At 53.3% G+C, this 89,737-nt stretch carries 76 protein-coding genes and 1 pseudogene; 16 read left to right on the forward strand and 61 right to left on the reverse strand.

All coding sequences use genetic code 11. From position 1 onward, the window contains the following. Nucleotides 1-345: 345 nt before the first annotated feature. From HMPREF1508_RS07385 to HMPREF1508_RS07550, 33 genes are all read right to left on the reverse strand, one after another. Nucleotides 346-1,800, reverse strand: coding sequence for a S1C family serine protease (locus HMPREF1508_RS07385; protein WP_049906935.1), 1,455 nt, complete (start codon nucleotides 1,798-1,800; stop codon nucleotides 346-348). Nucleotides 1,801-2,621: 821 nt separating this feature from the next. Then, nucleotides 2,622-3,899 (reverse strand): acyltransferase family protein, encoded by a 1,278-nt coding sequence (locus tag HMPREF1508_RS07395; RefSeq protein WP_156923205.1) that lies wholly within the window; start codon nucleotides 3,897-3,899, stop codon nucleotides 2,622-2,624. Nucleotides 3,900-4,253: 354 nt separating this feature from the next. Next, nucleotides 4,254-6,224, reverse strand: coding sequence for a DUF6020 family protein (locus HMPREF1508_RS07400; RefSeq protein WP_198015611.1), 1,971 nt, complete (start codon nucleotides 6,222-6,224; stop codon nucleotides 4,254-4,256). Between the two features lie 26 nt (nucleotides 6,225-6,250). Next, nucleotides 6,251-6,766, reverse strand: coding sequence for a GtrA family protein (locus tag HMPREF1508_RS07405; RefSeq protein WP_044960905.1), 516 nt, complete (start codon nucleotides 6,764-6,766; stop codon nucleotides 6,251-6,253). Beyond that, nucleotides 6,766-7,854, reverse strand: coding sequence for an LCP family protein (locus HMPREF1508_RS07410; RefSeq protein ID WP_044960907.1), 1,089 nt, complete (start codon nucleotides 7,852-7,854; stop codon nucleotides 6,766-6,768). Before HMPREF1508_RS07410 ends, HMPREF1508_RS07405 begins: the two co-directional genes overlap by 1 nt. A gap of 13 nt (nucleotides 7,855-7,867) precedes the next feature. Next, nucleotides 7,868-9,676, reverse strand: coding sequence for a glycosyltransferase (locus tag HMPREF1508_RS07415; protein WP_044960909.1), 1,809 nt, complete (start codon nucleotides 9,674-9,676; stop codon nucleotides 7,868-7,870). 45 nt (nucleotides 9,677-9,721) lie between these two features. Next, the gene (locus HMPREF1508_RS07420; RefSeq protein WP_044960911.1) at nucleotides 9,722-10,756 is read right to left on the reverse strand and encodes a glycosyltransferase family 2 protein; all 1,035 of its coding nucleotides are present in this window, start codon (nucleotides 10,754-10,756) and stop codon (nucleotides 9,722-9,724) included. Between the two features lie 67 nt (nucleotides 10,757-10,823). Continuing rightward, nucleotides 10,824-11,762: a glycosyltransferase family 2 protein gene (locus HMPREF1508_RS07425; protein ID WP_044960915.1), complete on the reverse strand. Its 939-nt coding sequence runs from the start codon at nucleotides 11,760-11,762 to the stop codon at nucleotides 10,824-10,826. 42 nt (nucleotides 11,763-11,804) lie between these two features. Beyond that, the gene (locus HMPREF1508_RS07430) at nucleotides 11,805-13,028 is read right to left on the reverse strand and encodes a UTP--glucose-1-phosphate uridylyltransferase (protein WP_044960917.1); all 1,224 of its coding nucleotides are present in this window, start codon (nucleotides 13,026-13,028) and stop codon (nucleotides 11,805-11,807) included. A 125-nt stretch (nucleotides 13,029-13,153) separates the two neighbouring features. After that, nucleotides 13,154-14,512: a hypothetical protein gene (locus HMPREF1508_RS07435; protein ID WP_044960919.1), complete on the reverse strand. Its 1,359-nt coding sequence runs from the start codon at nucleotides 14,510-14,512 to the stop codon at nucleotides 13,154-13,156. Between the two features lie 124 nt (nucleotides 14,513-14,636). After that, nucleotides 14,637-15,686: an EpsG family protein gene (locus HMPREF1508_RS07440; RefSeq protein ID WP_044960920.1), complete on the reverse strand. Its 1,050-nt coding sequence runs from the start codon at nucleotides 15,684-15,686 to the stop codon at nucleotides 14,637-14,639. Nucleotides 15,687-15,688: 2 nt separating this feature from the next. After that, complete coding sequence (locus HMPREF1508_RS07445; RefSeq protein WP_006906710.1) at nucleotides 15,689-16,429, reverse strand: ABC transporter ATP-binding protein; 741 nt, start codon at nucleotides 16,427-16,429, stop codon at nucleotides 15,689-15,691. A 14-nt stretch (nucleotides 16,430-16,443) separates the two neighbouring features. After that, nucleotides 16,444-17,223, reverse strand: coding sequence for an ABC transporter permease (locus tag HMPREF1508_RS07450; protein WP_006906711.1), 780 nt, complete (start codon nucleotides 17,221-17,223; stop codon nucleotides 16,444-16,446). Between the two features lie 139 nt (nucleotides 17,224-17,362). After that, a complete protein-coding gene (locus HMPREF1508_RS07455; RefSeq protein WP_044960922.1) occupies nucleotides 17,363-18,370 on the reverse strand; it encodes a glycosyltransferase family 2 protein in 1,008 nt (335 codons plus the stop codon). Beyond that, a complete protein-coding gene (locus tag HMPREF1508_RS07460) occupies nucleotides 18,367-19,179 on the reverse strand; it encodes a glycosyltransferase (RefSeq protein WP_044960923.1) in 813 nt (270 codons plus the stop codon). The genes HMPREF1508_RS07455 and HMPREF1508_RS07460 overlap by 4 nt, the downstream gene beginning before the upstream one ends. Next, nucleotides 19,180-20,706 (reverse strand): sugar transferase, encoded by a 1,527-nt coding sequence (locus tag HMPREF1508_RS07465; RefSeq protein WP_044960924.1) that lies wholly within the window; start codon nucleotides 20,704-20,706, stop codon nucleotides 19,180-19,182. 41 nt (nucleotides 20,707-20,747) lie between these two features. Then, a complete protein-coding gene (gene glf / locus HMPREF1508_RS07470) occupies nucleotides 20,748-21,911 on the reverse strand; it encodes a UDP-galactopyranose mutase (RefSeq protein WP_006906715.1) in 1,164 nt (387 codons plus the stop codon). 207 nt (nucleotides 21,912-22,118) lie between these two features. Continuing rightward, nucleotides 22,119-22,397 carry an HPr family phosphocarrier protein gene (locus HMPREF1508_RS07475; protein WP_006906717.1) on the reverse strand — a complete coding sequence of 93 codons (279 nt, stop codon included), beginning with the start codon at nucleotides 22,395-22,397 and terminating at the stop codon, nucleotides 22,119-22,121. A 72-nt stretch (nucleotides 22,398-22,469) separates the two neighbouring features. Next, nucleotides 22,470-23,705 carry a CdaR family protein gene (locus tag HMPREF1508_RS07480; protein ID WP_044960925.1) on the reverse strand — a complete coding sequence of 412 codons (1,236 nt, stop codon included), beginning with the start codon at nucleotides 23,703-23,705 and terminating at the stop codon, nucleotides 22,470-22,472. Beyond that, the gene (gene cdaA / locus HMPREF1508_RS07485; protein WP_084640296.1) at nucleotides 23,695-24,729 is read right to left on the reverse strand and encodes a diadenylate cyclase CdaA; all 1,035 of its coding nucleotides are present in this window, start codon (nucleotides 24,727-24,729) and stop codon (nucleotides 23,695-23,697) included. The genes HMPREF1508_RS07480 and cdaA overlap by 11 nt, the downstream gene beginning before the upstream one ends. Beyond that, nucleotides 24,726-25,670, reverse strand: coding sequence for a hypothetical protein (locus HMPREF1508_RS07490; protein ID WP_044960926.1), 945 nt, complete (start codon nucleotides 25,668-25,670; stop codon nucleotides 24,726-24,728). Before HMPREF1508_RS07490 ends, cdaA begins: the two co-directional genes overlap by 4 nt. After that, nucleotides 25,667-26,062, reverse strand: coding sequence for a hypothetical protein (locus HMPREF1508_RS07495; protein WP_044960927.1), 396 nt, complete (start codon nucleotides 26,060-26,062; stop codon nucleotides 25,667-25,669). The genes HMPREF1508_RS07490 and HMPREF1508_RS07495 overlap by 4 nt, the downstream gene beginning before the upstream one ends. A 68-nt stretch (nucleotides 26,063-26,130) precedes the next feature. After that, nucleotides 26,131-26,907, reverse strand: coding sequence for a ComF family protein (locus HMPREF1508_RS07500; protein WP_044960928.1), 777 nt, complete (start codon nucleotides 26,905-26,907; stop codon nucleotides 26,131-26,133). 48 nt (nucleotides 26,908-26,955) lie between these two features. Beyond that, nucleotides 26,956-29,208, reverse strand: coding sequence for an SF1B family DNA helicase RecD2 (gene recD2, locus HMPREF1508_RS07505; RefSeq protein WP_044960929.1), 2,253 nt, complete (start codon nucleotides 29,206-29,208; stop codon nucleotides 26,956-26,958). Between the two features lie 129 nt (nucleotides 29,209-29,337). Further along, on the reverse strand, nucleotides 29,338-29,487 hold the full coding sequence (locus HMPREF1508_RS10410; RefSeq protein WP_198015612.1) for a hypothetical protein: 150 nt from the start codon (nucleotides 29,485-29,487) through the stop codon (nucleotides 29,338-29,340). Beyond that, nucleotides 29,484-30,482: a rod shape-determining protein gene (locus tag HMPREF1508_RS07510; protein WP_006906725.1), complete on the reverse strand. Its 999-nt coding sequence runs from the start codon at nucleotides 30,480-30,482 to the stop codon at nucleotides 29,484-29,486. The genes HMPREF1508_RS10410 and HMPREF1508_RS07510 overlap by 4 nt, the downstream gene beginning before the upstream one ends. Before the next feature lie 274 nt (nucleotides 30,483-30,756). Then, a complete protein-coding gene (eda, locus tag HMPREF1508_RS07515) occupies nucleotides 30,757-31,389 on the reverse strand; it encodes a bifunctional 4-hydroxy-2-oxoglutarate aldolase/2-dehydro-3-deoxy-phosphogluconate aldolase (protein ID WP_044960931.1) in 633 nt (210 codons plus the stop codon). A gap of 233 nt (nucleotides 31,390-31,622) precedes the next feature. After that, nucleotides 31,623-34,493, reverse strand: a complete 2,871-nt coding sequence (gene uvrA / locus HMPREF1508_RS07520; RefSeq protein ID WP_044960980.1) for an excinuclease ABC subunit UvrA — start codon at nucleotides 34,491-34,493, stop codon at nucleotides 31,623-31,625. A gap of 11 nt (nucleotides 34,494-34,504) precedes the next feature. Further along, on the reverse strand, nucleotides 34,505-36,499 hold the full coding sequence (gene uvrB / locus HMPREF1508_RS07525; protein WP_044960933.1) for an excinuclease ABC subunit UvrB: 1,995 nt from the start codon (nucleotides 36,497-36,499) through the stop codon (nucleotides 34,505-34,507). A gap of 376 nt (nucleotides 36,500-36,875) precedes the next feature. Beyond that, nucleotides 36,876-39,443, reverse strand: coding sequence for a preprotein translocase subunit SecA (gene secA, locus HMPREF1508_RS07535; RefSeq protein WP_044960937.1), 2,568 nt, complete (start codon nucleotides 39,441-39,443; stop codon nucleotides 36,876-36,878). A gap of 842 nt (nucleotides 39,444-40,285) precedes the next feature. Next, on the reverse strand, nucleotides 40,286-41,155 hold the full coding sequence (locus HMPREF1508_RS07540; protein ID WP_044960939.1) for a methionyl aminopeptidase: 870 nt from the start codon (nucleotides 41,153-41,155) through the stop codon (nucleotides 40,286-40,288). Between the two features lie 416 nt (nucleotides 41,156-41,571). Next, entirely contained in the window at nucleotides 41,572-42,834 is a 1,263-nt protein-coding gene (locus tag HMPREF1508_RS07545; RefSeq protein WP_044960940.1) for a coiled-coil domain-containing protein, read from the reverse strand. Between the two features lie 19 nt (nucleotides 42,835-42,853). Next, nucleotides 42,854-43,102, reverse strand: a complete 249-nt coding sequence (locus HMPREF1508_RS07550) for a Veg family protein (RefSeq protein WP_006906734.1) — start codon at nucleotides 43,100-43,102, stop codon at nucleotides 42,854-42,856. 375 nt (nucleotides 43,103-43,477) lie between these two features. Between HMPREF1508_RS07550 and HMPREF1508_RS07560 the strand changes: the two genes are divergently transcribed. Next, a complete protein-coding gene (locus tag HMPREF1508_RS07560; RefSeq protein ID WP_049906936.1) occupies nucleotides 43,478-44,338 on the forward strand; it encodes a lysophospholipid acyltransferase family protein in 861 nt (286 codons plus the stop codon). Here the strand turns inward: HMPREF1508_RS07560 and HMPREF1508_RS07565 are convergent. The 13 genes from HMPREF1508_RS07565 to hpf form a co-directional block, all read right to left on the reverse strand. Beyond that, nucleotides 44,286-44,969, reverse strand: a complete 684-nt coding sequence (locus HMPREF1508_RS07565) for a GTP pyrophosphokinase (protein ID WP_044960942.1) — start codon at nucleotides 44,967-44,969, stop codon at nucleotides 44,286-44,288. The two genes, HMPREF1508_RS07560 and HMPREF1508_RS07565, sit on opposite strands and share 53 nt — an antisense overlap. Before the next feature lie 36 nt (nucleotides 44,970-45,005). After that, nucleotides 45,006-45,275 (reverse strand): hypothetical protein, encoded by a 270-nt coding sequence (locus tag HMPREF1508_RS07570; protein WP_044960943.1) that lies wholly within the window; start codon nucleotides 45,273-45,275, stop codon nucleotides 45,006-45,008. Between the two features lies 1 nt (nucleotide 45,276). Continuing rightward, nucleotides 45,277-46,113: a TrmH family RNA methyltransferase gene (locus HMPREF1508_RS07575; RefSeq protein ID WP_044960945.1), complete on the reverse strand. Its 837-nt coding sequence runs from the start codon at nucleotides 46,111-46,113 to the stop codon at nucleotides 45,277-45,279. 196 nt (nucleotides 46,114-46,309) lie between these two features. Beyond that, nucleotides 46,310-47,284, reverse strand: coding sequence for a 6-phosphofructokinase (pfkA, locus tag HMPREF1508_RS07580; protein WP_006906741.1), 975 nt, complete (start codon nucleotides 47,282-47,284; stop codon nucleotides 46,310-46,312). 133 nt (nucleotides 47,285-47,417) lie between these two features. Then, nucleotides 47,418-50,945, reverse strand: coding sequence for a DNA polymerase III subunit alpha (locus HMPREF1508_RS07585; protein ID WP_044960947.1), 3,528 nt, complete (start codon nucleotides 50,943-50,945; stop codon nucleotides 47,418-47,420). Nucleotides 50,946-50,957: 12 nt separating this feature from the next. Beyond that, nucleotides 50,958-51,875, reverse strand: a complete 918-nt coding sequence (locus tag HMPREF1508_RS07590) for a CPBP family intramembrane glutamic endopeptidase (RefSeq protein WP_156923206.1) — start codon at nucleotides 51,873-51,875, stop codon at nucleotides 50,958-50,960. A 338-nt stretch (nucleotides 51,876-52,213) separates the two neighbouring features. Further along, entirely contained in the window at nucleotides 52,214-53,224 is a 1,011-nt protein-coding gene (locus HMPREF1508_RS07595) for a GGGtGRT protein (RefSeq protein WP_044960949.1), read from the reverse strand. A gap of 27 nt (nucleotides 53,225-53,251) precedes the next feature. After that, nucleotides 53,252-53,944: an iron-sulfur cluster assembly scaffold protein gene (locus tag HMPREF1508_RS07600; RefSeq protein WP_006906745.1), complete on the reverse strand. Its 693-nt coding sequence runs from the start codon at nucleotides 53,942-53,944 to the stop codon at nucleotides 53,252-53,254. Between the two features lie 245 nt (nucleotides 53,945-54,189). Continuing rightward, nucleotides 54,190-54,849: an NUDIX hydrolase gene (locus HMPREF1508_RS07605; RefSeq protein WP_044960950.1), complete on the reverse strand. Its 660-nt coding sequence runs from the start codon at nucleotides 54,847-54,849 to the stop codon at nucleotides 54,190-54,192. Nucleotides 54,850-55,009: 160 nt separating this feature from the next. Beyond that, the gene (locus tag HMPREF1508_RS07610; RefSeq protein WP_049906938.1) at nucleotides 55,010-56,695 is read right to left on the reverse strand and encodes a UDP-N-acetylmuramoyl-tripeptide--D-alanyl-D-alanine ligase; all 1,686 of its coding nucleotides are present in this window, start codon (nucleotides 56,693-56,695) and stop codon (nucleotides 55,010-55,012) included. An 83-nt stretch (nucleotides 56,696-56,778) separates the two neighbouring features. After that, nucleotides 56,779-57,834 (reverse strand): D-alanine--D-alanine ligase family protein, encoded by a 1,056-nt coding sequence (locus HMPREF1508_RS07615; RefSeq protein WP_044960951.1) that lies wholly within the window; start codon nucleotides 57,832-57,834, stop codon nucleotides 56,779-56,781. Between the two features lie 143 nt (nucleotides 57,835-57,977). Then, a complete protein-coding gene (locus HMPREF1508_RS07620) occupies nucleotides 57,978-59,153 on the reverse strand; it encodes a helix-turn-helix domain-containing protein (protein ID WP_044960952.1) in 1,176 nt (391 codons plus the stop codon). Nucleotides 59,154-59,478: 325 nt separating this feature from the next. Then, a complete protein-coding gene (hpf, locus tag HMPREF1508_RS07625) occupies nucleotides 59,479-60,009 on the reverse strand; it encodes a ribosome hibernation-promoting factor, HPF/YfiA family (RefSeq protein ID WP_044960953.1) in 531 nt (176 codons plus the stop codon). Between the two features lie 252 nt (nucleotides 60,010-60,261). On the opposite strand from hpf, the gene ymfI reads away from it, so the two are divergent. From ymfI to HMPREF1508_RS10005, 4 genes are all read left to right on the forward strand, one after another. Further along, nucleotides 60,262-61,104, forward strand: a complete 843-nt coding sequence (ymfI, locus tag HMPREF1508_RS07630) for an elongation factor P 5-aminopentanone reductase (protein ID WP_242834534.1) — start codon at nucleotides 60,262-60,264, stop codon at nucleotides 61,102-61,104. A 102-nt stretch (nucleotides 61,105-61,206) separates the two neighbouring features. Next, nucleotides 61,207-61,689, forward strand: coding sequence for a helix-turn-helix domain-containing protein (locus HMPREF1508_RS07635; RefSeq protein WP_044960954.1), 483 nt, complete (start codon nucleotides 61,207-61,209; stop codon nucleotides 61,687-61,689). Between the two features lie 196 nt (nucleotides 61,690-61,885). Then, nucleotides 61,886-62,188 carry a Dabb family protein gene (locus tag HMPREF1508_RS07640; RefSeq protein ID WP_044960955.1) on the forward strand — a complete coding sequence of 101 codons (303 nt, stop codon included), beginning with the start codon at nucleotides 61,886-61,888 and terminating at the stop codon, nucleotides 62,186-62,188. A 236-nt stretch (nucleotides 62,189-62,424) separates the two neighbouring features. Beyond that, the gene (locus HMPREF1508_RS10005) at nucleotides 62,425-62,739 is read left to right on the forward strand and encodes a helix-turn-helix transcriptional regulator (protein WP_084640298.1); all 315 of its coding nucleotides are present in this window, start codon (nucleotides 62,425-62,427) and stop codon (nucleotides 62,737-62,739) included. Nucleotides 62,740-62,980: 241 nt separating this feature from the next. Here the strand turns inward: HMPREF1508_RS10005 and HMPREF1508_RS07650 are convergent, their stop codons facing one another. The 7 genes from HMPREF1508_RS07650 to HMPREF1508_RS07685 all read right to left on the reverse strand — a co-directional run bounded on the left by HMPREF1508_RS07650 (nucleotide 62,981) and on the right by HMPREF1508_RS07685 (nucleotide 71,286). Further along, the gene (locus HMPREF1508_RS07650; RefSeq protein ID WP_044960956.1) at nucleotides 62,981-64,726 is read right to left on the reverse strand and encodes a glycoside hydrolase family 13 protein; all 1,746 of its coding nucleotides are present in this window, start codon (nucleotides 64,724-64,726) and stop codon (nucleotides 62,981-62,983) included. A 99-nt stretch (nucleotides 64,727-64,825) separates the two neighbouring features. Next, nucleotides 64,826-65,170: an arsenate reductase family protein gene (locus HMPREF1508_RS07655; protein WP_044960991.1), complete on the reverse strand. Its 345-nt coding sequence runs from the start codon at nucleotides 65,168-65,170 to the stop codon at nucleotides 64,826-64,828. 16 nt (nucleotides 65,171-65,186) lie between these two features. Then, complete coding sequence (locus HMPREF1508_RS07660) at nucleotides 65,187-66,554, reverse strand: MATE family efflux transporter (RefSeq protein ID WP_044960958.1); 1,368 nt, start codon at nucleotides 66,552-66,554, stop codon at nucleotides 65,187-65,189. A 207-nt stretch (nucleotides 66,555-66,761) separates the two neighbouring features. Next, entirely contained in the window at nucleotides 66,762-67,037 is a 276-nt protein-coding gene (locus HMPREF1508_RS07665; RefSeq protein ID WP_006906761.1) for a hypothetical protein, read from the reverse strand. Nucleotides 67,038-67,168: 131 nt separating this feature from the next. Next, on the reverse strand, nucleotides 67,169-68,326 hold the full coding sequence (locus tag HMPREF1508_RS07670; protein WP_044960960.1) for a hypothetical protein: 1,158 nt from the start codon (nucleotides 68,324-68,326) through the stop codon (nucleotides 67,169-67,171). Nucleotides 68,327-68,531: 205 nt separating this feature from the next. Beyond that, nucleotides 68,532-70,055 (reverse strand): radical SAM protein, encoded by a 1,524-nt coding sequence (locus HMPREF1508_RS07675; RefSeq protein ID WP_044960962.1) that lies wholly within the window; start codon nucleotides 70,053-70,055, stop codon nucleotides 68,532-68,534. A 220-nt stretch (nucleotides 70,056-70,275) separates the two neighbouring features. After that, complete coding sequence (locus HMPREF1508_RS07685; RefSeq protein ID WP_044960964.1) at nucleotides 70,276-71,286, reverse strand: hypothetical protein; 1,011 nt, start codon at nucleotides 71,284-71,286, stop codon at nucleotides 70,276-70,278. A gap of 318 nt (nucleotides 71,287-71,604) precedes the next feature. Between HMPREF1508_RS07685 and HMPREF1508_RS07690 the strand changes: the two genes are divergently transcribed. From HMPREF1508_RS07690 to HMPREF1508_RS07700, 3 genes are read left to right on the forward strand one after another with little or no spacing between them, the layout of a single operon-like run. Further along, a complete protein-coding gene (locus HMPREF1508_RS07690) occupies nucleotides 71,605-72,492 on the forward strand; it encodes an MBL fold metallo-hydrolase (protein ID WP_084640299.1) in 888 nt (295 codons plus the stop codon). Nucleotides 72,493-72,528: 36 nt separating this feature from the next. After that, on the forward strand, nucleotides 72,529-73,674 hold the full coding sequence (locus HMPREF1508_RS07695; protein WP_084640300.1) for a CdaR family transcriptional regulator: 1,146 nt from the start codon (nucleotides 72,529-72,531) through the stop codon (nucleotides 73,672-73,674). Nucleotides 73,675-73,728: 54 nt separating this feature from the next. Then, a complete protein-coding gene (locus HMPREF1508_RS07700; protein ID WP_006906768.1) occupies nucleotides 73,729-75,063 on the forward strand; it encodes a GntP family permease in 1,335 nt (444 codons plus the stop codon). 139 nt (nucleotides 75,064-75,202) lie between these two features. Here HMPREF1508_RS07700 and HMPREF1508_RS07705 read toward each other — a convergent pair whose 3' ends face one another. The 3 genes from HMPREF1508_RS07705 to HMPREF1508_RS07715 form a co-directional block, all read right to left on the reverse strand. After that, entirely contained in the window at nucleotides 75,203-76,210 is a 1,008-nt protein-coding gene (locus HMPREF1508_RS07705) for an SIS domain-containing protein (protein WP_044960966.1), read from the reverse strand. Continuing rightward, nucleotides 76,191-76,892 carry a LacI family DNA-binding transcriptional regulator gene (locus HMPREF1508_RS07710; protein WP_049906939.1) on the reverse strand — a complete coding sequence of 234 codons (702 nt, stop codon included), beginning with the start codon at nucleotides 76,890-76,892 and terminating at the stop codon, nucleotides 76,191-76,193. Before HMPREF1508_RS07710 ends, HMPREF1508_RS07705 begins: the two co-directional genes overlap by 20 nt. 131 nt (nucleotides 76,893-77,023) lie before the next feature. After that, nucleotides 77,024-77,590, reverse strand: a complete 567-nt coding sequence (locus HMPREF1508_RS07715) for a rhomboid family intramembrane serine protease (RefSeq protein ID WP_044960968.1) — start codon at nucleotides 77,588-77,590, stop codon at nucleotides 77,024-77,026. A 240-nt stretch (nucleotides 77,591-77,830) separates the two neighbouring features. Between HMPREF1508_RS07715 and HMPREF1508_RS07720 the strand changes: the two genes are divergently transcribed. From HMPREF1508_RS07720 to HMPREF1508_RS07745, 7 genes are all read left to right on the forward strand, one after another. Beyond that, nucleotides 77,831-80,104 carry an FAD-dependent oxidoreductase gene (locus HMPREF1508_RS07720; protein WP_044960969.1) on the forward strand — a complete coding sequence of 758 codons (2,274 nt, stop codon included), beginning with the start codon at nucleotides 77,831-77,833 and terminating at the stop codon, nucleotides 80,102-80,104. Between the two features lie 32 nt (nucleotides 80,105-80,136). Further along, nucleotides 80,137-80,898, forward strand: a complete 762-nt coding sequence (locus tag HMPREF1508_RS07725) for an ATP-binding protein (protein ID WP_044960997.1) — start codon at nucleotides 80,137-80,139, stop codon at nucleotides 80,896-80,898. A gap of 2 nt (nucleotides 80,899-80,900) precedes the next feature. Then, nucleotides 80,901-82,121, forward strand: a complete 1,221-nt coding sequence (locus HMPREF1508_RS07730) for a 2-hydroxyacyl-CoA dehydratase family protein (protein WP_044960970.1) — start codon at nucleotides 80,901-80,903, stop codon at nucleotides 82,119-82,121. A gap of 25 nt (nucleotides 82,122-82,146) precedes the next feature. After that, entirely contained in the window at nucleotides 82,147-83,862 is a 1,716-nt protein-coding gene (locus HMPREF1508_RS07735; protein WP_242834535.1) for a 2-hydroxyacyl-CoA dehydratase family protein, read from the forward strand. Nucleotides 83,863-83,888: 26 nt separating this feature from the next. Next, nucleotides 83,889-84,689, forward strand: a complete 801-nt coding sequence (locus tag HMPREF1508_RS07740) for an acyl-CoA dehydratase activase (RefSeq protein WP_006906776.1) — start codon at nucleotides 83,889-83,891, stop codon at nucleotides 84,687-84,689. A gap of 126 nt (nucleotides 84,690-84,815) precedes the next feature. Next, on the forward strand, nucleotides 84,816-84,983 hold the full coding sequence (locus HMPREF1508_RS10415) for a hypothetical protein (protein WP_006906777.1): 168 nt from the start codon (nucleotides 84,816-84,818) through the stop codon (nucleotides 84,981-84,983). 2 nt (nucleotides 84,984-84,985) lie between these two features. Then, nucleotides 84,986-85,699 carry a hypothetical protein gene (locus HMPREF1508_RS07745; protein WP_044960971.1) on the forward strand — a complete coding sequence of 238 codons (714 nt, stop codon included), beginning with the start codon at nucleotides 84,986-84,988 and terminating at the stop codon, nucleotides 85,697-85,699. Between the two features lie 283 nt (nucleotides 85,700-85,982). Here the strand turns inward: HMPREF1508_RS07745 and rd are convergent, their stop codons facing one another. The 4 genes and pseudogenes from rd to HMPREF1508_RS10750 all read right to left on the reverse strand — a co-directional run bounded on the left by rd (nucleotide 85,983) and on the right by HMPREF1508_RS10750 (nucleotide 88,112). Further along, the gene (gene rd / locus HMPREF1508_RS10830) at nucleotides 85,983-86,195 is read right to left on the reverse strand and encodes a rubredoxin (protein ID WP_278244583.1); all 213 of its coding nucleotides are present in this window, start codon (nucleotides 86,193-86,195) and stop codon (nucleotides 85,983-85,985) included. Next, nucleotides 86,190-87,374 (reverse strand): annotated as a pseudogene (locus HMPREF1508_RS07750) (flavodoxin domain-containing protein); the annotation flags it as partial. The gene rd and the pseudogene HMPREF1508_RS07750, both read right to left, overlap by 6 nt. A 75-nt stretch (nucleotides 87,375-87,449) precedes the next feature. Continuing rightward, a complete protein-coding gene (locus tag HMPREF1508_RS10745; RefSeq protein ID WP_330365312.1) occupies nucleotides 87,450-87,752 on the reverse strand; it encodes a cupin domain-containing protein in 303 nt (100 codons plus the stop codon). A 3-nt stretch (nucleotides 87,753-87,755) separates the two neighbouring features. Further along, a complete protein-coding gene (locus tag HMPREF1508_RS10750) occupies nucleotides 87,756-88,112 on the reverse strand; it encodes a hypothetical protein (protein ID WP_330365310.1) in 357 nt (118 codons plus the stop codon). A gap of 96 nt (nucleotides 88,113-88,208) precedes the next feature. Between HMPREF1508_RS10750 and HMPREF1508_RS07760 the strand changes: the two genes are divergently transcribed. Further along, nucleotides 88,209-88,874, forward strand: a complete 666-nt coding sequence (locus HMPREF1508_RS07760; protein ID WP_044960973.1) for a Crp/Fnr family transcriptional regulator — start codon at nucleotides 88,209-88,211, stop codon at nucleotides 88,872-88,874. A gap of 328 nt (nucleotides 88,875-89,202) precedes the next feature. On the opposite strand, the gene HMPREF1508_RS07765 is transcribed toward HMPREF1508_RS07760, so the two are convergent. Further along, on the reverse strand, nucleotides 89,203-89,737 hold a 535-nt coding region (locus tag HMPREF1508_RS07765; protein ID WP_330365311.1), incomplete at its 5' end, for a DUF1003 domain-containing protein.

Genomic DNA, 89,737 nt, shown 5'->3' on the forward strand with positions numbered 1-89,737 from the left:
CATTAATGCCGGACAGGAAAACTTTTTTGTTTTTCAATTGTCTACTTGACGGGATGCACACCATACACAAGGGTTTGAGGCACTTTATATCAACACGTTTTGTCCACCCTCAAAGTTCCCTGAAAAAAGATTGAACCCCTACAAGCCCTTTATTTACAAGGGCTTGTAGGGGTTTTCATCAACACATTTTGTCCTATAACTCCAAAAATACCTTGGTATGGTTCCGTGCGGCAAAAAGAAGTCCTGACACACGCGGCGGTTTTGCCGGACATGTATCGGGACTTCTCTTGATCTCTTGATCTTCTGTCTTTTTCGCTGTCAGTTGACCCTGCGCGTGCTGCTCATCTACTGCATCGTCGCCAGAGTCACTGTCACCGTCTTGCTCTTATAGTTGTCCGCGCGGGATGCATAGCGAATCTTGATCTGGTCGCCGGCCTTTTTGCCGCTGATCAGGCTCTTAAGATCCTGCATACTCCCTATGCTGCTGTCATCCACCCCGGTAATGATGTCTCCCTTGGCGAGTCCGGCCTGCTGGGCAGGACTTCCCTCGCTCACCCTGGAGATATAAATGCCCGCGGGTACATTGTACTGAGACGCCTGGCTGGAGCTGATGTCAGCCCCGGCGATCCCAAGATAAGTGCTTCCGGAGGGAAGACTGCCGGCGGATGAATCCCCTGAGCTGTTGCCGGATGAATTTCCGGAATTGGATCCCTTAGACGAGTCGCTGCTGGTCGTGCTTCCATTTTGCATCAGGTCATCGATGATGGTCTTGGCCTGAGAGATCGGGATGGCATAGCCCATTCCCTCAACGGAAGTATCGGAGTACTTGGCGGACACAATGCCGATAACCTGGCCGTTGCTGTTTAAGAGAGCGCCGCCGGAGTTGCCAGGATTGACTGCCGCGTCCGTCTGGATCAGCTTATTGCTGATCGTGTTCCCGGAGTCGTCCTTTAGGGTAACCTCTCTCTCCTTGGCCGAAATGACCCCTGTCGTCACAGACTGGCCGTAGCCGAGGGCATTGCCGATGACAATGGCGGCCTGACCGACCTTGACAGAATCAGAATCCCCGAGTGTCGCTATCTTAATCGCGGACACAGTAGAAGAATCCATGTCAGAGGTCTTGACCTTGACCACCGCCAGATCGTGCTGGGCATCCACTCCAACCACCTGAGCGGCTGCCGTTTTGCCGTCCACGAATGTAATCGTCAGCTCACTGCTGTTGGCGACGACGTGATTATTGGTCGCGATATAGGTATAGGCGTCATCCTGAGAGACGATGATCCCCGAGCCGGCGGAGGTGGACTCCTTGTTCTGGCTCTGGCCAAAGATGCTCCGATACTGCTCAATGGACACATTGGTCACCTGGACAATGGCCGGCATGACATTAGCGGCAATCGTAGCTACGTCCGTCGTTCCTCCATCCGTCACCACTGTCTGTGACAGGGGCCCGGAAGAGGAATTGACACTGGCTGCCGTCCGCGTCTTGCCGCTGATTTTGCCTGTCAGATAATTGGTCCCGGAGAATACCAGGCTGGCCACCAGGCCAAAGACCACGGCGGCTGCGACCAGCCGCCTCCAAAAGCCCTCTTTCTTGCTCCTGGCATGCATATTGCGGGCGCCGATCCCCTCGGTGCCTCCGGAAAAGGAGGGCCCGCGGTAGCTGTCTTCTGTCTGCCTGTCTGCCTCTCTGCTCCGGTAGCTTCCCTGCCCCTGCTGCCAGTTATACCGGGGCTGCTCGTCATACTCCTGCTGTAATCCGATATCGGCCTGACTGCCGTAAGATTCCTGCTGAGACCCCATATCGGCCTGGCCCTCGTTAGATCCCTGCTGAGACCCCANNATACTCCTGCTGTAATCCGATATCGGCCTGACTGCCGTAAGATTCCTGCTGAGACCCCATATCGGCCTGGCCCTCGTTAGATCCCTGCTGAGACCCCATATCGGCCTGGCCCTCGTTAGATCCCTGCTGAGACCCCATATCGGCTTGACTACCGTAAGATTCCTGCTGAGACCCCATATCGGCCTGACTCTCATAAGGCTCCTGCCGCGATTCGATATCAACCTGACCCTCATAAGACTCCTGAGCCCCTTCGACACCTGTTCCGTCTGTCTCTACCTGCCCTGCCTGCAAATCCTCCTGTCCAAAAGAGGACGCCTCCGAATCAACAGACTGCGGGTCAACAGACTGCGGATCAAAAGTCTCGTGAATCGGCGCCTCCTCTCCCGCCGGCACTGACGCACTGCTGTCCTCCTCATGCGCTGACACAGGCGCCTGGCCATCAGAGCCGATCCAGTCTGTTCTGAGCTCCTCATCTTCTCTCTTATAATCGCTCATGTCCTAACTCCTCATCCTCGTTTTCTCTGTCTTTCTTCATGACATTCATCTTACGAATCGTTTGTGTCCTTTTTGTGTCTAAAAAGATAAGTAACAATAATCTTTCCTGTCAGGAAAATAAATATTTTCTTACTCTTTCCCGGGGTTATTTCAACAGGGTTCCGTCTCTCATCCGCCATTCCAAAAATGCGTGCAACGCAAAAAAAGCTTATCCCAGGGATTTCCGCGGATAAGCTCTCGCTTTTGAGATTTGATTGGGGCGCATGCCACAGGGGCTGCAATTCCCCTAGAAGACCTTCTTCAAACCGGGAATTTTCTGCAATAGAGTTACCAGGAGATAACTCAGCATACTGATCGCAAGCCAAAGTCCCAGGATAAACACACCGCCCCAGGGCGAGGCATATGGATTATAAGCAAACCCTCTCAGAAAAATCATAATAAAGACCATATGAAAAAGATAAATTCCAAAAGAAGTCCGGTCCAGGGCAAGAAGAATCCTGGCGGCGAACGAGGTCTTTTTCAGACGCAGATCATGCAGAAGAACAAATGAGGAACAGGCCATAAGTACTACGATCAGCGAACTATAGTCCAAAAGCGGACTCAAATTCTTCTTTCCGCAGGCAAAACGCAGGTAAGCTGCAAAAATCATAGCCAGCCAGGACGCAATCAGAGTCCAGAATGCCAGCCTCTTCTTACATCGAATCTTCCCGGACACAAGTCCATATCCAAAGAAGAGATAAAAGGGATAGATCAGCTGGTCAGGCAGGTAGAACGCGGCCTGAATCCCTATCACCTTTAAGAGAGGAAGACCGGAGACAAAAACAAGATACAGAAGAAGCAAATAGCGATACTCCTGATCGGAAGCATATCCTGCAATTTTCTTATAAAAAGGCATCATGGCATAGAGTCCCACCATGAGATACAGGTACCATAAATGCGTCCAGCTGCCATTGGTCAAAAACTGGATCAAAATATCCCCAATCCAGGCCGCAGAAATACTCTCCCTGTCAAAAATCCCATCGGCGACGCGAAACACGCTGATGCTGATGATCAGGGCCCAAATCATTCGAAGGATGTATTTCTTCCAAAGTTTCTCCAAGAGAAGTTCTTTCCTGGGATTCAAAAGCAAACTTCCGGTAACCATAAGAAAGACCGGAACAGCCCAATTCATGCAGTAGGCGACAGACTGGGACAGCCAGAGGGTATTGGCTGGCAGATCCTTTTGGTATGCCAGGTCAACCTGATAGGTCAGATGCAGCATATACCCATTGTGCCCTGTCTCCTGTTGAAAATCAGGATCACAGATATACCAGGTCCCATTGACATTGATCTCAACCCAGGAGTGGTCATTGACGCCGCCGCGGCGAAGAGGAACGCCTCCGTCGACCTGACGGGCCTCATAGCCCATTTGTCTGGCCATAGCCAAAAACATAGATGCCATCGTGTAACAGTTTCCCTCTCTGCGCTTATGGTCAAATCCGTCATTCGCGTAATAAGAGAAACTCCAGTGATAAGGCCGCTGCGCGTAATGTTCTACCATGGCATAATTAAAAGCGGCGGGCAAATTCCATCCTGTCCGATTGAGAGCGGCCTGGGCCTGATAATCTGACGTCTGCCCGGCTGCGCGCCTGCCCGGAAAACATCCAGCAGGCCGCAATGCAGCATGCAGACGCAAAAAACATCGCTACACATCTTTTCATTTTCACTCCACTTCCCTTACTCCATACCTGTTTTATTTTGCCCCCCCATTTTTAGAATATTGCACATTTTTTATTGATCATTTCCGCTATTTTTATGCGATTTTTAAAAATTAAAAGAGCGAGATCAAAGCCCGCTCTCTGTCAAAAATATGTCCTATTCTCTTTGAATCTGTCCCCATCTCGCGAAAGTCTCCAGATACTCTCTGCTGTGGGAATCCTCAGCTCCTTTTCTCTCTGCCTTGTCCCCCTAAGAGGGCCAGCACCAGCGGCGCCGCGGCAACGGCACCCGACATGTAGCGGAAACAATCGTTGACCGGCGAGATCGTGCAGGTCATCACCAAAAGGGCAATTGGAATCAGGGGAATGAGCTGCAGCCACATCTTCTTCTTGAGCAGGTATCCCAAAAAGAGAATGTAAAACCAGGTGTAAAATGCCAGCTGATCTAAGATGGCGATCAGGGGCAGCTGGTCCGCCGCTCTGGCATAGCGATCCAGAACATTGCGCAAAAGCTCTGTGTGCTTCAGGTAATGGATGTCATAAATCCCCTGAAAGGGATAGTCCGCTCCAATCCATCCGAAGATGGTGAGGTTGGCGTTCATATTGCCCGCGTCTACCGCCAATCGGGGAGTGAAGGAATAGTAGCCGCTGGACTGACCCACATAGGCGGCAAGGTACTCCATCGGATACTTTCGTCCCAGGGCAAACCAGAGTTTTACAAAAGCCTCTTTGGATCCGGGCTGATGCCAGCGGACGCGATCCTTGACCGGATCAGAGAGGATAGGATTATAGGTTCCCTTTTCATAGACTGAGGGATCCATGAAGCTATCGATCCAGTTTCTCTCCTCATCCGTCAATTGATCCCTGTGATTGATGATCGTCCTGGCCTCCATCTGCAGGAAAACAGACAGGACCTCTCCCCCCTCTGACTTCGCAACGCCTTCTACCCGGTAGATGTACTGGCTGTAGGCAAAGAAGCTGCTGACGCAAAGCAACATGACCACAGCCTGCCGCCACGCCTTTTGTCGTACGATCAGAATCACCCCTATCACCAGCAGTGTCGGAAGGACACAGAAGATGAAGTTATTGCGAATCAGGGAGGCCAGAGCGCCGAAGAGACCCAGCAGCACAGCGGTGCGATAGCAGAGCTTCCCCCGTCCGAGCTCGTCCACCGCTATCAAGGTCAGAAAGACAAAGAAAGCAAAGAGACCGATCCCCAGCGTATCCTTAAAGGCATGCTTGCTGTAGGCCCCCCATACCGGAAGAAATCCATAAAAGAGGGTTGCCGCCAGCGAAAGCTTGGGGCGCAGCAGCTGACGATCCAGCCAGCGGATGCCGGCGGCATACATCAGGGCCATGGCCAGATTTCGAACCGCGACAAAGAGAAAAATGCCAAAGTTCTCAGAGACAAGCCGTCTTCCTACTCTGAAGAAGAAAACAAGAATGGTGTTGGCCAGCCAGGGATGATGATTGGACTTGGGCAGGATTCCGAGAACCGTATCCAGCTGATAGGCCACATCATTATCCAGGCTTCCCGGATAGTAGATCAGCATCCATGGCAGCCATCCCAGGAGAATCAGGATAAAAGAAAAGCCAAAAATATGTCGGCGGTAAAGGCTCCAAAGCTTCCGCAGGAATCCAGGCATCTGATGGGACCAGCGAATCTTCAGATCCCTTCTGCCGCTCAAAATATCCAGGAACAGATAGAGCAGTCTTCCAGCTACCTGAAAAGCCAGTGCCCAGCCGACGACTGGAAGAATGCAGTATATGGTAAAGAAGAGTCCCAGGCCGGTCGGAAGCGTTCCGGTATAGGAGACGCACATTCCCATGACATTGACCAGGCCAAAGAAAAGGGACATCAGCATCAGCCCCCTGTGATTCTTCCACGCAGAGCGAAATCCAACCTCCCGCATCCAATAGATGACAAGGGCCGCGCTGATCGCGAGAAAGGCGGGAAGAGGGCCATAACCATTGAGCCAGAACTGAAGCCTCGTCAGACCGTCGACCAGATGGCTGGTCTGGCCGAACCAGCCCAGGTTTGGCGTGACATACCGGGTCGAAAACGCGATCGCGATTAAAATCCCCTTGACTAACGCCCCCGCGGCGCGTTTTACGTTGATCTTAAGCCGGATCGAACTGTCGATATTCATGGCTTCCTCCTGTTCCTCTTCTGTCGCAGTCCCTTCTGCCACAGTTCTTTCTGCAACACTTTCTTTTCTCAGCGACCTATTTTCTCCTGGATCAGCTCCCTAAGAGCGCGCCGCCTGCGGAAGACCAGAAGCTTTGAGATGAAATAGTTGCTTGCGATAATCAGCAGCTGGGCCAGGTACTTCATCAGGGTATTGGACAGCTTGAGACGATCCACCAGGAAGTAGAGGAGCCAGTCCTCTAAGATCAAAGTCAGAAATCGTCCCATGAAAAATGAGGCCATCTGGTGAAAGAAGGCCCCTACCCCGCATTTGTGGTTGATGAAAACCCAGCGACGGTTGGTCAAAAAGGCGAATGCCGTCGCAAAAATCCAGGAGATAGAATTGGCAAGGACGACCGACATCCCCATCTTCTCTGTCAAAATCAGATAGAGATTGATGCTGAGCAGAATGGTCCCCAGCCCGAAAAGGGCATAGAGCCAGAACTGCCGATGCCCCTCATAGACCGGGGCAAACCAGCGGAGCGGCCGATAGGAGGTCATTCGCCGAACTGCCCTGTCAAAGATTTCCTGCTTCGAATCTTCCATCAATACTGATTATCCTGGCTCTGCGTGCTCTTCTCTGTCGTCCCGGTCACCTTTGAGATCTGCTTGGAGATCTTGGACACCGTCGCAGAGGGAGTGTAGTCCTGATCCTGGAAGAGATACTCATGCAGCTTCTTGACATTTGCTTCCAATGTCGTCGGAATTTCAACCCAACCGATCCCATTGGGAAGATTTCTCTCCGCGAAATCCTTGGGGAAACTGCTGGTGTCGACCAGATTGTACTCCTTCATCGCTGTCGCCATGGAGATCATGTCCGGAAGGGACAGGGATGTATCAATATGAGGGAAGACGGAAGTGATCAGATGATCCAACTGGGTGACATTCATCGTCTTGGCCTTGGCAATCATCTTGGAGACCACCTCGCGCTGACGCATGGCCCTGGCATAGTCTCCGCCCTCCAGGTGACGGACACGGGCATAGGCTAAGGCCTGGGCCCCGTTGACGTGCTGCTGTCCAACCCCCAGGTCATCTGCTCTCTTGCCGGTCACGTTGAAGATCTCGATCTGCAGTTCATTGATCTCCTGGGCCATGAGCTTGTTGTCGATATTGACGTCAATCCCTCCGACCGCGTCCACCGCATCGGCCAGGGCATAGAAATCGACAGTCGCATAGTCATTGATCTCCAGGTCGAGATTGCGGTTTAGCATATTGACCGCGGAGGTGACCCCCCCGTGGTTGTAGGCGTAATTACACTTGCGAAAGAGGAACTGCCCGTTGACGTCCAGATAGGTGTCCCGGTAGACAGAAATCAGGCGGACTTCCTTCGTGGAATTGTTGATCGAGGCAATCAGGATGGCATCTGAGTTGCCCGTCTCATAGTTGCCGACCGTCCGGTTGTCGACGCCAAAGAGGGCGATGTTGGTATATCCGGACATGGCCTGCTTGACATGCTCGCTGACCTCGTTCTTCTCCGTCTTGATCTCCTTGTACTTGATCAGACCGGCACGCGAAAAAATATAAGAACCAACCAGAAGAAGCAGAAAGAAGATGATCTCCAGAATCAGGAGCGCCTTTCGTTTTCTTCGTCTGGTCTTGATCCAGTCCATGGGATCTCTCCGGGGCTTTGCCATGTTCTCACCTCAATTATATTTCAAGATACTTCTTCCAGAACTCCGTCGAAACCAGATAGGGCTTTGCATCCTGGTAGGATTTGACAATCGAACTGCGGTTTCTCCTGTAGTAGCGATAGGCCTGATCCCACTCCCTCTTGAGCGCGCGATAGCGGTTCTTGTCCATATGGCGCTCGACAGCGGTCCTGTTGTCGACATTGACAGCGAGCATCGCGTCGTGACCCACATAGCGGCCCGGCTGATAGACGTCGGAGAAGAAGACGGGAATCATCCCCTTCTTCAGAGTCCCGAAGGGCCAGAGTCTCTGTCCGTTATAGGTGATCCGGTACCAAAGCGTCTCCAGGGGCTTTCGGTCAAAGTCCTCATAGATTTCCACGAAATTGACTTCGATATCAGGCCAGTTGTTCATGGGCTGATACTTCTCGTTCTTCTGAACATTTTCCTTGATGATCTTCTCTCCCTGATCGATCTGGAAGAAGTCCGGCCCCCTGAGGAAGTCCTTGAAGGCCCGCAGAATCAGTTCCGCGGCATTGTAGTTGAACTTGAGGAGTTCCGACCGGAAGGCCTTGCGGACATAATCGGGCGCGTTGACCGTGCTCGGCATAGAGCCGACCGCGTCGACAACCAGGGGATTTCTGCACATCTGATAGCGGTCCATGGCCAGATTGTACTTGCCGGCAAATCCCATGTGCCAGATACAAATCCCATTCATCGTGACGAATTTCGGCTTGCAGCGCAGGCCGAACTCCACATCGTCGAAGCGGATAAAGAGCGGCAGGGGCAGGCCCTTCTCCCGGATCATATGCGCGGGGATGCAGCAGTACCACCAGCCGGCATAGCGGTGACCGTAACCGCAGCCCTCCTCCTCATTCTTCAAGAGACTCCTCTTCTCGGTCATATCAAAGAGTCCCTTCAGGGAAGTCAAGGTGCAGGCGTCGCGGATGGCGCCGACATCCTCATGCTGGAATTGCATCTCCTCATAGAGCAGCATGGCCCCGCTGATAAAGGAGTCCTTGTATTCGTCCCTCAGATAGGAGAGCAGATGATAGGTCCTTCTGACGCTCTCCGGCTGAATGGTGACATCGTCATCCATCAGCAGGACATGGGTCGCGGGAGGATCCTGCTCCAAGGACTCGATCATGCCTCTGGCATAACCCCCGGATCCCCCGGTATTCTTATTGGGGTGCACAGTCAGATGCCAGGAGTTCATGGCCTTTGCGTCCAGCGTCCGCCCGTTGTCAACGACATGGATGTAAAAATTCTCCTTCATATCGTCATCCGCGTCCAGGATATCCTCTTTCAGAGCGGCCATGTTGCGGGTGATAAAATCCTCCTTCTTCATGGTGGTCGTCGCAATAGAGAGGACGACATCCCTTCTCTGTCCCTCCTCATAGGAGCCGTACCAGGCGCCGCCGTACACCGTCACATCAGAGAGGGCGCGGATTTCAAATCCGATGACCATCTCCCCGTTCTCCGGAAAAGGAATGTCCAGCTCCTGCTCATCCGCGAAATCAAAGTCGTATACCCCAAAGGTCTGGCGAACCGGACTGTGGATATTCAGGTGATAGCCGACCAGCTCCACCTGTCCCCGCCCGGACAGCTCAAGCACCAGACGCACGGGACCGACCGCAGTGTACTCCTTCCACTTGATCAGCGAGAAAGAATTCATGTAGCTGCAGAAATCCGTCACGCTTGTGTCCGCGAGACGCAGCTTTTTCTGCTCCATGTCATAGATCCCGCGGCCGCCCAGGTAGAAGAGCTCATAGTTCCCCTCCAGAGCTGAACTCTGCGGGAAAATGATATTCTGCAATAACTGTTCCATTATTTCCTCCTAAAGCACATCAGCCTCAGCTATTATAGCTGTTTCCTACCAGACTTTCATCCTGCGCAGGACGCGAAGAACCGGCGGTACCAGAAGCTTGTAGGCAGCCTCTGACATATGTATTCTGTGAAAGAGCATAAAGATTTGATATTTCTTCCGGACAGCCGCAAGAAGCGTGGGACTGGTCTTTTCCAGCCAGCGGTTCAGCTGGTCTGCCTGCTTCTCTCCCTGGACCCGGTTGCGGTTGACAAGAAGGGTGATCTGATAGAAGCTGACGATCACCATGCTGGTCTTCTTCTTCCAGTAATCGAAGCCGCCGGCCGGCAGCTGCTCGGCCTGGCTCTCAAAAGCCTGCAGGGCCTTGATCACCTTGGCCAGATGCCCGATCCTTTTGACCTGGTTGGCGCCGGAGACAGACTGATTGACATCGCCCAACCGATAGACATAGACAAAGGCCTCCGAGAAAGAGATGCTCTCAGCCCGACTCAAAGGAATCGTGGCATACTCCTGATCCTCATAAAAGACCCCCTCCAGAAGCTGATAGTTCTGCTTTAAGTAGAAATCCGTCCGATAAGTAATCCCCCAGAAGGTCATGCAGGCGTGCACCTTGTCCCACTCTTCCATGATTTCCGCCAGCTGATAGGTCCTGCGATCATCTGACAGCTCCGTTCTGCGGGGCGTATACCTGTCCCTTCCGATGTCATATTCCTGATAATTGCTGATCACAACGTCGCTGTCGCAGTCCGCCAGATCATGGATAAGGGTCTCCAGCCCCTTTTGATCCACCCAGTCATCTGCGTCGATCACCTTGAAATACTTGCCCGATATCAGCTTAACGCCCGCGTTAATCGCGGACCCGTGTCCCCCGTTCTCCTTGCGGAAGAAGTGAAAGACATCCGGGTACTGGACAGCATAGGATTTGGCGATCTCATCCGTCCGGTCGCTTGATCCGTCGCTGATGACCCAGACCTCCAGATGTCTTCTGGCCCCATCTGAGATCAGAAAGGAGTCCAATCCCCTGCGAAGAAAGCGCTCCGCGTTGTAGCTTGGGATAATCAAAGAAAGGATCTTCTCTTCCATGCGCTCTGCTCTCCTCTCCCCTTTCAGTATCGTCTCCATCGGGTACCCGCGTCCTGTCGTCCGGCCATCAGCCGCGGACGCTCTCATACTGGTCCCTGGTGCGAATCAGCTGCATCTCAAAATCCTGGCGGTTCTTCCTGGCGATGGTCTGAAGGATCAGGCCGGAGAAAAAAGAAATAACCGCGGCGATCACCGCGAAGCCGGACACGATCAGAGTCGGCAGCTTGGCGACCGTACCGGTTCTCAAGAAGGCCCCGAAGACAGGGATCATAAAGCCGATCCCCAGGATAAAGAGAATGAGTCCGATGATGGAGAAGAAGGCCAGGGGTTTGTAGGTCTGAAAGAGCCTGGCAATAGTCATTATGACCTTGATCCCGTCACTGTAGGTATTGAGCTTCGACTCGGATCCCTCCGGGCGGTCACGGTAGTCAATGACCACATTCTCGACAAACATATTCTTATCGGAGGCGTGAATCGACATCTCGGTCTCAATCTCAAAGCCCTTGGACAAGACGGGGAAGGTCTTGACAAACTGATAGGAGAAGGCCCGGTATCCCGTCATGATATCCTTGATATTGGTGTGAAAGAGCCTGTTAATAGAGCTTCTCACAATGGAGTTCCCGAAATTGTGAAAGGGCCTCTTATTCTCTTCAAAATAGGTGGAGGAAAGACGGTCTCCCACCACCATATCGGCATTGCGGTTCAGAACCTTATCCGCCATCTCCCCCGCCGCCTCGGCAGGATAGGTGTCGTCCCCGTCCACCATGATATAACACTCCGCGTCAATATCGCGAAACATACGGCGGATGACATTTCCCTTGCCCTGCTGGTATTCGTAGCGGACAAGAGCGCCGGCCTTCCTGGCGATTTCATCGGTGCCGTCCTTGGAATTATTGTCATAGACATAGATCACTGCCTGAGGCAAAACCCTCTTGAAGTCTTCGACAACCTTGCCGATGGTCTTGCTCTCGTTATAGCAGGGAATGAGTACTGCAATCTGATCCATTTGATGCTCCTTATGCGCGCCGGCCGTAATCCAGCCTGATCCTCAGAGTTCCACCCCGTTTTTCTCCAGGAGTTCCCTCGCGGAGTCGAGAGAATCCACGCCGTGAAGGTTCTTGATCGGCGCGAACTCCCTGTCTCTGATCACCTCGTAGGGCAGGGTGTTCTCCATCATGGCAACCAAATCAACCGCCAGGGTCTCGAACTTGTATCCATTGGGCTTGTCCGGCTTGTGATAGTTGCCCTCCGCGTCAATGTAGGGAATCTTCTTCTCGACCACGTGCACAGGCATACTTTTTGCCATTACCTCCTCCAGCTTGGAGACGGAGAAGAGATAGTTGAGAATGACGCCGAAGGCATATTTGAGATTGCCCTTCTCGTCTCTTGCCTCCGCCATCTCAGGCGTCAGCTCATAGTACTCAACGACAGCCGGAACCCCATCCTCCGCGCAGATCACCCCCATCTTCTCATAGGGATCCACCTTGCGCACCACCTTGGACCCGGAGTTCTTGCCGCTCAGGATCGTGGCTCCGATAAAGGCCGGATCCGCAATGCGCTGCAGGACATTGTCAACCGCGAAGACGTTGAGCCACTCGACTCCCCGCCGGTGCAGGTCTTCGGTTAGACCGGCCTTAGCCAGAGAGGAAAACCAGCCCCCGTTGCCATTGGGCGAAGTCGCCAGGCGGCCCGGGGCCTCCTTGAGCAGCTTGCCCTGGTAGTCGACTGCTGCCGCCATCTCCTGAACATAGAAGCGGACGTCTTCCTCGGGATAGCCGAAATAGCGATTCTCAGCGAAAAAGCGACGGGTCTCCGCGTCGTTTTTCTCAGAGGTCATCACATAGAGGGGCAGGCTTGTCCCCGCCATCTCAGTCACCTCCTGCAGATTCATAATCAGTCTCTGAAAGAGGTAGAGGGGCCTGTTGATCCCGACGTCAAGCTCCCCCTTGGGCTTATCCAGGCCGAGACGGGTTCCCATGCCCCCGGCCAGGAGAACCGCCCCGACCTTACCCTGACGGATGGCGGCGAGACCGGCCTCCGTGAACTCACTCTTTCTGATCTCAATCTCATCGATATCGACGGCGGGCAGCTGACTGATCTGTCCCAGCTCCTGCTTCTCTTCCCTGCCGGCCATAGACACGACATCCCAGTCGACCTGGGCGATCTGCGTGAGCAAAGTCTCCTGTTCCTGCCCGCTCAGGGCGTCAAATCCCGCCAGAACATGTTCCTGCCCCTTCACGGCGAGAAGTCTGCTTGCCTCTTCGTAAGTCATATACCCCTCCTTGGGCTATGGGCCACAATGGCCCGATATTCTTTGAAAATTCTATCACACCCGGCCTGCACTGTCTATTTGAGCCAGATCCCAGGCCTCCCCGCCAAAGTGTCGCGAATGTGCTGCTAAGCCTCCGCATAAAAGGCTCCGATCACATCCGCTCCCGCCGCTTCCAGGTCCGCCAGAGTCCGGTCAATTTCCATGTAGCGGGCCCCCCGACCGGCGACAGAGATAAGTACCGCGCTCCCCTCCGAAGATTCGATCTTTCCTCTCTCCACGTCGCGAATGATCATATGAATCCCTTTCTTGGACAGGAGTTCCAGGAGCTTCCGGTTTTCCTTCTCAATGGTTCTGCCGACCGGAACCAGTTCCAGACGGTCAATTCCGCGCAGATTGCAGGAGCAGCAGATCTGCCGAACCGCGTCCTCCATAGCCTCCTGTTCCTTCGCGTACTTTCCCTGGAAATACCGGTAGGCGGCCCTGGAGAAAAAGAGCTTTCGGATACCGTGGGCCTCTCTCTGCATGTTCTTGCCCAAAAGGGACAGATTCCATATCTCCTGCAGCTCCTCCGGCTCCCGCAGGGTCTGCGAGAACATGAGATAGACGCAAAGCAGGGTCAGGTCGGCAACCGCCCCCAGGAGGAGGCCGATGACGAACTGTCGGACATCTGCCCGGGGCTTGTCAGGTTCCTTTGTGACAATATCCTGCCGATTCTCCACATACATCTGATAGAGCTTGGTCTGATCATCAGACAGGCGGGCCCGAAGCTCCTGGGACTGCTGGGTCATCTGAAGGAGGAAGGCCTCGCCCTCCACCTGCGTTCTGGCCAGATCCTGATCGACCCGGATGGTCTCCGTCTCTTCTGTGTGCTTCAGCTGATAGGTCTTCTCCATGTAGGTGTCCACCGCCGCCACGATCGTCTGCCGAAGGGACTCGTCCGTCAGCTTCACCCCGATGGTAAGTCCTACTTCGCCCAGCTCATCGAAAGGGCCCGTGCTGACATCGATCAGTTCCTGCACATAGCGGGAATCCGACTTTGGATAGACCTGGGCGAAGAGCTGGACAGCCAGTCGGCTCTTGAAATCCTCGGACTGCAAATAGCTGATCAACCGGGCGGAGCTGGTCCTGGCCCCGATCAAATAGTGAATTTCCAGATACTCCTCGTGATAGGGATCCAACTGATTGATCAGATTCTGTCTCTGGTAGTTAATCCGGTCCTGCAGGTGGGTATTTAAGTCCAGCGCCCGCATGACATCTCCCTTCTCCGTGTCAGAGAGACGGGCTTCCAGGTCTGACTTCTGAACTCTCCCTGCCTTGGCCGCCTGAACCTCATAGCTCTCCATCCGCTTCTGGTAGTCCGTCAGTGTCAGGGCGCTTCCCAGGGCAAGACAGACCAAGACCAGAGCTTTCCAGTGAATGCAATATTCTCGAAAGATGGCAGTCAAGCTGATGGCCCGGCCATTTCGACTTTGATTTTCTCGCATAGATCGTCACCTTCCTTCCGTCCGCCCCCATACAGCAAAGAGATCCCGGGAGCATATCAAGCTATGCGGCCTGACGAATCCTGTTCATGACTGTCCCTGCTGGAAGTCTCTGTTCCCTTGACGCTCAAGGCATAAAGAAGAGCCGATAGGGAGTCATATATTTCCACTGCATGGACAGGTTGCTGGCAAAGAGGGCCAGAGATATGACCAGAAAGAGCAGGGTCATCAGCTTCCGGTTCTTCTCGCGGGGCACATGTAAAACCTCTGGAATGGCCAGACACTGGGCCTGCAGAAAATAGTAGGCCAGGCGATAGCCCTGGGTCATATTCTGGGTCAGATTTAAGACGGCCACCCCCGCCGCCAGGATTCTCATCCAGGGATTTTTCAGACTCCTGGGGCAGGCGTAGCAGGCCACTAGAACCGCCAGATTAATCCCGAAAACCTGCAGGGGGACCCCCCATCCGCTATCGCTTCGCATGGCATTCCCCTCTGTGAAGAAGTAGTGCTGGTACACCTGCGGCACGAAGAGCAGAATGGTCTTTGTGGTCATGACAAATCCCAGAAGATAAGTCGCCAGAAAGATCACCGCGGCCTGTTTCAGGCTGAACCTGATCCAGATCATCAGAAGGGCCACAAGGAATATCCAGGCGGTCTGATGAAAACCGAGGGCGATCGCCATACAAAGGCCCGCCCGGACGTATTTTCTGTCCAGGATCATATCCACCGCCAGAAAGCAGAAGCTCATGGCGATACACTGGCGCATGATATTAAAGGTCTGCTGATAGAAGTAGAGCCCGTAATACAGGGCCATGGCCCAGAGGGCATGCTCCGTGTACCTGTCAAAGAGGTAGACCATGGGAAGGACGCAGAGCAGGGCTGTCAGAAAGAGAATCCACTGGTAGTTGCCCCCCAGGAAGATCACCGCCTTGTTCATCCAGACATAGAGGGGCTCCACCCAGGAATCCAGGCTCTTCCCCACCAGAAGAAAGTTGAAATAGCGGTGGTATCCGTCCGCGGAGTCCAGACCGATGCTGTTGTTTCGCAGCCCCGCGAAAAGCACAAGGAGCGCAGTCTCGCCGTAGAGAAGCTGCGCCCTGGTCGCCCATGTGAATTGATATCGATCCGCCAGCCAGGCGACAACGAAGAGAGCGATAAATATCCCTATGTAGATCATGCTTACTCCTGCTGGGACTGGAAATAGGCGTCGCAGACCTCATTGACCTGGCCGGACATAACCGCGTTCCCCTTCTCGATCCAGAGCGCGTGATCACACATGCGTCTCACATCGTCGATGTTGTGGGACACGAAGAGGAGGGTCGTCCCCCCGCTCAGCATCTCGTTCATGCGGTCCATGCACTTGTGCTGAAAATGCATATCCCCGACGGCAAGAATCTCGTCGACAATCAGAATGTCGGGGCGGACGATGGTCGCAATGGCAAAGCCGATCCTGGCCTGCATTCCGGAGGAGTAATTCTTGACCGGCATGTCCAGAAAATCCCAGAGCTCCGCGAAGTCGACGATCTCATTGAAGTGGTCTTCCATGAACTTGCGGCTGTGGCCCAGGAGAGTGCCGTCCAGATAGATGTTCTCCCTGGCCGTCAGATTCATGTCGAGTCCCGCACCCAGCTCGATCAGGGGCGCGATGGTTCCCGCCACCTTGACCGTCCCCTTGTACGGCTTTAAGATGCCGGAGATCAGCTTGAGCATGGTGGATTTCCCGGAGCCGTTGGTCCCGATTAATCCCCAGGCCTCGCCCCTTTTGACCTTGAGGCTGACGTCCTTGACCGCCAGAAACTCCTCAAACATGAGCTGGTGCTTGATTAATTTAATGAAGTATTCTTTCAGATTGTCGATATTCTCCGACGCCTTATTGAAGCGAACGGTGACATGATCGACATCAATCATATAATCTTCCATCTTGCCGCCTCTCTTTAGATGTAGAGGATGAACTTGTCCTGTGTTCTGGAGAAGGTGAAGCTGCCGACTGCCAGAGCCAGAGCGGAGAATCCGATGCCCATCAGGAGCAGCCGGTAGCCCGGCAGATGTCCTGAAATAATCACGTCTCGGAACTGGGTTACATAGGAGTAGAGGGGGTTGATCAGCTTGATGATGACCTTAAGTCGGTCCGGCAGAAGCTCAAAGGGATAAAAAATCGGCGTCGCGTACATCCAGGCCGTCAGCAGGGCGCTATAGATATACTGGATGTCCCGGAAGAAGACATTGGCCGCGCTCATGAAAAGACCGACCCCCAGACAGAAGAGATAGAGCTGGGCCGCCACCAGGGGAATAGCCAGCATGGACCAGTGGAAGGGGGTTTTGGTGAAGATGATTACCAGGAACATGGCTCCCAGGGAAAAGAGAAAGTCCAGCATCCCGGAGGTTACCTTGGACAGGGTGAAAATATATTTGGGGACATAGGTCTTCTTCAGAAGGCTGGCATTATCCGTGATGGAATATATGCTCTGGGTCGTGGAGGCGCTGAAGAAGTTGAACATCATCTGTCCGGAGATCAGATAGACCGGATAATAGGGAATATTCCAGCGAAAGATATTGGAGAAGACAATGTACATGATCACCATGATCATCAGGGGGTTTAAGACACTCCATACATAGCCCAGAAAGCTCCTGCGGTATTTGAGCTTGAGATCGCGCGATACCAGTTCCTTCAAAAGATCCCGATATCCAAACAGCGTTTTCCGATTCGGATTCATGCTTAACCTCTCTTTTGGCTCCCCCGGAGCCGGGAATCTTATCTCTTCATCTCTCGGTTTCACCTGCGCATGCAACGCTTAACCCGGTAAATATACACCAGGCGCCCGCGAGAAGCAACTGAGGAAAGGCAGGATGCACTCAGCGAAAGGCCTTCGCCTTTTTGATCCGCAGAGCCAGATAGGCCAGGGGCAGGATCAGATAGTTGCAGGCGCGCAAAAGACGAATACTCTTCTTGTCTGTCGCCCCATAGATGGCCGGATGCTCCAGGCGAACCCCGCGGTCAAAACGGCGCAGGCGGTCGATCGAAGAAAAACGGTTGCCCATGCTGATGTAGATCTGAAATTCATTCTCCAGAAGCTGAGCACAGCAACAGGCGATATAGTGACGCCGGATCCCGCTCATATCGGGCAGCCTCTCATAGAAGGCGGCCAGACTGTCAAAGACCCTGCGGTGCATGCGATGATTCTTCTGCATGCTCTTTAAGCTCATGGACTGGCCGCCCCTGCCCAGTCGGTAGCAGTAGATCTCACGCGCGTCGTAATATACGTTTTTGGCCAGGGGAATCGGGTAGGCGATGTACTCAGCATCCACATAGAAGCAGTGCTCATCGATCTGCTGCCCCATCCCCTGAAGCAGACTGGTCTTAATGGTCATCGAGTGCATTTTGATGACCTGGTCCACCTGACTGCTGTCAAAGCTGACAGTATGCCCGTAATTCTCCTCACACCCGGTCGGTTCTTTGACCGAGAGCAGGCGTCCGCTCTCGTCCTCGACACAGCGGTAGGCGGAAGCGACGATATCCGCGGGCTCCCTGGCCAGAAGGTCTAAAAGTCCCGGCAATTCCCGGCTGTTGAGCCAATCATCCCCGTCTACCACCTTAAAGTAACGCCCCCGGGCCCGTTTGATCCCGTAGTTGATCACAGACCCGTGTCCCCCGTTTTCCTTGTGGCAGAAGAAAATACTCTCGGGATATCTCTCGCAGTAGCCGGCCGCGATCTCACCCGTTCTGTCCTCTCCCCCGTCGTCCACGACCAGGATTTCCAGCTGATCCATACAGGCGGAATCATCCAGGCACATGGAGGACAGGCAGCGGTCAATATAGGTCTCCACATTATAGGCCGGTATCACGATCGTCAGAAGCTTCATCGGCGTAATCCTCTCTGATAAATGAGCCTGCGCAGGCCGCTCGGGACCAGAGTCATGAGGGCCGTGCCCAGGACCGCCTTGATATAATCGCTTCCCGGCAGAAGGCCAAGCTCCCGCTCCTCTCTTCGCAGCTTCAGATAGCGGCGGAAGTATTGTATCCCGCCCCTTCGCTCATAAGTGGATCCCTCCACCCGCATGCGCACAAGTACCCGCGGCAGATTATAAAACTTCTCCCCTGCCGCCAGCATTCGAAGCCAGAGGTCATAGTCCTCCAGAAGGGGATCGTGCCGGTAAGATCCGACAGCCTCCACCCTCTCCCTGCGGAAGACAGCGGTCATGTGATTGACGGGGTTTCTGAATTTCCCATAGGCGGCGATTTCCTCTGCTGTCTCAGGCATTTTCTTCAGCCGGCCCCGGCCTGGCTGCGCCGGATCAAACTCCTCGATCCAGGAGCCCAGGACGGAGCACTCCGGGTGGTCAGCCAGATAGGCCATCTGCAGCTCAAACCGGCGGGGCAGACAGATATCGTCCGTATCCATGCGGGCTACAATATCGTGGGAACAATGCTTTAGGCCGATGGCCAGCGCCCTGCCCAGTCCCACATTCTCGGCCAGGGGCACGAATCGGATGGCGGGATAACGCCCGCGGAGCTCTTCCACGGCCTTTGCCAGGGGCAGAGGCAGAGGGCCATCCCCTACCAGAACCAGTTCTTTTGGAGGGAGAGTCTGGTCCATGGCGCTGGCGATGGCCTCTTTCAGATACTTTGGTTTTTCCCGTCCATAGACGGACATGAGAAGGCTGAATTCCATCTATTTCTCCTCATCAGTTGCCAGGATATCCACTTCCTGCTGACCGCAGGACTCTTCTGTCTCCCCCGTTTCCGAAGCTCCGTCCTCTCTCTCCTGCGCGGACTCAGCAGGATCACCGTCACCGGTCTCCTCTGTATCCTTGCGCTCACCCAGCACATTGGCGTTGGTCGCCCCCTCTTCCAATCCCTGGGTGGAATCCTTCATGAAGACCACACAGATTGTCATGAGGATCAGCTGCAGGTCCAGGGCCAGAGACTGGCGCTGAACATAGATGATGTCGAGCTTGAGCTTATCATAGGAGGTGGTGTTATAACGGCCGTAGACCTGGGCATAACCGGTCAGCCCCGCCTTCACATGCGTTCGATAGGCGAATTCCGGAATGGTGCTCTGGTACTCTCGAATGAGTTGCGGGCGCTCCGGCCGGGGGCCGACGATACTCATATCTCCCATGAAAATATTGAAGAGCTGGGGGAGTTCGTCCAGACGAGTAGCCCGGATGAACCTGCCTACAGGAGTGATCCGATCATCATTCTCGGCCGCCAGACGGGCCTTGCCGTCCTTCTCCGCGTTCTGAACCATAGAGCGGAACTTGTACATCTTGAACTCTCTCTGATCCCTGGTACAGCGAACCTGCTTGTAGATTGCGGGCCCATGGTCATAGAGACGAATGGCAATCGCAACCGCCAGCATGATTGGAGAGGCAATCACAATCCCAATGGAAGAGAGAACAATATCAATGATCCGCTTGACGAAGCGCTGGGGAAGCGACATGCCCAGGTTCCGACAGAGGTAGAGGGGGGTATCCACCACATTGACCTCAGCGGAGTATTTCACCAGAATATCGGAAATCTTAGGTGTGAAATAAACTCTCTTGTCACGGTCAAAGCAGTACTTGAGGATCTTGTTCTTGACCTCTGACGGGATGTCATTGATCAGGACGGCATCATAGCGGTCAATACAGGCAAAGACCTCCTCCAGCTCTTCCGTATAAGAAATTGAGGCGTCGATATGATACTTGTCGTCTCTGAGATTCATCTTGTGCGGCAGAGTATTCTGATACTTCCCATAAATCTGCAGGAGTTCAAAGGGAGGAAATATCCGCCGGTAGAGATCTGTGACAATAATGGTGTAAACGAAGAGTTCCGCCGTATTAATCAGCATGATCATCAGATACTGGCTCAGAATATACTGGATAAAAAGCACGCGGCCAATGACCAGAGTGGTGATGCCCAGGGCGATGACATTTGTCATCAGCATGGCCACGGTCTGTCCGATCAGAAGGGCTGATTTGCGTCCTCTGCCGAAACCGAACCCGCCCAGCATCATGATGAAGGAAAAGCTAAGGAGCGCGTAGATGATCTCGATCAGCAGATTTCCCTTGTTCAGGAACGCGATGGGCTGGAGCATATTCAGGCGGTCTCTCCAGAAGTAGGAGAAGGTCCAGGTGAACATGAGCACCATGAGCACATCAAAGAAAGTTCGGTAGACATATTTCCAGGTCTGCCGGTTGATGCGTCGCTTTTGCATAGGTAACTCCTTCGCTGTCACAGGGCAAAACCCTGAAGCGCTTACTCCCCAAACTCCTCATTGACACAGTCCAGAGCCGCTGCCAGATCCTTGTCCATGTCATAGTACTTGTACTGTCCCAGGCGTCCGCCGAAGATCACATCGCCCTCAGCTGCCGCCTCCCGGGCGTATTTCTCATAGAGGGCATTATTCCTGTCGTTATTGACCGGATAGTAGGGTTCGATCCCCGGCTTCCACTCCGTGGAGTACTCGCGGGAGATAATGGTCTTGGGCTGTTTGCCGAACTCGAAATGCTTGTGCTCAATAATGCGGGTGTAGGGAACCTCTCTCTCGGTGTAGTTGACAACCGCGTTGCCCTGGTAGTTCTCCATATCCAGAGTCTCGGTCTCAAAGCGGACGCTCCGATACTCCAGAGGGCCGAACTTGGAATCGAAGTACTCGTCGATCTGACCGGTGAAAAGGATGCGGTCATAGCTGACCTCAGCTCCGTCAGACAGTCGGGCTGTGTATGTGCCGTCGGCGTCCTTTACTGCCGTCTTGCGCAGATCGTAGAAATCCTCGGATGTCCTCACATCGATTCCCTCCAGCATTTTCTCGATGATCTGCGTGTAGCCGCCCATGGGAATCCCCTGGAAGCGGTCGTTGAAATAGTTGTTGTCGTAGATGAAGCGGAAGGGCAGACGCTTGATGATAAAGGCGGGAAGGTCTTTGCAGTCCCGTCCCCACTGCTTCTCCGTGTAGCCCTTGATCAGCTTCTCGTAGACGTCTCTGCCCGCCAGAGACAGGGCCTGCTCCTCCAGGTTCTTTGGATCCGTGATATTCAGCTGCGCGATCTGCTCGTCGATCTTGGCCCTGGCCTCCGCGGGCGTCTTGATGTTCCACATCTTGGAGAAGGTGTTCATGTTAAAGGGCAGATTGTAGAGCTCATCCTTATAGACGGCGACCGGGCTGTTGATATAGTTGTTGAACTCGGCAAACTGATTGATGTAGTCCCAGATTTCCCTGTTGGAGGTGTGGAAGATATGAGCGCCGTAAATATGCACGTTGATCCCCTCTTCCTCCTTCGTGTAGATGTTCCCCGCAATATGATTCCGCTTGTCAATCACCAGGCAGTCCCTGCCCCTCTTCTTGGCCTCATAGGCGAAGGTCGCGCCGAAAAGTCCGGCTCCTACCACAAGATAATCATATTTCTTAGCCATAGTCATCTCCTTATCTCCTGTCTTCTCCGCCGGTCATCTGCCGCCGGAACTCCATCCCCTCTTCGGCAAGATGTCCTCATTATAGCACACCGCCTAAGGCTGGTCGGCTACTGCCCCGCAGTCGTCCCTGTTCTCTTCAGCCCGGGCGGCCACTGCTCCGCGGTCCGTCCTTCCTCTCAGGCCGGGCGGCTGATCTTTCGCACCGGGAGTCTCTTACTGCTCCTCCTCGTCTGCGAAGCCTCCCTCCACCAGCTCGACCAGGGCCGCGAGCGCCTCTTCCTCGTCCTGACCATCACAGATGATGTCGATGACGTCTCCGAATTGCGCTCCCGCTCCCAGAATCGAGAGCATGCTCTTGGCATTGGACTCTATATTGTCATCCAGATGAAATTCTATGTGACAGTCATAGTGCATGGCTGTCTCACAGAATTTGCCTGCCGGCCCTATTTTCATTCCCTCCGGATTCACGATTTTCACTGTCTGATGAACCATTTTATCCTCAAATCTCTTGCTCTTGTTGCTATCAGTCCCCGGCCGCCGCTGATGCTTCGGCCGCGAACTGATTCACTGACTGCTCACCGTCAGTCTGGTTGTCGTCTCCGGCGTCAGCAGATCCTCCTTCAGATTCAGCTTGACGCGGACGGTATGGCTTCCCGCAGTAAGTCCGCTGGCGTCAACACTTCCTGTGATATTCTCCGCCTGCAGCTCATTGATCTCCGACCCGCTTCCGGTGATGGACACGGTCACGGTCTGGCTCTCGAATTTACCCTGGTAGCCAGAGGGCAGCTTCTGGATGGTCAGGTTGGCTGTCGGAATATCAAACTGCCTGGTCACCTGTCCCTCCAGGGTCACAATCACCGTCACCTTGCTCTGGTTGGGATCGACCGGCTTGATGCCGCTGGGCAGATAGGAGCTGATGTCCACGGAGATATCACTGGTCGCCGTGATCTTGGACAGGTTGACTGCCGAGGCCGGAATCGTAATCTCCGTCACCTTGTTCAGATCGGTGGCATTGCCCATAATCTGAATACTCTGCGGCGACACGGTGACGCTGACCAGCTTCAGCCCATTGGCCGGGCTCTCGGACTGATTCACTGTAATGGGAACCGTCTTGGTCGCGAACACCTCGGCGCTCACATCGACAGATTGGACAGACGTGGTCAGATTGGTCGTGTCAACTGCCTCTCCCGACTTGTCCAGATACTTGAGCGCCACACTCTTGGACAGCTTCCTGTTCGCCTTGCTCACATCCAGGTTCGCCTCGACCGCAGCGATGGAGGACACCACATCCTCCGGACCGGTGACCGTCACCACGCCCGGATCCGATTTGACCTCCCCCAGAGCGTAGCCGTCGGCCGGATTCCCTGTGGTCTTGGCTTCAATGGTGAACTGGGTCGTCCTGGCGTTCGTCACCTTGACATCGACATAATAGTTCTTGGCCCCGACAGAGACCTGATTGGCATAGCGGTTGATCTTGATCTCCACCGGGACCTGACTGTTGTTCTCAATGCGCGACAGATCTGCCGTCGCTGTGAAATCAGCGCTGGAGAGCCTGTCAATCACCGAGCGCTTGGCCGTCACCCGCACGCTGACCGTGTCGGAGTTCTTCAAGACGGTGTAGTACTTGCCCGCCGCTGTCAGCGCCGACTCATTCTGCATCGTGACGGGGACGGAGAAGGACTTATACTGGGTCGGATCGCTGACGCTTGTGACCATCCACCAGAGAAGGATCGCGAAGAGAAGGGCCAGCAGCTTGAAGATCAGGTTCTTCAGGAAGAGATCTCTCACTTTATTTGCCATGGCCTGCCTCCTTCCTGCGGGATTTGACCGACTTCATGCGGCTGGTATCTCCCCCCGCCGCCTTGGCCAGGTCGATGGGCCTGGTCAGCTGGGCGCTGTCCGCAAAAGCTCTTCTCTCCGAGGCCGGCTGGCCGGCAGACGGGCTGGCAGCGGGAACGGGATCCGGTCGGTCCTTGTCCTTTCCGCTCTCAGGCGTCTCCTGCAAGATCTGTATCCGAACCAATTCCTGGGTCAACTGCTCAGGCGTCAGATTGCGCCTTAACTCCCCCTCCCTGGCTGTGGATACGGCGCCCGTCTCCTCTGAGACAATAATCACCAGACCGTCGCACAGCTCGGACATGCCGATCCCCGCCCGGTGACGGGTCCCCAGGTCCTTGGAGAATTCCATGTTCTCAGACAGGGGCAGATAGCAGGTCGCCGCCACAATGCGATTGCCTCGAATGATGACCGCGCCGTCATGCAGAGGGGTGTTCTTCTCGAAGATATTGATCAGAAGCTGGCTGGTGACAAGGGCGTCCAGATCAATCCCCGTCCGGATATACTCCGTCAGCCGCATATCTCCCTCGATGACGATCAAGGCTCCCGTTTTAACCGCTCCCATACTGAAACAGGCCTTGGTCAGATCAGAGACCATCTTGTCATCAAAGCGCTTGGGGTCAGCCCTTGTGATCCGAAACGCGTCAAGGACCCGACGGAAGTCATTTCTCCCCAGCGTCTCCAAAGCCCTGCGCAGCTCCGGCTGAAATACGACAACCAGGGCAATCACGCTGGCGTTGACCAGGCGCTCTCCCAGCCAGAGAATCGTATTCATCTGCAGGATCGCGGCCAGAATGAAGAATACGACGATGACAATCAATCCGCGGAAGAGCATCCAGGCCCTGGTATTTTTGATCCAGATCAAAAGCTCATAGAGAAAGACGGCGATCAGGAGGATCTCAATGACATCTGTGGCATTGACGCTCGGCAGACCGGTGCCGAAATACTCGGTCAGTCTCCCGTAAACACTGTCCAAGATCTGACTCATTGCTCGGCCTCCCCTCTGTCAGCTTCCTTCGTGATGCGCTTAATGTGCTTCTCCTCCTCTGTCAAGCGGATCTTGGGCACGGCAGTGACATAATAGTAGTACTCGTCGTCTTCAAAGCTGACATTCTCCACCCGGCTGTAATCCAGATTCTTGATGAAGAAGCTCAAGATGACGCCGAGAGCAAAGAGGATGACATTGACAATAAAGAGACTCAGGATGCGTCCCCGGTTGCCGGTCAGAAGGTAACCCACCATCATGACAAGAAATTCCGTCACGATTCCGCTTCCCGCCGCCAGTCTCCAGCTCTGATGCACGGCGCGCTCCCTGACCGTGTATGTGACCATGAACATCAGCATGAGCGCCACCATATAGAAGTAAAAGAGATTGTTGCTGAACATGTTGCTCATGAGCAGTCCGGGAAGGGAGGCGGCCTTGCCCCCCTCCATCAGCAGGGCGGAATTTCTTCGCACAAGCAGGAAGTAATAGGAGAGGATCCCTCCGCAGATGATCCCAGCCACCTCCTGGACGCCGCCGGTCAGCGCGGAGATCATGGGCAGGGCATAGGGAATTTGCAGGGGATAGGCCAGCGGCAGAAAGACAATATTGTGAAGGTGCTTGGCCCCATAGAAATTCGTGACAAAGAAGGCCACAAGAAAGAGCCCCAGGCCCACCAGGGCGACCTGAGTTGACAGGGCGAAGAGTTCCAGAAGCAGGATTCCCATAATAACCAGCGAACTCGCGCTCAGGGGAATCATGGCGCAAAAGATTGTCAGCCCCACAATCATCAGAGGAGATCTGAAAAAGGGCAGGTAGCCGAAGTAGCCGTTAATCACCAGAAGGCTGGCCAGAGTACAGACTCCCCGCATTGCGCGGACGGCCCCCTTCTCATGGCGACTGATCAATCGGTTTATGCGGGATTCTAACTGAATTAAGAGATTCATTCTTCCTCCCTCCGGTAGATCTCTTCTAGGCCCTCAAGCTGATCCTGAAAATGAGCCTTCACTTCAAGGCCCTTGTCATAACGTCTTCTCGCCCTCTGCCCCACCCCGCGCAGGTAGATGTAGATGAACAGCAGGTAGACCAGAAGTCCTATCGTCACCGCGAGAATCAGAAAAGTCGAATTGATCCTTTTGACCGCAAAAGCAAGGAGAAGAGCGATGCCGACAGCGTAAGCGATCGCGTAGAAAATGCTCCCCGCGATCAGTCCTAAAAGAAGCTTCGTATGAACATAATCGTCTCTTGTATAGGATTGGGTTCCTGCGTATTCCCGCAGTTCGTTCTTCTCGAACATTGCCAGTTGGGTCATATACCTGACCCGATCAACGTTGAGCATGCTATGCCCCTTTCGTTTTCCTCCCGGTAACAGGCCAAATTCTCCTGTGATTATATCATAAGGGTCCCTCAGAGATCATCCCGCCCGATGCAGATGGTCAGCAGATAGACCGCTTCCGCTCCCGCCTCAAGCAGGACCTTGCTCGCGGCGTCGCAGGTGCTCCCTGTGGTGTAGATATCATCCACCAGAAGAATCCGATTTCCCCGCAAACAGATATCCTCCCTGGCCAGGGCAAAAGCCCCCTCCAGGTTCTTCCTCCGCTCCTCCCTGCTCAGAGTCTTCTGGGGAGCTGTATTCCGGGTCCGAATCAGCAGTCGGGAAAGCATGGGAATCCCCACCGCCTCTGACAGGCCCTGGCCCCAGACGGCTGCCTGATTGTATCCTCTCCTTCGCTCCTTGACCGCGTGCATGGGCACCGGGACAATCCAATTGACTCGGATCCGGGCAAGCCAGTCCGCTCCGTCCAAAATGGCATTCTCCCCATTTCTCTTCCCCATCCGACAATCCGGGTCCGCCCCATACCGCCTCAGGGCCTCCGCCGCGAAAATCCTCCGGTAGGACAGCCTGCGCGAGTACTTAAAACGGTACATAGCCTCCTTCATAGGCCCCCTGTAGATGAAGAGAGACTTCCCCTGGGTGAAGAGGTGCTCCTCTTTCCGACAGTCCACGCAGCGCTCCTGTCTCTCGTCGCCAAGCGCTTTGCCGCAGATCTTGCAGCAGGGTTCCTCCGCCAGAGTGATTTGCTCCAGGCAGGAGCCGCAAAAGCCCCTTTCTCTCTCCTCCGGCCGAAGAACTCTGTCGCATCCGGGACAGGTGGGCGGATAGATGATTGACGTCCATTTCATAATGATGCTCCCGCATCTCTCTTTTCATCTACGATTTTAGCATTTTTCTCAGACATTTTCCCGGGTCATCTGATTCATCTTTTCCTGCGTCTGTACCTGCTCTGTGATCCGCTGACAGAGCCCGGAGAACCGTCTGGCCTGCGTGTTGTTGTCACACATTTGCCGGAAAATCTGCTCCTTCCCCACCAGGGTGACGCAGGATCTGGCGCGGGTCACCGCCGTATAGATCAGATTACGGTTCAGGAGCATACGGGGGCCGTCCAGCAGCGGGATAATGACTGCCGGATACTCTGACCCCTGAGACTTATGGATCGTGATCGCGTAGGCCAGCTCCAGTTCATCCAGCTGCTTGAACGGATAGGTCACCAGACGATCCTCGTCATAGCGGACCGTCAGGCTCTGGCTGAAGTGATCTATCTCCTCAATCCGCCCCATGTCCCCGTTGAAGACTCCGGTCCCCCGATCGAAGACAAGGCCGTACTCGCTGCGAACCTCCCACTCCATCTGATAGTTGTTCTTGATCTGCATGACCTTATCGCCCTCGCGAAAGATCCTCTCCCCGCAGCGGTATTCCCTTCGGGACTCCCCCTCGGGATTCAGATATTTCTGCAGAATTTCATTCAGTCTCTCCACCCCCAGCAGTCCCTTTCTGCTGGGAGTCAGGACCTGGATGTCGAACATGTCCGCCCCCACATAGGCAGGCAGCTTATCCCGCATCAGCTGCAGGGTCACGCTGATGATATGATCCGCGTCCTCTCTCTCCAGGAAGAAGAAGTCCTTGCTCTTATTGTCGAGAATGACGGTCTGTCCCTGGTTGATTCTGTGGGCATTTACCACGATATCGCTGGCCTCAGACTGGCGAAAAATCCGATCCAGCCGCACGGTCGGAAAGGCCCCCGAATCAATCAGATCCCGCAGAACGTTTCCCGGACCAACGCTGGGCAGCTGATTGATATCGCCGACCAGAATCAGGCGGGTCTGATCAGCGACCGCCTTGAGCAGAGCGTGCATGAGGGAAATATCCACCATGGACATCTCATCGACAATGATGACCTCTGCCTCCAGGGGGTGGAACTGGTCGCGCTCAAATCTCCCCAGAGACTCTCCCTCCTCTCCCGCGCCGCCGCTGACCTCCAGGAGACGGTGGATGGTTTTCGCCTGACATCCGGTCGCCTCCGACATGCGCTTGGCCGCCCGGCCGGTCGGGGCGGCAAGCTGTACATTGAGACCCTGGTCCAGAAAATAGTTGAGCATGGCTCGAATGGTCGTGGTTTTCCCGGTCCCCGGCCCGCCGGTCATCAGGCAGACCCCATGGCGAATGGCTGTGGTGACCGCCTCCTTCTGCTGGGGATCCAGTTCCATCCGCTCGCCTTGCTCCAGTCTGGCAATTGCCGCTTCAATCTGGTCATCCTCCACATGATAGTTGTGATTTAAAGCCAGCATCATCCCCGCCGTCATTTCTTCCATGCGGTAAAATGCCCCCGCATAGACCTGCGGATCTTCCCGGCCCCGGATGACAATCTTCTTCTCCATGGCCATGTTCATAAGATTGGCTTCGACATCTTGCGGATCCAGTCCCAGCATCTGCGCCGTATCCCGCAGCAAAAGCTCCTTTGGCAGATAGGTGTGACCCGAAGAAGCAGCCTGATTCAAGATATAGAGGACGCCGCATTGGATCCTGTATTCGGAGCTGGCGCTGATCCCGACCTTAGACGCGATCTCATCCGCGATCTTAAAGCCCACTCCGCTGATATCCTCAGCCATGCGGTAGGGATTGTTGGCAATGACGCTGTAGACCTGGGAGCCATACTGCCTGTATACCTTCATGGCCAAATTCGAGTGAATCCCATATCCCTCCAGGAAGACCATAGCCTCACGGGTATCCCTTTTCTCTATGATCTGTCCGCAGATATCCAGGGCCATTTTCTCGGAGATTCCCTTGATCTTGGACAGGCGGGTCGGATCCTCCTCCATGACCCGGAAGGTGTCTCCCTTGAAGGTCTTGACAATACGGGCAGCCAGCTTTGGCCCCACCCCCTTGATGGCCCCGCTGCCCAGGTAGCGCTCCATGGCCACGGCATCCTCCGGCGGGCGGACCTCATAGGAAGTCGCCTTGAACTGCTCTCCGTAGGTGGCATGCATAACATATTCCCCCTGGAGGGTCAGGTTCTCTCCCTCTGAGATTCCCGGAAATGTTCCGACAACCACCTCCTGTTCCCCGTTGACCGCCACAGACATCACGGTATAGGCATTCTCCATATTGTGATAGATGATGTGATCTACATAGCCATGGATTTCCATGCTCACTCCTCATCGGCAGTCCAAAGCACCGTCCGACATGGTCGGGCAGGCCAATGACCCCGGCTTCAATCGCTCTGTGATCCTTCTACTGTCGCGGACAATGGAAGGCACGGGATGTGGACTCCAGTGTCATAAAAAAGTCCCACGCATCATCCCCGCTGAAAACAGGCGGATATCTGCATGGGACTCAGCATTTTCAAAAAATTTCCGACTGACAGCCAGACGACCGACTGTGAACTGCGGCCCGGCGCTTTCAGACAGATCAGCAAAAATCTTCAATCTGCCGTCAGCTTATCGCCGCTCAAGAGATCTACATACTTGCCGGTACCGATCGCGACACAGGTCATGGGTTCCTCCGCCGTCATCGCATTGATTCCGGTGCGCTCCTCCATCAGCTGTTCCAGACCGCGAAGGAGGGAACCTCCTCCGGTCAGGATGATCCCCCGATCAGCCACATCGGCTGCCAGCTCCGGAGGCGTCTTCTCGAGGACGGAATGCACCGCCTCGACAATCTGGACCGTTGGCTCGTGCAGGGCCTCTTCCGTCTCCTCCGAGGAAACCGTGATCACCTTGGGAAGGCCGGTAACCAGATTCCGGCCGCGGACATCCATCGTCTTTGTCTCATCCAGAGGATAGCAGCTGCCAATCTTGATCTTGATGTCCTCCGCGGTCCGCTCGCCGATCAGAAGGTTGTGCTTCTTGCGCATATAGCGAACCAGAGCCTCGTCGAAGTTATCTCCGGCGATCTTGATCGATGTGCTGACCACAGAGCCTCCCAGGGAGATTACAGCGATATCAGAGGTTCCTCCGCCGATATCGACAATCATATTGCCGCAGGGCTTGGAGATATCGATCCCGGCCCCGATTGCGGCCGCGATTGGCTCCTCAATAATGGCGACCTCTCTGGCGCCGGCCGCGTAGGTGGCGTCCTCGACCGCTCTCTTCTCCACTTCCGTGACTCCTGAGGGCACGCATACGGAAATGCGGGGCTTGCGATAGCTCCGCCTGCCAATGGCCTTCTGAACAAAGTACTTGATCATCTTCTCCGTGACCGTGTAGTCTGCGATCACTCCCTGACGCAGCGGCCGCACCGCGATAATATTGCCGGGCGTACGGCCAATCATGAGACGGGCCTCCTCACCGATCGCCTTGATCTTGTTGGTGTCACGGTCAAAAGCGACTACGGAGGGCTCCTTGAGAACAACTCCCTTACCCTTCACATATACAAGAATGCTGGCCGTACCCAGATCAATGCCGATATCCGTTGAATTCATTCTGAACTCCTTCCCCTTCTTCTATCTGCAGATCCCTCGCTCCCCACAGGGGCGTTGCACGGGATCACAAGTCATCTCTCAAATGGGCTGCCCGCTTCCGGGCGGACTACTTAATTATTATAGCGAATCATCCGCGTATTTCAATTTAGGAAATGGTTTGCTCCGGTTCCAGTCAAAAAAAGCGCCCCGGCCAAGCCGGAGCACTTTGAAATGATAATTTTACAGGTTCTCCCGGATTCTCCCCAGTTCTCCCGAGCGGCGTCTGATCTCAGGGTCAGTGGGTCAGCTCGTAAGCCTCATGGCAGGCCCTGCTGATGCCATCCCAGTCCTTTGTCCTGACCAGATCCTTCTTGCAGACCCAGGTACCGCCAACGGAGATAATCTTGTCGAAGGCCAGATAGTCATTGACATTCTGCGGATTCACACCGCCGGTCGGCATGAACTTGAGCTGGGGGAAGACGGAGGCCAGTGCCTTGATCGTCTTCAGGCCGCCGTATGCCTCCGCGGGGAAGAACTTGACCATGGGCAGATTGTAGCGCAGGGCATTGGCGATATCTGTCGGTGTACAGGTGCCGGGGCAGTAGGCAACGCCATGGCCGATTGCGTATTGCGCCACCTCATCAGAGAAAGAGGGGGCGACAATGAACTGCGCGCCCGCGTCGATGGCTCTTGCGCACTGCTCTCTGTCAAGAACTGTCCCTGCGCCGACAATCACTCCCGGAACTTCTCTTGCAATACGGGCGATGGATTCTGCGGCAGCCTCCGTGCGGAAGGTCACCTCCGCCATGGGAAGTCCCCCGGCCTCCAGGGCCCTGGCGAGAGGTACGGCATCCTCAGCATCGTCAATGACAACAACGGGACAGACCTTAATCGCCGCCAGTTTCTGCATAAACTCTTCCTGATTCATTCTTGCCTCCTCATTCGAATTCAGTCATCAGATAGTTTTAGGGTAGCACCCCTCTCGATCGGGTGAAATCTATAAACTTGCTTATTTATTTGTAAATATTGCGCAGAAGGGCATTTCTTGCGAGCCATTCAACCTCTCATGGATTGCAGGTCACCTGGCAGGTTATCTGTCCCCTCACGTGTTGCAGGGTGCCTGTCGCATCCCCAGTCCTCTCATACATTCCAGGATACCTGTCATTCCCTCACCTGCTGCCCTTTTGCCGCAGTCTTGAGGTAGGGCGCGAGGTACTCTCCGGTATAGCTTTCCTGAACCTTGACGATCTCCTCAGGCTTGCCCTTGGCGATCACTCTTCCTCCTCCGTCGCCCCCTTCCGGACCCAGGTCGATGATGTAATCGGCGCACTTGATCACGTCCAGGTTGTGCTCGATGACGACGACAGTGTTTCCTCCCTCAGAGAGCTGGCGCAAAATTTTGACCAGCTTGTTGACATCCTCAAAATGCAGTCCCGTCGTGGGCTCGTCCAGCACATAGATGGTCTTGCCCGTACTCCGCTTAGACAGCTCTGTGGCCAGCTTGATCCGCTGGGCCTCACCCCCGGACAATTCCGTAGAGGGCTGTCCCAGGCGCACATAGCCCAGGCCGACATCATAGAGGGTCTGAATCTTGCGGCGGATTGTCGGCACATTGGCGAAGAACTCCAGGGCCTCTTCCACCGTCATATTCAAAACGTCATAGATGCTCTTTCCCTTATACCTGACCTCCAGGGTCTCCCGGTTATAGCGCTTGCCCCCGCAGACCTCACAGGGCACATATACATCCGGCAGGAAGTGCATCTCAATCTTAATGATACCGTCGCCCGCGCAGGCCTCACAGCGGCCTCCCTTGACATTGAAGGAGAAGCGTCCCTTCTTATAGCCTCTGGCCTTGGCGTCCGGGGTCCCGGCGAAGAGGTCACGGATCATGTCAAAGACCCCTGTGTAAGTAGCGGGGTTGGAACGGGGCGTGCGGCCAATGGGGGATTGATCGATGTCAATGATCTTATCCAACTGTTCCGCGCCCTCGATCTTCTTATATTTCCCCGGGACCAGTCGGGCCCGGTTGAGCTTTTTAGCCAGGGACTTATAGAGGATCTCATTGACCAGAGAGGACTTGCCGGAGCCGGATACCCCGGTCACAACCGTCATGACGCCCAGGGGGATCTCCACATTGACATTCTTGAGATTATGTTCCACTGCCCCTTTGATCTTCAGCTTGCCGCTGGGCTTTCTTCGCTCTCCGGGCAGATCAATCCTGCGCCTGCCCGCCAGGTAGTCGCCCGTGATCGACTCCGGCGTATTCATAATATCTTCCACGCTGCCGGCGGCTACCAGCTTCCCCCCGTGTTCACCGGCTCCCGGACCGATGTCCACCAAGAAGTCCGCCTGCCGCATGGTATCTTCATCGTGCTCAACGACAATCAGGGTATTCCCCAGATCCCGCAGACCGCGCAGAGAGGCCAGAAGCTTGTCATTGTCCCTCTGGTGCAGGCCGATGGATGGCTCATCCAGGATATAGGCGACCCCCACCAGTCCGGAACCGATCTGGGTGGCCAGGCGGATCCGCTGGGCCTCGCCCCCGGACAGGGTCGCTGTCGCTCTGGCCAGGGAGAGGTAATCCAGACCTACATCGTTGAGGAATCCCACGCGCCCACGGATCTCCTTTAAAATCACATCGCCGATCTTGTGCTGCTGAGCCGTCAGCTTATCGTCAATCTCCCGCAGGAAGGTCAGGAGATTTTTGACAGACATATTGGTCACTTCATAGATATTCTTATCCGCCACAGTGACTGCCAGGGCCTCCTGCTTCAACCGCTGCCCATGGCAGAGGGGGCAGTCGGAAAAGCGCATGAAGGTCTCATATTCCGCCTTCATCGAGTCAGACGCCGTCTCCCGGTAGCGGCGGTTCATATTGGCGACCAGTCCCTCGAACTGAATGTCATAGTCTCCCTCACCCCTCTGCCCCTTATAGTGGACCTTGACGCTCTTGGGAAAGCCATTGATAAACATATCGCGGATCTTTTTGGGCAGCTTCTCGTAGGGGGTATCCAGTGAGAACCCATACTCTCTGGACAGGGCCTTTAAAATGGCATTCGTAAAGGACTTTCCGTCATTGGCCGACTGCCAGCCCATCGCCTGCACACAGCCCTCATTGAAGGAGAGGCTCTTGTCCGGAATCATCAGATCCTCGTCAAACTCCATCTTATAGCCCAGGCCGAAGCACTCAGGGCAGGCTCCAAAAGGATTATTGAAGGAGAAGGTTCTCGGTTCGATCTCATCAATGGAAATCCCGCAGTAAGGACAGGAATAAGACTCCGAGAAGCGGATGGGGTCTCCTCCGATCACATCGACAATCATGAGACCGTTGGCCAGCTTGAGGACGTTTTCGATCGAGTCTGTCAGTCGCTTCTCGATGCCGGGCCTGACTACCAGGCGATCCACTACGATCTCGATATTGTGCTTGATGTTCTTCTCCAGCCGGATCTCCTCGGAGAGCTCATAGGGGTTTCCATCCGCAATCAGGCGGACATATCCGGACCTTCTGGCGGAGGCAAAGAGCTTCTCGTGGGTTCCCTTGCGGCCGCGAACCACCGGCGCCAGCAGCTGAATCCTGGTCTTCTCAGGCAGGGCAAGGATCTGATCTACCATCTGATCTACCGTCTGCCTGTGAATCTCCCTGCCGCAGCTGGGGCAATGGGGAATCCCCGCTCTGGCATAGAGCAGGCGAAAATAGTCATAGATCTCCGTCACCGTTCCAACGGTGGATCGCGGATTGTGACTGGTGGACTTCTGATCGATGGAAATGGCCGGCGGCAGGCCCTCGATTTTCTCTACATCCGGCTTCTCCATCTGCCCAAGGAACTGCCTGGCATAGGAAGAGAGAGATTGCATATACCGTCTCTGGCCCTCCGCGAAGATGGTGTCAAATGCCAGTGAAGACTTCCCTGAGCCGGACAGGCCGGTCAGAACGACGAATTCATCCCTTGGAATATCCAGGCTCACATTCTTTAAATTATGTTCATTGGCGCCCCGGATCTTAATATATTTGCGCTTACTGCTGTCAGCCATAGTTACCTCATTCATCTCTGCTTCTTCGCATCCTCCTGATGCCGGCGCAGGTCGATCAGTTGATCGCGCAGGTCAGCTGCCCGCTCAAAGTTGAGATCTGCCGCCGCGGATTCCATCTTCTTGCGGATATCCCGGATCCGCTCCTCCAGCTCCTCTGCGGACATATCCTCCGGTTCCTTGCAAAAAGCGGCGTCCTCTTTCGCCAGCTCCCTGGAGATGGCGATGACCTCCTGGACCTTCTTTCGGATGGTCTGTGGCGTAATCCCATGTTCCTCATTATAGGCCTGCTGCATAGCCCGTCTGCGGTTGGTCTCCTCAATGGCCAGCCGCATTGAGTCCGTGATGGTATCCGCATACATGATGACATGGCCCTCTGAATTACGGGCCGCGCGGCCAATGGTCTGAATCAGGGATGTCTCAGAGCGCAGGAAGCCCTCCTTGTCCGCGTCCAGGATAGCCACCAGAGTGATCTCCGGGATATCCAGTCCCTCGCGCAGGAGGTTGATGCCGACTAAGACATCGAAGACATCCTGCCGCAAGTCTCGAATGATCTGGGCCCGCTCTAAGGTGTCAATATCGGAGTGCAGGTATTTGACCCGTATTCCCAGCTCCAGCATATAGTCGGTCAGATCCTCTGCCATGCGCTTGGTCAGGGTCGTGACCAGAACCTTGTGTCCCTTCTTCGTCTCCCCGCGGATTTCTCCGATCAGGTCGTCAATCTGCCCCTCCACGGGGCGCACGAAAATCTCCGGATCCAGAAGGCCTGTGGGCCGGATCACCTGCTCCGTCCGCATCAGCTCGTGCTCCGCCTCATAGTCCCCGGGTGTCGCCGACACAAAGAGCATCTGGTCAATCTTATTCTCGAATTCCGCGAAGTTGAGAGGACGGTTGTCCAGAGCTGAGGGCAGGCGAAATCCGTAGTCTACCAGAGACCGCTTCCGGGCCTGGTCCCCATTGTACATTCCCCGGATCTGGGGCAGGGTGATATGGCTCTCATCAATAATCATCAGAAAGTCATCCCCAAAGTAATCGATCAGGCAGTAGGGGGGCTGGCCGGGCTTCTGCCCCGTCATATGGCGGGAGTAATTCTCAATCCCGGAGCAGAAGCCTGTCTCCCGCAGCATCTCAATGTCAAAATTGGTTCGCTCCGCAATCCGCTGAGCCTCCATGAGCTTATCATTCTGCTTGAAATAGCGGATCCGGCTATCCAGCTCCTCCTGGATGGTCTTGCAGGCCGCGTCAATCTTCTCCTGGGGCACAACATAGTGGCTGGCCGGGAAAATGGCCACATGCTCCATCTCGTGCCTGGCCTCCTGGGTCAGCACATCGATCTCAAGGATGCGGTCGATCTCGTCACCGAAGAACTCCAGCCGGTAGGCATAGTCGCTGGCCACAGCCGGAAAGATATCCAGGACATCTCCCCGGACGCGAAAGGTTCCCCGGGAGAAATCCAGGTCACTTCTCGTGTACTGCATATCGATCAGAGATTTAATGGCGTCATCCCGGTCAATCTCCATTCCCGGGCGGAAAGAGACCATCATGTTCTCGTAGTCCTCCGGCGATCCGATCCCGTAAATGCAGGACACCGACGCCACAATCACCACATCCCTACGCTCTGCCAGGGCCGCCGTCGCTGACAGGCGCAGCTTGTCAATCTCGTCATTGATCGCGGAATCCTTGGCAATATAGGTATCGCTCTGCGGCACATAGGCCTCGGGCTGGTAGTAGTCATAGTAGGAGACAAAATACTCGACGGCGTTCTCCGGGAAGAACTCCTTCATCTCTCCGTAGAGCTGGCCGGCCAGGGTCTTGTTGTGGCTGATAATCAAGGTGGGTTTGTTCAGCTTCTGGATGACGTTAGCCATGGTAAAGGTCTTGCCGGAGCCGGTAACCCCCTTCAGTGTGGCGAACTGGTCGCCCTCTCTGAAGCCCTTGACCAGAGCGTCAATGGCCTGAGGCTGGTCTCCGGTCGGCTTGTATTTGGAATGTAAGACAAAATGATCCATGATTCTCCTCAATCTCAGCTTCCGGACGCCTCTGTTCCAGATCCCTCTTTTCGAACATGTATTCTGGTTCGCATATTATAGCACGACTGCTCCCCCTGTCCAGTGCCCTGACAAATTTTGCCGCCTTTCTCCCATTTCCCGCCTTTTCGCATCTCCCGCGCTTTCACATTGCCCCGCCTTTTCGCATTTCCCCGCCTTTTCGCATTCTCTTGCCTTTTCGCATCCCCCCACAGCTGCATCAGGCCCCGCAATGGCTGAAAAAAGAGGAAGCCCCTCGGCCTCCCCTTTCTCTGTACTGTTCCTGTCTAAAATCAAAGATAAACGCCGCAGCAGTCATTCAGGTGTCACTTCCCCGCCACGGCAGTCACTCAGACTGTCACTTCCCCGCTCCATGACAATACTTGTACTTCTTCCCGGAGCCACAGGGGCAAGGATCGTTCGGATATACCTTGGCATGCTGGCGTACCCTGGGGCCAGAGGCGGATTCAGACAGATTGGTCCCGGTCTCCTGGGCCACCTCTTCGCGCTCAACAGGCCGCTCGATCCGAATGCGATAGAGCATCTGCACCGTATCCTCACGGATGGCCTGATTCATCTCATCCACCATGTCATAGGAGATTCTCTTGTACTCATCCACAGGGTTGCGCTGACCATATCCCTGCAGGCCGATTCCCTGGCGAAGCTGGTCCATATCGTCGATCTCCTGCATCCAGTGCTGATCAATGGCCCGCAGGAGTACAACGCGCTCGATCTCGCGGAAGTCATCCGGATTCTCGAATTCCGCCTCCTTCTTCTCGTAGAGCTCAACTGCCTGTTCTTTCAGACGCTCCTTGAGTTTATCGACCCTCTTGATGTCCGCCAGACTCTCCGCAGTCAAATTCTCCAGGGGAATCACCGGGGTCAGAACCCGCTTAAGCTCATGGATATCCCACTCCTCACGATCCAATTCGGGCGTGATGACCGTGTCGACCAGACTCTCAATATTCGTGTCAATCATGTCCAGGATATTGTCCCTCATATTCTCGCCGTCCAAAACGCGGCGGCGCTGCTCATAGATGACCTCGCGCTGCTCGTTCATGACCTGATCGTACTCCAGGAGATTCTTGCGGATGGAGAAGTTATTGGACTCGATCTTCTTCTGGGCGTTCTCTATGAGCGAGGAGAGCACCTTATCCTGAATAGGCTCATCCTCGGGAATCCGCAGAAACTCAAAGGCCCCCATCAGCCGTTCCGATCCAAAGAGACGAATCAGATCATCTTCCAGCGAGATGAAGAACTGGGACTCGCCGGGATCGCCCTGACGGCCGGAACGGCCCCGCAGCTGGTTGTCGATACGGCGGGACTCATGGCGCTCGGTACCGATAATCTTAAGACCCCCGGCAGCCCTGGCTCCCTCATCCAGCTTGATATCCGTACCACGGCCGGCCATATTGGTTGCAATGGTCACCGCCCCGTGCAGGCCTGCGTTGGCAACGATCTCCGCCTCCTTCTCATGGAATTTGGCGTTTAAGACATTGTGCGCAATTCCCTGGCGGGAAAGCATTTTCGAGAGGAGCTCCGAGACATCAATATTGATGGTGCCGATCAAAACAGGCTGCCCCTTCCCGTGCGCCTCCAGTGCCGATGCAACCACAGCCTTGTACTTCTCCTTCTTGGTCTTGTAGACCACGTCATTGCGATCTATCCGGATCATCGGCATATTGGTGGGCACTTCAACAACATCCATCCCGTAAATATCTCTGAACTCCTGCTCTTCCGTAAGGGCAGTACCGGTCATTCCGGCCTTCTTATCATATTTATTGAAGAAGTTCTGGAAGGTGATGGTGGCCAGAGTCTGGCTCTCCCTCTTGACCTTCACGTGCTCCTTGGCCTCAATGGCCTGGTGCAGGCCGTCAGAGAAACGGCGGCCGGGCATGATACGGCCGGTGAAGGAATCTACGATCAAGACCTCATTGTCCTTGACAACATAGTCCTGGTCACGGTGCATGAGCTGATGGGCGCGCAGGGCAAGGATCACATTGTGCTGGATCTCCAGATTCTCGGCATCCGCCAGATTGTCCAAATGGAAGAAGCTCTCGACCTTCCTGACGCCGTCCTGGGTCAGACTGACCACCTTGTCCTTCTCATTGACAATGAAATCCCCTGTCTCCTCAGGCATTTCTCCCATGAGAGCATCCATCTTGGAGAGCTCCGGCATATCGGCGCCGCGCTTCAACTGGTTGGCCAGCACATCACAGGCCTCATAGAGGCGGGTGGACTTGCCGGATTGGCCGGAGATGATCAGAGGAGTTCTGGCCTCATCGATCAGGACGGAGTCGACCTCGTCGATGATACAGTAGTGCAGGCCCCGCTGAACCATATCCTTCTCATAGACAACCATGTTGTCGCGCAGATAGTCGAATCCGAGCTCATTGTTCGTAATATAGGTAATATCGTTCTCATAGGCCTCGCGGCGGGAGTCCTTGTCCATATCATTGAGGACGCAGCCGCAGGTCAGCCCCATGAAGCGATGAACCTGCCCCATCTGATCCGCGTCACGCTTGGCCAGGTAATCATTGACTGTGACGATGTGAACTCCCTGGCCGGTCAGGGCATTCAGATAGGCCGGCATGGTCGCAACCAGCGTCTTACCTTCTCCGGTCTTCATCTCGGCGATACGGCCCTGGTGAAGAATAATCCCTCCGATTATCTGGACCTGGAAGGGCTTCATGCCAAGCACCCGGTAATCCGCCTCGCGCACGGCGGCATAAGCCTCCGGGAGCAGATCCTCCAGGCTCTCCCCGGTAGAATAGCGATCCTTGAATTCTCTCGTCTTCGCTGCCAGCTCCTCATCGGTCAGAGCCTGCATGGCCTCGTCATAGGACTCGACCTTTCTGACCAGAGACATAAGGCGCTTGACCTCACGCTGACTATGCGTTCCAAAAAATTTACTTGCTAAACCCATCTTATCTCCTGCGGCGGTAAAATGCGCCTCACGGGCATTTCATCGCTATAAACTAATAAAAAGTGAAAGCTGTTTTGGCTGCTCTTTCTGCTCCTGCGCTCCGCCTCATCTATTCCTTGATCCATCCTAAAGATCTCGCGCTGTCTTCAAGGAAGGCCGTGAGGTGAAATCAGGCTTCCTCTGCGCTAAGCGACATTTTAGCACGAACCAAAGATTGTTCACAAGTTTTCTGTCTTTATAATTGTCAGAATTTTCTCAATATTTATTGTTTTATATTCATAAACTATTCTGAATATTATTTATTTGCAGTTTTCTTCTTGACAAGGCCGATCTACCTGTGTATGATGAAGTCACAAAGAAACAAGAAGAGCCGATCGGATAACCAAACTTCTTACTTCTTGATTGACATTAAACTTTCATCAGATTGGAGGTACAGTCCGAAGGGTCACATACGAACTACCCTAACCGCCATCAGCCGGTATAAGTTGATAGGATCTTCCTGAACCATACACATCCGACTTTATGATAGAAGCTATTTCAGCTTAGGTTCCAGAGAGAGAACCAGAAGAGACAGAACGAAGTGATACGAGATGAGACATGTATGAAGTCGTCAGATGATCCGGGAGGAAAAGAGGCGCGAGCAGGGCTCGCTGTATTGTAACCGTTGACTGTTACCCGAAAGGGGGTAAAAGTCCGTTGGACAATTTAACAGACGTTAATTCGTAGGCGGGGATCCTGGTCGAAGAGAAAGGCCAAGGTCCTCGCTTTTTTGGGCTCTATGTCAAATGTTGGGGCGGGACCCTTAAGAGCCCATAGAGGACTTTCGGTTGAGCAGGATGATACTACCAGGAAATCATCTCATAGCCGTCCTCGGTGACAAGGACCTGATACTCCCACTGGGCGGACAGGGAACCGTCCAGCGTGTAGATCTCCCAGCCGTTCTTTTTGTCCGTATATACCTTACTGCTCCCGGCATTGATCATGGGTTCAATGGTAAACATAAGTCCCGGCGCCATAACCATCTCGCTTCCCCGCCTGGTCGTGAACCCGACCCAGGGATCCTCGTGAAAGCCATTGCCTACCCCGTGGCCCCCGATCTCCCGAACCACCTGATAGCCGCAGGAAGTCGCATAGTCGTTAACCGCCTGACCGACATCGCCCAGAAAGCCCCAGGGCTTGACCTGCTCCAGGCCCAGATCACAGGCCTTCTTGGTCGCCTCCACCAGCTTTCTGGCCTCCTCGGAAACCTGCCCGATCATGAACATGCGGGAAGAGTCGGCATATTTCCCATTTAAAATGGAAGTGCAGTCCACATTGATGATATCCCCCTCCTTGAGAATCACATTCTCAGAGGGGAAGCCGTGGCAGACCTGATCGTTGACCGAGGTACAGACACTGTACGGAAAGCCCTCATAGTTGAGCGGGGCACAGACAGCGCCATAGCTGGCCGTCTTCTCCGCAACGATGCGGTCAATGTCCGAAGTGGGCATCCCCTCACAGATCTTCTCTGCCACCTCATCTAAAACGGCCCGGTTGACCTTGGCGGCCTCCCGAATCATGACAATGTCCTCCTGCGTCTTGATCAGATCACGGCGGGGGACAATGTGCCCCTGACTGGCCAGGTGATCCAGCTTCTGGTCAAACGCCATATGGCACTGCTTGTACTTGCGCCCGCTCCCGCACCAGCAGGGATCATTTCTTCCAACTTTCATCTTCCGCTTCTTTCTATACACAGAATTGGTTCTGCACAAAAATTCTTGAACAGGATCCGGAACTTGTCCTTCCTTTGGAATCCACTGCAATTCTGCTCTCTGATTCCTGATCTGTCAACTCAAGAGGAGCATTTCATCTTCATCCTATCTCAAGAGGGGCATGCTGTCTTTATCTCATCTCAAAAAGGGAGCATTTCGTCTTCAACTTATATCAAAAGGGGCACTTCGTCTTCAACTTATATCAAAAGGGGCACTTCATCTTCCGGGAGAAGACAGACCCTCTTTTGTCAGACTAACAGACCGACCACTATCAGCGCATCTGCGTCAAGCGCAAGATTACGATTGATAGTGGCCGGCCTGCCAGTCAATTCTTCTTAATTGAAATAGATGTTCCTGTTAAAATCTAGTGCCCTGTCTCAGACGCCCAGACGGCGAATCGCGGTGATGGAGCCGAAATACTTATTATAAGGGCGGCCATAGCGGATTCCGCACTGCTCATTCTGAGCCTCAACGACAACTCCGTTGCCGGCATAAATCGCCACATGGCCAGGGTAACAGATGATATCTCCCGGCTGCATATCCCTCTCGGCCACCGGCTTACCCACATTTACCAGGCTCGCTGAGGTATAACCGTGTTTGTCTGCCTGCGCCTGACTGAGTAGGCCGAAATGCGCCATCACCTGGCCGACAAAGCCGGAGCAGTCCGCTCCATTGGTCAATGACGCTCCTCCCCAGACATACCTGCGTCCCACAAACTGGCAGGCATAAGCGACGATAGCGTTCCCGCCTGAATAGCGCTCTGTTGTCGTATTGCTGCTATTATTCCTGTTCGTGGAGGTATTCTTATTGGTAGTATTCTTTGAAGGTGTGGTGTTCCCTCCATTGTTCGAGTTCTTCCTGGAAGTATTTCCACCATTGTTGTTGGAATTGTCCTGACTGTTATTCGCCTGTCTGGTCTGGTTAGTGCGATTCTGGCTCTGAATCTGCGCAAGTCTCGCGGCAGCCTCCCGCTCCTGCTTCTGGCGCTCCAGTTCCGCCTGTTTTGCAGCTAAGGCCTTGGCCTCCTCCAGCTGGGCGGACAAATTGCTCGCCTCCCCCTGCTTGGAAGAAATCATGGTGTTGAGATTGGTCTGCGTCGTCTTCAGCTCTCCCTGACGAGCGCTCAACTCAGCCTTCTCGGATTCCAGGGACCCCTTGAGGGCAGTCACCTCTTCTACGGTCGCCTTGTAAGAACCCAGAAGATTTCGATCATAAGTGTAAAGCTGATTGGAGTACTCCACGCGGCTGACCAGTTCGGCCAGGCTGCCAGATTCCGCCATGATGGCCAGGAGGGAATTATTATCCCCTGTCTCATACATGCTCTTCATACGGGCCTTCATATCCCGATACTGCTGATCCGCAGCGGCCTGCCCGTCCTTAATGCTCTGCTCCGTGCTGGCGATCTCCTGCTGTTTGTCTGAGATCTGCGTCTGCAGATCCTCCAGCTGCTTGACCACCTGCACCAGATTACTGTCCAAAGAGGCGAGCTCACTCTGAACCTGTGCCTGCTGAGCCTCAATGTCGCTGATCTCCGCCGCTTCTACCTGGGGATAGGAAGCAGGCATCATCACAAGGGCTGATGTCAAAACAAGCGAAAAGGTAATTCCCTTGGCTGCCAGCTGAAAAGTACGTCTGCGCATTCTGAAAACTCCTTAATCCTCAATCCTCGCACAACTGCATGCGAATCTCTTTGGTAATAATGTCCGTGTAACTGAAACTCAGAAGCTGAGCCGGTTTCCTCTCTTCTCTGTCATCCACCAAAATCGTGAAGACACTTGGATAGGCCTCCTGAATCACGCCTTCCTGAACATCGATCTTGTTCCTTCCGCGATCGAGTTGAAGACGAACTCTGCTGCCGCAGCTCTGGGCAACGGAAGCCCGTACCTTATCGAAGTCTGAAGTTTCCATCTATTATCCTTCCTGGTGTCGGATCCACGCGATAGACGCCAGAGTCAAGAGCTCCAGATAAGGCGGATCACATTTTGGTCTATGATAACATCTCATCTGTATTTTGTCAAAGTTCTGTAACATTTACTTGATTTTGATACGGTAGCATTTCCCTGATCTTCGGCCCGGCTTGCCTATCCCGTGTCATGATCCGCAGCCCGGCTTGCCTATTCCGTGCCATTTCCCTGATCTTCGACCCGGTTATTTATCTGTAACATTTGCTTCGTCTTCTTCCCTAAAATACTCCAAAGCAGCTTGGCCCGCCGGAAGAATTTTATCCCCTTCATATGATATGATAGGGTCATCATGTGAATTGATCTTTCAAAGGAGACCGCAATGATCCGAGGCATCATCACCCTTCTTTTTGTCATCCTCTTTCTGCTTGTAACCAGCCCTCTGCTTCTCGCGCTCTGGCTCTGGCACAAGGCATCTCCCGACTCAGCCTGGCGCGTCAGCCACAGGATCTTATCCTGGGCTGTGACTATGATCCAGCGGCTGGTGGGCGTCAGACTGGTCATCCGCGGTCTGGAGAATATTCCCCGGGACAGGGCTCTTATCTATATGGGCAACCACCGGAGCTTCTTCGATGTCCTCTGTACTCTTCCCCTGCTGCCCGGTCCCACTTCTTATATCGGGAAAAAGGAATTCTCCAGGATCCCCCTTCTGTCCACCTGGATGTCCTGTCTTGATGTCCTCTTTTTGGACCGTAAAAATACCCGTGAGGGCCTGAAAATGGTCCTGGAAGCCATTGATATGCTCGGGCGCGGACACTCCATTTTCATCTACCCCGAGGGCAGCCGGTCCAAGACCGATTCCATGCTACCCTTCCACGGGGGCAGCTTTAAGATTGCCGGCAAATCAGGCGCCCCCATCATACCGGTTGCCATCAGCAACAGCTCCAGAGCTCTGGAGGATCAATTCCCCCGCCTGCCCTGGACGCGCAAATCCACTTTGATCCTGACCTTCGGCCCCGCCATTGAAACCGCGGATCTGGACCGCCAGGCCATCCGCCGGCTCCCCGATCAGGTTCGCTCCTGTCTGGCAGGAATGCTTCTGGAAAACGGAGAAGTCTGGCAGCACGAGGCCTCTGCCCGGGAACTGAGAGAATTTGCCGCAGGCAAGGCCTCCCCCTCCAACCCCGGCGTCAGTCTGCAGGACGCGTGGCTTTCCGCTCCGCCTCAGCCTCTTCCTCGTTGACCTTTTTGGCCGCCTGGATGGCCTCGTTGAGGGAGAGCATCTTGGCATCCAGCATAGAGACGAAATCCGCGCACTCCCTCAGATCTCTGCTGATATAAGCCGGGGCCTTGCCTTCGAACTTGTAATAGATCTTATGCTCCAAAGAGGCCCAGAAATCCATAGCTATGGTGCGGATCTGGATCTCCACCTTGGTGTCCACCACCCGATCTGACAGGAAAATAGGCACAGAAACCAACAGGTGATAAGACTTATAGCCGGATTCTTTGGGCTTGGAAATATAGTCCTTGACCTGGAGAATCCGCAGGTCATTCTGTCTCTGAATCGACTCAACAATTCGATAGATATCAGAGGTAAAGGAGCACACGATACGGATTCCCGAGATGTCATTGCAGTACTGGACCATGTTATGAATGGTCGGCTCATAGCCGTATCTCTTTAATTTGGCCACAATACTCTCAGGGGACTTGATTCTTGACTTCACATACTCAATGGGATTGTAGCGGTGCACATGCTGAAATTCATCGATCAGGATCTCAACCTTGGTATTGATCTCCTTGAGCGCCGCATTGTACAGGAGCATCATCGTATTCCAGCTGTCCGGCCCCTCGCCGATCGCTTCAAGAGCTTCCATCTTCCACCTCCCGGCCTGGTACTCACTCCTTCTATTTTACCATAGATCTTCTTCAAGCACTTGAATCTCCAGGAAGTCAAAGGAGAGCTCTTCCATGAAAGAGTCCTGCCCGAAACGCGTTTTCGCGTGCCGCCTGAACTCGCGAATATTCTGATCCAGCCAGATGGGCCTGGGAAGATCAAGGGCATAGCAGGCCTCTTCGATCGCTCCATAAATCTTCCTGGTCCGGCTTTGATTACTCTTGTCTTCCACCGTGTAATCAGCGATATTTCTGCCCGAGGCAATCTCCCGAAAGTCAATCCTCATCTTATCCTCGCCTTCTCTGTCTTGCCGCCTCATACATGAGGATTCCGGCCGCCATCGCCGCATTTAAAGACTCCAATCGTCCCCCCATGGGGATACGGATTCTGACATCCGCAAGGGCCGCCGTCGCTTCCCTCAGTCCGCTTCCCTCATTGCCGATCAAGAATCCGCAGGCTGTCCGGCAGTCCGCCTGATCATAATCACATTTGGCCTGCAGGTCAGCCGCGTAGAGACAAATGCCTGCCTCCCTGGCCCTCTTAAGACAGGAGGGCAAATCCTCTGTGATCAGCCAGGGAACCCGATAGAGGGAACCCATGGTAGACCGAATCACCTTGGGGGAGAAGAGATCCACCGTATCTCTGCTCATCAGAATGCCCGTTGCTCCCGCTCCTTCTGCCGTGCGAAAGATCGTCCCCAGATTTCCGGGATCCTGAATGTTTTCTAAAATCATGAGAAGGGTCTTGTGTCCGCCCAGAAGCTCCTCCCACTGATAGGCGGGCTGTCGAACCACTGCCAGGATTCCCTGGGGTGTCACGGTATCGGACATGTACTCCATCACAGGGTCCGAGACTTCCAGCGGACCTGTTTGTCCGCCCTGCGTTTTTCTGTTTTGATTTCGGCCCGCTTCCAGGCTGTCCAGGAAATCCCGATAGACCCTGTCCTCTCCGTGCTCTGCGAGAAAGCGCTCTGAGACATAGATCTCTCTGACCAGCTCCGCCGGGGTCTCGCAGACCATGCGAAGCCCCTCCGCCACAAAGAGTCCCTCCTTGCGGCGAATCCTGCTCTTCTTCTGCAATTGGCAAACCTGTCTGACATGTTCATTGGATGTACTTGAGATCATTGTTCACCTTTTCCCTTTGAAAAAACCGACAGCTCTACGACAGGGATCTATTCCTGCCTCCTGTCCCGCTTCCAATGAGTCTGCAGCAGGTCCGCTTCTACGGCCAGGACCCTTCCATAAGAAAATAGAGGGAGCAGCCGCCTGCCTCCTCTATCTCTTTGGTCCCGCTTCTTACTGCCTGTTCTCTCTTGGTCCATCAATTGGACAGGACGCGGCAAATCTCCACCTGATACTTGTCCAAGTCCTTATTCATCGCCAGGGCCTCGTCAATATCAAAGTCCTGGAACTCGCCATGATTATAGCCCACAACCCGGTTTGTTCTACCCTCACAGAGGAGATCCACTGCCATAGCTCCCATGGTGGAGGCGTAGACGCGGTCTTTAGCCGTGGGAGACCCCCCCCGCTGCATGTGACCCAGGATGGTTGCTCTGGTTTCGATTCCGGTCGCGGCCTCAATTCTCTTGGCCATGGACATGGAGTGTCCGATGCCCTCCGCGTTGACAATAATGTGATGCTGCTTGCCTCTGCGGCGATCCGCGATAATATGGTCCACAATGGACTGCTCATCATAATTATAGATCTCCGGGAGGAGAACATCCTCAGCGCCGTTGGCGATACCGCACCAGAGGGCAATGTAGCCAGCCCCCCGTCCCATCACCTCAATGATGGAGCACCTCTCATGCGATGTCGATGTATCGCGCACCTTATCGATCGCCTCCATGGCGGTATTCACTGCCGTGTCGAAGCCGATGGTGTACTCGGTACATGAGATATCCAGGTCAATGGTTCCGGGCAGGCCGATGGTGTTGATCCCGTGGGCGGCAAGCTTCTGCGCCCCCTTGAAGGATCCGTCGCCTCCGATGACAACCAGGCCGTCAATCCCATGCTTCTTGCAGATATCGGCAGCCTTCTTCTGATATTCTTCCTGGGCAAACTCCAGGCAACGGGCCGTCTGAAGGATCGTCCCACCTTTGCCGATAATATCAGAGACACTGTGGGCGTTCATCTCCACAATCTCCTCGTTGAGCAGGCCCGCATAACCCCGATGAATTCCCTTGACCTGCCGGCCGGCTGCCAGCGCCTTTCGAACAACGGCGCGAATGGCTGCATTCATTCCGGGCGCATCGCCTCCGCTGGTCAACACGCCAATGCATTTAATCTCTTTCACCATGGACTCTTCCTCCAGTTTCTACATATCGGGCTCATTTTACCGCCCATCCTCTTTCTTTTCAATAGAGAAGAAGAGTCAGGGTCCTATGAGGCGCTCTCTGATCATCTTTTCTCTTTCCCCTCACGCTCTTCTGCTAGGGCCGATCCGGGCGATATCCCTGCCGCTTTCTGCCGAATAAATATTTGCCGCTGACAAGTCTGACATTGTCCTGTCCGAACAGCTGACCAAGAGAGACCAGGGACTCCGAATCTGTCCCCATCTGCCAGTCCGCCGGCATACGGCGGATCGCCCTGTCTGCTCTGCGATAAATGATCAAATCGGCGGATCCGGCCACGGCCTGACGCTCCCGCGAAATCTGACAGAGCTTCTTCAGCGCGTCCGCTTTCTCATCGTACTCACCCTGATCCCGGATCTGGATCCATATCTCCCGGGGCACCTGGTCAAATAAAACCAGATCCTCAACCAGAACCTTGGCATCCCTGTCGATCTCCACACCTGCTCTGCCATAGACCAAGACCTTGGCGTCCAGCTCCAGAAAATCCCGAACTCTCTCGAAGGCCTTCGGGAAGACGACAAGCTCGACCGTCCCGTAGAGGTCCTCCAGGTTGAGGATCGCCATGGGCTGGTTGTTGCGGGTGAAGCGAACATTCTTGGAAGTGATCATCCCCGCTAAAACCACCTGCTTCTTGTCCTGGATCGGAGCCTGTCCCTTCTCCTGATCCAGCCGAAATTCCAGTGTATTATCGCTCGTATTCTTTCGGATCAAATCCAGATCGTCTTCCAGGGGGTGTCCCGAGACATAGATCCCCAGAACTTCCTTCTCGAAGGCCAACAGCTGCTGCCTGTCAAACTCCTCCACATCCGGCATCTTAAAGGCGAAATCCTCTCTGCCCTCTTCCCCGGCGATATCAAAGAGACTCATCTGTCCGGCCATGGAGTGCTTCTTCTCAGAGCTAACCTGATCCATAATCGTCGGAAAGATATAGGTCATCTGCCTGCGATTTCCATCCAGGGAGTCACAGGCTCCCGCCTTGATCAGGTTCTCGACAGACCGCTTATTGACCGCCTTGTCGGACACCCGGGTCAGGAAATCCTCGAGGGTCTTGAAAGGCCCGCGGGCATTTCTCTCCGCGACAATGGCGTCGATGACCGGATGTCCGACGCTCTTGATCGCATACATTCCGTAGCGAACCCCCTTGTCATCCGCCACAAAGCGCCCATCCCCGGAGTTGATATCGGGGGGCAGAACCTCAATCCCGATCTCCCTGCAATGGGCAATATACTGAGATACCTTGTCCGACTGGTTAATAAAGGTCGTCATCAGGGCTGCCATGAACTCCCTGGGATAGTAGTGTTTGAGATAGGCTGTCTGGTAGGTAATCACCGCGTAACAGGCCGCATGGGACTTGTTAAACGCATAGTTGGCGAAATCCATCATCTCATCGTAGATCTTACTGGCAACTGCTTCGGAAATTCCATTGGCAAGACAGCCGGCCACACCCTCTTCCCTGTTCCCGAAGATGAAGTTATGGCGCTCCCTCTCCATCTCATCCGCGTGCTTTTTGGACATGGCGCGGCGAACCAGATCCGCTCTGCCCAGGGAATAACCGGCCAGCTGCTGGACGATCTGCATCACCTGCTCCTGATAGACAATACAGCCATAGGTCGACTCCAGGATCGGCTTGAGCTGGGGACAGTCGTAGACGATGGCGTCCGCATTCTTCTTGCCCTTGATATAGCGGGGAATAAAATCCATGGGGCCGGGCCGGTAGAGGGCGATTCCCGCGATAATGTCATCCAGATTGGCGGGCTTGAGCTCCTTCATGAAGGACTTCATGCCGGCGGACTCCAGCTGAAACACCCCCTCACACTGGCCCCTGCCGATCATGGCGTAGACCTCGGGATCGTCATAGGGGATCCGGTTAATATCCAGGTCAAGCCCGGGATGATTGGCCCTGGCGTCCCGAACGGCATCTGCAATGACATTTAAGGTGCGAAGCCCCAGAAAATCCATCTTGAGCAGGCCAAGCTCCTCCACCTCAATCATATTGAACTGGGTGACGACATTTCCGTCGGTTCCTCTGGCCAGGGGCACATACTCATCCATTGCCTTGGCCGCGATTACCACACCGGCGGCGTGGGTAGAGGAATTGCGGGGGAGGCCCTCCAGCTTCCGGGCCATATCAATCAGATTATGGACCTCCTCGTCCTCATCGTAGGACTTCTTCAGCTCCGGATTGGCCTTCAGCGCCTTGTCAATCGTGATCTTCAGCTCCTGCGGAACAGACTTGGCCACCGTATCCACCAGGCCATAGGGGAGATCCAGGACACGCCCCACATCTCGAATGGCATTTCTAGGCGCCAGCGTTCCAAATGTGATGATCTGTGTGACCGCGTCTTCCCCGTATTTCTCAGTGACATAGCGGATGACGTCGCCCCGGTGCTCATAGTCGAAATCCACATCGATATCCGGCATGGTGACTCGCTCCGGATTTAAAAAGCGCTCGAAAATAAGCTGAAAGCGGATGGGGTCAATATCCGTGATCCCGGTCGTATAGGCCACCAGAGAACCGGCGGCGGACCCGCGGCCGGGGCCGACGGTACAGCCGTGGGTCCTGGCGTAATTGATGTAGTCCCAGACGATCAGGAAGTAATCCACATAGCCCATCTTTTGGATGACGCCCAGCTCGTAGCTTAACTGGGGCTTCAGGGCGTCCGCCCCATCCCCATAGCGCCGGTCTAACCCCTCATAGCAGAGTTTGTTGAGATAGGTCCAGGCGTCATAGCCCCGGGGCACCGCGTAGTGAGGCATCTTGGTCACGCCAAACTCTATGGTCACCTGGCAGCGGTCGGCAATCTTCTGGGTGTTCTCGATGGCCTCCGGGGCGAAGGGGAAGAGCTTGCGCATCTCTTCCTCACTTTTGACATAGTATTGACCGCCCTCATAGCGCATGCGGTCTGTGTCCGTGATCTTCTTGCCTGTCTGAATGCAGAGCAGGACATCGTGAGCTTCCCAGTCCTCAGCCATGGTATAGTGGCAGTCATTGGTCGCCACCAAAGGAATCCCGGTCTCCCCCGAGAGGCGGATCAATTCCTGAACCACGCGTCCGTCGACGGCCTGTCCGTGATCCTGCAATTCCAGATAGTAGTTGCCATGGCCGAAGGTATTCTCGTGCCAGAGGGCCGCCTCCTTCGCCGCCTCATACTGACCTCTCTGCAGATACTTCTGCACCTGTCCCGCCAGGCAGGCGGAGGTGCAGATAATACCCTCGTGATAGCGCTCTAAGATCTCCCGGTCAACGCGGGGTTTATAGTAGTAGCCGTCCACGAATCCCGCGGATACGATCTTGATCAGGTTGGCGTAGCCACGGTTGTTCTCGGCGATCAGAATCAGATGGTAGTAGCGATCCTCTCCCGCCGACCCGGAATTTCTGTCAAAGCGGGAGCCGGTCGCGACATAGACCTCACATCCGATCAGGGGCTTGATTCCCTGCGCCTGGCACTCCTTATAAAATTCAATCACGCCGTACATGACACCGTGGTCGGTGATCGCCGCGGCATTCATTCCCAGTTCCCTGACCCGGCTCACATAATCGCGGATCTTATTTGATCCGTCCAGGAGGCTGAACTGGGTGTGGCTGTGAAGATGGACAAAGGACATTTACAACTCCTCTCACTCTACCTCGACAATCCGTGGAGAGCTGCCGCGAACCAAAAGCTCCAGCCCCGCGTAAGCCGCGATCAGTCCGCCAAACAGGCAGACAAAATAACTGACCGGATTATCCGCGGAGATAACAAGTCCGGGGATGAAGGCGCTCGTGGCGTTAAATGCCATATGCAGAAGAATCACCAGCGTCAGATTCTGTGACTTCTCCTTGACATAACCCAGAGCCAGCCCAAGGAGAAAGGCCATGGTCCCCTGCAGCATATTCATGTGGAAGAAACCAAAGAGCAGGGCCTGGAGAATGTTTGCCATCCAGAATCCACCGACGCGGCGGGCATAACTCATGGTCAGACCTCGAAAGCAGAGTTCCTCGCAGACAGGGCCCAGACAGACGGCATAGAGGATCATGGGAAGGGAGGTCTGAATGTCATCCAGTCCCGACGAGCGCAGGATCCCCTGATATTCAGCCATCCACTGGGGAACCAGGGCTGCCAGAGTGTTCATGATATAAGTGGACAGGTACTGAGCTCCCAGGATAAAAAGCAGGATCCCCGGGATCAGCATCCAGGACCAGTGCTTGTACTGACGGACCAGACATCTGTAATCCCTGGCCGGCTTCTGTGTCTGGAGGAACTCCCTGCGATACCATATGCCGAACCAGATCACGCAGATAAAAGCGTAGACAAGAAGGGTCAGGCTGGTAAAAGCCTGCCCCTGCATCCGCTCAAAAGAGGAGCGGATGAAATCGGCATAGGAGCCTCCCTCGAAGTGAATGGCCTGATCCACCACCAGGATCTGACTGGCAAAAACCGCCACCAGGTTCTGGACCAGGGCCGCCGCCAGAAAGGGCAGAAGGATATTCCAGCCGGTATTCCGACGGGGCCGGCGTGTGTCTTTGGGTGATAGATTTCGATTGTTATCGGGCATGCTTTTGTCCTCATTGTTCAGCTCATTCACCAACCTATTCTAGCATAGTGTCCCCCTCTTCTGCAGTGTGCCCTCCGATTTATTCCGGTCGCAGCCCGCTGATTGATTCCGTTCGCAGACAGCAAAATCATGCCGCGCACGACAGACAGCAACTCTATGCGACGTACAGCAAACGATACTGTCTGCGGCAAAAATGGAATATGCAGAAAATCTATGCGGCGTACAGCAAACGATGCTGCACAAAAAAGACCGCGGCCAGGGGAATCTCTCGCCTGACCGCAGTCTTCCTGCTTATCGCCTCATCGGGCCTGCGCAAGTCTTCTGATCTGCGCAGCTCTTTAGAACTTTCCGTCCTTAGCGGCCTCCTCGACAGAAACAGCTACGGCAACCGTTGCCCCGACCATGGGGTTATTCCCCATACCGATCAGGCCCATCATCTCAACATGGGCAGGGACAGAGGAAGAACCCGCAAACTGTGCATCCGAGTGCATGCGGCCCATGGTATCGGTCATACCGTAAGAAGCCGGGCCTGCGGCCATGTTATCGGGATGCAGGGTACGGCCGGTGCCGCCGCCGGACGCAACTGAGAAGTACTTCTTGCCCATCTCATTGCACTCCTTCTTATAGGTGCCTGCGACGGGATGCTGGAAGCGGGTGGGGTTCGTGGAATTGCCGGTGATGGATACGCCGACATTCTCCTGATGCATAATCGCAACGCCCTCCTGGACATCGTCGGCTCCGTAGCACTTGACGGACGCGCGTATCCCCTTGGAGTAGGGAGTCTCACTGATGATGTTCAGCTTGGCACTGTGATAGTCGTACTGTGTCTCTACAAAGGTGAATCCATTGATCCGGGAAATGATCTGGGCGGCGTCCTTGCCCAGTCCGTTTAAGATCACGCGCAGGGGCTTCTGGCGAACCTTGTTGGCCTTGCTTGCAATGCCGATCGCCCCCTCGGCTGCGGCAAAGGACTCGTGTCCTGCCAAAAAGCAGAAGCACTCTGTCTCCTCCTCCAGGAGCATTTTACCAAGATTTCCATGGCCAAGTCCTACCTTGCGGTGGTCTGCGACCGAGCCCGGAATACAGAAAGCCTGCAGTCCCTCTCCGATTGCGGCGGCTGCATCGGCAGCCCTGCGGCAGCCCTTCTTGATCGCGATGGCCGCGCCGACCGTATAAGCCCACTTGGCATTCTCGAAGCAGATATTCTGAATTCCCTCTACCATATGATAGACATCGAGGCCGGCGTCCTCTGTGATCTTCTTAGCCTCCTCAATGTCCTTGATCCCATAGCTGTTTAACACGGAAGTGATCTTCTCGATTCTTCCCTCATAATTCTCAAATAATGCCATGATTATCGTCTCCTTCCTCTCGAATGATCACTCTTTACGGGGATCGATGAACTTAACAGCGTCATCGATGCGGCCATACTGGCCCCTGGCCTTCTCCCATGCTGTGTTGGGATCGTCACCCTTCTTAATAAAGTCTGTCATCTTACCGAGTGAGACGTATTTGTAACCGATTACCTGATTGTCCTCATCTAAAGCCAGGTCCGTGACATAGCCCTCTGTCATCTCCAGATAGCGGACTCCCTTGGAATTGGTCGCGTACATGGTTCCAACCTGAGAACGAAGGCCCTTGCCCAGGTCCTCAAGGCCGGCGCCGACAGCGAGTCCGTCATCAGAAAAGGCGGACTGAGAGCGCCCATAGACAATCTGAAGGAAGAGCTCGCGCATTGCGGTATTGATTGCATCACATACAAGGTCGGTATTGAGGGCCTCGAGAATGGTCTTGCCCTGGAGGATCTCCGCTGCCATCGCGGCGGAATGGGTCATTCCCGAACATCCGATCGTCTCGATCAGGGCCTCCTCAATGATGCCGTTCTTGATGTTCAAAGAGAGCTTGCAGGCGCCCTGCTGCGGCGCGCACCAGCCAACGCCATGGGTGAATCCTGAGATATCGCCAATCTGCTTGGCATGAACCCACTTTCCCTCCTCGGGGATGGGAGCCGGTTCATGCTTTGCGCCCTTGGCGATCGGGCACATATTCTGTACTTCTGTTGTGTAGATCATCGTTGAACTCCTTTCATAGATGCAACAATACACTGCGGTACTCCCACATACCGCGCATATCGTTAATATCTTCACACATCTGAGGAGCTTCGTCTAGCACTTCTTTTCCCACGCGGACTCTGCGCCCACGCAGGCTCTCATACAGATCCATGCCCTAAAAGCAATTCTTTCGCCTTCCGCCTCTCCGAAAACCCCCGCAAATTCCATTTCATGGCCTCCCGGGGCAGACGCCTGAGTTCCTCTGCTCAGCTTAAGAAGGCAAAGGGATCCCCCTCCCCCAGAAAATGCATGAGCTGATAGGCCGTCGGCATGCTGACCTTGCCTTTCGCCAGGATCTCTCTGACTCTTTTTCGATCGGCCAGAATCACCTCGATTTCCTCGCTGTCCTCCTCATGCGCTGTATCAGGCAGGCCATAGGCGTAGCCGTAGACGATCCCGTTGTTCTCGTCCGTCATACCAATCGTTGTGAAGCGAGCCTTCTCAAAGATGGGATCGACATCCAGTATATCCAGCTTCAGTCCGGTCTCCTCGAAGGTCTCCCGAGCCGCGGCCTGGCGCATGTCCTCTCCCGGATCGACCAGGCCGGCGGGCAATTCATAGACAAAAGAGTCCACTGCCGCCCGGTACTGACGGACCATCACAACCCGAAGATCCGCGGATTCGCGAAGGCTCTGACAGGCCGCCTCATCTTTTGAGTCGAAGGCTTCTTCTCCCGCATAAAGGGCATAGACGATCACCGCGTCCGCATCCTTTTTTTGCGACTTCATCTTCAAATCTTCCACCCGTCCGGCACGGGAGGCCAGCTGGTAGCGCATGGGAGCGCCAGTCTTCTTCTCTCCCTCCAGAATATACATGTTCAGGAACTTCTCATCCGTAATCTTATGGATCCGCCTGATCGTAGCCATCCTTCCTCCTCTGTCTCCATCAAACTGATCAAGAGTAAATTCGCTCCAGAGCAGCGAAGATCCTATCCATCGACGCCCGCCCCAAAGCAAACCCGTTCTCTACTCTCTGTCCCCGTCAGGGGCGCTCCGCTCTCCTATAATTATGACCTATCTCCATTTACTACTCTTTGTCTCCGCCATGGGCGTCCCCTTTTCCATAACTCTCTTGAATCGCCTTCACCACTTCCTCAAAGCCCATGAAATGTGACGCCTTGACTAAAACGGTATCACCCTCCTTGAGCCGGCCAAGGAGATCCGCCAGCAATGCGTCCCGATCGGGACAGGCATAGATTTCCATCGGCTTCTCGCGCCGATGGACACCTTCCCCTTCCCCAGCAAAGAAAGCTCCTTCCTCCCTCCTGTTCAAAGAGGCATCACTGGCCCCTCTTGCGATCTCCCGGCCCAGAGCGCCTGCGGCATAGAGCATATCTATCCCTTCCTCTGCCGCTCTTTCCCCGAGTTCGTAGTGCATAGCGGGGGCATTTTCTCCCAGCTCCCCCATATCTCCCAGGACGGCGATCCTGCGTCCCTTTGCCCTTGCCAGAACCGCAAGAGAGGCCCGCATCGAAGAGGGGTTGGCATTGTAGCAGTCATCAATCAGCGTCAGCCCGCCCAGATGCAGAAAATGAGCCCTGCCGGAAATGGTGCTGGCCGTCTCCATCCCCGCCTTGATCTCATCCAAATCAAGTCCCAGGCTCTGTCCGACAGCTGCAGCCGCCAGCGCGTTGTAGACATTGTGCTCACCGGGAATGGGAATGACTGCCTCAAAATCCCCTTCGGGTGTAATGAAGGAGGCTGACACCCCATCCATGCCCAGGGCCGACAGATTCTCGGCTCGATAGGTCTCCCTGGCCAGGCGCTCCTGGTCCGTATAGGCGGCGCTCATATCAAAACAGCCGTCAGCCAGACCGTCTCGATCCTTAGCCTTAGCCAGATGCTCCGCGATCTGCCCATTCAGCCGGGCCAGCTTGTCTTTATCCTTCTCCCTGGCAGCCGCGGAGGAATCTACTCCCAGACCATAAAAGATAATTCTGGCGCCGCCTGCCCTGCGGATACAGTTGAGATGGTCATCATCGCCGTTTAAAATAACGCTTGCCCCGTCCGCCAGATAGTCAAAAACTTCCGTCTTAGAGGCCAGGATCCCGTCTCTGGTCTTCATGAATTCCAGATGCGCCTCGCCGATATTCGTAATAACGACAATATTTGGACGGGCAACGGCGGCCAGGGCGGACATCTGCCCGAAGTTATCAATTCCCATCTCCACAACGGCGACCTGGTGATGGTCGCGAATCTTCAAGACTGTCATGGGCATGCCGATCTCATTGTTGAAATTCCCCTCCGTCTTAAGAACAGAGTAGTGCTGACTTAATACAGAGGCTACCATCTCCTTGGTTGAGGTCTTTCCCACACTGCCGATGATACCCACCAGGGGAAGCTTCAACTGCCGGCGATAATACGCGGCAATGTCCATCAGGGCTCTCTGCGAGCTCTCCACACGGATACAGGGGCCGACGGGATCCGTCATCAAATCCTCTTCCGAGAGGGAACAGGCTGCCCCCTGCTCGAAGGCCTGGGGAATGAAGCGATGGGCGTCTACCTTCTCGCCGACAAAGGGGATAAAGAGAAAATCTCTCTCCACCTGCCGGTTGTCTGTGACCACTCCGGCAATGGTCAGCCGCTCATAGTCGGCCTTCACACGGCCGTTTGCGTAAGGCTCTTCAGCCGGAAAGATCAGCTCTCCTCCACAGGCAGCCGCAATATTTGCCAGGGTCATGTTCTTCATCTTACTCTCCCCTCTCTGATCCATCCTGTCTTAACTTCTCCTATTCTGCACAAAAAACCCTCTGTCCGCAATGGTACAGAGGGTTTGGAATCTGATTCGGTCTCATTTTATTTCTGATATTTTTTGAGGGAGATGCGAATGATCTCCTCACACAGGTCATCATAGGACATGCCCAGAACCGCCTCCTCCTGGGGGAGCAGAGAAGTCGGTGTCATGCCCGGAAGGGTATTGGCCTCCAGACAGAAGATGCGGCCGGATTCATCCAGGAGAAAATCCTGTCGGGAATACGTCGTCAGTCCCAGCGCCTTGCAGACATCTGCGGCATACTTCTGCATGAGCCTGCTTGTCTCCTGGGGCAGGTCCGCGGGGCAGGTCTCAACCGCGGATCCCGCCGCGTACTTGTTTTTGAAGTCATAGAATCCCCGGATGGGAGCGATCTCTATCACGGGAAGAACCTGATCCTCCATGACGCCGACAGAGAACTCCCTGCCCTTGATATACTCCTCAATGACAACCTCGTCCTCCCAGTAGAAGGCCTCATCCAGGGCCTCCTCAAGCCGACCGGGGTCCTCGACAATTGTGACTCCCACAGAAGATCCTCCGCAGGCGGGCTTGACCACACAGGGATAGTGAATCTTTGCCTTCTTAGCCGCGTCCTGACGTTCCTCTTTCTCTAATGTGATTCCGCTGGGCGTCGGTATCCCATAGGCTGTAAAGAAGGTCTTGGCCACTCCCTTATCCATGGCAATGGCACAGGGCAGATAAGAATTCCCTGTATATTGAATGCCAAAGAGGTCAAACGCAGCCTGTACTTTTCCGTTCTCTCCATCGGCCCCATGCAGAGCCATGAAGACGATATCGGCCGCCTGACAGATCGCGATCACATTAGGGCCGAAGAAGGTCTTGGACTGATCCTTACGCCCGGCACGGATGGCCGCAATATCCGGCGCTGTTTTTGGGATATCCTCCACCTTGACAGAGGCCTCCTCCGCCCGGTCGAAGATGTCGCTGATATCGCACTCCGCGTCCCGATAGCCCATGAAGACGTCCAAAAGCAGAACCTGATGTCCCTTGCGGCGAAGAGCCCTTGCCACCATATCCCCGGACTTGAAAGACACATCCCGCTCGGTACTTAAGCCACCTGCCAGAACAACAATCTTCATCTCTAACGCTCCTTCATATCCGAGAACCGGTGCGAAAAGCTCCCGCGGCATTGCATCCGCAGGACTCAAATGTCTGGTCAAGTGTACTTCATACAGGGCAAAACCGCAAGGATCCTGTCACAGTATGGCGATTCCGAGACCTGTCACAGAATGGCGATCCCGAGAGGTCTCTGCATAATCCGCTGTTCTTCCAGCTCGTCCACCTTGCGGCCGGGCAGAAGCGTGCAGATTCCGTGGATGGATCGCCGATCTCGCTGATATCCCTCCTCATCTCCCATCGCCCGCAGGATCTCCATATGCGTGCGCAAAAGTCTTGCCAGAAGCAGAGCGCTCCCATCCCTCCGCATATTAGAGATTGCCTCATTGACGTAAATGAGGGCAAACTCATAGATCTGCCTCGAGGCATAGCAGAGAGCCAGATTGTTCTGAGCGACCGCCAGCAATCTGCGCAGGGGAACCTGATTGCGGCTTCTCTCCTTGATCACTGTCATAACGCCGCCCAGAAGATGGGCCGCCTTCCTGCCTTCCCCTCCATAGAGATAGACCAGACCAAGAATATTCAACAGATGAATCTCCAGGCGATCCGGCCCCATGGCCGGGATGGAGGCCATGGGATCGAAGTCCCTGCGGGTGATCGCCATCGCCTGTAATGCCGCCTGCTCCAGTCTGTGATAGAAGCGGATCTGTTCCGCGTCAATCGCATTGTTCTCCTTCAGAAAACGCTGATGTATCCCATATCTTTCTTCTCCCTCCGCCAGCTTTTTACTTCTATGATATCTGTCAAAGGAGACCGTTACATTATCCCATTGCCTTGCAGCCTCCGACGCCTTCTCCGCCTTCATCGTCCCCCTACCCGGGAAGAAGTTCTCGCCCCGGGCCTGAATCATCTGGCGCTTCTCCTTGATCATCTCCAGAAGCCCCAGCAGTTCCAGGTACTGTCTTGCGGCCAGATCATCGTGCTGTGCCAGCTGCTCTAAGATCCAGAGCCAGTCCGGGTCTTCCTCCAGGATCCCAAGCTCAAGCAGCCGATAGAGTCTCTGCTTGATCTGCTCGGTCAGATACTCCTCCGTATTCGAGCAGGACCAGCAGAACTCGATGGGCAAACCCAGTCGGTCCAGAATCTGCATCAAGAGGCGAAATCCGGGCATCTGCTCTCCTGTCTCAATGCGGGACATGGTGCTGCAGGAGCAGAGCCCCTCGCACAATCGGGTCTGGGAAATACCAAGTTCCTCTCTTCTTTGCCGGATCAGTCCCCCGATCTGATCCTGGTTGCACGTAAAACCAGGCCTGGCATAGGCCGGGCCTCTCATCTTTGTCATAACATACCTCCCCTTAACAAACAGTTCTTACGATTTGCCTCGCGAATTTTTATTCTCCCCCAAAGACAACGAGACGCGACTTTTCCATCTGTCTGCTGCCATGAATAAAAATCTGCCTGATTTGATTTTATCATCCAAAAAAGCCCGCCGTTCATGACATCCCATGCAATCGCGGGAGGCCTTTGGGGCGGGCTTTTCATGATTCATAGCTGTTGGAATGCCTACGGCGCAGCCTTGTCATAATTTATGACGATAGAATGCTTGCGACGCGCAGTCCATGATTTTCAAAATAAGTGCAATGAGAAAAGAATGGCCGCAAAGCCTGTTACTCCTCCGGCTCGATCAATCCGTAGCTTCCATTCTTTCGGCGGTAAACCACATTGACAGCATCTGTCTCCGCATTGGTGAAGACAAAGAAGGTATGCCCCAGAAGCTCCATCTGCGCGCAGGCATCTTCGGCGTACATGGGTTTTAAGTCAAACTTCTTGGTGCGGACGATCTTAATCTCTTCCTCCTCGTCCTCGTCAAAGCCCTCCTCAAAAGCGGCGTTTAACACGGCTCCCTTATGAGCCCGGTCAACCAGCTTGTGGCGATACTTGGTCAGCTGATCCTCAATTCCCTCAGAAGCCGCGTCAATGGATACATACATATCATCCGTTGTCTTCTCACAGCGGACAATACCTCCCTTGACAGGAATGGTCAGCTCAACCCTCTGTCCGGCCTTATCGACACTCATTGTCACATGCGCCAGTGTATCCTCACGAAAATATCGATCTAACTTAGAGAGCGCATCCTCCACAGCGCTCTTCAATCCATCGGTCAGTTCAATGTTGCGTCCGGTAATTGTCGTCTTCATAAAAGTTACCTCCAGTTTCTAAGGCGAGAGGACTTGTCCCCCTCATACTCTTATTATAAGCATTTGTGACCTGCCATCAAGCAATTTGCCTTAATATATTCTGATAATTACTGATCCTTTATTCATTTTATTTGATAAGTAATTGACCACCAGATCATTTATAATAGACTTATCTGTGGACATCTCATGGGCTTTATGGACTCCATGAGCTCTGTCATCCTTCATTCCCTTATCATTCCCGGAGTTAAATCAATGACATCTTCTGCTCAAACTTCTTTACATCAAAAACCGCATTTTTCCTCTGCCGTCTTTTCTGCAAGCCCCCACTCTCCCGCCCTCAACCCGCCCTGCCCGGGGTCTGCCTTTGTGACCGGCGCCTCCGGCGGAATCGGATCTGTCATAGCAAAGGCTCTGGCTCAGAGGGGCTATCAGCTGACACTCCTGGGCTATCACTCGAAGGAAGCGCTGCAAAATCTGACAGAAGAGCTGCGTTCTGCTTCTAAAAACCAGGACTCCGCTATCAGGGTCCTCCCCCTGCTCGGAGACATTGCGGATCCGGCTTTTGTAGAGGAGGCGGCCCGAAGGCATTTAGAGCAATACGGTTCCATCGACCTCATCGTCAACAACGCCGGGATCGCCCATCTGGGCCTGATCACAGATATGTCCGTCGGCGACTGGCAGCGCCTGATGGACGTCAACGTAAACGCCCTCTTTTACACCAGTAAATTTCTGGTCCCCTCCATGATCCGGGCGCAGAAGGGGCAAATCGTCAATATCTCCTCGATGTGGGGTCGGGTCGGAGCCTCCTGCGAGGTGGCCTACTCCGCCTCAAAGGGAGCCGTCAACGCTTTCACCATGGCTCTTGCCAAGGAATTAGCCCCCTCCCATATCCAGGTCAACGCCCTGGCCTGCGGCATGATTGACACCCGGATGAACGCCATGCTCTCCCAAGAAGATAAGGCTGCCATCGTCAGGGACATTCCTGCCGACCGAATGGGCACCGCCCAAGATGTCGCCCGCGCCCTGATCGCCCTTCTGGATTCCGGCGATTATCTGACCGGTCAGGTGATCGGCCTTGACGGCGGCTACATCTGAAATTACATATCGTGCAAACGCATGATTTATCCCGTAAATGTCCAGTCTGCCACGCAAGCTTTCTGTAAACTGAACCTATTCTTTACAGAGAGGAGCAGGTTCATGGGACGCAGGAAAGCAGATTCGGATTCATTCAAGTATCACGATATCACGAAGGATCCGGAGCGTCTCAGACGCGCTGCTCTTCTGGCTAAGAATCTCAATTATCTGACCCTGCGGCATCCCGTAAGCAAAAAGGAATTGGGTGATTATGTCGGCGTCCGCTACGAGACGATCACCCGCTACTATCGGGGGCAGATTCTTCCAACTCCCGAAAGGGAGGCCAGATTAGCCGCTTTCTTTGGCGTCAGTCCCGCAGACCTCTACTTAGCAGACCACATCATTCCTGCAGAACTGCGCGAGACTGATCCCGATACGCTGCGCGACGCGCTGGATCAACATCTGACCCGCTATTATCAGCTTTCCCCCTCTTCACGAAAGCAGGTAGATCTGCTGACAGAGGATCTCTACTGGCAGGATCGTATCAATCAGCTCTCTCAGCCGTCCGATAAGGGGCTTAAAGATTACAGCGGGGTAGACAGCTGATTTCCTTCCGTAAATTTCCGCCAGGCAAATGATTGCGGGTCAATCGTGACACATCCCGATGTCTGATCTTATAATATATATGATATATGCAGCTTCAAAAGTATTTTCCCAAAGGATCTTCTTACCAGTGGGACATAGGCTTTTGATACCTGCTGCATCTCAATATTCTTAGTCCTGACAGAGAGGGGAATTTCATATGGTTAAACACGTTATTTTGTGGACACTGAAAGATGAATACAACACAGCCAGAAAGACCGAGATCAAACGGAGAATCAAAGAAGGACTGGAAAGTCTGGCCGGACAGATCCCCGGACTGGTGAAAATCACGGTTCATACCAATGGCCTTGAAACCTCCAACGCGGACCTCATGCTGGATGCCAGCTTTGACAGTTTTGAACATCTGAAGGGTTACTCTATTCACCCCGCCCACGTAGCAGTCGCCGACGGTATCGTTCGGCCCTATACCGCTTCCAGAGTTTGTCTGGATTTCAAGGTCTGACCATCAACCTGAAACCAGTGGATTACTACGATTCTGCTCTGTTTTATCCAAATTTCTCAACAGAAAGTCCGGATCGACTCCGTCTTCGGTGGGATTCCTTAATACCGAAAATTGTCTTTCTCTCACTGATGTCCTAGATAAACTCATCAAAATAGAATATCTGATGTCGTTTTATACCTCTTATGGTATAATTTATCGACCTGATCCATCGAATTTCCAAAGAAAAGGAGGCCATAATGAGCCGAATTGGCGACTATGTAAAGGAAAACCGACGCAGACTCGGCATCACCCAGGAGGAGTTCGCCGTCCGTTCCGGACTGGGTCTTCGCTTTGTGAGAGAGTTAGAGCAGGGCAAGAAGACCGTCCGCATGGACAAGGTCAACCAGGCCCTGCAGATGTTTGGAATGGAGGCCGTCCCCGGTCCCATATCGCAGACACATGAAGCATCCTCAGTGGGCAGCGTCCCCTCTGCCAAAAAGGATAAGAAAACAGAAAAGCCGTCGTCCCTTCCCGATCGATCCGAGGAGGAGGAAGATATCTGGCTTCTTTAAGTCACTTTCCTCAAGTCAGCTTACGCAAGTCAGTTTCCCCAAGTCAGTTTCCGCGTTTCTCTTCCCAGAAGATGTCTGGGCGCAAACATCAGCAATGCGAGACGCACGCCGCCGGACGCAAAAAGAAAGGCTGATGCGCACAGGCTTTTATGATCCAGCCAGTGCGTATCAGCCTTTACAGGTCAACGATTAAAACCGCCGTGTACCGAACGGTACGCAGGGTGGTCTGAGAGGGCGGGGATTACTCACCACCTTGATCCAGATCCCTTCGAAGAATCGCATATCCCATGCCGCCCAGGATCTGATCACTGCAGCCCTCCTGCATCAGGAGTTCTCCCCCCTGCAGATCAGCGCTGATATCAAATTCTTCTGCGCTGTTGTTCAGGCAGATGATCAGTTCTTCCTCTTCATCGGAACGGGAGAACATGTACAGGCCCGCTTCGTTCTTGCGAACCAGCCTGAACTTCCCATATGTGAGAACCGGATTCTGCTTTCGCAGAGCGATCAGACGCCTGAAGAAATCGCTGTAGCCCAGTCCCGCTCTCTCCCAGGGCATCGGTCCGCGAAGAGCGGACTCCGTATCCCCGCCCATTCCAAGCTCATCTCCATAGAAGACGCAGGGAATCCCAGGAGATGTAAACAGGAATACTTCCGCCAGCTTGAATCTGTTCTCATCCCCCTGGCAGTCTGACAGGAAACGATTCACATCGTGGCTGTCAAGCAGGTTCAGCTGTACACGCAGACTGCTTGTGCGGTAACGCAAGAGCATTTTGGCAACCCGATCATGGAAGACTTCCGTTCCGATCTTTCCTTGTCCGAAAAAATCCAGGCAGATCCTGCGAAAGCTGTAATTCATCGTGGAGTCAAACATATCCCCGTTGAGCCAGGTTTCAGCGCTCTCCCACACTTCTCCAATCAGAACGCTCTGCGGGTTGCTTTCCCTTGACACGCGCTTAAACTCCCGCCAGAATTCCCGATCCACTTCATTGGCCACATCCAGCCGCCAGCCATCAATCCCAAACTCCTTTAGCCAGTATCGGCACACCTCCATAAAATAGGCTCTGACATCAGGATTTGACGTATTCCACTTTGGCATCTTGTGACTGTAAGCGAAACAGCTGTAGCGGGGTTTCTCTCCTCTTTTCTCTGACCTGATCACCGGATGTTCCAGACGATAAAACCAGTCCGCATATTGGGACTTCGCGCCATTTTTGACGACATCATCAAATTTGGAAAAGTACCAGCTGCAATGATTAAAAACCCCGTCAATGATAATACGCATCCCCCGACGATGCGCTTCTTTGACCAGATGACGAAAATCTTCATCTGTTCCAAGATTCGGCGAGATGTGAAAGTAATCCAGCAAATCGTATTTGTGATAGGCGCCTGCCGTAAAAATCGGATTTAAGTAGATGCAGTTAAATCCCAGCTCCTGAATATATCCAAGTTTTTCTCTGATGCTATTGATTGTCCCCCCTAATCTGCTTTCGAGCTGAATCCCCCTCTCCCAAGGCATTTTCTCCCCAGCGGCATTCATCTCCTCTTTCTCACTTACGAAACTGTCCGGAAAGATGTTATAGACAATCGCCTCCTGAAACCACCTGGGTTCCCAGCCCAGCTCCTCCCTCCGGATATAGGGATACTGATAGCAGTCGTCGCTTTCCCGGGGAGGGATCTCCTCCGTCTGTTCCGCATAGTGGTAGAGCATTTCCTCCTCGCTGATCAGCTGAAAATAATAGCAGACGCGTTCAAAGGGGGTCTCAAACGTCGCGTCAAAGTAGTCAAAGAGGCCTGCGGACATGATCTTATCCATCTGGACAGGAATGAAATGGCTCGGGTCGCTGGGCGGCACCCGATCTCCATACCAGAGAACGACCCTCTCAACATTGTTCCTGGCGGTTCTGAGCCGAATGGTCATATTCGACTCCGTGTTCGCAAAGGCATATTGGGACAGGGGAATATGTAATATGGCTTCTCGCTTAATCATTCATCTCTCTCCTGGAAAACAGGGCCTTTCTGCTCTTCGCTCTCTTGGCCCTCCGGGTGTCAACTGTCAACAACTATATCACGATATCGGCCGGCTTTTCTACTCCCAGTCCTTCCATGTCTTCGGCTGATAGCCGATCGTAGCCTGTCTGCCATTTCTGACAACAGGCATCTTCATAACCTGGGGATTCTCCAGGAGTTTATCAAAGCGATCTTCCTCAGCCAGATAGCGAAGAAGCGTCACCGTCTTCTGATCCTTTGCCCTCTCGTCGATTAAAAGCTCCAGATGGCCTCCGACGGCATTTAAGACGGACCGCAATTCTCCCCTGGAGAAGCCTTTCTCCCTGAGATCGACACTCTGGAAACGAATTCCCCTCTCCTGAAAGAAGCGCTCGGCCTTGCGGGTATCCGCGCTTTTCTTCACTCCAAAAATCTGAATATTCACCTTCTGCTCCTCCTCTTCACTCACGCAGGGGTTCAATCATCTCACAGCGAACCTTGCGATAGAAGATAATGGAAAGGGCCAGAGAAACCCCCTCCGCAATAATAAAACAGAACCATATGATATTCACATTGCCAAAAAGGGAGAGAAACCAGGCCACCGGCAGGAGGACAAACATCTGTCGTCCCAAGGAGACCACAAGGGAATAGGTGGACTTGGCAAAGGCCTGAAAGATACCTCCAAAAAGGATTCCCACTGCGGCAAGCGGGAAATGAATGGAGATGATCCGCAGAGCGACGATTCCCATGGCAGTCACCTGCGGGCTTGCGTTAAAAAGCTTGAGCAGTCCATCGGGAAAGATCCAGAAGACCAGAGTTCCGGTAACCATAATCACTGCTGCCAGCATAATACCAAAACGAAGCGTCTGCTTGATGCGGTTCTTTCGTCTGGCCCCGTAGTTATATGCGAGAATTGGAATGATTCCATTGTTAAGACCAAATACCGGCATGAAGAAGAAGGACTGCAGCTTGAAGTAAATGCCGAAGATAGTCAGTCCATTATCCCCGGCCGCGTGACCCAGGATCAAATTCATGCCCCAGGACATGACAGAGCCGACAGCCATCATGGCAACCGTGGGAATGCCCACATAGTAGATTTCGCGCACCATGGCCGCCTGCGGGCGAAAAACCCTGGCCAAAGACAGACGGAATTCACGGCAGAAATACAGGTTCAAAGAGAGTCCCACAGCAGCGGCCACGAACTGGCCGATGACAGTCGCGTAGGCTGCACCTGCAACGCCCATCTTCGAAAAGGGTCCGTGTCCGAAGATCATCATATAGTCCAGAATCGTATTGACAAGCGCGCCCGTGATCTGAGAAATCATGGACAAGTGACTGCGGCCGGTGGCCTGCAGCATGCGCTCAAAGGTCATCTGCAGAAAAAGTCCCGCGGAAAGTCCCAGGACGATATGCAGGTAGTTCTCAGCGTAAGCAATCGTCTGTGCCTGAGAGGTCTGTCCATGAACAAAAGCGGAGGTCACTGTGATCGACAGGATTAAAAAGATAAGGTAGTTGATCAGATTCAGCAGAATCCCCGTATTAGCAGACGCACCCGCCTTTTGGGGATTCTTCTCTCCGAGAGAGCGGGATAAAATTGCATTAAATCCGACGCCGGTTCCGGATCCGAATGCGATCATCAGAGTCTGCAGAGGAAAGGCCACCGTCAGAGCCGCCACACCGTAGTTGGGATCATACTGACCGATAAAGTAGGAATCTACAATATTGTAGAGCGCCTGCACCAGCATGGAGATCATAATGGGAAAGGACATCGAAACAACCAGAGGCTTAATCGCCATGGTTCCCATCTTATTTTCTTTGTATTCAGACATATGTTCTCCTCGTTACAAATTGCTATGGTTCACAGGGCAGATAAGAAAACGAGACCGCATGACTGCGGCCCCGGCTTACAGTGCAACAATACTAGCATATTTCCCCCTGCTTTTCACGGGAAAATACAGGATTCCAACCTGTCCTGCAATGGTTCAGGCCAACCAGTCGCTTCCCTTATCAGCTGCTGAATTTCCATTTTTATCACTTCACCCGGATTCCTTTTTTATCTTCTCCAGCAATTCCCTGGCCCCCGGATGCTCCTTCCTGGCAGCGAACGAGGCCCACTTTCTCGCCTTGATCAGATTCTTCTCTCCATAGCTGCCAAGGAGATAACCCTCTGCCAGCTTCATAATTGCATCCAGATCCCCTGTCGCCGCCCTGTCAAAGAGGGCGATCCAGTCGGCATTGGCCATGGTCCCCCGAAAGGTTACTTTCTTCTTCCCGGCCCGCATCCGGGCCTTCTGATTGTTGAAATATGCCATTTCTCCACCATCTTGTTCTCTCTATTTTCACTGATTCCAATCAGTGAAACCCACGCAGTCCCATTCTGCTTCAAGCTGATTCCATGATTTTGGACGTCATGCGCCCGCCTCCCATTGCCCCTGGAAAAGCGTTATTGATGATCTGCGGAATGTACGCTTGACGAATCTCTCTCTGCCCTGGTCACTTCCCGCAGGGCCGCTCTGACTTTCAGCGTAGACACTTTGGTTCCGTAAAAATCCTTCCTGGAACAGCCGGCCCTGCCACCGCCAGCGCAGGCGCAGGCACAGGCACAGGCACAGCTCCCGCCGCCTCCGCTTCCTCTTCCGTGAAAATAAGCCCTGCCACTACCCGCATTGGCATCATAGGTATCCACCAGGGTCTGCCCCCTCCCCAGAAAACGAAGGAGGACAAAGACCAGGACGGGACCGCCCAGCATAATCAGGGCCAGATAGAGATAGAGATTGCCATTGGGACGGATGCTGCTGCCATCCACAAAGCCATAGGCGTCCGGATCATAGGAGACACTGACCGTCATTTTCTCTCCCTGGTCCAAGCCTGTGCGCCCGGCATGGTAGTACTGCCTGCCGTCAATCATGAGGGTCTGCGCTTCCTGTCCATCATCTGATCGCAGAAACCCATCCGTTTGCCTGACCTTATCCGTCCCCCAGTAGATGTTCATCTCATCGACCGGCGTATCGTCAAACCAGCCGGGCGTGAAGGTATAAACTACCTTCCGGTTCTCCGAATCCTCCTGGAAAATATTGTACTGGGTCAGCTCAAAGGAGAAGTCAACAATATCTCCCGCGTAGTATTTGCCATCCAGGTCGACACGCGCATAGTCTCCTCCCTGATCACGCATATACTTGACGCTCTTGACCGTATCACTTTTGCCCTCAAAGTCTTTGGCGTGCTGATTGCCGATTCCTATCTTAACCCAGGTCAGAGGCCCCTCCGAACTGTCATCCAGGACTTTCCATTTCAGATCATAGCGAATGCGGGCGGAGCCATCCTCATTGATCGTCAGGCGAATGTCATAGCGCTGAATTTCATCCAGGGGATAGGACTTGTAGGCATAGACCCTGCCAGCGCCCTGCTCTCCTCTCGCAAGAGGAGCGCCTGTTTCCCTGCCGGAGACCCTCTGCTCTTTATCTGACCGGATTGCCTCAGTCAGAGAAATTCTTGTTCCGAAAGACAGGATCCCGGACAGTACCAAAACCATGCCCAGCAGAAAACTAGGCAGGGACAGATACCGGCCGATGAATTTATTTTTTTGCTTTCCTCTTCTCATGCGAGCGCACCCCAAATCAATATTCTCATCTGACTCATCCCCTCTTTCTCACACCCGTTACAACATATTTCTCCATTTCCTCGTCGCTCAAGGTTGATCTCCGATCAGCAATCTCTTCCTTTCCGGATCACAAGATATCGCTCTATCCGCTCGTCGCGCAAGATCCGACAGCTTTCGGAAAAGTAGCCCTGATCGGTATCCTGGTTCAGCAATTTTCTTCACCACCCCCATCTCGCTGACTGAGCGGACAGAAGAGACTATTCTTCGCCGAATGCCTTCGAATCTGCCTGGTTCGCGGCGCATTCCAGATCTTCTTCCAGGGGTCCTGCAGCATGTTCCCCAGCGGACGGTCTGACAGCCAGGACTGACATGGGACGAGATCCCCATTCGGAGCGATTGCCATATTGGAAAGAGCGGCTCCGCATCCCGGTACATCCAGCGCCAAATCCCGCAGAGTCCCACTGTCCACCAGTCCCGGCGAGGTGAAATTGAGTTCCATGTCATGAGCATAGGCGAAATCGCAGGCCTCTTTCAAGATCTGAGTCAACATCTTTTCTGTCAGTGTCGACGCTCTGGAACCGATTGACCTCGCGTTGCCGGTTACAATCAGACCGGAGACTGTAACGAAGCGAACCCCCAATCCATACAGAAAGCGCAGGGTCTCCAGGTAATCCGCGTTGACAGAGCAGAGAGGGGTATTGACAGAAATGCCTAAACCCGCGGCCAGGGCATTGCGGATCCCGGCAACCGTCTCATCGAAGCGGTCTGCCCCGACCAGCTGATTATGCACATGGCGGTCGGCAGAGTAGAAGGTGATCTGTACGTTATCCAGCTCTGCCCAGGCCAGCTTTTGACAGAAATCCTCTGTCAGTCTGACTCCGTTGGTGTTGAGGCGGGTGATGAACCAACGGGCGTAGGCGATCAGCTCCGGCAGATCCTCCCGCATGGTGGGCTCACCCCCTGTGAAGGTCAGCTGTGAAATCCCCGCCTGATAACAGCGGTCAATGATCTGCTTCCACTCCCCGGTGGACAGCTCTCTGACCTGACCCATTTCCTGGCCTGCCGCATAGCAGTGAAGACATCTCTGATTGCAGTGCCAGCGCCCATCCTTCGTCATCGCGGAAACCATGAGATCCATCCGGTGAGGTGCCGGCATATAGGGCGCATAATCCCAAAGCGCCATATCTCTCAGTTCAGCATCCGGTTCCCGCCCGCTGTTGATATCCTCAATGACCCCCATCAGAGTCTCCAGTTCATGAGCTAATTGAACCACAGAAGCTCCCGTGTAACATTTCTGCACGTTCCCAAAAGCTTCCTGCAGGACTTCCGCCAAGCGATTGCTACTCGTGACGGAATCCCGGTCATTTTCTCTGGCCTCTTTCCTGCCCCCGGAGACCGGCGACCCCTCTCTAGCCGCTTTCCTGCCCCCGGAGACCGGCAACCCCTCTTTGACCTTTTCCTCTGCCGGGAGTCTCCTGTACGTCCCTGATCCCGATACTGACATGCGGGCATTGATCACTTCAATCACTTCCGCCAGAAGAATCGCCCTGTAACGTGAAAGGGGCAGGAAATCCTTTCCATTGATGATGACAATGGCCGGCGGCCTCCTGCCCAAAACATAGCGGGGAAAAATCATGTGCAGACGCAGTACATCGCTGGTCCCCGGATTCCATGTGGTATGGAAGGCTCTGCCGGCATGCCTTTTCATATACAGCTCTTCTGCCAGCATGATAACTCCTCTCTGCGCAAATGTACCAAATCACAATATTTCGCATTCAGGCTCCTGCTTCATCCCCACATAGGAGGAGTCAAATTTTGAGGCATCTGCCTGGGACTCCACATCAGCCTTCATCCCATGCAAGAGGGGGCAGACCTTTGTCCATGCGACATGAACATTGTTTTCATCCTCACTTCTCCTTCGTGCAGGAGTCGCCTTCATGCAAGAGACGTCATCTTTGAAACAGGGCGCACAAAAGGATGACATTCACCGCATAAACCGCAATAAAAAAAATGATTTCAAGGAGCAGGGCCGGGTAATAGCGCACATGGCCCCGGGCCTTTCCCCCGGTCTGGTGTATAACAGCCTCTTTGTTCTGAGCGTAGAGTCTGCGATTTTTATCGTAGCTATGAAGGAGGGCCCCGCAGGAAACAGCATAGAGCACAGGGAGGCCGATCGCCAGGAGATTCGACAGCGTCCCGTAGTTTCCTATCAGCACCATTCCCGCGGCAAAGAACACTATCACAAGGAAAAAGCGATTCCTGAAGGCAGCTTCATAGAAGTATTTATGGTCAAAGAGCCTGCCCTGATCCAGATAAAACCTGGGCATCTCCTCCAGCATCCCCAGGGGTAAATGCTGGCAGAAGATCTTGTAACATCCCTCTGTGTGCTTGCGGTCATCCAGACTGCCGATCTCATAATGGAAGCTTAACCTGGCGCCCCGGCAGAAAAAAGATACGGCCGTACTGTCATAGAAATAATGGCCCTGCCGTATGGACATAGCCCAATCATCATAGGAAATCTTCCTCTCATTTCCGAAGAGCCCCACGTGACGGGTCCCTGTCATCTCCAGATAAGTCCCTGTCCGAAAGACCCCCTGTAATATTCCCCTGGTCACGAAAAAATAGATCAGACACCAGATCGCGAAGAGGCAAAGCGGCCCAGCCAAAAAACCGAGCACAAGGATCACCGGGATCAGATCAGCCACCTGATCGACGAGCTGATCAATGACCTGCTTGATCAAGAGAAGCACCTGACCGGAATGCATACTTGTCGCGATAAGAACCAGGGTCGCGTTGGCACTGATGATTGCCCCCGCGAGAAAGACAAATTTCTGCAGGGACAGGATATTCTGACACCAGGCGTCACTGTGGTCCGGCAGAAAGCCGGGCTGACGCCGGGCATCCTCCCGTTTCATCTTCCGCAGGCGGATCGCTTCTCTCCAATTGATCGACTTGGTCATGTGCTCTTATTCTCTTCAATGATTTATTCCCCGGGCAGGGATTCCTTCATACATCACCCCTATTCTAGCAAATCCCATGACGCCTTGCATGAGCAGGCTTAACAGGTTGGGTACCTCTTTTCTATGATGAAATCGGGCTGTGCATTTTCTCTGGCATTTTCCCCGCAGAAATCGGGCCGCAAATTTTTCGTCAAATACCTCTGATACAAATAATTAATCTTAAATTTGTGCTCTGTCACAGTGATAAAGGTCTGCCGATTGCTTATACTCTTGTTAGAAATCTTTTTCCCATCCTGCCGATCTGAAAGGAGCCGGAAGATGAAGCTGATGACCCTTATGGACGATCAAGCCAGTGAGCATCTCGGCCTATACCACGAGCATGGTCTCTCTTTCTATATCGAGACCGCCTCCGCCAGAATTCTCTTTGATTTCGGGGCCGGAAGCCATACCCTGGACAATGCCCGCGCCTTAAATCTCCCCCTCTCTTCCGTTAACTATATGGTTGGAAGCCATGGTCACTATGACCATGCCGGCGGATACCCCGCCCTGGTCCAGTCCGGCCTGCGCGCTCCTCTTGTCACCGGAAGGGGCTACTTCCGGGAAAAATACGCCGTCAGCGGAATCCGTATGACCTACCTTGGAAACGGATTTGACCAGACCTTTCTGGAGGCCAACCAAATCGAGCACCTGGAGTGCGACGGCCTTCTGCAACTGAGCGGGCAGTGCTGGGTCATGAACCGTTTCCAACGGGAGTACGACTTCGAGACCATCCCCAGGCGCTTTATGCTCGGATCATCTTCGGCCGCCTCTCCTGTCAGTCCGCATTGGCAGGAGGATCGCTTCGACGACGAAATCTGTCTGATCATCCGTGTAAGAGACGGCCTGGCTGTCATTGTCGGCTGCAGCCATCCCGGCATTCTCAATATTCTCACCGGCGTCCAAAAAACGTTTGATCTTCCCATCGTCGCGGTGGCAGGAGGAACACACCTGATGGAGGCCTCCGACGACAGGATCCGCAGGACCTTAGAAATCATGCGATCGATGGGAATTTGCTCCATTGGTTTTAATCACTGCTCCGGCAGCCGCATGTCCGAAATCATGAGCAGGGAATTTCCAGACCTTCGCGCCGCCCACCTCGCCGTCGGCGACGGCCTTCTGATTCCAGAGGAGGAGGGCGCAGGCGTCATGGACATGCAGCCGACATAAATCGGGGCAAAAACGCAGGACAGCTTAGGGGGATGAATGAAAAATATAACGATGTCGGTGTTCTCTGATCTGGCCCAGGATTTTGTTGAGGCAACCTCCTCTTTGGTACGGGGACGCACCATTAATCTTATGGATACCAACGGGATGATCATTGCCTCGACGGAACACGGTCGGATCGGCAACTTTCACCAGGGGGCCAAAGAGGCGATCGAAACAGGCCGGCCCGTCCGTATTGCCAAGGCGGACCTGCCCAAATATAAGGGGGCCAAAGAGGGCTACAATATGCCGATTTTTCAAAACGGGCAGGTCATCGGCGTCGTCGGCGTCTACGGGCAGGAGGAAGAAGTCCAGGACGTTGCCAATCTTCTCAGGGTCTATGTCACGCAAAGCTTTAAGCAGCAGGTCATCGCCCGCAGGCAGGTTATGGAGGGAGAGCTCCGCAGTCAGCTCTTAGACCTCTACCTCCTTGGCAATCCGGATAGCCAGGAGAACATCGAGCAGCTGTCGGATGTCCTCTCCTGCCACCTCTGCTTTCCTGTCACCGTCATTGTCTTAAAGACGACGGCGCCATCGGGAATTTCGGGCATCTATGATATTCTGCGCCAATATTTCGGAAACGATGAAGTCTTCAGCCGCAATGATATCTACGGGGCCAAGGACAACATCTTCATTCTGATCCGCTCTTTCACCGGTTCCAAAAGGCCCGACCATTTCGAGGATATCGCCGCTAATCTCTGCCGGGGGAAAAAAGAACTTCGGATGGTCATCAGCGACAGTTGCGCTAATGCCGGCGAGATCGTAGAGGGCTACAAGGAGGCAAAGGCCCTCCTGTCCCTCTCCGGAGACGGTATCGACCGACTCTCCGAGGCCAGGGCAAAAAGCAAGCTCTATCTCGGCAAGCTCTTGCAGCACGGCGGTTCGCACTACATCCAGCAGCTCAACCGAACTCTGCGAAATGAGGTGTCGGCACAGCAGGAGCAAACCCTGCTGGAAAATGCAAAAACCTACTTCCTCATGGGCGGTTCGGTCAGCCAGGCTGCCCAGGCCCTTCAAATTCACAGAAATACCCTGCTTTACCGGCTGAATCGCTTATATGAAATCCTGGGCTTGAACGATGTGGCCCCATTTGAAAGAGAACTTTTTATCCGCATGCTGATTGCCTTTCGTGCGGAAGAAGGATAGTAACTTGCAGGATGAACAACCCTGCAGAAAGGGGAAGTCGTAAGGAGGTTTATTATGTTTTATCTTGTTGTTATTCTCGTTGCAGTCATACTGATGATTCTGGCGATCCAGAAATTCCATCTGCATCCCTTCATCGTCATGACAGTCATCTCCATTCTTGTCGGTCTCGTCTGTGGCCTTGGCACAGAGGACGTCATCAAGACCGTGAAGAGCGGTTTCGGCAGTATCATGGGGAACATCGGCATTGTTATCCTCTGCGGCACCATCATCGGAACCATCCTTGAGAAGACCGGAGCCGCCCTTACCATGGCCAATTCCATCCTGCACCTTGTCGGAAAAAAACGCAGTATTCTAACCATGGCCATCACCGGCTACATCACAGGTATCCCTGTCTTCTGCGATTCCGGTTTCGTCATTCTAAGCCCTATTATGAGAGCTCTGGCGGCCCAGTCTGATATCTCTCTGGCCGTGATGGCAACCGCCTTATCCGGCGGTCTCTACGCGACCCACTGCCTGGTTCCGCCGACTCCCGGCCCCATCGCTATGGCCGGCACCTTAAATGCCGATCTGGGACTGACCATTCTCGTCGGTCTGGTGGTCTCCATCCCCGCCACTCTGGTCGCCTATATTTACGCCCGCAGGGTATCAGGCAAGGTTCAGATCCCGGCCAACCCTGAGAATACCGTTGAAGAACTCATTGAGAAATACGGAAAGCTTCCCGGTGCCGCTCATAGCTTTGCCCCGATTCTTCTTCCGATTGTCCTCATCGCCTTAAAGTCGATCAGTGACTTTCCCAGCGCCCCCTTCGGATCAGGTGCCGTCAAGAATTTCTTCTCTTTCATCGGCAACCCGGTTGTCGCCCTGATTCTGGGTGTCTTCATCGCCATGACACTGATTCCCAAATCCGAATCTAAGAATACTCTCAAGTGGATCACGGAGGGCGTCACCAACTCGGCCGGTATTCTGGCGATTACCGGGGCCGGCGGCTCCTTCGGCGCCATCATCCAGAAGCTACCCATTGCGGATGTTCTCAGCGCCAATCTGCTCGGACTGGGTGTCGGCGTCTTCCTTCCATTTATCATCGCCGCGCTCTTAAAGTGCGCGATGGGCGCATCTACCGTCGCGATGATCACAACCTCCGCCATGATGGTTCCCATGATGGACTCTCTGGGATTCACCTCTCCCATCGCCAGGGTTCTTGTGATTATGGCCATCGGCGCCGGTTCCATGACAGTATCCCATGCCAACGACTCTTACTTCTGGGTTGTCTCTCAGTTCTCCGATATGGACACCGAGCAGGCCTACCGCTGTCAGACCGGCATGACCGGTGTCATGGGAATCACGACCATTGTGATTGTCTTCCTGATGTCTCTGATTTTTGTTCATTAGAGAACCTATCGACCATCCCATAAAAACAGCGCGCCATGTCTGCACCCCGTCCACTCGGATCTGAGTGGGCGGGGTGTTCTTTCGCCTCTTCCTGGCAATGCCGCTGAATCTTTGATCTCTGTATCACTTCCACGCCTGCTTATTTCAGCACAATCGCCTGTGACAGGTGTCTGGGGAAATCTGCGTCTATATCCTTTCGCAGCGAAATATAATAGCCCAGGAACTGTCCGATCAAGCCCATCAGGGCGGCTGCCTGAAGCTCGCTGTAGGCCTCAGGCGTCTTAAGCGCGTAATCCAGTCCCCGCATCTGATCTGCATCAGGCCCCAGTCCGCAAGTCACCCCTCCGAAGGATCTCATCTGTTCCATCAAATCCTCATCTGTCTTCCGGGTCTTTTCATTCGACAGGAGCAGGAGAAAGGTATTCTCATCCACAAGACTCATAGGCCCATGTCGGTACTCCATAGAGTAATAGGCCTCGCTGTTAGCGATTCCCATCTCCTTCATCTTGTTCATGCACTCGTTACTGACGCCATAATAAGCGCCCTGTCCCAGGGTCACGAACAGGTCTGCTTCAGGATGCTCTCTCAGGATCTTCTCCGCCAATCCGTCGCACTCCTTTAAGAGTTTCTCTGCCTCTACCGGATAATCTCTCATCGCATTGATCATCTCCTCATGCCCTGAAACATGCATACTGAGAATCTCGGCCAAAAAAATCATTGACGTGAAGGATCTGGTCATAATCACACTATCCTCTGCCGTCTCCGGTGCGAGAATATAATTTTCATTATAGTGACTACTGTCCGCATCGCAGGTAATGGCCAGACTGCTGACTCCCGGGATCTCATGAACCCGATCCATGGCCTGTCTTACCTCCGTAGTACAGCTTTTTCTGGTAATTGGAAGAACCAATGTCTGATTCCCCTTGATATAATTCTCCGGAAAAAAGAGAAGTTCACTGCAGGGAACCGCGATCGCCGGCGTATGATTCAGCGCCCTCCACAGATAGGACGCGGTCTGTGCCAGGTAGAAACTGGTTCCGCAGCCTGTAAAAATCAAGCTGTCATATGGTTCTGAAAAGACCTGATCTAAAGTCGTTTCAATCTGTGGCAGCGTCTCCAGGATTGCCTCAAAGGTCCGGGCTCCCACATCCGGATATTACCCTCTTCTCCGGCGCCTCTGCCAGGCCTTCCGCTGTCATCTCATGTACGTACCCGCGATAGCGCATATCGGACATATCGCTGAAATGTCCATTCTGGCTGAATCGATCAATATAGACGATCTCCTTTCTACCAATGGATGCCAAATACTTTACGACCTCCCTGGCCCCCTCATAGAGTCCGTTATTGATTTTTCCTGCATTTTCAACATCGGAGTAATCACGATTCTCAATCAGGACAACCGGAATCCCGGCCTTGATGAGCTGACGGATATAGCCCTTGGAAAAACTGATGGAGCTGATAATCACACCATCAAATTGTCTGGAGATAATGCTGTTGACAAAATCCTCTGTATTGCGATTCTGACACAGAGAAATCATATAGCCCAGATCATAGGCCCTCTTATCCATCTCACTCAAAAGGAGCGAAAAATGCTCCGTCACAATCTGATCCGCAATAAAAACGATGTGATTCAGGCTCTTCCCCTTGAGCGCTCTGGCCGCTGTGTTTGGCTTGTAACCCAGCTTCTCCACTGCCGCAAGCACACGCTTTCTCTTATCGGCATTGACATAACGATTATTGTTGAGTACATAGGAGACGATGGTCTCTGTCACACCGGCCTCCCTGGCGACATCTCTTCTTGTGATTTTTTTGAATCCCGCCTGTGTCATAAGCGCACATCGTCTCTTTCCTGGACTTTTCTTCTCTTTTTTCATGCCTTTGTCAGAATAATTTTTAGTAAAATCCATTCTGGCAAAACGGTTTTCCACTTGTTTTCACTTGTAAATAAACCAGATTTTTTCTAGCTCCTCTTATTCAGCAGGTAGCCCGTCACGGATCCAACAGCTCCGCCTACGATATGGGCCATATTGGAGATATTATCCACAACCGTAATCCCCTGATAGACCTGCTGACCTATGTAAATAGCCGCCACAAGCAGAAAGGTCAGAGGGATCTCCCCCTCTCGAAAACCGGTGAAGGAGGCCAGCACAATGAAGGCAAAGACAATCCCACTGGCTCCGCAGAGAGCCACACTGGGAAAGAACATATAATTGATAATCCCCGTCACAAAGGCGGTGATTACCATGATCTCAATCAAGGTCTTGGATCCGTACTTTTCCTCCAGCATGGGACCCAGAAGCAGGAGGTAGCTGGCATTTCCAATAAAATGCTGCCAGCCGCTGTGTCCGATCACATGGGTGAAGAAGCGGGGATAGGTCAGAGGATCCAGAAGAGACGAGTGATAAGTCATAAAGAAAAGGCGTGTGCTGACTCCACCAGTCATCTGGCCTAGGACGACCGAGACAAGGCAGATCAGGCAGAATGTTAAAACGACAGGGGCGTTATAGGATATTTTTAATTTTCTCATGGCTCTCCTTGTTCTCAATGATCTGATATTTTTTCGATGTTGCTATAATCTGTTTTCACTTTATACTTTCCATACCGTTTTCAATGGTATTTTATCACAACTGTGATCCGTGCTGGACAGACGAAAACGCAGGGACGATGGAAGAAGTCTCTCTTCCATCTAGTTAAAATATGTCAATATGTTATAATGGTCATTATAACTAATATTTTTGTTCTTATCAGGTTAAATGGGGGTAACTTTATGGATTATGACGCAAAATTATTAGAGCTCGATGATTTTTTCGGCAATTGGGCCGGGAATAAATCGGCATTTCCGGGCCAGGAATATGCAAAACTCACAAATTCTCTCTATCCCTATAAGGAGCTCTTTTCTCCGATCAAAGTCAACAAAATGGTTATTAAAAACAGAGTTGTCATGGGGCCAATGGGGAACCTCATGATGTGCGAAGAAACCGGCCGTCCGAATCAAAAAATGCTCGAGTACTTCTTTGCGAGGGCGAAAGGAGGGGTAGGTCTTCTTACAACCGGCCTGATTCCTGTAAGCCACGGAATTGATCCTACCGTGACTGAGGCGGGAGACAGAAGCATGTTCCCGAGAATCGACAAGTACAGAACGGTATTCGCCGGGTGGAGAGATCTGGCCCAGGGAGTTCACGCTTACGGCTCCAAAATGTTCGTCCAGATCACACCCGGGCTGGGAAGAGTCGGGCCTCCAACTTGCTTTATCACAAAGCATAAGCTTCCAAGATCCGCATCTTTAAATCCAAACTTCTACATTCCTGAGCTTCCATGTATGAGGCTTACGGATTTCAGCCTGCGAAAAATCGTGAACAACTGCGGGCAGGCGGCAGCCGACGCGAAAGAAATAGGCCTTGACGGCATATACCTCCATGGACACGAGGGATATCTGCTGGAACAGCTTACAAATCCGGCATTTAACAGAAGGCTTCTGGGACGCTACGCGGATCCCGAGCAATTCGGGCTTGAAATCGTCAGAGAAATCCGGGACAGGGTTGGTTCCGACTATCCTATCATGTACCGCATTGACCTCTCCCTGGCCCTGAATGAAACCTATCGAGAAAAGATGGACACCGTCCCCTCTCTCAGGAAATTCAAACATGGGCGCAGCATCCAGGCAACGCTGTCTTATATGAAGCATCTGGTTGAAGCCGGTGTTGATATATTTGACGTTGACATCGGATGCTATGACAACTGGTGGCTTCCTCACCCCCCCGCCGGAATGCCTGCCGGCTGTTTCCTTGATATTTCAAGAATTGCCAGGGAGTACTTCGCGCAGAATAAGATTCTGTCAAATGCCGGAGAAAAAGTTCCTGTTGTTGCGGTCGGTAAGCTCGGCTATCCGGATCTTGCGGAAAAAGCCCTTCGGGACGGAGACTGCGACATGGTGATGCTGGCAAGACCTCTTCTCAGCGACGCAGACTGGTGTAAAAAGGCATACAGCGGAAAAGTGAACGAAATACGCCCCTGTATCGGATGCCAGGAAGGCTGCGTCAATGAATTCATTCTGGGAGGCCATCCTCAATGCGCCGTCAATCCAAGGACGGGCTTCGAAGACGTCCTCCCAGAAGAGCTTGCGCCGGCAAAAATCAAGAAGAATATCGCGGTCGCAGGCGCCGGTCCTGCCGGAATTATTTTTGCGTTGACCGCCGCGCAAAGAGGACATAAGGTGACTCTTTTCGAGAAGAGCGCACAGGTGGGCGGCAAGTTAAATCCGGGAAGCGTACCGAAGATCAAGTTCGACCTGGCAAACTATGTTGATTATCTGAAGCATCAACTGAAGATGGCGGAAGAAAACTGTGATCTAACCCTGAAATTGAATACAAACGTTGATCCGGACCTTCTCAAAGCAGGAAATTACGACACCATCGTATGCGCCTACGGAACCCGTGAAATCGTCCCGCCTTTTGAGGGGTTCGATCAAGTCCACTGGGTCCTCGGCGTTGATCTCCTGGATAATCCCGCTCTCATGGGAGACGCTCAGAAGATCGTTGTCATCGGAGGAGGCGTAGTCGGATGTGAAACCGCTTACTGGCTGAAATACGAATATGGCAGAGACGTGACCGTCGTAGAAATGATGCCCGGTTTCATGGAGGGCGTATGCACGGCGAACCGAGGACATCTGCTCCATTACCTTGAGAAGGGCGGGGTAAAGCTGATGAACTGTGCCAGAGTAATTTCTTTCGGCAGAAATCAGGTGCATATCCTCAAGAACAGCTCGGCTGCGGTTCCGAACCCCTACAATACCTGGCAGCCCCTGCTACCTGATAATATTCCCAACCCTCTGGCTAAGAAACCCGGCAATGCCAGAAACCCTATCACAGTGGACGCAGACCTAGTGGTTTTGGCACTAGGCGGAAAAGCGGATCAGGATCTGTACTTTAACTGTCTTAAGGACCATCTCGCTCCCGAGATCCTGAATATCGGCGACAGCGAAAGAGCCGGCAGAGTGCTCGAGGCGGCAAGGGCCGCCTACAGAACAGGCATCCGCGTATAGATGAATCCCCTATGAAAGGATTGACAACAGAAATGAAACACAAGCCAAAGATCTATGCTCTGACCGGAAAGGGCGGTGTCGGAAAGACCTCCGTTTCCGCCGCTCTCGTGAAGATTCTGACCGAAAAATATCCCGACAAAAAGATTCTGGCAATCGACGCGGACCCGGCAATCGGCCTGGCAACTGCCCTGGGAATCCGGGCTTCTCTCACACTGAATGACATACGAAATGAAATTGTCGCGCATGTAGAAGATGGGAATTCTAAGGCGGCAATGGAACTGATTTCGGAGTCAAGATACAAAATCGCGGAGGCGATCGTAGAGACAGATTCGTTTGCCTTTCTGGCCATCGGCAGGCCGGAGTCAGCAGGCTGTTACTGCAGAATCAACGCCTATCTGAAAGAGGTCATCACCATGGTCGCCGATCAGTTCGACTATGTCGTCATCGACGGGGAAGCCGGCATCGAGCAAATCAACCGAAGAGTCATGGAGAAGGTCACCCACCTGCTTCTGGTAACCGACACCAGCAAAAAGGGGGTTGAAGTCATCAAAACCATAGCCCGTGTCGCCTCCGGCATGGTCTCATACGACGAACTCGGCGTGATTGTAAATCGGGTGGAAGACATGTCAAGAGTCGATAAGCTCGGTCTGGCAAATCTGAAGCTCCTTGCCGCAATTGCATCGGATCCCATACTGGCTGAATATGATTTCGAGGGGAGAAGTCTCCTTGAACTTCCCGGTGATTCCGCCGCAGTCAGAGGAGCCGAAAGGGCATTAGAGAATCTTGGAGGCTGAATATGAAAGATCTGAAACATATGATTTTCTTCGAGAAAGTCCTCGAAAGCGCCCACAACGACCTGGTCAGACAGGCCCGGGAAAAAGACGGAAAAATTGCCATCGGCTATACCTGCTTCCATATTCCGGAGGCGATTCTGAATCTGCCCGGATGCTTCTCGGTTCGACTCCGCGCTCCTTTTATGGGGTCCACCGACATTGCGACCTATTATCTGGCCAGCAGCTCATGTGAATTCTCCAGGGCGCTTCTGGAACGGGGCATTGAGGGCGGATACCGTTTCCTCGATGCCATTGCAGGCGTGGATATCTGCGAGTGCATGAACCGCTGTTACGAAAACATGGAGCTTCTCGGCTGCGTAGGGGAAGGAAACGACAAATTCTTCCTGTCCTATATTGACGTTCCCGGAAAAGACGAGGAGATTTCGGTCGATCACGTCACAGAGCAGCTGCAGAGGAAACTGCTGAATCCCCTGCATGTAAACTACGGCATCGACATATCCGATCAGGCTCTGCGCAAAGCGGTCGAAGATCACAATGAAATCTGCGACCTGATCACGGAAATCGGCAATTTCAGAAAGCTGGATCCCGCGCCTATCACAGGAGCTGAATTTCACAAAATTTGTCTTGCCACTTACGTCTGTCCCCAGTATCTGATCAAAGACAAACTCAAGGAGACACTGGAAGAAATCAGGACAAGAGCGGCAGATGAGAAGAAATTCAGGGCAAGGCTTGTAATTGTAGGCGGAGAGATCGATGACCCCGAAATGATTGAGCTCTGCGAGGAAAGCGGAGCGCTGATTGTGGCGGATCGTTTCTGCTATGGTTCCATTCCGGGAAGACAGAGAATCGAACTGAATGACAGGGAAGACGCACTCTCCCAGATTGTAAGGATCAATATCCGGCAGACCTCCTGCCCCAGGTATATTACGGACAATAAGATTCTCTACCGGCAGGAAGAGGCGAAACAGCTGGCCAAGGACTACCATGCGGACGGCATTATCTATGAACAGATGAAGTTCTGTACCTACTGGTCCTATGAGAGAACCCTGCAGAGCCATGTGCTGGCTGAGGAGTACGGGATTCCCACCCTTTCCATTGACAGGCCTTACCGGGCAGGGGCATCCGGTCAGCTCAAAACAAGAGTGCAGGCCTTTGTCGAGAGTCTGGAGATCAAACAGATCAAGGCGAGAGCCGCAAAGAGGGAGGCTCAACATGTTCAATAAGCGAAAAAGCAGGCTTCCTGCGCTGATGGAATACCTGAGAGGAGCAGCCGCAGACATCCCATATATGGTCAACGATATGAAGGCTGCCGTCCCCGTGATTACAAACTACATAAAAGAAAACAAAGAAACCCTGAAGACACAGGCGGCGGAGGACGCAAGGCACTATCTCAAACCGAGATTTCGCCTTCATATTGAAGGAAAGGGCGACTACTATACGGAGGGCTACCGGTCATTTAACCAAAGAGAATGGAAAGGGGTCAAGGACACCGCCTATGATTTCAGGCGATGGCTGAAACTCTACGGCTATATGCTTGCGACCTTAGGCACTCACCCCTATGCCCTCATGAAGGCCTTCATCAGATACCCCTGGATGGCGAGCTATCTCACCGCCGCGAACATGATGGATCGGCACAAGCTCGGTCTCAGAGGCAAGCAGCTCAGATACACGGAAGAACAGTTTTTCGGTGTCATCCACAACTCCGTTGAAGTGATTCTCCACATCATTGAGCGGGACGCCAACCTGCACAGCCCCAACAACAGGAGAGCCGCAAGACTCAGAGATAAGACAGTCATGTTCGACGAAATGACTCCCTCCATTATCATGGCCGGATTTCCGGACCTTGACTGGATTGATGTCGCCATGTCTCCCGTCTGCCTTCCGGGAGAAGTGGATCAGTTTGCCAATATTTACTACGTAGACGCAGCTGAACGGCAGGGACTGGCAGCGGATGTATGTCCCCTCCCCTCCGCGGAAGTAGGATGTGCCATTGTTGATGATTATCCCCACGTGGGATCCTCCTTTGTGACAAGCTCCATGCCCTGTGACGGCTCCATCGGCGCCGCTCTCTTCACTGGCAGATACTTCCACGATCTTCCGCGATTCGCGCTCACTCCTCCGCAGCGTTTTAACGAGCCTGAGACACTTGCGTACGCGGTGAAAGATGTTCGCAACTGCATCCATTTCATCGAAAGTACCTATGGCGTCAAATGGAACTGGGATCGTTTCTGGGAAAAAGCCAAAGAATACAACCTCACAACGCAGTGCATGCTCGATAAATGGGATGTCAACTGCACGCCCTATCCCCAAGTGACAGGAAGCGCCCTCTCTCTCCAGCGAGAATATGAATTCCAGACTGCGGGATGTCTGGATCCCTATATGACCAGTCAGGATCTTAAGGTCACGGATATGATGCTTCAGGGATACGAAGAAGATAAGCTGGCAGACAGACGCGATTACAAATACCGGGCCATCGTATGGTGCTGTCCCGCCCACTACTATACGCACTTTACGACCTGGGCCGAACAGGTATGGGGGATCAAAACCCTGGTCGATATGGAGAGTATGCTCAGCCACCACTTCTACCATATCGGCGAAAAGGACGCGGCTCTTGCGGATATTGCAATGGCCTATGAACGCATGATGATGCGATCCCACTCTAACGGAGGATACGCAAACGCTCTGGATGAGTGCTGGAAAATGTGTGAGAAATTCAACGCGAACATCGTCATTATGTACGATCACGTATCCTGCAAGAACTTCGGCGGGCTTCACGGCCTCTTCGAAGATCAGGCCCGGGAAAGGGGAATCCATCTGATCTGGGTATCCCATGACCTTATGGATCCGCGCACGGTCTCAAGAAAGGCGATGAGAGATGCCGTCAACAAGTACATGGTCAATGTGTTCCGGGAAACGCCTCTGGATCCGACCTATGCTGACTATTCAGATGAACTCACCTGGTAAGAGAGCAGAAAGGACAAAGTGTCGATATGAAATATTTTGGAGGATGTGACGTAGGCTCAACCTACACAAAGACCGTGATTTTAGACGAACAGGGCAAGATGGTCGCTTCAAATACCATCAAGAGCAAAATCAACAGCCGTGAAAGCGCCGAGCTGAGTTTAAAAAATGCTCTGAATGACGCCGGATTAAAAGAAATCTCAGACCTTTCATACCTGATCGGAACAGGCTACGGAAGAAACAAGGTCCCTCAGGCTCAGGAAAACATCAGTGAGATCAGCTGTCATGCCATGGGCGTTCACATTACGAATCCTGAGGTAGAGGCAATCATTGATATCGGCGGACAGGATGTCAAGGGAATTGCCGTAGACTCCGACGGAACAGTAAAAACCTTCGCGATGAATGACAAGTGCGCAGCCGGAACAGGCAGATTCTTTGAGTCTATGGCGAATGCCTTCGAAGTCTCGCTGGATGAGTTCTCAAAACTGAGTCTTACTGCCAAAAATGTGATTCCCATTACAGCACAGTGCACGGTATTTGCGGAATCCGAAGTCATTACCCTGGTGGGAGAGGGACAACCCAGAGATGAAATCGCGGCCGGAATCCAGCAGGCTGTCGCCAAGCGATGCTTTGTCATGGCGAAAAAGGCAGGCGCAAAGAATTCAATCACTCTCACCGGCGGCTGCGCCAAGAACGAGGGCTTAAAGCGCGCAATTGAGAAGGTTCTGCGGATCAAAGTCATCGACCTGAATATCGATCCTCAGTTGATGGGCGCTCTGGGCGCCGCTGAATTTGCCCGCCAGAAAGGTCTGGACAAGGAACTTCTATAAATCGGGAAATGTAACTTCCTGATGATTCTGCTGTCATGAATCATACGGCCGGCGGATCCATTGCAGTTTCCCTGACGACAGATTCGAAGAACCTGCCCGACACATCAATGAGAAAGAAGACGAAATATGAAAGATATCATGCGCAAGTTTGAGATACTTCTGGCAGTCCTCCTGCTTCTCACCGGAATTCTATTCATTGTGTACATCACCAATGCCGATTCAAAGCTGGTTGAATTCATATATGATAAGCTTTGGGAATTCCACCACAATAAGGTGGTTGAGGACAAGATTTAACTATGAATGTTTATGACAGCGTCATCAAAGAGACCCGTGAGCTTCTCTCCTCCTATCGAGCCAGAGAGCTTCCCGTGAGCAAGGGGAAGCCCTGGCCTTTACTCAAGGAAAATGAATTCCTTCTGCAGAGAGATGTCGCCTACGAGCTTGGCATCCGAACCAGGCCCGGTGTCTGCTACAATGCCGTCACCAGCGACAGCGAGCTTCTGGAGCAGGACCGTATTCTCCTCTACGGGAGAGATCTGCCCGAAATAAAGAATGACACGGTCTTCTCCAGAATTACCTTCCTTCATATCGATCCCATCGAGGATCCGAACAAGGCCTATCAAACCGTCAGGAGATTGGACTTCACCAGATTTAAGATCATCCCGAAAGGGTATATGATTCTGTCTTCCAGCATGGAAAACCGTGAGAACATAAGAGTCAGCAAAAAAGCCATTAAGAACGGACTGGACTTCACGACGATTGGAAAGCTTTTTATTGATCATTACAAAAAAGCAGCTCGCGTGAATCGGGCTGAAATCATCTTTATCACGGAAGAATTAAACGCCGTCGGGCAGCTGGAGAAGGAGGCCCGCAAGGTCGAAGAAATCACAGATGCCTTCGACCACATCCTGAAAGGTCTTGTTTCCGACTGTGATCTCTGCCCCCTTCATCCCATCTGTGATGAAGTGGAGGAGCTGAGACAACTGCATAAGGCCAATGGCAGCTTATAGGATCCTCCAGTCTGATCCCCTGGTTCAGGTAATAGCTGGAGCTGAGGACTGGATCATCGGCAGCAGAACCGTCTGCGGAACCGGAGCGCAAAAGCCAACGGCAGGGATGTGCCAAGTGAGCTGTTGCCGCAAGCAAGGCATATTAACATGCCTGCTCTTAGCTCTATAACTTACGATTTGTATTTCCATTCATTTTAGAAAATGGGCAACTCCGATTGGAATTGCCCACTCATTGTTTTCGTTTGACAGGAAGGTTTCGCTGTAAACATCGAACTGCCATAACTCACAGTCTCTCAAACTGATCCTTGCTTGCGCCGCATACCGGACAGGTCCAATCGTCCGGCAGATCCTCAAAAGCTGTCCCCGGGGCGATGCCATGGTCCGGATCTCCCACCTTTGGATCATAAATGTAGCCACATGGGATGCACCGGTATTGACTTATTTTTACGCTATCCTTTGGATTGCCTTCCGGGATCGCACGCTCTTCTGTCTCCAATAATCGGCTTACAAGCGGCGGAATTGCCTCAAAATCCTCCTCATCCGGGTTCCACAAGGACCGCACGTTCTCTTTGATCACTTGGAATCCCGCCTCAGAGAGTTTCTCCTGCAAAAGCTTTACACTCTCGCCGCTCCATCCGTAACAGCCGAACGCAGCCGCCTTTTTATTTTTGAACTTGAGCTGCCGCAGGAATTCCAGCCAGCCGGCAAGAGAGGAGAGATAACTGTTGGATACCGTTGGCGATCCCACCACGATCGCTTTTGACTTAAACACCTCCGTCATCACTTCATTCTTATCCGATTTGGCCACATTAAATACCTTGACTACTGTATCCGGGCTTTGGCTGTGGATCTCATCCGCAATTCGATGCGCTATCTTAGCCGTTCCCTCCCACATCGTGTCATAGGCAATGGTGATCTGGTTTTCCTGATACGCGTTTGCCCATTTCGCGTATTTCTCCATAATCTGCAGAGGATGATCTCTCCATATCGCGCCGTGCGCAGGCGCAATCATTTCAATGTCCAGGTTAAATCCCGAGATTTCTTCCAGCTTCTTCCTGAGAATCGGGGCAAAGGGATTTAAAATATTAGCGAAATACTTCATGGCCTCTTTGTTCAAGAGGCATTGGTCCGCCTTGTCATTGAAGAGCTCTTCTACCGCGTAATGCTGTCCGAATGCATCGTTTGAAAACAGGATGTTATCACCGGTCATAAATGTCGCCATGGAGTCCGGCCAATGCAGCATCCGCATCTCAACAAAAATCAGCTTCTTCCCGTTCCCAATCTCAATGCTGTCTCCCGTCTTTACGACATGGAAATTCCAACCGCGCTTTCCATACTGGCCTTCAATACTCTTCACTGCATTTGCCGTGCAATAGATCGGGGTGTCCGGGATCTCATTCATGATCGCCGTAAGAGAGCCGGAATGATCGCACTCCCCGTGATTTGCCACAATCAAATCTATCTTCTTCAGGTCCACTTCCTTTTTCAAATTCTCCACAAAGTCAAACCTGTGCGGAATCCACACCGTATCGATCAAAACGGTCTTTTCTTCCTCAATCAGGTAGGCATTCTGGCTTGAGCCGTTGATGATGGAGTAATCATCTCCGTGAAAGCTCTTCAATTCCCAGTCCATGTATCCTACCCAACTGACATTGCCCTTAACCTGTTTTCTCATCTCGTCCTCCCAGACTTTTTTCCGCTCTCCTGTCAATCCCTGATATTATCAGCCCGCATGCATTTCCGACTTCTTTCAGCTCTCATCCAGCATCAGCAAAAGCGCCATCTTAAACCTGCCGACAGCTGTCACCGAGTGTTTCCCGAATTTATCAAATTTGAAATTCTCTCCCGCATGAATGTGATACTCTTTTCCCTCATAGCCGATGATCGCTTCTCCATCTAGGGCGAAGACAAGCGCTTCTCCCGGAGCAGCATGCTCTGATAAACCGGTTCCCTCACCAAAACTCATGATGACAAATTTCAGGTGCGGATCATTTACCAGATCCATATTTACGATTTTTCCCTCCTGATAGGGAAGCAAATCCTTCAATGTCATCACCTAGCCCGCTTTTAAAATCTGATTCATCTGTGTATCCTCCTTCAAGGCAATCTCTGTATATACCGCATCTGTATTCGCCTTCGCTCCAATGGGCAGATCTCTCGGCGTTATAAAGATCTGTCCTTTTTGAACATTGCCTAAAACCCCTTTTGGATCAAAGGCATCTATATTCCCCGCGTGGATGAGCCAGAGCTTCGTGTATCCATAGCTCTCCGCGCTGATATCCGTTCCCTTCGCCAGAGAAAAGTACGCCACTCCGTACCCTTTTTCCGCGCTCACCATCTTTGATATGGTACAGCCCGGAACCGGAAGATTCTCCGCCGCGATCGAAAAGACCTTTCCCGCTGCTTCTTTCATAGCCCATCTCCTTCCTTGCTTCACTGCGATCAATATACTATGCTTGGAAATGAAAATGCGTGGTCTTGGCCACGTAATAGAGAAAGGTTGTTTCCAATGGACATGGACTTCTACAAGAAAAATGCCCTCTTCCAGAATATATCGGAACAGGACATCCGGGACGCGCTTATGTGTCTTCATGCTTACAAAAGAAGCTACCAAAAGAATGAAATCATATATCATGCCGGCTCTTCAACCGGCTTTATCGGCCTGATCTTACAGGGAAGCGTCATCGTAGAAAGAAATGACGCCTGGGGCAACCGTATGATCCTGACCGCCTTTTCAAGGGGGGATTTCTTCGCGGAAGCATACGCTATGAACCCGCAAAGTATCATCCCCGTAGATATTATCGCCAGAGAAGCCAGCACTGTTATTTTTCTGGAAATCGGGATCATTGCGTCCAGGTCCTGCGCCGCCCCGCATGCTCTGCATCAGATCACCGTCAATCTGCTAAAGATCTCCCTGCAAAAGAACATTCTCTTATCCAACCGTAGCTTCCTGTTGGCGTCAAAAACAATGCGGGAGAAGATTCTCAGATATCTGAACAATGTTTCCCTGCAAAAGCGCAGCAGCGAATTTGATATTCCCTTCAACCGGCAGCAGCTGGCCGATTTTCTGAATCTGGACCGAACGGCACTTTCCAAGGAACTCAGTAAAATGCAGGCGAACGGACTCATTGCCTTCCGAAAAAATCACTTCCGCCTGTTAACCCCAAAGCCCTGATCCATCCGTCTTAAATTCCATACTCTCTCCAGCTTAAAATCCATGCCCCATCCATCTTAAATTCCATATGGCAGCTTGACTCTCTATTTCTGTCCATCAGTCGCCTGCGAATCCATGGATAACGATTTCATCTGATTTCTCCCATGATGGATCAAAGCTTTCATTCTTTCATGGCTATATCAGTTCTCCTCCCGGGCGCATATCATCCTCCAGGCATTCTCGTCAATTTCCGCGATCTTTGTAAAGTCAGACCGGTCCGCGAAGTTCTAGATAATTGTCCACATCTCATCTGTCGGTAAAATGCTTTTTTCCTATCGGTTTTGACACGTCAACGATTCTCTTTCTTCTCCAATTCTTCCAGGCTTCTCTGAAGTTTCTCTTGACGGTCGATAATGTCATCAATCTTTCGGTGGAGATCACCGATAATCAGCTCTTTCTTCAGATTGACGTAATAATCATTCTCTGCCCGCTGCCGATCTTTCTCCTCTTGCCGATTCTGACTCATCATAATCAGTGGTGCCTGGACAGCGGCAACACAGGATAAAACGAGATTTAGCAGAATAAAAGGAAAGGGGTCAAATGCCCCAGACGCCAACAGAAGATTGATACACATCCAACCGATCAGGACAAGAATAAAACTGACAATAAAGGCCCAGCTTCCGGCGAACTTTGCCACCGCGTCTGCCGCCTTCTGCCCTCTCGTCTCAAAGTCATCATCCTGGCTCAGATCTACACTGAGATTCTGCGCGACCAACTTATCCAGCAATTCCTCATTCGCCGCATCTGACTCCGCGCTCTCAAGGAGCTGTTTCAGCAAATCCTGCCTTCTTGTTTCCCCTTCCATCAGACACGATCTCCCTTCT

The organism is Shuttleworthella sp. MSX8B (assembly GCF_000524295.1).
Lineage (GTDB): Bacteria > Bacillota > Clostridia > Lachnospirales > Lachnospiraceae > Shuttleworthia > Shuttleworthia satelles.

Bases quoted from the DNA above. Each gene is read 5' to 3' on its own strand.
- HMPREF1508_RS07740 (WP_006906776.1), top strand. From the start codon at position 83,889: ATGAAATATTTTGGAGGATGTGACGTAGGCTCAACCTACACAAAGACC.
- HMPREF1508_RS07440 (WP_044960920.1), bottom strand. From the start codon at position 15,686: ATGATCTACATAGGGATATTTATCGCTCTCTTCGTTGTCGCCTGGCTG.
- HMPREF1508_RS07665 (WP_006906761.1), bottom strand. From the start codon at position 67,037: ATGGCATATTTCAACAATCAGAAGGCCCGGATGCGGGCCGGGAAGAAG.
- HMPREF1508_RS07540 (WP_044960939.1), bottom strand. From the start codon at position 41,155: ATGAAAGTTGGAAGAAATGATCCCTGCTGGTGCGGGAGCGGGCGCAAG.
- HMPREF1508_RS07720 (WP_044960969.1), top strand. From the start codon at position 77,831: ATGGATTATGACGCAAAATTATTAGAGCTCGATGATTTTTTCGGCAAT.
- HMPREF1508_RS07605 (WP_044960950.1), bottom strand. From the start codon at position 54,849: ATGGCTACGATCAGGCGGATCCATAAGATTACGGATGAGAAGTTCCTG.
- HMPREF1508_RS10005 (WP_084640298.1), top strand. From the start codon at position 62,425: ATGAGCCGAATTGGCGACTATGTAAAGGAAAACCGACGCAGACTCGGC.
- HMPREF1508_RS07490 (WP_044960926.1), bottom strand. From the start codon at position 25,670: ATGAATCTCTTAATTCAGTTAGAATCCCGCATAAACCGATTGATCAGT.
- HMPREF1508_RS07405 (WP_044960905.1), bottom strand. From the start codon at position 6,766: ATGGAAGATTCGAAGCAGGAAATCTTTGACAGGGCAGTTCGGCGAATG.
- cdaA (WP_084640296.1), bottom strand. From the start codon at position 24,729: ATGAGTCAGATCTTGGACAGTGTTTACGGGAGACTGACCGAGTATTTC.
- HMPREF1508_RS07430 (WP_044960917.1), bottom strand. From the start codon at position 13,028: ATGACTTACGAAGAGGCAAGCAGACTTCTCGCCGTGAAGGGGCAGGAA.
- HMPREF1508_RS07735 (WP_242834535.1), top strand. From the start codon at position 82,147: ATGGAATACCTGAGAGGAGCAGCCGCAGACATCCCATATATGGTCAAC.
- secA (WP_044960937.1), bottom strand. From the start codon at position 39,443: ATGGGTTTAGCAAGTAAATTTTTTGGAACGCATAGTCAGCGTGAGGTC.
- HMPREF1508_RS07600 (WP_006906745.1), bottom strand. From the start codon at position 53,944: ATGATCTACACAACAGAAGTACAGAATATGTGCCCGATCGCCAAGGGC.
- HMPREF1508_RS07715 (WP_044960968.1), bottom strand. From the start codon at position 77,590: ATGAGAAAATTAAAAATATCCTATAACGCCCCTGTCGTTTTAACATTC.
- uvrB (WP_044960933.1), bottom strand. From the start codon at position 36,499: ATGGATCATTTTGTCTTACATTCCAAATACAAGCCGACCGGAGACCAG.
- HMPREF1508_RS07465 (WP_044960924.1), bottom strand. From the start codon at position 20,706: ATGCAAAAGCGACGCATCAACCGGCAGACCTGGAAATATGTCTACCGA.
- HMPREF1508_RS10415 (WP_006906777.1), top strand. From the start codon at position 84,816: ATGAAAGATATCATGCGCAAGTTTGAGATACTTCTGGCAGTCCTCCTG.
- HMPREF1508_RS07450 (WP_006906711.1), bottom strand. From the start codon at position 17,223: ATGAATCCGAATCGGAAAACGCTGTTTGGATATCGGGATCTTTTGAAG.
- HMPREF1508_RS07650 (WP_044960956.1), bottom strand. From the start codon at position 64,726: ATGATTAAGCGAGAAGCCATATTACATATTCCCCTGTCCCAATATGCC.
- HMPREF1508_RS07445 (WP_006906710.1), bottom strand. From the start codon at position 16,429: ATGGAAGATTATATGATTGATGTCGATCATGTCACCGTTCGCTTCAAT.
- HMPREF1508_RS07565 (WP_044960942.1), bottom strand. From the start codon at position 44,969: ATGGAAGCTCTTGAAGCGATCGGCGAGGGGCCGGACAGCTGGAATACG.
- HMPREF1508_RS07460 (WP_044960923.1), bottom strand. From the start codon at position 19,179: ATGGAATTCAGCCTTCTCATGTCCGTCTATGGACGGGAAAAACCAAAG.
- HMPREF1508_RS07455 (WP_044960922.1), bottom strand. From the start codon at position 18,370: ATGAAGCTTCTGACGATCGTGATACCGGCCTATAATGTGGAGACCTAT.
- HMPREF1508_RS07480 (WP_044960925.1), bottom strand. From the start codon at position 23,705: ATGGCAAATAAAGTGAGAGATCTCTTCCTGAAGAACCTGATCTTCAAG.
- HMPREF1508_RS07710 (WP_049906939.1), bottom strand. From the start codon at position 76,892: ATGACACAGGCGGGATTCAAAAAAATCACAAGAAGAGATGTCGCCAGG.
- HMPREF1508_RS07585 (WP_044960947.1), bottom strand. From the start codon at position 50,945: ATGTCCTTTGTCCATCTTCACAGCCACACCCAGTTCAGCCTCCTGGAC.
- recD2 (WP_044960929.1), bottom strand. From the start codon at position 29,208: ATGGAAATCCATGGCTATGTAGATCACATCATCTATCACAATATGGAG.
- HMPREF1508_RS07500 (WP_044960928.1), bottom strand. From the start codon at position 26,907: ATGAAATGGACGTCAATCATCTATCCGCCCACCTGTCCCGGATGCGAC.
- HMPREF1508_RS07495 (WP_044960927.1), bottom strand. From the start codon at position 26,062: ATGCTCAACGTTGATCGGGTCAGGTATATGACCCAACTGGCAATGTTC.
- HMPREF1508_RS07745 (WP_044960971.1), top strand. From the start codon at position 84,986: ATGAATGTTTATGACAGCGTCATCAAAGAGACCCGTGAGCTTCTCTCC.
- HMPREF1508_RS07695 (WP_084640300.1), top strand. From the start codon at position 72,529: ATGAAAAATATAACGATGTCGGTGTTCTCTGATCTGGCCCAGGATTTT.
- HMPREF1508_RS07590 (WP_156923206.1), bottom strand. From the start codon at position 51,875: ATGCCCGATAACAATCGAAATCTATCACCCAAAGACACACGCCGGCCC.
- HMPREF1508_RS07615 (WP_044960951.1), bottom strand. From the start codon at position 57,834: ATGAAGATTGTTGTTCTGGCAGGTGGCTTAAGTACCGAGCGGGATGTG.
- HMPREF1508_RS07415 (WP_044960909.1), bottom strand. From the start codon at position 9,676: ATGGAACAGTTATTGCAGAATATCATTTTCCCGCAGAGTTCAGCTCTG.
- HMPREF1508_RS07760 (WP_044960973.1), top strand. From the start codon at position 88,209: ATGGACATGGACTTCTACAAGAAAAATGCCCTCTTCCAGAATATATCG.
- HMPREF1508_RS07510 (WP_006906725.1), bottom strand. From the start codon at position 30,482: ATGAATTCAACGGATATCGGCATTGATCTGGGTACGGCCAGCATTCTT.
- HMPREF1508_RS07660 (WP_044960958.1), bottom strand. From the start codon at position 66,554: ATGTCTGAATACAAAGAAAATAAGATGGGAACCATGGCGATTAAGCCT.
- uvrA (WP_044960980.1), bottom strand. From the start codon at position 34,493: ATGGCTGACAGCAGTAAGCGCAAATATATTAAGATCCGGGGCGCCAAT.
- HMPREF1508_RS07385 (WP_049906935.1), bottom strand. From the start codon at position 1,800: ATGGGGTCTCAGCAGGAATCTTACGGCAGTCAGGCCGATATCGGATTA.
- eda (WP_044960931.1), bottom strand. From the start codon at position 31,389: ATGAATCAGGAAGAGTTTATGCAGAAACTGGCGGCGATTAAGGTCTGT.
- HMPREF1508_RS07730 (WP_044960970.1), top strand. From the start codon at position 80,901: ATGAAAGATCTGAAACATATGATTTTCTTCGAGAAAGTCCTCGAAAGC.
- HMPREF1508_RS07640 (WP_044960955.1), top strand. From the start codon at position 61,886: ATGGTTAAACACGTTATTTTGTGGACACTGAAAGATGAATACAACACA.
- HMPREF1508_RS10750 (WP_330365310.1), bottom strand. From the start codon at position 88,112: ATGAAAGAAGCAGCGGGAAAGGTCTTTTCGATCGCGGCGGAGAATCTT.
- HMPREF1508_RS07700 (WP_006906768.1), top strand. From the start codon at position 73,729: ATGTTTTATCTTGTTGTTATTCTCGTTGCAGTCATACTGATGATTCTG.
- pfkA (WP_006906741.1), bottom strand. From the start codon at position 47,284: ATGGTGAAAGAGATTAAATGCATTGGCGTGTTGACCAGCGGAGGCGAT.
- HMPREF1508_RS07545 (WP_044960940.1), bottom strand. From the start codon at position 42,834: ATGCGCAGACGTACTTTTCAGCTGGCAGCCAAGGGAATTACCTTTTCG.
- HMPREF1508_RS07575 (WP_044960945.1), bottom strand. From the start codon at position 46,113: ATGATCTCAAGTACATCCAATGAACATGTCAGACAGGTTTGCCAATTG.
- HMPREF1508_RS07635 (WP_044960954.1), top strand. From the start codon at position 61,207: ATGGGACGCAGGAAAGCAGATTCGGATTCATTCAAGTATCACGATATC.
- HMPREF1508_RS07610 (WP_049906938.1), bottom strand. From the start codon at position 56,695: ATGGATCAGAGAGGGGAGAGTAAGATGAAGAACATGACCCTGGCAAAT.
- HMPREF1508_RS07425 (WP_044960915.1), bottom strand. From the start codon at position 11,762: ATGGATCAGATTGCAGTACTCATTCCCTGCTATAACGAGAGCAAGACC.
- HMPREF1508_RS07620 (WP_044960952.1), bottom strand. From the start codon at position 59,153: ATGACAAAGATGAGAGGCCCGGCCTATGCCAGGCCTGGTTTTACGTGC.
- HMPREF1508_RS07675 (WP_044960962.1), bottom strand. From the start codon at position 70,055: ATGCTGGCAGAAGAGCTGTATATGAAAAGGCATGCCGGCAGAGCCTTC.
- ymfI (WP_242834534.1), top strand. From the start codon at position 60,262: ATGACATCTTCTGCTCAAACTTCTTTACATCAAAAACCGCATTTTTCC.
- HMPREF1508_RS07420 (WP_044960911.1), bottom strand. From the start codon at position 10,756: ATGGAAGAGAAGATCCTTTCTTTGATTATCCCAAGCTACAACGCGGAG.
- glf (WP_006906715.1), bottom strand. From the start codon at position 21,911: ATGACTATGGCTAAGAAATATGATTATCTTGTGGTAGGAGCCGGACTT.
- HMPREF1508_RS07690 (WP_084640299.1), top strand. From the start codon at position 71,605: ATGAAGCTGATGACCCTTATGGACGATCAAGCCAGTGAGCATCTCGGC.
- HMPREF1508_RS07570 (WP_044960943.1), bottom strand. From the start codon at position 45,275: ATGAGGATTGACTTTCGGGAGATTGCCTCGGGCAGAAATATCGCTGAT.
- HMPREF1508_RS07725 (WP_044960997.1), top strand. From the start codon at position 80,137: ATGAAACACAAGCCAAAGATCTATGCTCTGACCGGAAAGGGCGGTGTC.
- hpf (WP_044960953.1), bottom strand. From the start codon at position 60,009: ATGAAGACGACAATTACCGGACGCAACATTGAACTGACCGATGGATTG.
- HMPREF1508_RS07595 (WP_044960949.1), bottom strand. From the start codon at position 53,224: ATGGCATTATTTGAGAATTATGAGGGAAGAATCGAGAAGATCACTTCC.
- HMPREF1508_RS07550 (WP_006906734.1), bottom strand. From the start codon at position 43,102: ATGGAAACTTCAGACTTCGATAAGGTACGGGCTTCCGTTGCCCAGAGC.
- HMPREF1508_RS07435 (WP_044960919.1), bottom strand. From the start codon at position 14,512: ATGCGAGAAAATCAAAGTCGAAATGGCCGGGCCATCAGCTTGACTGCC.
- HMPREF1508_RS07685 (WP_044960964.1), bottom strand. From the start codon at position 71,286: ATGACCAAGTCGATCAATTGGAGAGAAGCGATCCGCCTGCGGAAGATG.
- HMPREF1508_RS07560 (WP_049906936.1), top strand. From the start codon at position 43,478: ATGATCCGAGGCATCATCACCCTTCTTTTTGTCATCCTCTTTCTGCTT.
- HMPREF1508_RS07475 (WP_006906717.1), bottom strand. From the start codon at position 22,397: ATGGTTCATCAGACAGTGAAAATCGTGAATCCGGAGGGAATGAAAATA.
- HMPREF1508_RS07670 (WP_044960960.1), bottom strand. From the start codon at position 68,326: ATGAGAAGAGGAAAGCAAAAAAATAAATTCATCGGCCGGTATCTGTCC.
- HMPREF1508_RS07410 (WP_044960907.1), bottom strand. From the start codon at position 7,854: ATGGCAAAGCCCCGGAGAGATCCCATGGACTGGATCAAGACCAGACGA.
- HMPREF1508_RS10745 (WP_330365312.1), bottom strand. From the start codon at position 87,752: ATGACATTGAAGGATTTGCTTCCCTATCAGGAGGGAAAAATCGTAAAT.